This window comes from Butyricicoccus sp. OF27-2pH9A (assembly GCF_027693185.1).
GTDB classification, from domain to species: Bacteria; Bacillota; Clostridia; order Oscillospirales; family Butyricicoccaceae; genus Agathobaculum; species Agathobaculum butyriciproducens.
This window is the reverse complement of sequence record NZ_JAQEXK010000011.1, coordinates 1-106,902: the sequence shown is the minus strand read 5'-3', so window position 1 is coordinate 106,902 and position 106,902 is coordinate 1. Positions and strand designations below refer to the sequence as shown.

Here is a 106,902-nt window from a genome sequence, read left to right as displayed (position 1 = left end):
AAATTTTTTAGGTAGTCTACCTCCGCACGCAGCCGTTGAACCTCTGCCAGCAGATCTTCCGCTACCTCCTTCGGCAGCCGCTTTGGCGGACGGCCCTTACTGCTGCGGCCGCGCCGTTCAACGGCAAAGCCTTCCGGCCCTTCCCCCAGGTAGATTCGCTCCCATGATTTGATTCGATCTCTGCTGCTTACCTCAAATCTACGGCAGGTTTCGCTGTAACTCAATTTCTCTTCCTGCATGGTTTCAATCACCAGTTTTTTGAATTCCGGCGTATATCGTTTGTTTGGTACTCCTTTTGGCATAGCAAAACACCCCACTTGTTAGATAGTATATCATACTGTCTAACAAATGGGGTGCTGTTCAGACGGCTGTGCCTTTTCTTTACTCTAATCGAGTGTTACAGACAATGAAAAATGCAAAAAGAAACGTCATTCTTCATTTTCCATCCTCAATTCTCAATTCAGAATCTTTTCCATCTCCGAGATCATTTCATCAAACAGCTTTGTTGCGTCCTCGATCGGCTTCGGGCTTGCCATATCCACGCCTGCGCCGCGCAGCAGCGTGATCGGGTCGGCAGAGCAGCCGCCGGACAGGAAGCCGAGGTAATCCTTCACCGCCGGTTCACCCTCTCGCAGAATGTGGCGCGACAGTGCGATGGCAGCGGCGTAGCCGGTCGCGTACTGGTAAACATAGTAATCGTAGTAGAAGTGCGGGATGCGTGCCCATTCGAGCGAAATCTCCTCGTCTACGTTCATTTCCGGTCCGAAATACTGCTCGTTCAGCTTTTTGTACATCGCGCAGAGCGCTTCGGCGGTCGTGCCCTCGCCACGCTGGGTCATTTCGTTGGCGGCCAGCTCGAACTCAGCGAACATGGTCTGACGGTACAGCGTGCCGCGGAATTGCTCGAGGAAGTGGTTGATGAGGTACGCGCGCTCCTTTTTATCGGTCGTGACGGACAGCAGGTATTCCATCAGCAGGGCCTCGTTGCAGGTGGATGCAACCTCGGCAACAAAGATCACATAGTCCTGGTATGCGGTCGGCTGGGTCTTGTTGGACAGGTACGAGTGGATGGAGTGGCCCATCTCATGCACGAGCGTGAACACGTCGTCGAGCGTGCCCTTGAAGTTGAGCAGTACATACGGGTGCACGCGCGCGCCTGCCGAGTACGCGCCCGAGCGCTTGCCCTCGTTCTCGTACACGTCGATCCAGCCGTTGGCAAAGCCTTCGCGGAGCAGATTCAGGTAGTCCTCACCGAGCGGCGCAAGCGCCTTCAGTGCGATCTCCTTGGCCTCCTCGAACGTGAATTTCATTTCCACGCCGTCCACGACCGGCACATACAGGTCGTACATGTGCAGCTCGTCCACGCCGAGCAGCTTCTTTCTCAGCGCGACATAGCGGTACATGGGCGCAAACGAGCGGTGTACTGCATCAATCAGATTGCGGTAAATCTCGGTCGGCACCTCGTTGCCGTCGAGCGCGGCATCCAGTGTCGAGGGATATTTTCTCACGTTTGCGAAAAACAGTAGCTGCTTGAGCTGCGCGGACAGCGTTGCCGCCGAGGTGTTGCGGAACTGGCCGTACACCGAGTACAGCGAATCGAACGCGGACTTTCGCAGCACACGGTCGTAGGACTGCATCAGCGGGATGAACGTGCCGTGCGTGACGGGATGCTTATTGTCGTCCTTGTCCACTGCGTCCGGGAATTTGAGGTCAGCGTCGTTGAGCATGGAGTAAATGTCATCCGGGCTGGCGGCCATTTCGCCTGCAGCGGCGAGGATTGCCTCCTCCTTGTCGGACAGCACATGCTCTCGGCGGCGGCGAATGCGGTCGATATTCAGGCGGTACAGCTCCAGCTCGGGTACTTCAGCGTACAGACGGTTCATGTCCTCATCGCTGATGGCGAGCAGCTCAGGGGTCTCAAACGCGGCGGAAGACTGAATTTCGACCGCGAAGCGCGTCACCTGGCTGACCATCTCCTGATAGGCGGCGACGCGGGTGTCCTCATCGCTGCGGCGCTGGGCGTAGTGTACAAGCGCGTCAAATGCAAGGCTGATTTCATCATCCAGACGGAAAAAAGACAGCAGAACAGCGCCGCTTTCGGCCAGTCTGCCGCGGAATGCGGTGATGCGCGGAATGAACTCCTTGGCCTTCGCTAACGCGGCACGCCAGTCATCGTCGGTCGCAAACAGATCCTGAATCGCCCATTTGTCCTTTGCGGGCACATCTGCGCGGGCGGGAATTTTATTGTTTTCCATGGAAATACTTCCTTTCCGGTAGAGTTTTCTCCTCTTATTATGATACTCCAACCGCGGGATTCATGCAAGACCCTGTCGCAAAACTACCGTTTTGCCGACAAGAGGAACGGACCGTGGGCCGTTCCAGAGTCGTCCGAAAGTTCCTGTGCAGAAACTTTCTCCCTCTATAAGTCAAAAAAGTCAGGTACATGCCCTGACTTTTTTGAAATTTGCACAGCAAATTCTATTTCATGCGCGCTATCGCGCGAAAAGATTCGCTTGAGGATAGAAACCCTTGAATAAAAAATTATTCTTCCTCCGGCAGCGAACTGCCGTAGGTTTCGAGTGCGCGCTTGATATCATTCCATGCAAAACCGCGCCGCTGGAGTGTCGCAACGGCTTTTTCGACCTCTTTTCGATCGGAAACGTCACCGTGCAGGCGTTTTTCGAGCAGAGCCAGCATTTGCGCCTCATCCGGGGAGAAGGTCTGCATAGCCGCTTCTGCGGCGTCGCGGTCTATGCCGCGGCGGGTCAGCTCCTGTCGGATGCGTGCCGCGCCGTAGCCCTTGCGCGTGTAGCCGCGTACAACGCTTTCCGCGAAAAGCTCGTCATTGAGCATGCTGCGTTCGGTCAGCCACGCAAGCGCGTAATCGGCGGCTTCCTCATCATGACCCTTGGCAAGCAGCTTGTCGCGCAGCATTTTCGCACTCAGTGCCCGGTAAGACAGCTGTTTTGCCGCCATATCGAGGGCTGCGCGGTATTTATCCTCGCTCATTATTCTTCGTCGAGGTCGTCAAAATCGTCCGCGTCGATGGAGACTGCCTTGGAGGACGATGGACGCGGTGCCTTATCCGCAGGCTTTTCGGCCTTCTCGGTCGGCACAGCAGCGGAAGGACGTGCCGCATGGCTCTGCGCCAACTTGCTGCGCTCCTCGGCAACCTTTTCCATGATCTGCTTCTGTACGTCATCCGCGATGTCCGGATGATCCTTGAAATACTGCTTGGCAGCATCGCGGCCCTGACCCAGACGGGTATCGCCCATGGAGAACCACGCGCCGGATTTGCTGAGGATGCCGAATTCCACGCCGAGATCGACCAGCTCGCTCGTGCGGGAAATGCCTTCGCCGTACATAATATCGAACTCAGCCTGCTTGAACGGGGGAGCGACCTTGTTTTTTACAACCTTTACACGGGTGTGGCTGCCGATCAGTTCGGTGCCGTTTTTTAGATGCTCCACGCGGCGAACCTCCATGCGGACAGACGCATAGAACTTGAGCGCACGGCCGCCGGTGGTAACCTCCGGATTGCCGTAAATGACGCCGACCTTCTCACGCAGCTGGTTGATAAAGATGGCTACGCACTGGCTCTTGGCGATCGAGCCGGCCAGCTTGCGCATCGCCTGACTCATCATGCGGGCGTGCAGACCGACAAAGGAATCGCCCATTTCACCTTCGATTTCGGCGCGCGGTGTCAGCGCGGCAACCGAGTCGATAACCACGATGTCGATCGCGCCCGAGCGCACAAGCGCTTCCGCAATGTCCAGACCCTGCTCACCGGTGTCCGGCTGGGAGACCAGCAGGCTGTCAATGTCAACGCCGAGTGCCTTGGCGTAAACCGGGTCGAGCGCGTGCTCGGCATCGATAAACGCAGCCGTGCCGCCCAGCTTCTGTGCCTCTGCAACGCTGTGCAGCGCAACCGTGGTCTTACCGGAGGATTCCGGTCCGTAGATCTCAATGATTCGGCCGCGCGGCAGACCGCCGATGCCGAGTGCGAGATCCAGACCGATCGAGCCGGTCGGGATGTGTTCGATGTTCATGCCGGTGTTTTCACCCAGACGCATGACCGAGCCCTTGCCGAACTGCTTTTCGATCTGACCGAGCGCAGCGGCAAGTGCTTTCTTCTTATCAGCCGCAGGAGCGACCGGTTCCAACTGCTTTTTGGTAGCCATGATAGCATTTCCTCCTGAAAAAGTTACAAATATGCAAGCCGCAGAGCGGCGGTGTATTCGGATTCGATACACCCATTATAACAGGGTGCCGATTTGAATGCAATGATTTTATCGAAAATTTGTTCGATAAAATTTGATATAAAAAATCCTGCCTTTTCAGGCAGGATTTTCAACGGGTCTTATTTACCCTGTGCGTCGATATACGCCTTCGCATGCTGCTTAAGCTTGTCGAAGGTTTCCTCGCTCAGCACATGCTCGATGCGGCATGCATCCTCAGCGGCGGTCTCAGCGTCCACGCCGAGAGCGGTGAGGAACGCGGTGAGCACGGTGTGGCGCTCGTAAATGCTGGTGGCAATCTGCATGCCGGATTCGGTCAGTCCCAGCAGACCGTTCTGGTCGATGGAAACGTAACCGTTATCGCGCAGCAGGCCAACGGCACGGCTGATGCTCGGCTTGGAAAAGCCGGTGTAGTGCGCAACGTCGATCGAGCGCACCTGTCCATTTTTCTGCGTCAGAACCAGGATGGCTTCCAGGTAGTTTTCCGCGCTTTCCTGAATTTTCAATGCACGGACCTCCTTTTTCTAAGATACACTTTTCTGTAGGGCAGCACATGGGTTGGTCCTGCCGCGAAATTCTGTAATAGTATATCTATTTTATCATGACTTGCGTGTTTTTGCAATCTGCGTTGAACAAATTTCAAGCGGAAACAGCGGCTTGTGTTACGGCTGATCGGGCGGGAGCGGATTTTCCGGTGTATTCTGCGGCTCGTGCTGCGGTGCGGGAGCCGGCTGCTCGAACGGCTGCGGCTCGGGCATTTTGCGGTCAATGCTGCGCAGGGTGCGGTGCATGCTGAACAGCATCATAATAAATTCATAGCCGAGCCGTGCAGCAATATTTCCGACGATAAACAGCAGGATCGCCCAGAAAAAGTGGAAAAACAGCAGAATAACGCTGTAAACAGCCAGCGCAGCGACCGTCATGCAGTACAGGATTTTCAGCAGACCCTCGGTGTATGCGTGCCGGAAATTGAGAAAATCATGCAGCTTTGCTGCCGCGCCGTGGTAGTGATTCGGCTTGCGGACAAACAGCGTGTACAGCGCGATGCCGCCCGCAAGAATCAGTAAAAGTGCCAGAATCGGCAGAATCATTGAGAAAAGCGGTGTGTATGTATAGGTGTAAGCGTAATTCATGGTATGCACCTCTCCTTTGGAAATGGGTTGATACATTTTTAGTGTACCATATTCTGCGGGGTTGATAAAGAGAAAGTTGAATAATTGAGAATGGAGAATGCAGGTGAGGGGAAAATCGGTGTATTTATCAGGTAAGAATGGCGTTCTCTCAAACATCGGCAATCGTGTAATCGCAGGGACCGGTCAGTGACCGCCCGCATACCGTTAAATATTACGTTCATTTTCCATTCTCCATTCTCAATTTTTCATTTCAAACCGCCTACGACCATTGCAAATTTAATCAAAATGTTGTACTCTTGATGTACCACCGAACAGGAGAGATACCATGAAAATTTTGCACACTACACCCGCGCAGGACGGGTTTTATATGCCTGCGGAGTTTGCACCGCATGAGGGCTGCCTGATGATCTGGCCGGAACGCGCCGACAGCTGGCAGTACGGCGCCTATGCGGCCCGGAAAGCCTTTCTGCGTGTGATCGAGACGATTTCCGAAAGCGAAAGCATGACCGTGCTCTGCTCGGAAGGGCAGTATGACAACGCGCGTGCGCAGCTGCCCGACCGCGTTCGTCTGGTCGTGATGGAGACTGACGATGCGTGGGCGCGTGACGTTGGCCCGACCTTTGTTATCAACGGCAGGGGAGAGCGCCGCGGCATCGACTGGGGGTTTAACGCGTGGGGCGGCGATGTGGACGGCCTGTATCCCTCGTGGGAGAAGGACAACCGTGTGGCGCGCAAGTTCTGCGACCTGCTGAACAACGACGTATACGACAAACGCGATTTCATTTGCGAGGGTGGCTCCATCCACTCGGACGGCGAGGGCACCGCGCTCGTCACCGAAGCCTGCCTGCTGAGCGCGGGACGCAATCCCGATCTCACAAAGACTCAAATTGAGCAGGTTTTGTGCGATTATCTGGGCGTTTCCAAGGTGATCTGGCTGCCGCGCGGTATTTACAACGACGAGACCAACGAGCACGTTGACAACGTATGTGCTTTCACGGCTCCGGGCGAGGTTGTGCTCGCGTGGACGGACGACGAGACCGACCCGCAGTATGCGCTCTCCAAGGCCAGTCTGGATGCACTGGAAGCTGCGACCGATGCCAAGGGACGCAGGATCAGAGTGCACAAGTTGCCGCTGCCCAAGCCGGTGACCATCACCGCAGAGGAGTGCGACGGCCTTGACCTGTGCGACGGCGAGCCGACCCGCACCCCGGGAGAGCGTCTGGCGGCAAGCTACGTCAACTTCTACATTGCGAACGAGGCTGTTGTCATGCCCGCCTTCGGTGACCCGATGGATGAAAAGGCGCAGGCTATCCTGCAGGAGCTTTTCCCGACCCGCAAGGTAGTTGCGATTGCTGCCCGCGATATTCTGATTGGCGGCGGCAATATCCACTGCGTGACCCAGCAAATCCCGAAAGTGTAAAAATAGAGGACGAACCAAGCGGTTCGTCCTTTATTTTGCTGTTTTTACTTGAGCAGGCCGTTATCGGTGAAATAGTCGATCTTCATCGCGTGACGGACTCGATCGAGCGTGCCCTGAGCGGTCTCAGCGGCGATTTCGCTGCCCTTCTTGAGAATCTCGTAGACTTCAGGCAGGCGACCCTCCCACTGCGCACGGCGCTCACGCATGGGCGACAGCAGAGACTGCATGACGTTGTTCAGGAACTTCTTTACCTTCACATCGCCGAGTCCGCCGCGCTGGTAGTGCGCTTTCAGCTCGTCAAGGTTCTGGTAGTCCGGCAGGAATTCTGCGAAGTGCTCCGGCTGGCAGAACGCATCCAGATAGGTGAACACGGAATTGCCCTCCAGCTTGCCGGGATCCTGCACGCGGATGTGGTCCGGATCGGTGTACATGGACATGATCTTCTCACGAACGACCTCCTCCGGATCCGCAAGGTAGATGCAGTTGCCGAGCGACTTGCTCATCTTCGCCTTGCCGTCTGTGCCGGGCAAACGCATGCAGGCATTATTGGACGGAAGAACAATCTGCGGCATCGTCAGCGTTTCGCCGTAAACCGTGTTGAACTTGTGCACGATTTCACGGCACTGCTCGAGCATCGGCTCCTGGTCCTCGCCGACCGGAACAGCCGTAGCGTTGAATGCGGTGATGTCGGCTGCCTGACTGATCGGATAGCAGAAAAAACCGACCGGAATGCTGGCTTCAAAGTTGCGCATCTGAATCTCTGCCTTAACGGTAGGGTTGCGCTGTACACGGGACACCGTGACAAGATTCATGTAGTAGAACGTCAGCTCGGTCAGTTGCGGCACCATGGACTGGATGAAGATGTTCGACTTTTCCGGGTCAATGCCGACCGCAAGATAGTCCAGCGCGACCTTCATAATGTTCTGGCGCACGCGCTCCGGGTGCTCGGCGTTGTCGGTCAGCGCCTGTGCGTCCGCAATCATGATGTAAATTTCGTCATATTTTCTGGAATTCTGCAGCTTCACGCGCTCGGCCAGTGAGCCGACGTAGTGGCCGACATGCAGGTTGCCGGTCGGGCGGTCGCCCGTGAGAATGATCTGTTTCATATCGTAAACGCCCCTTAAAATTCGTTTTTCAGACAGGTTTTCCAGTTTTCGGGCAGTTCCACGTTGGAGGAAATCCACATGGCGAACATGCCGTTGAGCATCGTCCAGTAGCGCAGAAGCCGCCATCGTGTCTCATCCTGCGGAATGCCTTGCTTTTCCGCGATAGCGACAGCCACACGGCGGAAAACGGAAAACGGCGGGTAGTTGCCCTCGATCGGCTCAAGCGAGAACGTCAGCTTCTGGGATGCGTTGCGGAAATACGCGCTGAAATACGTCGGGTTGCGCATGTAAAAATCCAGATAGGCGGTGCCGAGCTGCTCCATGGTCTGCGGCAGGCTTTCGTCCAGACCGCTGAGCGTCAGCTCGAGTGTGCGCGTCAGCTCCTGCATGACGTAGGCACGGCAGGCGTCGATCAGGCGCTCCTTGCTGTCAAAGTGGCGGTAGATGGCGTTGTGACTCACGCCGCACTGCGTTGCCAGCCGCCGGAGAGAAAGATTTTCGAGGCCGTCCTGCGAGATCAGCGTGACCGCTTCCTCCAGCAGCTTGCTTTTCAGATTTCCGTGATGATACTGATCGGCCATTTTCTCACCTCGTTGTTTGTTGTAATGGGTTTATTATAGTCCTTGATGTTGTCGGTGTCAACATTAAAATGTCACAACGATAATCAATCGCATTTGCGAAAAATGCGTATAAAATGACGAATTGCACTATCAGGGTGAGAATTTATCGTTGCGGTGCAGGACAGGATGTTGATGATGTACACACTGTTTTGCGGCAAAAAAACACCGATACTCTCCGGAAAAACGGAGAATATCGGTGTTTGCAGCTGCGGTTTAGTAGATTACGACAGTCGAACCGATCGGTACGTTGTTGTAAATCCAGTTGATGTCGTTGTGCTTCATGCGTACACAGCCGTGCGAAACCGGATAGCCGCTGCTGAAGTCGTATTCGGTATCGGTGCCGGGATAGCACAGGCGGGAGTGGAACGCGTAGCCGGTGCCCGGGTAGAAGCCTACAACCGGACGAACTGTGTAAGTACCGGTGGTCCAGCCTGCCTTCAGCTTGTAGCTGACGGTGGTCACGCCGACCGGAGTCGGGGTGGAGGAAGCGCCGGTGCCGACGATAAAGCTCTTGGTCAGCTTCCAGTTGCCCTTGGAGCCGGTGAATACGTTTACATGCTGGTATGCGCGGTTGATCCAGACCAGATAATTGGTGTTGCTGGAGTAGCCCTTGGCGTTGATCCAGACCTCCTTGGTGGTCTTGGAGTAATCGTTGTTGGCCGCGTAGGACGTGGTGTAGTTGCCGCGGTAAACCGAGGATACCTGCTTGAGGATGGCGGCAGCATCGCGCTGTGCATACCACTCGGCAGAGTAATTCTCGATCGGAACGGTCTTCTGGGCGTAAACCTGCTCGGTCTCGCCGGTGGACGGGTTGTTGTAGAGCAGCTTAAAGCCAATCGCCGTGCTGGTCTTCATATTCTTGGTGAAGGTGAAAGTGCTGGTGTGGCTGGAGGTCTTGCCGTTGGTCAGCTCGAAGCTGTTGTTCGTGCAGCCCTTGATCGCGGAGCCGTCCTGATACCAGATTGCAGTACAGGTAACGCCTTCCTTTACGCCGGAGAAGCTGACCTTGGCAGTCAGCGAGCCGCCGGCCTTAACCTTATCCGGAACGGTCATCGTGATCTGAACGCCATCCAGACCGGGATCGATGTTGTCGATCGTGTGGTCGGCCTTAGCCGTTACCGTGCAGCCGACCATGCGGGTGTCTACGGTGCCGATCTTGCCGGTGCCGTCAACCGTGGTGTTCTTGCCGGCCAGAACCATCGTGCCGACCGTGCCGGACAGCGTGATGCGGTTGCCGGAGCCGCGCAGTACGGAAACGGTATCCGCGTCGCCCTTGAGCAGGATGGTGTTGTTGCTGCCGGTAATGGTGATGGCATCCGAGGTCATGCCTTCGAGCACGATCGTGCGGCCGGAAGCGGTGATCTCGATGTTGGAGACTGCGCCGCTGTAGCCAACGGAGCCGCCTTTGCCTGCGATAACGAGCGTGTTTACGGACGAAGTGTTGTCCATCTTAACATCCGCCGTGCCTGCCGGGTCAACAGCAAGCGTGGAAATGCTGGTCTGCTTGGTAGCATTCAGTACAGCGCGCTCCTCGCCCTTGAGGACGATGCGGTGCGAGCTGCTGACGGAATCGAGCGAAATCTCATTCGTGGGAGCGGCAAAGATCCAGTCGCCGTCTGCGACAGCGCCGGTCAGAGTGATGCTCGGATTGGTGAGTACGGTGCCGCCGGCCAGCTTGGTCGGTGCGCTGTCTGCGTTGGTGGCAGCGGCAATGCGCACAATCATGGTGACGAACTGTGCACGGGTCAGCTTGTTCGACGGAGACAGCTTGGTAGCAGAGGTACCGTTTACAACGCCCTTGCTGATCAGAGCGGCAGCTGCCTGCTTCTGCTCGGTGGTCATGGAGGAGGTGTCGGTGAAGCTGCTCAGCTCATCGGCAGCGGTCTCTGCGCGGTCGTATGCGAACGCACGAGCCATCAGCACGAAAGCCTCAGCACGGGTAGCTGCAGTGTCAAAGTTGCGGTTGTCGTTTGCGGTAATCAGGCCGAGGTGGATGGCCTTGCCCAGATCCGCGCTGTACCATGCGGACTGCTGGCTGGCAGCCAGACCGGATACACTGTCGGCCTGCGCTGCGCCAAGTGCGCGGTTGAGGATAACGATAGCTTCGGAACGCTTGACCGAGTTGTTCGGCATAATTTTGCCGTTGATGCCCTTCAGAAGACCCAGCTCAACACCCTTGCGCAGCGAAGCGGCAGCCCAGTGGCCGTCGATGTCCGGGAAATCCGTGGTCGCCGGATCGGAAGGTGTGGTCGGGTCAGTCGGAGTCGTGGGTTCGGTGGGAGTGGTCGGAGTCGTCGGCTCGGTGGTCGTCGGAACGGCGGTCTGCTCCAGTGCAAACGGGAGCGGATCGAGCATTAGATACTGCGGCATGTACTTGGATGCACCGGCACGCAGCGGATCGGAATCGCCGCCGATCACCAGCTTGCTGTCGGAGAAGCTGTCGTCCACCAGCATGCGGAAGGTGGTGGTGCCCCAGTGGAAGATGAGCCACTGCGCCTTGCCAGCGTCGTTCTTGCTGTCCGCAAGGTATGCCTTTACCTTGTTGTGGGCCTCGGTCAGCTTGGTCTTGCCGGAGTCGGTCAGGTCGATCTCAACGGCTTCTGCGCCGTTCTCGGTGGTTGCCTTGGCAGAGGCAAAATCTGCACGGTCAAACTGCCACTCATGGTTCAGAAAGTCGGTTACACTGCACAGACGGCGGTCGCCCAGACGAGCGGCCCAGTAAGCGGCAGTGCTGCCGGTAGCTGTTTTCGGAATGGAAACGGTGATCACATCGCCGGAAACGGCGGCAGACGCGCCGGTCAGACCCTCAAGCTGCATGCGCTGCGAGATGGTCTTCTGCGCTGCTGCCAGATCGGTCTGGAGAGCAGTGCTGTCGTACGCGCTGCCGGTGATCGGCTTGAGTGCAAACATCAGCGCGTTTGCAGCCGTGGTTGTCGCCGAATCATTTACGGCAAAAGCAGTGGTGAACAGCATCATGGCGGCCAGCAGACCGCTGAAAATGCGTTTTGTCAACTTCAAAATACTATCCCCTTTTTGACAGTTGCAGAATGCGGACATTCTGCCTTACTTTATTACCTATATTTTACGTTCCGGACCAGAGCTTGTCAAGATGAGTAAGGTTTCAGTTCCGAAACATTTCGCTGCCCGCTGGGGGCGGCGTACCCACGCCGAGAGGGCAAGAGGGTAAGCAAGCGTCCCTCGCTTCGCAAGCGGCAATCCCAATGCCGGGAGCAGCTATCCACGCTTTACAATCTGAATACAGCATGTTATACTATAAAATAAGCATAAAAACGACCCTTTTTCAAAGGAGGAAATCACTCATGCTTTGCAAAAACTGCGGCAAGGAGCTGCCAATCGCCGGCAAATTCTGCCCCTTCTGCGGCGCAGCTGTCGAGCAGACCGGTGTCAACGACGAAACCGCTGTATTTACCACCCTGCCGGATGATATGAAGGACCCTGTCGAGACCGGTCCGATTGACACCAGCGCGTTTGACGCGGCTATGCGGGATGAAAAGCAGCAGCTTCCGGTGGACGACACGGTTGCCGATCCGCTGGCAGACACCAATCCCAATATCCCGAATCCGAACATTCCCACGCAGGATACCATGCGTCCGATCGACACGCCGCCGGTCCGCCGTGCTGCGGGCATGCCCGAGCGCCGCACGACCTACTACAACGGCGAGGCTGATCCGAAGGACCGCGTTTACAAAAAGCCGTCCAAGGGAAAACGCGGCCTGATCATTGCGCTGGTGGTCATCATCGTGGCGGCTTTGATCGGCGGCGGTGTGTGGTATTTTGCAAATTCGCACAAGACCGACGAAAACCTCATCATGGCCGAAAAGTACATGGATCACGGTGACTTCGACAAGGCGCTTACGTATTACCAGAAGGCGCAGGAGGAGGCTAAGGATCCGGCTGCTCTGGATGCGACCATTCAGCTGATCAAGGACTATCAGTCCGCTGAGGATTATGTAGGAAACGGCCAGTACACCGAGGCCATTGCGGCGCTCAAGCAGCTGCAGAACCGTGTCACCGACCCGGATTCCGCGATGTACAAGGCCATCGAGGATTTGCTCGATAAGGCGCAGTCTGCTCAGTCGGACGATCAGTTCAATTCCGATCTGGACGAGGCACAGAGCTATCTGGACGATAAAAAGTACGATGCCGCCAGCGGCAAGTTGGATTCTCTGGCAAATGATGATTCGCTGACCGCTGACCAGAAAAAGCAGGTCAAGGAGCTGCAGAAGCAGCTTTCCGATGCACAGCAGCAGGAAAAGCAGCAGGAAGAGAACAGCCAGAAAAAGGCCGAGCAGCGCGATGCATTCAGCAAAAAGATGGATGAGCTGGAAAGTGACGATCTGAAAATTTCGTCGGCAGCCAACCAGGAGGATGAGCTGGCCATGACCGCAAGCTCGTTTGAGCAATGGGATAACCTGTTGGGTGAGATGTACGACTACCTTGCGACCGTGCTCAACGCCGATCAGTACGCTTCCGAGGAGGCAAGCTACAAGCAGTGGGTGCAGGAGCGGGATTCCGGTGCGGAAAATGCCGCAAAGGAGACCGAGGATGACACCGCAAAGCAGCTTGCATCCTACAGCTTTAAGCAGAGCTACACCAAAACACGCTGCTATAAGCTGCTCGATCTGATGAACTGAACACAGGAATAACGAAAAAAGGACGCATCAGGCGTCCTTTTTGTTTGCCGCAAACGAGAAACAAGGGTGCAAAAAAAGCGCCGCTTTCTTGCGAAAACGACGCTTTGCGTATCCTTGATTATAAAAAACGAATTGCTTACTCTGCGGTGTAGGGCAGAAGAGCAATGTGACGTGCACGCTTGATAGCCTCGGTCAGCTGACGCTGATGAGCAGCGCAGGTACCGGTCATGCGGCGGGGCAGGATCTTGCCGCGCTCGGACATGTACTTCTTCAGCTTGCCGGCATCTTTATAGTCAACGTGTGCAACCTTATCTACGCAGAATGCGCATACCTTGCGACGGCGACGGCCGCGCTGCGGGCGCTCTGCACGCTCCGGACGGGGAGTAAATTCCTTCTTGGTTTCTTCCATGATCACGTAACCTCCTTCAGTTTAGAATGGGACATCGCCGTCGTCATCAGCAAGCTCCTGAAAATCCGAATCTCCTGCAGGGAGATCGAAAGCCGGAGCAACCTGGGACGCGGCAGGCTCGGGCCGCATCTGCGATCCGTTGTCATAGCCGCCAAAACCGCCCTGATTGCCTGCATTGTAGGCATCGCGGGATTTCTTCGTTTCACCGAAGGAAACCTCGTCGCAATTTACTTCGATTGCAGTGCGGTTGTTGCCGTTCTGATCCTGCCAGCGGCGGGACTGGATACGGCCGACTACGATTGCCATAGAACCCTTCGTGAACCACTGTGCAACGAACTCTGCCTGACGGCCCCATGCGACACAGTCGATGAAGTCGGTCTGGCGTTCGCCGTTCTGATCCTTGCGACCACGGTCGATCGCAAGCGAGAACGAGCACACAGCCATGTTGGACTGGGTATGGCGCAATTCGGGATCGCGGGTCAAACGACCCATCAGAATCGCCTTATTGAGCATTGGTGTTCACCGCCTTAGTCGTCCAGGCAGACGATGATGGAACGCATGATGCCGTCCGTGATCTTGTAGATACGGTCCAGCTCAGCCGGGAAATCGGGCTTGGACTCAAAACGAACCAGCGTGTAAACGCCCTCCGTCTGATCCTCGATCGGGTACGCCAGACGGCGCTTGCCCCAGTCCTCGACCTCTACGTTCGTGCCGTTCGCCTCAACGAGAGACTTGAACTTGTCCACAACAGCGGTAGCCGCTGCCTCTTCCAGCTTGGGGTTAACGATGAAGATAGTCTCGTACTTGCCAGAAATCTTTGCCATATTCTTAGCACCTCCTTTTGGACTTTTGGCCCACATCCTTTGATGTGAGCAAGGATACTATATCATTATAACGGATACACGGAGAATGTCAAGAAAAATTTCAAAAAAATATTGACGAACTTTCAAAAGCATGATATACTGAAAACACTGTGAACGAGGCAAAGATTCGTCGCAGGACGCATAAGTGCTTGTGTGGCTCAGTTGGTAGAGCAGCGCATTCGTAATGCGCAGGTCGCCGGTTCGAGTCCGGCCACAAGCTCCAAAACCCTTCCGATTTTCGGAAGGGTTTTTGCTTTATCCGGATATTGGCGTCTGCTTTCTATATAATGGGATAGCGGTATGCCAAAACTTATTATTGACATATGCCAAAAACGTGATAGACTATAAGTAATGTTATTGGCATATGCCATAAATGATTCGGAGGAAATGGTTATGAAGATCGCAGTTACCTATGAAAACGGAGAGGTTTTCCAGCATTTTGGCCACACGGAGCAGTTTAAGCTGTACGAGGTATCCGGCGGTAAGCTGCTGCATGCGCAGGTGGTGGATACGAACGGCAGCGGTCACGGTGCGCTGGCCGGCCTGCTGGCACAGCTTGGTGTGGATACGCTGATCTGCGGCGGCATTGGCGGCGGCGCACAGGCAGCGCTTGCGGAGGCCAATATCCGTCTGATCGGCGGCGTGCAGGGCAATGCAGATGAGGCAGTACAGGCTTTCCTGAACGGTACGCTGGCGTTTGATCCCAATGTGCACTGCACGCACCATGATCACGGCGAAGGCCATTCCTGCGGCAGCCACGGCTGCGGCGGTCACTGTCACGAATAATTCATGTCGAGACCAAGAAAGTGCCGCAGAATCTGCGGTCTGCCGACGTTCAGCGAGTTTTCCCCGCAGGAAAGTACGACAGAGTGCGTGCAAATGACGCTGGATGAATATGAAGCCATCCGTCTGCTGGATCTGGAAAATCTGCAGCAGGAGCAGGCAGCCGCGCAGATGGGCGTGGCCCGCACAACGGTGCAGCTGATCTACAACAACGCCCGCCGCAAGCTGGCGGATTGCCTTGTAAACGGCAAACGACTGGTGATCGAGGGCGGCGATGTTGCGCTGTGCGAGCGTCATGCACAGTGTCCCGGACGCGGACATTGCTGCCGCAGCGGCTGTCCGAAACATCTCGAATAGGTGCAGAAAACGAAAAAACCGTTGCTTTTTGCAACGGTTTTTTCGTTATTCTTCGTGATCGAGTACATAGCGGTACAGCGCGTTTTTCTTTACGCCGGTTTCGGCGGAAACCGCCTTGACCGCGTCCTTCTGGGTCTGGCCCTGTTCCACGCGGCGGCGGACTGCCTTGGCGGCAGAGGCAAGACGGTCCGCCTCGTCCTGCTCGGTCTCCGGCTCGTCCGGCGCACCCTCGAGGATGAGCACGAACTCGCCGCGCGGCGCATTGGCGTCAAAGTATGCAACCGCCGCATCGAGCGTCATGCGGAGCGTCTGCTCATGCAGCTTGGTCAGCTCGCGCGAGAGCGACAGTCGGCGGTCGCCGCCGAAGGCGTCGCGCAGGTCACGCAGCGTTGCACACAGCTTGTGCGGTGCTTCGTAGAAGATCATCGTGCGTTTTTCGCCCTGCAGTGCGTCCAAATGCTCTCTGCGGGCCTTTTTGTTGACCGACAGGAAGCCTTCAAAGCACCAGCGTCCGGTCGGCAGACCGGATGCCGCCAGCGCGCAGACCGCCGCGCAGCAGCCCGGAATCGGGATAACGGGCACATCGTGCTCGGCGCACAGCGCGACCAGATCCTCACCCGGATCGGAAACCGCAGGCGTGCCCGCATCGGTTACGAGCGCACAGGTCTCACCGGCGAGCAGCTTCTCCAAAACCGCTTCACCGCGTGCGCGGCGGTTGTGTTCGTAGTACGAGATCATCGGCTTTTTGGGCAATTCGCAGGCGTTAAGCAGCTTTTGCGTCACGCGGGTATCCTCTGCCGCGATGAAATCCACTGTGCTGAGCACCTCGCGTGCCCGCGGCGATAAATCACTCAGGTTGCCGATCGGCGTTGCGACTAAGTATAATGTAGACAATTCAATCCCTCCGGAATTTCTTAAATGGAGAATAGAGAATGGATAATTGAGAATGGGAAATGAAGGTGCGGCTAAATCATCGCGCATTGCGCGTATCAGCGCAGCGCGGACGGGACTCACGCAAGGATAGCGCTAATTCTCAATTCCGTAAATACGGAAATATTCATCACTCTCAACGATCAGTGGCGGCTCAACAACAAGTCCTTCCGCGCTGCCGCCTTTTCGGCACTCGACCATGACGACGCTTGGCGCCGCCTGCACGCTCTGGTGTACGAACCGCATTCTTTTCGGCACGAGCCGCACGCGCGAGAGCGCTTCGAGCAGCACCCACAGCCGCTCCGGCCGGAATACGAACGTGGCTTTACCGCCGGTATGCAGCACGAACGAGGCCGCAACCGCCAGTTCCTCGACCGAACAGGTGGCATCCTGGCGAGCGGTGCGCTTTTCGGCGGTCGGCGCATTCGCGCCCGCGTTGCGGTCGAAATACGGCGGGTTGCAGATGACGTAATCCATACTGCCGTGCGGCAGCAGCGTACGCATCTGCCGGAGGTCGCCTTGCAGAGCGGTTACGTTTTCCAGCTCGTTTGCCGCGATGGACTGCCGGAACAGGTCGAGCGGGCCGTCCTGCAGTTCCAGTCCGGTGATCTTGAGATCCGGACGCCATACGAGCAGCGCCAGTGCGCCTGTGCCGCAGCCGAGGTCGAGCAGTTTGGCATTGCGTCTCGGCTTGGCGAACGCGCTGAGCAGCACGCTGTCCTGACCGAGCTTAAAAAAACGGTCGTCCTGTAATAATTGCAGTCCGTTAGGGAGTATTTCGGTGCTTTGCGCCATGATTTCTCTCTCCTTAATAGTCTTTCTCGACCGCCGCCTGCAATACCTGCGACGCAACCGTGCCCGCAACGGACGAACCGCCGCCGCCGTTCTCGACGAGAACGATGAAGGCATACGGCGTAGCTTCATCGCGCAGGAAGCCGGTGAACCATGCGTTCGGCGACTTATCCGCGCCGACCTCGGCGGTGCCCGACTTGGCACAGATATCCATGCCCGGGAAACGGTCCTGACCGTAGGTTTCGATGACGTTGTTGTGCATCATATCCGCGATGGTACCGGCGGTCTTTTCATCGATCAGCTGCGCCGACTTGTGCGGATAGTAAATGCCGGTCGGCAGACCGTAATCTGTGGTAGATTTTTCGATCAGACGCGGCACGGCAGCCTTGCCGCCGTTGGCGATCGCGCCCATATACTGGAGCATGTTGATCGGACACAGGGTATCCTGACCCTGACCGACACCCGACCACGCCAGCTGATTGTCATTGCCCGAGAAATCAAACTTGCCGACCGAGGACTGGATGCCGTCCACCTTGATGGACTTGGTCAGTCCTGCCGCATCCGCGTATTTCTGCATGGTTTCGCCGCCGAGTTCGACGGCCAGCTGACCGAACACACCGTTGCACGAGTTGGCGAGCGCTTCCTCGATATCCTGTTCGCCGTGAGCGTGCGGGCAGGTGACTTCCTCGCCACCGATGTTGACCGAGCCGGTGCACGTCCACTTGCGCTGGAACAGGTCGGGGATGTTCTCGATAGCGGCGTTGATGGTCACAACCTTGAAGATGGAGCCCGGAATCGAGTTTGCGGACAGCAGTCGGTTGACGTAAACGCCGTCCCATGCGGGATCATCCGCCGCAATGTCCGGCGGATTGGCCGGATCGAATGTCGGTGTGGACACCATGCACAAAATTTCACCGGTTTTATAGTTATAAACGCCAACCGTTCCGTTCATTCCGCTCAAAGCCTGATAGGCGATATTGTTCAAATAGGCATCAATCGTCAGATACAGGCTGTTGCCGGTGCCGAGCGGAGAATATACGCCGGTGAGCAGATTATAGCCGGACAGCTTATCCGCGAACGAGGTGAGCGCACCCGCACCGATGTTGCCGTTTTTGTCACCGACGGCGTGCAGTGTGGCGCGCCGGACGGCTGCATCATCGTTGTAGATGCGGTTGCCATCCTCGTCGAGTGTGGACAGCATATCGCCGTCCCGGTCGAGGATAGTGCCGCCTTTCAGCTGGCCGGAGTTGTTATAGAGATGACGGTTGTACGGGTAGGAGGCCCAGTCGCCGCCGTCCACGACAAACCGGAAGCAGAAGAACGCCAGACCCAGACCGAGCAGCGCGGCAAGGATCAGACAGAAAATACTGCGTTTTTCGATTTTCCGCATGGTTACTCCTCCCCTCTAAGCTCGCGGCGGCTGGGCAGACGAACCGCGAACGATGCATTCTGTCGGGTGTCGGTCGCCTTCAAAAAGGCGAGCATGCCCCATGCCGACAGCATGGATGAACCGCCGTTGGATACGAACGGCAGCGTAACGCCGGTGAACGGCAGAATATCGACCGCACCGAATACGTTCAGACAGGTCTGGAACACCAGCAGACTGGTGGCCGCGCATGCGGCGATGGTGTAAAAGCTGGAGCGTCCGGCGCGGCAGGCGCGGACAGCGAACACGGCCAGCGTAATGATGCACAGGATGGTCAGCACGGCGATGACGAGACCCCATTCCTCACACAGCATACCGAACACGATGTCGGTATCCGCGGCAGGAAGATTCGAGAGCCAGCCCTTGCCTGCGCCTACGCCGATCATGCCGCCGGAGGCGGCTGCGGTCAGCGTATGCGTCTGCTGGAAGCCCTTGTCGTACACGTCCTCCCAGATATGTCCCCAGGAGGCAAATCGTGCGGCAACGTGCGGCTTGATGGTCAGCATGACCATGCCGGCGCCGAAGCAGCCGGCGCACACAAGGCCGATGGTGGCAAAATCGCCCGAACGCAGGTACGCGATGACGAGGAACGTCACGAAGAACACAAGTGCGGTGCCGAAGTCGTTCTGCAGCGCGAGACAGCCGCCGCAGATGGCGGTCAGACCGATGAACATCCACAGGTTGCGCTTGTTGAACAGGCGGTCGAGCGTTGCGGCACCGGCGAAAATATAGCAGATTTTCGCAATTTCCGAGGTCTGCAGAGACAGAGGGCCGAGACGCAGCCATGCCTTCGCACCGCCCTGCGACGAGCCGATCAGCAGTGTAATGGCCAACAGTCCGACCGCCGTTGCGCTCATGAACCAGCGCACCTTCTGCGCCCGGGTCAGGTCGCGCAGGAAGAAGCCGAGCACGATAAAGATGGCAAGACCCATCAAAATCGCAATCAGCTGCTTGGGCAGCTCGTCCGGCACGGTCGAGCCGGTGACGGCGAGTGACAGCGTACATAGGAAGAACGCTATCGTCTCCATTTCAAAGCCGATGCGGCGGAACAGGCGCATAACGATGAAATACGCCCAGCAGATTACCGTAAAGACAAAAAAGGTGAGCGGAATGGTGGTGGTCGCCTTGTCGCCCTGCGCGATAATGAGCTGCAGACCGGTGAGGATCTGGAACAGCGTCAGCAGTACGAGCGAACCCCACATGCCGGCAGGCTTGCCCTCAATGCGGCGTTCGACCATCTGTGTGCGCTTCTCCTCAGCGGTAATGGGCTCCATGATAGCGGGAATACCCGCAAAGGTGACCGTGTCGCCGTCTTCGACGAGCGCATACTCGTCCACCGGCAGGTCGTTTACTTTGATGCCGCCCTTGGAACCGAGGTCGTATATCGTCCAGCTGCCGTCATCCTCGCGGATGAGCGCGGCGTGCTGACGCGATACCGACGGATATTCCAGCTGCACATCGCAGCTGGGGGCGCGTCCGATGATGTTCTCCCAGTGGGTGATGGGCAGGCGCACGCCGTTGCGCAGCACCAGATAGTCCCAGACCTCATCCGGGTGCTTGACCTTCCACAGCGAGCGGATCGCACCGACAAGGATCATCAGCGCCAGCAGCGGGAACACGAAGCGCACAACGGTCGTGTACCACGCCCCGATGAGCGGTTTTTCCGCCAGCAGAGCCGTCAGCCTGTCGAGAAGCTGCTGCAAAGCATCATTCATGTAAAGTTCCTCCTTTCGAGGGATGCTGTTGATTACTTGGATTTACCAATAATACTACCAGTATAGCCTATCTATTATAGCATAGGTTGTCAAGAAATTCGCCGTTTTTCACAAACTTTCACGAATATCTTGATTGACATTGACAGAATGTTGTCACGGTGTTACACTGAATCCATAAACTACATACGCGACAAACGAAGTTTGCAGGAAAAAGTCAAAGACTTGCCGAAGGAGCAAAACTCTCAGGCGTCCGGATTTCCGGATGAGGACTGTAAATGGATGTGGCTCTGGAGAACGTTCCTCAAGGGGACTGCCGAAGGTGCAACGCGCGCAAAGGGGTTTGCGTGCCAATCTCTCAGGCAAAAGGACAGAGATGAACCTGTTTTTATAGACGTTAGGATATAAAAATAAGTTCCGCGGAACCACAGCAAATGTTTTCTCACGGTGCAGGGTGTACCGTCTGTTTGCTGTCTTTCCGTTTCTTTGGAGCCGTAACCCGATGCTGATTGGGTTCGGCTTTTTGTTTGCCGCAAAACAAAGAAGGGGTATGTAAAATGACAATGGAAGTATTGGCAGACTGGGTAAGCAAGGTCAGCAACGTCGTATGGAACGGCCTGCTGCTGTACCTGCTGGTTGGCACCGGCATCGTGTTTACCATCCGCACGCGCTTCGTTCAGGTGCGCAAGTTCGGCGCAGGCTGGAAGCATCTGTTCGGCCATTTCTCGCTCAACGGTGAGAAGGCTGGCAAGGACGGCATGAGTCCGTTCCAGGCGCTTACCACCGCGATCGCGGCGCAGGTCGGCACCGGCAACATCGCAGGCGCGGCTACCGCACTGTATTCCGGCGGCCCGGGCGCGATTTTCTGGATGTGGCTGAGTGCATTCTTCGGCATGTCCACCATCTACGGCGAGGCGGTTCTCGCGCAGAAGTACAAGACCACGGACGACAAGGGCCACGTTACCGGCGGTCCGATCTACTACATCCGCGCACGCTTTACCGGTAAATTCGGCAAGTTCCTCGCCGGCTTTTTCTCGATTGCAATTATTTTCGCGCTGGGCTTCACCGGCAACATGGTACAGGCAAACTCGATCAGCGTAGCGTTCAACACCGCGTTCGGCGCACCGATGATCGTTGTCGGCATCATCTGCGCGATTATTGCAGCGTTTATCTTCCTTGGCGGCGTTGGCCGTATTGCGGCTGTTACCGAAAAGGTCGTTCCGATCATGGCAATGTTCTACATGCTGGGCTGTGTTGTCATTCTGTGCATCAACCACGCGGCAATCATTCCGGCGTTCAAGTCCATCTTTGTTGCAGCATTTGACCCGCAGGCTATCCTCGGCGGCGCTGCAGGCATCACGGTTCGTCAGGCAATGCGCTACGGCGTTGCACGCGGTCTGTTCTCGAACGAGGCCGGCATGGGCTCCACCCCGCACGCACACGCACTGGCTAAGGTAAAGCGTCCGCAGGATCAGGGCGAAATTGCTATCGTTTCCGTATTCATCGATACCTTTGTTGTACTGACGCTGACCGCTATGGTCATCCTGACCTCGGGTATGCTCAATCCGGGCGCACCGGACGGTCTGCAGGGCACCGAGCTGGCACAGGCAGCCTTCAAGGCTTCCCTCGGCTCGGCGGGCATGATCTTTGTTGCGATCTGCATGCTGTTCTTTGCGTTCTCTACCATCATCGGCTGGTATTTCTTCGGTGAGCAGAACGTAAAGGCAATGTTCGGCAGCAAGGCAGTCAAGGTATATGCCGCTATCGTTGTTGTCTGCATCGTGATCGGCTCCGCACTGCATGTTGATCTGGTCTGGAACCTGTCCGACCTGTTCAACGGCCTGATGGTATTCCCGAACCTGATCGCGCTGTTGGCGCTGTCCGGTCTGGTTGCCAAAGCGGCCCACGATAAGGACATTATGAAGTAAGCTGTCGCGGAACGACACGGTTTGTGCAGAAATCGGTTCCGCACTGTATCGTTTGATAGAAAATGCACCGCAGTTTTGCGGTGCATTTTTTGCAGACACCGAAAAAACACTGGTTTTCGCGTTCGCAGTACCGTATAATAGGGGAGTACCGCGGGAACATTTTCATATTCCACCCGTTCAGGATATAAGGCAACACCGCATAATTAAAGCTGCGGCGCTTTGCGGAAATTTTACGCTCTGATGTCGTTGCGGATTTTTGCAATACACAAAGTATTGCTGCAAACCCGCGCCTAATCAGAATGCGAAATTTACTCGCAAATCGCTCTTGTTCAATGATGCGGTATTGCCTAAAAAGGAGAATTTCACATGAAAAAACGTACATTTTTGCTTTTTGGCCTGTTGGCGATGCTGGTTCTGACCGCCTGCGGCGGTAAATCGGACGCGCAGACCTCGACGGATGATGCCACCGACACGAGCGATAACTCGCAGCAGACGACTGCTGAGGAGACCGCACAGCCCATCGGTCAGCACCATGCACAAATCACCATCAAGGACCACGGCACGATTGACATCGAACTGGACGGCGATGCAGCGCCTATCTCAGTTCAGAATTTTATGGACCTTGCAAACGACGGCTTTTATGACGGACTGACCTTTCACCGCATTATTACCGGCTTTATGATGCAGGGCGGCGACCCGCTGGGCAACGGCACCGGCGGCTCGGAGAACACCATCAAGGGCGAGTTTTCGGATAACGGTGTGGAGAACAAGCTGTCGCACACGCGCGGTGCGGTTTCGATGGCACGCTCAAGCAATCCGGACAGCGCATCCTCGCAGTTCTTCATCGTTCAGCAGGACAGCACCTATCTCGACGGCCAGTACGCCTGCTTCGGCTATGTGACCAAGGGCATGGATGTTGTGGATGAAATCTGCGATAATACGCCGGTCGAGGACGATAACGGCACGGTTAAGACGGAAAATCAGCCGGTTATTGAGAGCATTAAGATTATCGACTGACTGTGCAAAGCGTAAAGAGTTGAGGGTGAAGATTGGAGAGTAAGTTTCGGTTTTCCTCTTAACATAATAAAGCACCCCCTCTGTCAGACAGTATGATATACGGTCTGACAGAGGGGGTGCAGTTCAATCCCGGACTGTACACAGGATTCGGGATGTTTTTTTACTTCGCTGTTAATATTTCAGATGCCATTCCGAAGGATTTCATCTTTTCGGTAAACTGGAATTTACCGAGATAACACCACTTTTTTCAGTCGGCCAGGATTTTCTGAGAGCCGTATAGGAAATCAGGAAGTTGGCAAGCCAGCCTGCCGGCACGGCAAGCCAGACAAATGCAATACCAAAACGCGGTGCACAGATCAACGCCACGGACAAGCGAATCGCAAGGTTTACCATATTGGCAATGAGGAACGGCCGCATGATTCCGAGTCCGCGAAGAACGCCATCGGTCGCCATTTTGATGCCCATAAAGACAAAGAAGAAACCAATCCATCTCATATAATCCCCGGACACCTGATAAGCCAGGGCGGTTCCGTCTTTTCCAAGGAACAGCGAGGAAATCTGTGTGTGCAGCGTTTCAATGACAAGGAAGGCAAGAATAGCAAAACATACATCCAGCACCAATGCTGCGCGGTAGCCTTTTTTGATGCGCTGGGTTTTGTTTGCGCCAAGGTTCTGGGAAACATACGGCGAAACTGCATTGCCGATGGACACAAAAATCAGAGAAAAGACATTTTCCACCCGCATCGTCGCCGCGTATCCCGCGAGTGCCTGTGTGCCGAAGGGATTTACCACCGCCTGTACGATCATCATACCGATGGATACGGTAGACTGCTGAAGAACCGATGGAACAGCAATTTGAAGCATCGAACGCAGCTCCTGCCCGTCAAACCAGACAAAGCTGCTCTTATACCGCTGCATCCGGTAAAAGAAAATCAAAAGTGAAAATACAGCCGAAATGCCCTGTGCGATCAGCGTTGCAAGCGCCGCACCGAACACGCCAAGTCCCAGACCGGCTACCATCCAAAGATCCATCACAATATTCAGGATTGATGAAAAGATCAGCAGTCCCAGCGGAATTTTCGATTCACCGATGGACGTGAACATGGTAGAGAGAATGTTATACATGAACAAAAACGGAAAACCCACAAAATAGACCCGCAAGTACAGTACCGCCTTCTCCAGAATATCGGCAGGGGTCTGTAATCCGCTCATCATCGCATGGGAAAAGCAAAAGCCAAAGACGCCAAGGATGATACTCAGAAGTAAAAAGCTGATCAAGGAGGTAGATACAATGGTTTTCATTTTGCCATACTCTCTGGCGCCGAAATAACGGCTTACGAGCACGCCTGCACCGACACCGGCACCCAGTGCCACACAAATGAAAACATTGGTCAGGGCAGCGCAGGCGCCGACCGCTGCAAGAGCGGAAGAGCCGACAAACTGACCGACGATGATGGAGTCGGCCATATTGTATACCTGCTGAAAAAAGCTGCCGAGAATCATCGGCATGGCAAAAACCGTCAGCGCTTTCAGCGGCGCATCGGTAATCAAATACTCATCTTTTGACATGATCATTTTCCTCCACAATTTCTGGCTTTTTATTAGAAAGTACGAGCATAGCAGGAATTTCTCTAAACAAGAAAAAGCCAAATACCATTGCTGCAGCCGGTTCACAGGAACACAGAATGGATGCCTTTCCCGCCTCCATATAATCCGGTGTTGCCTTAAGGAATCCGCTTTGTCCGTTTTGATCTTGCGGATAGAACCGCCGTGTACCGGTCGGTTCGCACGGTGGTGTGCGAGGTCGGCTTTCTATGCAGGAGAGCCTCCTGCCCGATTGGCTATATCAAACCGGACAGCACGGCTGTCATCCAATCCGATAATACCTTTTCATAAAATCCAGAAAGTGAATAGCCTGCTCGGACATACGCCGTATGGACGGATACACAATGTACAGCCGGCGCAGGAACGCTGACCGTCCGAGGGGGAACAGCAGCAGTCGTCCCTGCTGTGCATCGGTCTGCACAGTTGCGCGCGACAGAATGGAAATGCCCATGCCAAGTGCGATGCAACGCTTGAGCGCTGCCGCGTCATCCATGACGGCGATGACATTCAGTTCATCAAGCGACAGACCGTGATTTTGAAGGAAATACAGTGTTTCCTGCTTGGTGCCCGAGTTGTCCTCGCGCAGCAGGAACGGTTCGCGCAGGAGCGCTGTCAGCGGGTCCGGCTGGCTTTGATAGGCACGGAAATGCGGTGTGTTCGGTGCGGCGATTACCAGCTCGTCCGAGGTGACCGGCAGAAATTCGCAGTTGGCTTCTGCGGTCTTTGTGCCGACCAGACCGATATCGCAGGAGCTGTCTGCGACCTTGTTTATCACATCCAGACTGTCCGAGCAGCTAGTGCGGAACCGGATCTCCGGGGCCTTCTCGTGGTACGCTGCCAGCAGCTCGGGCAGCAGATACAGCGACGGCACGGACGATACGCCGATATGCAGCATGGTTTCCTGCCCGTTGGACAGCTCCAGAATGGCTTTGTGCCGCAAATCGAGGATTTCTGCAGCATAATTATACAGCGTCTGGCCGGCCGGTGTCACCGAGAGCGTTTTTGTTGTGCGCTTGAGCAGCTGCGTGTGCAACTCCTTTTCCAGATTGCAGATGTGCGCGCTGACGGTCGGCTGCGACAGATACAGCTTCTGTGCAGCAAGTGAAAAACTGCGGTACTTCACGGTATAGACATAGGCTTCCAGCTGACGAATATCCATGGGCGGCATTCCTTTCGTTTTCTCCATTATAGCTGTATTTATAGATTATATCAATAGATTCAATCGGATTATCAATAGAATCGATTTCACATTGAAAATACCGCATGATATACTGAATACAGCATAAAATTCCCTCATTTCACAAAAAGGAGAAAATCATGAAACTGTTTGACAAGACATGGAAGCTGGCAGTGTCCGGTGCGGTAATCGGGCTGCTGGTCATGCTTCTGGCAATTTACGGCAACCCTGCCAACATGGCGATCTGTGTTGCCTGCTTCATCCGCGATACAGCGGGTGCGCTCAAGCTGCATACAGCGGCTCCGGTGCAGTATTTCCGCCCGGAGGTCGTCGGCTTTGTCTGCGGCTCGTTCCTGCTGGCGCTGCTGACCAAGGAGTATAAGTCCACCGCCGGTTCCTCGCCGATGGTGCGTTTTATTCTGGGCGCTGCGATGATGATCGGCGCCCTCGTGTTCCTCGGCTGTCCGCTCCGCATGGTACTTCGCATGGCCGCCGGTGACTTGAATGCGTGGGTCGCGCTTATCGGCTTTGCAGGCGGTGTGGCGACCGGCTCGTTCTTCCTCAAGAAGGGTTTCTCGCTCGGCCGTGCGTATGAGGCCAAGCCGGTTGGCGGCGCCGTTCTGCCGGTTGTGCTGGCGGCGCTGCTCGTAATCGGCGTGGCGACCGGCGCTTACGCGGTCAGCACCGAGGGCCCGGGCAGCAAGCATGCGCCGATCATTCTTTCTCTGGTCGTTGCGCTCATCATCGGTGCGCTCGCGCAGAAGAGCCGCATGTGCTTTGCGGGCAGCATCCGCGACATCATTCTGATGAAGAATTTCGACCTGATCAGCATTATCGCGGCTCTGTTTGCAGTGATGGCAGTCTACAATGCGGCAACCGGCAGCTTCCACCTCGGTTTTTCCGGTCAGCCGATCGCGCATTCCCAGCACCTGTGGAACATTCTTGGCATGTATGTTGTAGGCTTTGCGGCTGTGCTGGCTGGCGGCTGCCCGCTGCGTCAGCTCATTCTGGCAGGTCAGGGCTCGTCTGACAGCGCGGTCACCTTCCTCGGCATGCTGCTCGGCGCGGCATTTGCGCATAACTTCGGTCTGGTTGGCGCGGCTGCCAAGGCGGCAACCGAAACCGAGCCTGCAGTCGCAGGCGGTCCGGCGGCAGCCGGCAAAATCGCCGTGATCGTCTGCATTATCGTGCTGTTTGTCATTGCGGGCACCAATCTGCGCCGCAAAAAGACGGCAAAGTAAGTCGGAAAAGGAGAATGTGCAATGGCTGAATATGTTGAAGTAGATGTTCGCGGCCTGTCCTGTCCGGAGCCGGTTCTGCTGGCGATGGACGCGATGCAGGATCACCCGGGAAAACTGATTCGTGTGCTCGGTGACGAGGCGCACACCCGCAAGAATATCGAGAAAATGCTCGAGTATGAGAATAAGTCCGGTCAGACGACCGTGCGTCCGGACGGGTGCTTCGAGATCGTTTTTCAGGCGTAATGCGAGAAAAAAAGCCGTATCAGGTGTTCACCTTCCACACCACCGATGCCGCCATGGAGATGGAGTCGTTCTGCAAGCAGAACGGTATTGCCGGCCGGCTGGTGCCGGTGCCGCGCAGGCTTTCCGCCGGATGCGGCATCGCGTGGCGCATGGAAGCTGAAGTTTACGCGCAGTATCAGACGGTTATCGCGGACTGCGGGATTGAGATCGAGCAGAGCGAGGCGTTGGTGTTTTAAGTAACCATAAAGCGGCATGACTTTGATGCAAGTCATGCCGCTTTTCTGTTTATTTGTTTTCGGTTTTCACGATTTTCTTTATAAAATGACATTGAGGAAATCCTGTGCAGCCCCAGAATTTTTCGCCGATATGTGTGCCGCGTCTGGCCTCCCGCATAACAAGCGGCTTGCCGCACTTCGGACAGTATTTTCCCTCCGACGGCGCAGGCCGCTCGGCGGCAGGCTGGTCCTCCAGCTCCTCCTGCTTGAATTTTTCGATATAGGTGATTGGCATTTCAATGTGCATCAGCAGATACCGCTCACCCATCTCCTTCAAATCTTTCAAGGAAGAAGCTGATTCCTTGGACGCCTTATTCATCCGTTTTATCGTTTCAATCAACTGGTCTGCTCGAATGACCTGTTCCTTGACCTCTTTCTTCGCATATCGGTCGTTGACAACAGTTTTCGGGTTGGCAAGCACGACTAAGCCCCTAAAAAAGTCCTTAAACAAGTAATTCTTCCATGCGGCAAGGAGTTTGCCGTCATTTTCGCTCCTTCGTTCCTTGAGCACCTGCAAATGCCGCTGATTCTGCGTAATCGGCGAATAAATTCCCTCTTTATAGTACCGACCGCCGCAGCGAATTGTGCGGATAAAATCGCCCTTGCTGTTGATCTCAATATTGCCGAACAGATTTTTGCACTCCAACACAAAGTTAATCTTTGGAGTCAGTACCAGAAAGTCAATCTGTGCCGAGGCACCGGACACGCTTTCAATATACAAATCGTGCAGCACAACCATATCCATACCGCTGTTTTTCAGCTCAAACAGAATATTATCCTCACCGATAATACCGGCTTTCACCACGGCAATCTCTTTTGCGATTTTTTTCGCGTTTTCTCCGGTTGCCTTTTCCACCAGCTCCTCCAGCTGCCGCAGATACTCCTTTGCGTTGCTGGATTCTTTCGCAATCACAACCTCCGGTTTTGAAAACAGTCCCATGTTTATCCCTCGTGTTTCTCTTTTTCCTGCGATTTTCGCTTGTATAATTTTAGTATACCATATAGGAGAAACGAGGAAAAGTTCCGTCCTCAAATTTATCCACAGGTTTGTGCATATCTTCGTGGATATTTCCACAGGCACGTAGAAGCCGCAGACTTTCGTCTGCGGCTTCGTTTACGTTTACCTGGCACTGCTAATCTTCGTTGCCTTTCTCGGCACAATCTGCGCTGTGTATGTTTATGATGCAGATTGCAGCGGCAGTTACCCGTGGGTGTTATTTTCCGTCGTTTGCAATCGCGGTATCAATATTCTCCTGCAGCTGCTTCATGCTGCTTTCGTTCGTGATGCCGCCGAGTACTGGTTTACCGACGATTTTTCCGTTCCGGTCGATAACATAGGTGGTCGGGAATGCCATGGTGTTCAGTGCAAACTGACCGGCCTCGCTGCCGGATGCAAAGGTGATGTTGCGGTAGGATGCCCCCTTGGTCTGCAGAATCTGTTTTGCGGTAGCAATGGCATCCGCATTGTCATCGAGTGTTTCTGTATTGATGCCAATAACCTCGCCGCCCTGAGCCTTGACGGTCTGATTCAGCTTGTCCAGATCACCAAGTTCGGCCACGCACGGCTTGCAGCCGCTGAACCAGAAATTCACGACCGTAAACGCGTTGTTAGCGAACAAGCTGCTGTCCACGGCGTTGCCGTCCAGGTCTTTGCCCTCGAAAGCGGGGAACGTGCTGTCGTCGGATGCGGTGGTGCCTTCCTCGGGCGGAAGTTCCTGCAGCTGGTGCTCCAGCTTGCGGACCTTGGCGGCATCGTCGGTCAGTGTCTTGTAGTCCTCGGCCGAGAGCTGGTCCTTGACGTTTTTAATCGCAAGATCGAGTACATCGGCGTAGTTGGTGCTCTGGGTGCTCTGCGACAGATTGTCCTTGTCGAGCGAATTCAGAGCCGTTGTCCACAGCTCCTGATGCTGGTCGAGGATGGCGTTTTCCTCCGCTATCAGCTCGGAGACGGTTTTTGCCGGTTTGCCGCAGGCGGATGCGCCGAGCAGCAGGCTTACGGACAGGGCAAATGCAATCAGTCGATTTCGTTTCATTAGATGGTCTCTCCTTTGTTATGCGTTTGGGTTTTATCGCCCAGACCGTAGCGGTAGCAGATAGCATCGGTCGGGCAGGCTTTCATGCACATGCCGCAGCGGATGCACTCGGCATGATTGGGGTTTTTCGTGATATCCACATCCATTTTGCAGGCTTTGGCACACGCGCCGCAGGATACGCACTTATGCGTATCCACCTGCATTTGAAACAGTGAAACGCGGTTCAGCAGGGCATAAAAGGCGCCGAGCGGGCACAGCCATTTGCAGAATGGACGGTAAAACAGCACGCTGCACACGATAACGGTCAGCAGAACGGCTGCTTTCCATGTAAACAGCGCGCCGAGCGCGGAACGAATACCGGAATTGACCGCCGCCAGCGGCAGCGCGCCCTCGAGCACCCCCTGAGGACACAGGTACTTGCAGAAGAACGGATCGCCCATGCCGAGTTCGTTTGTGACAAGTGCGGGCAGCAGCACCACCATGATCAGCAGCACCGCATATTTTACATAGCGGAGCGGCTTCAGCCTTTTGGTGGACAGCTTAGGCGAGGGGATTTTGTGCAGCAGCTCCTGAAACCAACCGAATGGGCACAGAAAACCGCAGATGAACCGTCCGAGCAGGACACCGAATAAAATCAGGATTCCGGTGATATAATAGGAAAATTTAAACTTTGATGAGCCGATCACCGCTTGAAACGCGCCAATCGGACACGCGCCGGCCGCACCGGGGCAGGAATAGCAGTTGAGTCCGGGCACGCAGACGGTCTTGCCGCTTCCCTGATATAGTTTGCCCTGTACAAAATTCGGCAGGTGGATATTGGTCAGCAGGGTGGCTGCCGCCTGTATCCAACCGCGAAAACGGGCTAAAAAGGGGATTTTTTTCTTATCCAATGCCAACACACTCCATACACAGGCGGATCGCCTTTGATAATACGGTTTCGGCTTCGCCGAGGCGGATGCCCAGAAGGATCATCGCAACAGCACTCAGCAGCAGCACCAGCTGAGCGGCGGTTTTGTAACGCGGCATAGTCGTGCTCCTCTCACAGTTGTTGTAAACAGTATACAGCGGACGATATAAAATCTTTGTTAACAGGCTGGAAATGCGGAAAATTTTTTTGCGAGAGTGCCATACAGTCTGCCGATAAAGTCAATTCTTCGAGCATACAGTGTTTCGTTTCGCGCGGAAGCGCGCATAAAATAGAATTTGCGAAGCAAGTTCAAAGGCTGCTCGGAAAAATAAAGTTTTTCGACAGTCTCGTTAACACAAACTTTATCCGTATCTGCTATAATAAAGGTAACGAAACGGCAAGGAGGAAGGACCATGCGTCTTTTGGTGATAGAGGATGAGCGCGATCTGTGTGAGGACATTGCAAAAAAACTGCGTCTGTCCGGCTATGAGGCGGATATCTGCTTTGACGGAGAAGCGGCGCTGGAGCTGCTGGCGGTAGAAAAATACGATCTGGTGCTGCTCGACCTGAATCTGCCTAAGGTGGACGGTATGACGGTGCTGCGTACTCTGCGGGAGCACGATCAGGAGACCGGCGTGCTCATCCTGTCGGCACGCAGTGAAATATCCGACAAGGTTGACGGACTGGATGCCGGCGCGAACGATTATTTGTCCAAACCGTTCCATTTAGAGGAACTGGAAGCGCGTGTGCGCAGCCTGACGCGCCGCCGATTTGTGCAGCAGGACGTGTGCCTGCGGTGCGGCGGGCTGATGTTTGATACCCGCAGCCGCACGGCCACGGCAGCCAGACAGACGCTTTCGCTCACGCGCAAGGAGAGCGGCATTCTGGAATATCTGCTGCTCAACCGCGGCAGGCCCGTCAGCCAGGAGGAACTGATCGAGCATGTGTGGGACAGCAGCGTGGACAGCTTCAGCAACTCCATCCGTGTGCATATCTCCATGCTGCGGAAAAAACTGCGTGCAGCACTGGGATACGATCCGATCCGCAACAAGATCGGTCAGGGCTACGAGATAGGAGCGGGCGAATGAGCAAACGAATTTCTGTCCAGTGGCGCATTACGATATTGACCGCGCTGCTTATCGCGGCGGCGTGTGTGAGCCTGAATTTACTGCTGTTTTACTCAGGCTCGGGCAGCATGGATGCGCTGAACGGCTTTGTGGTGGAATACAAGACGGAAAACCAGCAGGAAATGACCATTCAGATACCCAAAGAGAATATGCAGGCATTTTTCAGTGACTTTTCGCAGCAGGTCAATGAAGAAAAGGTGCGTTTTGAGCGCATAGGCTGGTACATCACCGCGCTGGTGACACTGCTGAGTGCCATTATCGCGTATTTCTTCAGCGGAAAGGCTTTGAAGCCGCTGAAGGATTTTGCACAGCAGACCGAACAGATCAATGAAGAAAGCCTGACGGACACCCGTCTGCCGGAGGATACGACTGCCGAGTTCCGGCAGCTGAGCGAGTCAGTGAACGGCATGCTGGACCGGCTGGCGCAGGCGTTCGATGCACAGCGGCAGTTTACGGGCAACGCCGCCCATGAGCTGCGGACACCGCTGGCGCTGATGCAGACAAGGCTGGAGCTCTTTGCGGCGGAACATCGGCAGATGAGCGAAGAAACTGCGAATTTGCTGCATTTTCAGCAGGAGCAGGTTGAGCGCCTGAGTGCGCTTGTGCGTACCCTGCTTGAGATGAGCGACCTGCGGTCGGTGCCGCGCACCGACCGTATCGACCTTGCACCGATGGTTGAGGAGGTGTTGGTCGATTTGACACCGCTGGCACAGAAAAACGGTATTACACTGACGCAAGCAGGCGAAAACGTGCAGTTTATCGGCAGCGATGTGCTGCTGTATCGGCTGCTGTTCAATTTGACAGAGAACGCGATCAAGTACAACCGCACGGGCGGTTCGGTGGAAGTGTCTGTCGAGCGGGAAGGCGGTCAGGCGGCAATCCGCGTGCGCGATACCGGCCCGGGCATTGCCGAGGAGTACCGGGACAGCATCTTTCAGCCGTTTTTCCGCGTGGATAAGTCGCGCAGCCGCGCAATGGGCGGCGTGGGACTGGGACTGGCGCTCGTGCAGGAGATTGTCCGGCTGCATGGCGGCACAGTGCGCGTTGAACAGAGCGCAGATACGGGAACGACTATTCTGGTAACACTGCCGGTTGGAAAAGCGGCTTGACGCTCAAATTGAGGGCATATATACGCACTGCTGTTCAGCATGCTCTGCTGGCGGTACGCTGCTGCACCGTATATTTAAGATATAAAAACATCAGCTGCAGGGGAGCTGCCGGAAGGCGGCTCCCTTATTTATGCACGCTGCCTTAACAGCATACACGGTTTACACCCGCTCTGAAATCCCGTATAATTTAGACAGTATAACGGACAGGAGAGCACATTACAGTATTCGGAGGTGCGCCATGCCAAAATCGAAATGGAACCTGAACACGATCTACATATCCGAGCGACTGCAGGAGAGCCTGCGGCCAATCTCGCGCTGTGCCATGACGACCGTGGTTGCCCCCATGGGCTACGGCAAAACGACGGCGGTGGAGTGGTATCTCGCGGAACGTGCCAGAGCCGAAGCGCCGTACATTGTGCGCATCAGTGTGTACTCGGGCAATCTTGCGATTTTCTGGAAAAGTGTGCAGGATGCCTTTGCGCGTGCAGGCTTTGCCTTTCTGCGGGAGTACGACTGTCCGACCGACGGAGCCAGCGGCGGACTTCTGATCGACGATCTGTGTCATGCGCTGACCGAGCGGGAATATGAGATTGTCCGGCTGATGGCACAGCGGCTGAATAACCGTGAGATCGCGGAAAAGCTGTATCTGTCCGAGGGCAGTATCCGGCAGTATGTGAATCAAATTTACACCAAACTGCAGATAGCAGGAGAGCCGCGCGCAAAGCGCAAGCTGCTGCTCGACCTGCTTGCGGATAAAAACTAACAACTTGTGAATGGTTTTTTTGAAAGGTTCACCGTATCCTATAGGTACGGTGAACCTTTCATTTTGTGTAAGCGAGAGGAGGTACGCATTTGGACCGGAAATACATTCAGTCAGTCAAACCGCTGACCGACCACGTTCTGCAGGTCGATTTTATCTCCGGCAGCCGCCTGCTGCTGGATATGAAGCCCTATCTGGATAAATTCCGATTCCGGTCACTTTCCGACCCGCAGGTGTGGAACAGCGCGGTGACAAACGGCATTTTTGTCCGCTTCGGCGATGTGGAGATGAGCCATAACGAGCTGTTTTCCATGGCCGAGCAGGAGCACTGAAACAGAAAAGGAGGAGAATGGCATGAGTAAAAAGCAGATAATACGACGGCGAGGTTTGTGCGGACTGCTGGCGCTGGCGATGTGTATAGGGGTGATGCCCCCGACGGCCGGGGCGGCGGTGACGGCAGAAAACGACTGGGAGATCTTTGATGCCTCAGACACCTACAATCTGCCGGGCACACAGGAGCAGATTTTGCAGGAGATGATCCAGAATCCCAAATTTGCGGAGAAGTGGGCGGCTATTGCGAACGATATTCTGCCTGCACAGTTTTATGCGGATGACGATGTAGGCAGAAAATACTTTGATTACAAGGACTTTACAGCGGACAGCTACAGCGCAGACAATCTGAAATACACCGACAAGGGTCTGCGTGATGCAGTAACTAAGGCGGTTGACAATTCCGGTCTTCGGGATGGCTCCGGAGTCATCGACAAGCTGCCGGAAGGGGAATTTCCCGTATTTTATGCCTCCACTTATGAAACCCAGGGATATTCCTCTCAGTCTGGCCAGTACAACGGCTACCACGGCACCGGCTACGGCTACTATGTGCAGGCGTTCTACGACTTCGAAATTCAAGGCATTGCGGACCGGTTTGAAACGCCCTCCATCGCGGCGGACGACACAACGGCGTCGCTCGAGCAGAAGGGCTACCAGTTTAATCTGGGCGGCAGCTCGGACAGCTACAAGGTGACGGCGGAAAACCGCAACGACTTTGAAAACACGGTCGAAAAAAGCTATACCTATGAAAAGAGCACCACTACCTCGACCACGGTCTCCAATACCTATTCGCAGAACTGGACCGAGGAGACCACGGTAGGCGTTGAATTCAGCGTGCCCGTGCTGGCCGCGCTTTCGCCCACTGCCAAGGTAGAGCAGAGCTTTTCCTACTCCTACGGCATGGAAAAGACCTACGAGAGCAGCAAGGAGGAGTCCTACGCGCAGTCCATTACGGATACCATCTCCGTACCGCTGCCGGCACATACGGGCATTGACATCAATGTCGATGTGACCGACCTGCAAACGACCATCCCCTATACCGGCGCGGTGTACATCAAGTATAAGACCATGCTCCTCTCGGTTACCGGTTATCATCGAACCAAGGGGTCAATAGACAGTTGGAAGGGCCGGGAGTTCAGGCAGTATACCTTCGGCCGAGACGGCAGAAGCGCGATTGAAGATCTGGATGCGCGCATCGAAAACCGGAATGTCTCCGGCTACGACCCCGACAAGCTGGACATGAATACTCTGTATCAGGGAGCATTCAAGACGGCAGCCGATCAGCTGCGCTCCGGTCAGCCGGTCGCGCCGTACTTCGGTTTGTTCCATTACACCTCCAAGAACACCGTCATCACCCCGCAGAAGGTGTATCCGATCTATGCGCTCGATCGTCTGGTGCCTGATACCGAACAGGTCTCGCTGTACGAGCAGCAAAGCCTGCGTCTGGACAGCATTAAGGTTGAGGCGAAAAACGAACACGACGTGGACTGGTACGGCTTCAATCCCCGCCTGAGCGGCGAATGGACGGTTGTGGACGAAGGGCTGAACGACGCTTCGGAGTACGCCGAGGTCACGACAAACCGCAACGGCTACCCTGTCCTCAATGCACTCAAGCCGAATGACGGAGTACAGCTGTTCCTGCGCTATCAGCCGAAGGATACGATCGAAATAACGGATGATTTCAACAGCGAGCTGATTGAACTGACCATCCTGCCCGTTGTGCTTTCCTCGGTTACGGTAGAGGGCAGCTTTGAGCCGTTCTACTTCAACGACGGCAGCAACACCGCCGATGTTTCGAATCTGACCGTGACCGCTAAGGACGAGGACGGCAACGACTTCAACGTAACCGACAGAGTCAAGTGGTATGCAGAAGCAAACGATGACATTACGGTTGACGAAACCACGGGCAGCATTGCGTTCACCGCACCGGGAACCTATCAGATCTATGCCGTAGTGAACGGCACGGAATCCAACCGTGTACCGCTGCAGGTTCTGCCCGAGCGGCAGCTCGATACGCTGACCGTGAACGGCACGATTCCCGATCTGATCTATAACGATGATACGGCGAACACCTTTGACCTGAGCACGCTCGATGTGGAGGCCAAGGATCAGTACGGCGAGGACATGACGCTCCAAAATGACCGGTTCGAGTGGCGGCTTGCCTCGGATAAGGGCTATGCCGCAATCAGCGGCAGCACAATTACCGGCCTTGTAGTCGGCACGGATACCGTTACCCTGTATTATCCGGTCGGACAGGACGAGCAGGGCGAAACGGTCTATCGGACGGCACAGCCGCTGCCCGTACAGGTGACGGCAAAGCCGTATCTGAATGAGCTGTATTATAATGACGGCGCTCCCGCTGCAGTAGAGGGCGCAGAGTATGATCTGTCCCGCATTCCGCTGCTGGCGCGCGATCAGCACGGCAATCCCTGTGGAATTCCGTCGGACATCGAGTGGACGCTGGCAGACACCAATCAGACCAATGCCACGATTGAAAACGGAAAACTGCTCGTTGCGGTTGGCAGTGTCCCGGATGCCTCCTATGCGGATGTGATTCTGGAAGCCTCCTCTGCCTCTGCCGGCAAGACTGCAAAGAATGTCGTTGTTAAGGTCGAGCAGCAGCCGACCCTCAAGACAATCCGCGCCGACATGAAGGACGGTTTTGTCCTGCGGCTGGATGAAAATGCGGTTCTTGCAGATCAGTTTACCGCTGCCGGCTACGATCAGTATGGCAGAGAAATGACCGGCGGCAGCTTTGAATGGGTTACCTCCAAGCCGGATGTGGTTTCGCTCGAAAACGGAACGCTCAAGGCACTGAAAGAGGATTCTACCGAGATCTATGCCCGTTCCGGTGACATCGAGAGTAACCACATTACGCTGACGGTCAATGCCCCGAGACGGCTGACTGCGATCACCGCAGACGGCATTCTGTCGTCCGTTCGGAAAAACACGACGCTGGATCTGTCTGCAGCTAAGGTAACGACGCTCGATCAGTTCGGCAAGGCCTTTACTCCGGAAGAGCTGGCGGCCTATCCGGCTTCTGTACGTTGGACGATGGAAAAGAATGATACGCACGCCGTTATCAGCGGAAATACACTCAGCTTCGGTGATCAGGATGGCACGATGACCCTGATCTGTGCTGCGGTCAACGCAGACACCAATGTGATCGTGGAAAAGAAGATCATCATTCGCATCACAGACTCCACCTCCGGCGGCGGCTCGTCCGGCGGTGGCGGAGGCGGCTTCTCCGCACCTAGCTATTCGGTATCTGTAGATGATGTAAAGCACGGCACTGTCACCGTATCTCCCAAATCCGCGTCCAAGGGCGACACCGTGACCATCACGGCAGCACCCGACAAGGGCTACACTCTCGAAAGCCTGACCGTGCTGGACAAGGACGGCAAGGCGCTCGAGCTGACCGACAAGGGCAGCGGCAAGTACACCTTCGTCATGCCGGCGGGCAAGGTCACGGTGAAGGCGGTCTTTATGGACGACAACACCATGCTCAACTTCTTCACCGATGTGCACGCGGAGGATTATTACTATGACGCAGTCCTCTGGGCGGCGCAGAAGGGCATTACCGGCGGTATGAGCGACACGCTGTTCGCTCCAAACGCTGCCTGCCCCAGAGCGCAGATTGTAACCTTCCTGTGGCGCGCGGCGGGCTCGCCCGAGCCGAGTGCATTGAGCAGCTTTAACGATGTGCCTTCTGACAAGTATTACGCTAAGGCAGTCGCATGGGCAGTCGAGAATGGCATTACGGTAGGCACTACAGCTACCACGTTCAGCCCGGATGACACCTGCACCCGTGCTCACGGTGTTACCTTCCTGTATCGTGCGGCCAAGGCGACGGCTTCGGTCGGTGCATCGGCATTTACCGATGTGGCCGACAGCGCCTACTACGCCGATGCGGTCAAGTGGGCAACTGCGCAGGGTATTACCAAGGGCATTAGCAGCACGCTGTTTGGTCCGGATGAGACCTGCACCCGTGCACAGATCGTCACGTTCCTGTACAGAATGTACGGCACCAAATAAGCAAATCAACCGATGGAAAGCGGCGGCAGGGGAATACCCCTGCCGCCGTCTGTTTACCGATTTTTTGCCGCCATCTCACGCTGCGGAGCGAGCTGTATTCCCGGACAAACCGCTGCAATAAGAGCGGGAGAAACGGGGAAAATGTCATAGTTTCGGTAACTTTGCGGCAACGTGTCATAATTTCTTCTTTTTTTGTAAAACCCTGTTGACAAAACACGACAGATGCGCTATAGTGTGGATAAAAGAAGATGATGCAGTCGCTTTGACCGCATCTCAAACGATAATGGCAAACCCACCGAAAGGTGGCGACGCAAAGCTATAGGGCCTTACCCCTCATCGAGAGGGCTGGCAGCCAGTTACCGAAAGGAGATCGCCGGATATGAAGTGGCTTTTTCGTATTGCATGCGCAGTTTTTGCAGCAGCTGCCCTCTCGATGGGCATTACCGCAGCAGCAGCAAATGATGTTGTGGATATGAGTAATTCCACCCACGGTTATGTTACCGTAAACTACTCCTCGAGTGCAAGGCTCAAGGTTGGTATTCAGTACAACGACGGCAAGACCGTATTCCATGATTGCCCGAGCGGCAAGGATGCTTCCTTCTCTCTCGATAAGGGCAACGGCAAGTACACCGTAACGCTGTACCGCAACGTTTCCGGTACGTCCTATCAGCAGGTCGAGTCCAAGTCCGTGAACGTAACCGTTAAGGACAGCTACGCTCCGTATCTGGTCTCCACTTCCGAGGTTCAGTTCTCCAAGGGCGACACGGTATCCGCTAAGGCTGCTGAGCTCTGCAAGAACGCCAAGACCGACGAGGCTAAGGTTATCGCCATCTACAACTATATGGCAAGCCGTTATACTTATGATAACAAGCTGGCGAATGAGATCACCAGCGGCAAGATTACCAAGTACATCCCGGATACCGCCGCTACCCTGAAGGGCACCACCGGTATCTGCTACGATTTTTCCTCGCTGTTTGCAGCAATGTGCCGCAGCCAGGGCATCCCGTGCGCACTGACCAAGGGCTACGCCGGCTCCAGCTACCACGCTTGGAACAAGGTAAACCTGAACGGCAAGTGGTATCAGATCGACCTGACCTACGCGGTTACCCGCAGCGTGAAGAACGCAAAAACCCTGCATGACTGTGTATCTCCGCTGACCTACACCAACACCAGCGATGCGCTTGCAGTAGCTGCGGCTTAACACTTTTTCATTTTATTTTGTATGCAAATGGCCCTGATTGGATATGTTTATGCCCAATCAGCGGCGATTTCTTGCATAAAAAACGATTCCGGATTGAAACTCTTCTTCGCTTTGACAGTATTTGCTTGTTGTTCGCGGGCATTTATGGTATACTGAAGAAGAGGATCCGGAGGATTTCTGTCCTGCGCGGGCAAAGGACTGTGTATGCAGTCCGGCGTGTCTGCCGACAGAAAAGATCGTAAAATTCTGTGCATGACTTCCGTAAAGGGATACAGGTACAGACAAAGGCACAGCCGGTGAAAACCGGTGTCGCAAAGCCAGTTGGGCCTAAACGGAGTTTTTTCTCCGCATGGCAGCCGGTTGCCAAAGGTACTTTGCTACCCCCTTGCAGAGCTATGCGCGCTGTAAAGGGGGTATTTTATTTGGAGGTTGAAACTGCACTGTATTCTGAGATTATCGCAAACCCACAAACACATGATCTGTGCGGCTCGTTGAGGAGCAAGTTGTACAGACAAAGGCACCATCGGTGAAAGCCGGTCTCGCAAAGCCAAGGGCCTAAACGGAAAGTCTCTTTCCGCATGGCAGCCGGTTGCCAGAAATACATTTGCAATCCCTCTCGATCAGCATGCACGCTGACCAAGGAGGTATTCCTATGTTAAAAAAGAATATGCGTAAACGTCTGCTCGCAGGAGCACTTGCGACTATCATGGCGCTGACCATGTGCCCGACCTGGGCGCTGGCCGACGATGAAGGCATCACTACCCTTCCGGCACCGGAAGACCAGATGTCGGTTGTTGACAGTACTCCCGCAGAAGACACCATTCAAACTCCCGATGCCGAGACCCAAGGACAGCCTGAGGCTCAGGATCCTGCACAGGCACCGTCCGGCGGTACGGACATCGAGGAGACTGGCAATAATAGCAATTCCAATGAAAATGATTCTCAGAATAATGATGCAGTAAGCAATTCTCCGGCGAATACAATTAGCTTGCAGGAGATCCAAAGCGACCGCGCATGGTATCGGAAGACGGAAGCCATGTACTTCATCCTTCTGCCGAAGCGCGGTACGCCGAAGAACAACGCTGACCAGGGTCAGGAAAACTATCTGCCGAGCAGCGATGACACGGCTGCCGGTATCACGGGCAGTGACGGTGGCGTAGAGGGTCTGAGTGCGTCTACTGGTTACCGTGGTTATGTAACTGCGAAGGCTATGAGGAAACTTGCCTACCAAAACGCTATTGACGGATTTGACAACGAGAATGGCCTTAATGACACCGACTATCTGGAAGTACCGGAAAATCTCGGTTTCTTCACTGCGAAAAACTGGGTCAATGGTTCTTATACACAGCCGACCAATACCGTTGAGACTGCAAGAAATGCTCTGCTCAACACCGACGATTTTACGTTCACTCCAGATGGTGTTGAAATCGTATGGTATACCATTAAGGATCAGTATGACGGTATCCATGTTGACGGTTACCTCAGAGGTGTGCCGATTACGGTTACCTATCATACCAACTATGAAAATAATGGAATCACCGGTATGGAGGAGAATTCCAAGGTAGATAACAACGGTGTAAAGAGCGGTTACAAGTATACCGTTCGGGACATTGATTTCACTGATTTTGAACGTCCGGAAAACTACACCTTTGCTGGTTGGTATGTTGGCAGCACTAAGTACGACGTTGATTCTCAGTATCTTTTGACCGGCGACCTGCATCTGTATGCAAAGTGGGTTAAGAATGCTTACAACGTAACCTATTATGTTGATGGCGCCAAGTACGAGCAGGAGAAAACCTACAAGGTTGATTCCGTGGTAAATGTAAAGAATGACCGTCCTGAAAAGGAAGGTTATACCTTTAAGGGCTGGAAGACAAACGACGTAACCGTTAAAAACGACGGCACGTTCACCATGCCTGAGAAGGATGTCCGCTTTGACGCTGAGTTCGAGATTAACAAGTACAATGTTACTTGGAAGAACGATGACGACAGTGTTGTCGGCACGGCTGAGGTCAACTACAAGGATACGCCGAAGTCGAATCCTGAGGTCAGCAAGGCTTCCAATGAGCAGTTCGACTACGAATTTGTTGGTTGGAAGGTAGAAGGCGCTGAGGGTACTGAAGATACTGCACTGGTTGACCCGACTACTATCCCAGTGGTTAAGGATGTAACCTACATCGCTGTATTTAAGCCGATTACTCGTCAGTACACCGTGACTTGGGTAAGCGAAGGTACAAAACTTGACGATGAGAAGGTTGTCTACAACCAGACGCCGAAAAAGACCTTCACCCCTGAGAAGAAGTCTACTCCTGAGTTCGACTATGAATTCCTTGGCTGGAAGGTAAAGGACGGCAGTAACGCACTGGTTAACCCGAACACGATCGCAGTTATCGCAGACGTGACGTATGAAGCTGTATTTAAGTCGATTACCCGCCAGTACACCGTAACCTACTACGTTAACGGCGAGAAGCAGGGTGACGAGGAGACTTATAACTACGGCACTCTGGTAAAGATTCGTGGCAACGCTGTTAAGGAAGGCCATACGTTCTCTGGCTGGAAGATCGGTAGCGAAGCTGCAAAGGATTTTGAAATCAAGAGCAACGTTATCATCCAAGGCTTCTTTACACAGAATACGCAGCATTACACCATCAACAAGCACTTCTACAACGAGAAGGATGTTGAGGTTAAGGCAGAGAACGGCGAGACCAAGACCGGCAATGAGTATGCACTGGTTGCTGAGCTTTACAAGGATGATGCAGTAAACCAGACCGTTGACGGTAAGACCTACGTTTACGTTCCGGGTCTGACCAAGGTTACCGATAACCTTGAAAAGCTGACCAAGGACGTTACCATCGACCTGTACTACTACCTTGACGTCAAGGGCGGCGAGAAGCCGGACGAGACCGGCAACGGCACCCCGGACGCATGGGAGTACCGTCTTGCATTCAAGGTTGTAAACGGCGAGTGGAACAACGGCGGCAGCGCTGACATCGTTGTTTACGTTCCGTTCAAGGACTATAAAACCGGCAAAACGCTCAAATACGTTGAGGTTCCGGTCACCCGTATCCCGGCCGTTGGCGACAAGCCGAACTCCGGCTACCGTGCTGGTTCCTGGGATACGACTCCTGTCGGTAATGCAAAGGTTGAGAAGGACACCGTATTCACCTACACCTACGCAAGAAGATCTTCTTCCGGCGGCGGTGGCGGCGGCAGCCACAAGCCCACCGTTACCATTCCGGATGATGTACCGACCGGCCTGAACGGCGATGACCACTATGCTTACATCGTAGGCTATCCGGACAGCACCGTTCGTCCGCAGAACGGCATTACCCGTGCTGAGGTAGCAACCATCTTCTTCCGTCTGCTGACCGACGAGACCCGCAATGCAAACTCTACGAAGACCAACAGCTACTCCGATGTAGCAGCCGGCGCATGGTACAACCACGCGGTTTCTACGCTGAGCGCTATGGGTATCGTAAAGGGCGACAGCCAGGGCAAGTTCAATCCGAATGCGCCGATCACCCGTGCGGAGTTCGCTGCGATCGCAGCTCGTTTTGACGACAAGGCCAACACGACCGCTGTTGACTTCAGCGACATTGCATCCCACTGGGCAAAGGACGAAATCAGCGCCGCTGCCAACAACGGCTGGATCAACGGTTATACCGACGGCACCTTCCGTCCGAATAACAAGATCACCCGTGCCGAGGCGATGACGCTCGTAAACCGCGTCCTCAAGCGCCTTCCGGAGACTGCAGAGGACCTGCACAACGACATGATCAAGTGGAGCGACAACTCCGATACTTCCGCATGGTATTACCTGGCCGTACAGGAGGCTACGAACAGCCACTATTACGACATCAAGGGAAACAAGCACGAGAAGTGGAGCAAGCTGCGCGAAACTCGTGACTGGACCGAACTGGAAAAGTAAATACTTTCCTGTAAGGGCGAACGAATCCCCCGGCCATTGGTCGGGGGATTTTATTGCTCTGATAGTTTTTTCTAAAGGAAACAAATTTCGGCAAATTTTTCTTGTTAAAATTATAACATATTGTCCTGGTGGTTTTTATATCATAGGTTCATAATAGAGATTGCCGAAAGGGAAAAGAGGAATTAAAAAAGTAGGCTTTTCGGTGATTTTCGTGCGAAAGCCATGCTTTCGCAGCCGGTATAGAGGAGGAGATAATATGATCAGCTTTATCGTATGCTTATTATTATTGATCACCGGCTATCTTACTTATGGTAAAATTGTAGACAAAACCTTTGGTCCGGATGACCGGGAAACGCCGGCAGTTCGCATTAACGATGGCGTTGACTACGTTGTCATGCCGCAGTGGAAGCTGTTTCTGGTACAGCTGCTGAACATCGCCGGCCTTGGCCCGATCTTCGGCGCACTGCAGGGCGCTCTATGGGGCCCGGTCGTATTCCTGTGGATCACATTCGGCACCATTTTTGCCGGCGGCGTACACGATTACTTCTCCGGCATGATCAGTGAGCGAAATGACGGCGCGTCCATCGCAGAGGTTACCGGCAAGTACCTCGGTCACACCATGCAGAATATCATGCGTGTGTTCTCGGTCGTACTGCTGATCATGGTCGGTACGGTATTTGCAGTCGGTCCGGCCGGTCTGATCGTTACGCTGTGCAAGAACAACGGTGTGTCCGGTGTGCTTTCGACCACGCTGTTCTGGCTGATCCTCATCCTGGTTTACTACTTTATTGCAACCTTTATTTCGATCGATAAGATCATCGGTAAGGTATACCCGCTGTTCGGCATGTGCCTGATCATCATGGCGGTCGGTGTTATCATCGGTATCTTCACCAACCCGAATTACACCATTCCGGAGATTTGGTCTCACCTGTACAATATGCACCCGTCCGGTACGCCGGTATGGAGCTTCATGTTCATCACGGTTGCATGCGGTGCAATTTCCGGTTTCCATTCCACGCAGTCGCCGCTGATGGCGCGCTGCATGAAGAACGAGAAGCAGGGTCACTTCGTATTCTACGGTGCAATGGTAGCCGAAGGCATTATCGCACTGATCTGGGCGGCAGCCGGCTGTGCTCTGTATGAGGTCACCGGCGGTCTCAACACCGGTCTGGCGGAAGCGCTGGCAGGCGGTCAGTCCGCAGCGATCTATGATGTATGCTCCAAGACTATGGGCGGCGTTGGTATTGCTCTGGCCATGATCGGCGTTGTTATCTGCCCGATCACTTCCGGTGATACCGCATTCCGTTCCGCTCGTCTGACACTGTCCGACTGGTTCCACATGGATCAGAGTTCGTATGCAAACCGCCTGAAGCTGTGCATCCCGGTACTCGGTATCGGCGCTATCCTCGGCATCGGCAATGCAACCGGTCTGATTGACTACACGGTTATCTGGCGTTACTTCAGCTGGACCAACCAGACGCTCGCTATGATCGTTCTGTGGGCAGCAGCTATGTACCTGTTTACCGAAAAGAAGAACTTCTGGATTGCAGCTGTTCCGGCTACGTTCATGAGTGCGGTTTCCTGCACCTATTTCATCCTTGCACCGGAGTGCCTCGGCAGCCTGCTGAACAGCAAGACAGCGGACGGCACGGTAATTTACAATACCGCAGTGGCGTACCCGATCGGTATTGTATTCGCGGCACTGCTGCTCGCACTGTTCATACGTGCGACCAAGAAGCGCGGCGCAAAGAAATCTGCTTGAATATAATAGCATTGCTGCAGCCGGCCGTTCCTTTGTGCGGTCGGCTGCGGCCATCCATAACGATAATTGCGGGGTGACGGAAAGTGTTGAAACCTTATCCGCTCAGCGCGGGACGTATTGATGACGCGTCGCTTGCCGAGGATAAAAAAACCTGTCGGAAAATCGGTCCGTGCGGCATCGGCAGGCATGCCCTTTATTTGAACAGCTTTTTTATTGACCGGCGGTATTATGTTCCGTTTTCCGTGGTAACGCGTGTGTACAAGCGCGTTGCGATGAGCAAGGGCGGCTTTTCCGGCAAGGGCATTTTCGCCACGCTGTCCTATCTGGTCGTGGAGTTCGACGGCGGACAGAAGGTGTGCAATTTCAAGTATGAGCAGCAGGTCGATGATTTCCTGAGCGTTATCCGAGCCGAGTACCCGTCTATTCCGTGTGTCAGCGCGGCGGCCGAGCAGCGCATTGCCGAGGAGAAGGCCCGTCGGGAGGAAGAAGAGCGCAATCGTCCGCCGATGAGCGCACAGGCGGCGAAAACCGTGCAGGCACTCGATAACGCAATCGACTATCTGGAGCGCCGTCCTGAGCTGACCGAACGACTGAGCGCAGCCGCAAAACGCTGCCGGAACTTCCAGTGTACGAACGGCAGCTACCGCTGGGCCGCTATGGCGATTACACTGCTTGGATTTGCGGCGCTGGCTTACGGTATCGTTTCCTTCGTGCGTCACGGCTCGTTTTCGATTTATTTTACGCTGTTCGGCCTTGCCGCGATATTCACGTTTGCAGGCTTCAGCGTCCTGCCGACAGCACGCAACAACCGTACCTCCATCATGCAGAATGATGCACAGGCACAGGAGAAAATGCAGGCTTACCTTGCGGACTATCTGAATTTCCCGCTGCCGGCCCGCTATGCACATCCGGTTGTGCTGCGCCGCATGCAGCGTGCCGTCATGGATGGCCGCGCAGTGACCGCTGCGCAGGCGCTCGACGTTGTGAAGGCTGACCTGAAGGCGCTGAATGCGGATGTCACCGTCTCGCAGGAGGAATACGATGAGGTTGTCGCCATCAAGCCCATGTTCCTCAATGCGGAGTATCAGTGATAATCAAATGATACAAAAATCCCTCCCGGTTTATGATCGGGAGGGATTTTTTTGGCTTATATGACGTACATATCCGGTCTGCGGAGCGACAGATAATCCGGATTCCTGCGGATTTTTTGCACCTCCTGCAGATTGATATCGCAGAGGAGCAGATGCTCAGTGTCGTTTGCTTTGACAAGCACCTTGCTGCTCGGATGAATGACGTGCGATTCGCCGGCAAACTGCATTTCGCCTTCTGTGCCGACACGGTTGCACATGGCGGTCGAAGCAGATGACAATGCCGACGTTGCCGAACGGCGTGCGGAACACCTTGAAGCCATCGTTGGACGGCGTATAGTAATCCTGCTCGTAGAAGTTGATATTTTGTGCGATGTGTACCATTTTTGCAACATCCTGCACGGTTCCGCCCGGCATTACCCATAGAGATGCGTCATTATATTATTTCATTTGGCAAATGAAAAGCGAAAAGGACATTCCCGAGGGGTGGGAATGTCCTGCGAAAAAGAGTATTGATATGATCTGATTTATGGCAATGCCGCTGCTTTAATTGTGCGGTGTTGCCTTAAGAGCACAGTCCGCATTTCGCACATGCAGACGGTGTGGCAGCGCAGCCGCCGAGGGCAGTCTCGCGCAGCTCGATGGGGATGCGGCGGCCGACCGCGTACATGGTATCGAGCATTTCATCGAACGGGATAAACTGGTGAATGCCCGCGAGCGAGAGCTCAGCGGCAACGAGCGCGTTGGCTACGCCTGCCGCGTTGCGGTTCTGGCACGGATACTCGACCAGACCGCCGACCGGATCGCAGACCAGACCGAGCATGTTCATCAGCACGGTGGAGGCCGCGTCAAGGCACTGCTCAGGCTTGCCGCCCATGAGCTCGACAGCTGCGCTGGCCGCCATTGCGGAAGCGATGCCGACCTCAGCCTGACAGCCGCCGACCGCGCCTGCAACGGTTGCGTTGCGCATGGCAAGGTAGCCGATCGCACCGGCGTTGAACAGGGCGTCAATCAGCCGTTCGTCCGAGATGTTGTAGCAGTCCTGCAAGGCAAACAGCATGCCCGGCAGAACACCGGCGCTGCCTGCGGTCGGAGCGGCAACGATAAGGCCCATAGAAGCATTTACCTCAAGCACTGCCATCGCGTACTGCGCTGCTTTGTGCAGCACATCCCCGCAGATGGAGCGGCCTTTGGCCGCGTGCTGCGCCAGCTTTTTTGCCTCGCCGCCAATCAGGCCGCCCATGGACTTGACCGGCGTTTTGAGCGGTGTCAGCGCGGATGAGCGCATGATTTCGAGTGCTCTCTTCATACGGTGCGTGACCTCATCACGCGTGGTTTCGCCCAGCTGGCACTCGCGGCGGCGCATGATCTCGGAGATGGGGAGCTGCTGCTGCGTGCAGAGTGCAAGCAGTTCGGATGCGTTTTTGAAATCCATAATCTGCTCTCCTCCTTACGGTTCGATGATCATGACGTCGTGGACGTTGGGATTGTTTTTGAGCGGTTCCTCAATGCCCTCGGGGAAATGACCGTCCGATTCGACGATCGTGTAAGCGGTGTTGCCCTTGGACTCGCGGAACAGGCGCATGAACGCAATGTTTACACCCTTGTCGCTGAGCACCTTGGTGATGTGCGCCACAACGCCCGGCTTGTCCTGCTGAACGACGATGACCGTGCTGTATTCACCGGTAAAGTCAACCTCGACGCCGTTAATGCGCGCGATGCGGCACTTGCCGCCGCCGAGCGACTCGCCGCGGATGGTCATTACCTGACCGACGGCGTTCTCCATGCGGATGTCCACGGTGTTCGGATGGACATCGGTCTCGGTCTCACACGGCGTGAATGAGTAGGACAGACCGCGCTCGGTCGCAATCGAAAACGAATTGCGGATGCGGGTGTCATCGGTTGAAAAGCCCATGATGCCGCCGAGCAGCGCACGGTCAGTGCCGTGGCCGTGATAGGTCTTAGAGAATGAGCCGTACAGCGTGAAATCCACCTTTTTAAGCGGCGGCGCGATCATCTTGTGCGCCAGATACGCGATAACGGCTGCGCCGGCGGTATGGGAGCTGGAGGGACCGATCATATTCGGTCCCAGCACATCAAAAACACTGATAAAGGACATAGGGGATTCTCCTTACTGAGCGGAGGATTTGCAGATAAACTTGCGGTAGATGGTCTCCACGATCACGCCGATCGCGTTGTCGCCGGAGACGTTGCAGGCGGTGCCGAACGAGTCCTGCGTGATGTACAGCGCAACCATAATAGCGCAAATCGGGCCGCTCGGGTCACCGGCCTCGGTGCCGAAGATCATGTACAGGAAGGGCAGGGCGGTCATAATGGAGCCGCCCGGAGCACCGGGAGATGCTACCATGGCAATGCCGAGCGTCATGATGAACGGGATAACGGTGCCGATGGAGATGGGCAGCTGGTTCATCAGGCAGACTGCGGTAGCGCAGGCGGTAATGGTGATCATCGAGCCTGCCATGTGGATGTTCGCGCACAGCGGAACCGTAAAGTTGCGGATTTCCGAGGAAACGCCGTCTGCCTCAGCGCACTGCAGGTTGACCGGAATGGTAGCCGCAGAGGACTGGGTGCCCAGTGCGGTTGCGTAGCCCGGAATCTGGTTGCGGATGAGCGTGAACGGGTTCTTGTGGCTGACCAGACCTGCAATTACGAACTGGATGCAGATGCAGATCAGGTGCATGATGATAACAACGATGAATACCTTCCACAGAATACCGAGGATAGCAAAGGTCTTGCCGGACTTGGTCATATCGGTGAACGTGCCGCAGATGTAAAGCGGCAGCAGCGGAATGATGACCTTGTGCAGTACGCAGTCAATGATGCCGGAGAAGTCGGAAACGCCGTTGTACAGCGTGTCACCGATGGTCTTGCCGCGCAGGCTGGACATGCACAGACCGAGCACAAACGCCGTAACAACAGCGGACAGCGTGTTCATCAGCGCCGGGATTTCCAGGCTGAAGTACGGCTCCAGCGAGTTGCCTGCGGTTGCGGCGATCTTGTCGAGCGCATCTGCACTCATGAAGTGCGGGAACAGGGTGTCGGCTACAAAGAACGAAGCCGAGCCTGCGATCAGGGTCGAGCAGTAGGCGATGGCAACCGTGATGAGCAGCAGCTTGCCCGCGCCGCTCTTGAGGTTAGCAATGCCCATGGTAACATACGCGAGGATCATCAGCGGGATGATAAACGACAGGAACTGGCTGAAGAACGACGAGAGCGTTACCACAAAGCGGCAGAAGCCTTCCGGCAGGAACTGGCCGAACAGGATGCCGACAATAATGGCGATGATGAGCTTGGGCAGTAATCCGAGTTTGAATTTTTTCTTTTCTTCCATTTCTTTTTCCTCCTTTTTGGCGGGCAGCACCAAACAATTTGAACTGCGGCACTTTGCGGAAAGCGCACTTGTTCGGTTATGCGGTGTCACCCTTTGCGGCGCAGACCGTTTGTTTGCCCCTCTGTGGTCTGCTGCCGTGGAAGTCTGCCGAGATTTTTGCCTCCGGACACAAAAAGAACCGCCTATTTTAGGCGAAATGCAGTAAAATAGGACGCGGTTTTTGTGTAAAAAGGATAAATAAAAAATCTGTGGTAAACCTCCAATTTCTTTCTTGACCTCTTTGCAGATTTAGTATATTCTGTTTAATGGGTTAAGTCAAATTCATATATTTTATCATTTCGATTCAAAATATTGATAATATAGGGGAGAGAGGGAAATCCATGGAGCTTCGGCAGCTTGCAACCTTTATTCGGGTAGCACAGTTTAAGAGTTTTTCACGCGCAGCAGAGAGCCTCGGCTACTCACAGTCGGCGGTAACGGTGCAGATACGCCAGCTGGAGGAGGAACTGGACACACGTCTGTTCGACCGCATGGGAAAGCGTATCGCGCTGACCGACACAGGCGAGCGTTTTCTCAGCCACGCGTGCGATGTGATGAATCAGGTCAATCAGGCGCGTATGTCAGTCACATCCACGGCAGAGCTGCGCGGTTCGCTGCATATCGGCACGATTGAGTCGCTTGCATGTCTCAAGCTGCCGACGGTGCTGCATCTGTACCGTAAATTCAACCCGAAAGTGTCTATCCGTATCACGGTCGGTGAGCCGGAAGAATTGATTGAGCATATGGAACGCGGCGAGCTGGACATGATCTATGTGCTTGATGAGCCACTGTACAGCAACAACTGGAACAAGCTGATGGAGCAGCGCGAGGAAATCGTATTTGTGGCGTCTGCATCGCTGCGCGAGAAGCTGGGCGGAAAAGAGCTGACGATTGAGGAACTGCTTACGCAGCCGTTTTTCCTCACCGAGCAGGATAACTACCGCCGTGTACTCAACCGCCGTCTTGCCGCACGGCGGACCATTCTTACACCGTCGCTCGAGTGCGGCGATACCTCGCTGCTCATTCGCATGCTTGAGATTGACCGCGGTGTATCCTTTCTGCCGTGGTACGCGGTCGAGAACAGCGTAAAAGAGGGAAGGCTGATCCGTTTATCGGTCGAGGACTGCTATATTTCGCTCTACCGCCAGATTTTCAGCCACAAGGAGAAATGGCGCACACGCGAAATGGATGAATTTGTCCGCGTGGCCAAGCTGGCGGACGAGGAAGAATAGGAGCATATAACAACATCCCACTTGTTGAAGCACAGCAAGTGGGATGTTTTTTATTCCATGACCGCCTGCACTACCCAGCGGGTTGCGTGCCCGTTGCCGGTGCAGGTGGAAAGCGTGAGGATATGGTCGTTTACGGTCGGTGCTGCGCCGGTGCGGATCACCGACAGGGAAATGCCTTCGTCAATGAAGGTTTTTTTGATCGTTTCGTCGGAAAACGCACTGTAATACGCGGTTCCGTCAAGCGCTGCCTCATAGGCCGCGTAGATGCTGTACGCATGGGTTCCGCTTGCATTGGTCACATATATCTGCGGATGTGCCTGCAGGAAATCCTGCTTTTTGTAGTGCTTCAGCGCGGCAAACATCGAGCCGTTGTTCATCCGGTGACCGTACACGATGGTGTTAAAGCCGCTGAAATCGGCAGAGCAGCGGCAGTCCATGAAAATCGCGCCGACTGCGCTGCTGTTTTGGTTCCAGGTGTGTGTCAGATAATAGTCGTTGTCCGTGCCCTGCACCAGCGGATAGGAAATCTCGGTGCCCGGAATGGCAATCCAGCCGATGACATCACTGTTGACCTGCTGCAGAGCAGGCAGATCCATCTGCTCCAGCGCCTGTGCATACGGGTCGGCAGACGGAACGGGTTCGGTCTGCGTTTCCTGCTGCGGCTGTTCGGTCGGCTGCTGAACGGTTTCCGTCTCCGTCACTTCGGGTATCGCGGCAATCTCGGAAGCCTCGGCGTAGGCTTCATCGCCTGCACGGTAGCTCGTCATTTGGCGCACCAGCATGAATGCGCTGACGGCAAACACCGCTGTCAGAAAAAACAGTATCACAGTCCGTATTTGGGACTTCATACGCTCACCTCGTTTTTTGCATATTATTATAGTATATCTGATTTAAGTTGTAAAATTAGATATATTTTCCCGTTTGACAGAAAAAATTATATCTGTCAGATGCGCTGATACTGGATATTTCGTGCAGATTTTGATTGTTTTCACATGACTGACCGTGCTTTTCATCACATTGCACAATCGCGTATCAATAATTTCTACGTTTTGTCGATATAGTATGGAAGGCTTTCTGCCAAAATATATCCTTTTTTTATACCCTCTGTATGGTAAGCTATACCATACAGAGAAAACACCTCGTCTGTCGCGGATACGGACCACCGGCGAGGAGGATATATTTCCTGATTTCATGATAAAGGACTGAGTAGTATGAGCAAAAAGTTGACAAGGCTGCTGTCCATCCTGCTGTCGCTTAATCTGACGTTCGGCACGGGTACTTTTGCAGCATTTGCGGCTGAAGCGGAAGACGGCAGCACCGACACCGGTTACTCCGAGAGCGGCGATCCTGCAGCATCCGCTCCGGAAGCAGAGGATAGCGATACAGAAAGCACACCGGATACGAGCAGCCCCGCTCCGACAGAGAGCACCGGCGAGAATGCCGAGCCGTCTGTGCCGAGCGAGCCGTCTGCACCGGGCGAGTCTGCATCGCCGAGTACATCTGAAGCACCGGCCGAGGCGGCACCGTCCGCACCGGCGGAGAAAGCGCCTGCGGCTGAGGTTCCGGCAGAGGAGAAGCCTGCTGAAGAAAAATCTGCCGAGCAGGCATCGGTTGCGGCATATGCAGTCACCGCGTTTACGCAGGACAGCATCCGGTATGATGTTTCCTCGGGCGATGCCGTTGTTACCGGATGCGCAGACAGCGTGACCAAGCTGGTTATTCCGGAAACCGTAACCTATGACGATAAGGAATACAAGGTTGTCGGCATTCAGGAGCATGCGTTTGACTGGGTAAATCACCGCAGTCTCGCACTGGAAACCGTTGATCTGGGCGGTCTGTCGCTGGAAATCGGCGAGTATGCCTTCCGCGGTCAGAAGTCGCTGACGACTGTTGACGGCATGGATAATATTACCGCAATCGGCAACTATATGTTCACGGCATGCTCGGCGCTGACTTCGGTCGCTGATCTGTCCAAGGTTACTTCTGTCGGTATTCAGGCATTTATGAACTGTTCTTCGCTGACTACGCTGGAAGGCCTGAATTTCTCCGCACTGACGAGCATTAGACAGGACGCCTTCAATAATATGGAGTCCTTCTCGCTGGAGCTGGGTGAGCATACCTTTGATGCGCTCGAGTCTTTGGGTATCCGCGCGTTCGCGAATATGACCGGTATCACCGGCACGGTCGTTCTGCCGGAAGGCATTACCGAAATTCCGGAAAACGCATTTTCGAGCACCGGAATTACCGGCGTTGACTGGTCTCATATCACGGTCATCGGCACGGGTGCGTTCAGAAAGTGTGCAGGTCTGACCGAGCTGCACTTGTCGGATTCTGTTACGTCGATTGGCGAAAGCGCATTCAGCGGCAGCGGTCTGACCGGAGAATTACAGCTGCCGAATTCGATTACTTCGATTGGAAGTAATGCGTTTGAGAATGTCAAGATTGAGGGCGATTTGGTTCTGCCGAATGCGCTGACTTTTCTGGGTACCTCTGCATTTCGCGGCACTGCCATCAGCAGTGTTACGTTCCCGGGTGCGCTGAAAAATATTGGCAGCTACGCATTTTACAGATGCTCGCATCTTTCCGGCACGCTGATCATCCCTGAAGGGGTTGTTTCCATCGGTAAGGCAGCCTTCACGCAAACCGGTATCGAAAAGCTGGAGCTTGCCGACAGCGTACAGACCATCTCGGCCGGTGCATTCAGCACCTGCGCCAAGCTGACTTCCGTGCAGATTGGCGAACAGGGCAAGGGCAAAAGCCAGATGCAGACCATCGGCAGTAAGGCATTTAACAAAGATACCAATATCACCTACTTCTATATTGAAGCATGCTCGGCGGATGTTGCGATTGACTCGAATCCGCTGACGATTCCTGCCGGTGTTGCTGTAAAGTTTGCGGTCACTGTCGATGGCGAAAACATCCGCGAAGGCGAAGAAAGCACGCTGCAGCAGGCCGTTGACGCAGCGGCAGAGGGAAACACCACCATTACCGCAAACAAGAGCTTCATTGTAGACGGCACGGTTACGATTCCGTCCGGCAAGACCATCACGCTGACCGATGCAGGCAAGGGCCTTTCGGTTGTGTTCAAGAACGGCTTCGCCGGTCCGGCTTTCCGCGTGGAGCAAGGCGCGGCGCTGATTCTGGACGGCAGCTTCAATTTCTCCTGCTTCCGCATCGCTAACGGCTCGTTTGCTGAGGTAAACGGTGCAATGACGCTGAACGGCGGCACGATCACCCGCATGAGCCTGAGCGGCTCGAACATGGGTGCGATTACGGTGGACGGCGGCTCCTTCACCATGGGGAACGGCGAACTCAGCAGCATTTCCGCTTCGTCGTCCGCAAACTGCGGCGCGGTTTATGTGAAGAACGGCGGTACATTTGCCATGAACGGCGGCAAAATCACCGGATGTATGTTCAAGAACCAGTATTCCGGCGCGGTTGCCCTCGCAGGCGGCAACATGACGATGACCGAGGGCACGATTTCGGGCAATACCGCATCGGAGTATAACGCGGCAGGCGGCGTACTCGTAAACGGCACTTCGTCTCTTGCCATGAGCGGCGGCACGATTGCCGACAACACGGCAAAGCGCGGCGGCGGTGTATGCGTGCGTGAGAACGGCACGTTCACCATGTCCGGCGGTACGATTTCCGGCAACAGCACGGCAGTCGATTCCGATACAATTCAGCAGCCGAATGCAGGCGGCGGCGGTGTCTTCGTAGAGGACAACGCATCGTTTGAAATGACAAACGGCACGATTACCGGCAATAAGACCAACGGCATGGGCGGCGGTGTTGCAACGGCTGTTCTGAGCAAGGATGACACGGTTGGCGGCGGTCGATTCCACATGACCGGCGGCACGATTTCGGACAATACGGCATCCTGCGGCGGCGGTGTATACAGCTGGTCCGGCAGAGACCGCGTTGTACTCGAAGGCGGCAATATTGTAAACAATACAGCGTATCGACAGGGCGGCGGCGTTTACGTCAGCCATGCACCGTGGTCGATCACGATTAAGAATGCGCTTATCACCGCAAACAAGGCAGCCATTCAGGGCGGCGGCATTTGGTCCTGCCCGGTGGGCACGGTAAGCCTTGGCACGGATGCAGCTGTATTTGGCAACACGGCAGGCAAATCTGCTGATGATGCGGCATTCCTGCTTAAGTGGGACAAGACGTATTCCACCAGCTTCAGCGGCAGGATGTACGGCGGCGGACTGGTAACCTGGTACCGCGATACCTCAATCGCCGCGGGTGATCCAAACTACGGCGCTTTCGGAGGCGACCGCTACGATGCAGCGAATCCGGGTGCTCCGGTTGAACCGGCTTCCGGTGCGATCAAGGGCTACGGTCTCAAGGCTGTTGTTTCCGCAAAGAGCAAGGCACTGGCTGAAACCGCACCGCTCAAGATTATGGGCAATACCGCAGAACGCGGCGGCGGTGTCGGCACAAACGGCGAAGTGATCATTCCGGGTGAGGACACCTTGGAAAATCCGGTTTCCCTCACCGTACACAAGGTTTGGAGCGGCGCAAGCGCGTATCCGACCGCTGTTACCGTAAACCTTATCCGCATTGCGAAGGACGGCACGCGAACCGCGATTGGTACGGTGCTTCTGAGCGAAAGATCCACCGACAAGGACGGCAAAACCTGGTCGTACACCTTTGCAAATCTGGACGGCGCTTACACCTATACCGTCGAAGAGGAGGCCGTTGACGGCTTTAATACCTCGATTTCCGGCAGCATGGCAGATGGCTTTACCATCACCAACAGCAAGAGATCCGGCGGTGGCGGTGGCGGCGGCGGTCACCACAAGCCGGACCCGAAACCGACTCCCGATCCCGATCCGAAGCCTCCGGTTGACATTCCGGATCAGCCTACACCGCTTGATCCGCTGAAGCCGACGGAGAACATCCCGGACGGCAAGGTTCCGACGACCAAGCCGGAAACACAGACCAAGACGCCGGATAAAACGAAGACAGTGAACATTCCCGACAGCAAGACTCCGACGTCCAGCGTTCCGAAAACCGGCGATATCGGCGGTCTGTGGGCGGCTCTGTGCGGTCTGTCCGCAATGGGACTGGCGTACTTCGGTATCCGCAGAAAGCACGATTAAAAGCAAAAACAGATAGCAAACACCCTCTATATCATTCGATATAGAGGGTGTTTTTTCACTCAAACAATATGCAAAAGCTGAATCAGCAGAATCCATGCCAGACCGTAATATGTTACAACGGCAACCAGATCGTTGATCGTCGTAATCAACGGACCGGACGCAACCGCCGGGTCTACCTTGATTTTATGGAACAGGATCGGCACGAGCGTACCGACCAGACTGGAAATCACGATCGCTACAAGCAGTGATATGCCGACGCAGCCGGAGATCAGGAACGCATGTCCAACGGCATAACCCTTGAACAGCGCTATGTATGCACCGAGAAAGACAAGTGCCATAATGCCGAGCAGCGCGTCGTTGCAGGTGCCGACCTTCATTTCCTTGAAGGTGAGGTGCAGCTTGTCCTTAGCACTCAGTTTTTCATCCATCAGCACACGAATCGTAACCGCCAGCGACTGCGTACCGACGTTGCCGGCCATATCGAGAATCAGCGACTGGAAGCAGATAACGACCGGCAGCACGGCTACAACGCCTTCAAATGCACCGACAACGGTCGAAACGCCCATGCCGAGGAACAGCAGGATGATCAGCCACGGCAGGCGCTTTTTCATGCTTTCCCTGGTGGTTTCGTTGAGATCCTCCTCGGCGGACAGACCGGCGAGCTTTGCATAGTCCTCGCCGAGCTCGTCATCCACGGCCTCGACAACGTCCTGTGCGGTGATGATACCGATGATCTTTCTATCCTTATTCAGCACCGGCAGGGAGTCTTCGGCATAATCTTTGATCTTCTCGATGCTCTCTGAGATTTTCTCGTGGTCGAGCAGATACGGATACGCGTAGCTGATGATGGAATCCAGCGGAACATTCTCTCGGGCAACGATAAGATCCTTCAGATCGATTGCACCGCAGAAGCGGTTTTTATCATCGACCACATAAATCGTTCCGATGTTGTCATTTTCACCGGCCTGCTTTACCAGCTCGTGCATGGCCTGCCGAATAGTCAGGTTCTGCTTGATGCAGATGTAGTTGGTCGTGATCAGGCTGCCGACTTCGCTGTCGTCATAGGAATTGATAAGCAGGATGGCTGACTTGGTTTCGTCATCGATCATCGGGCGCAGCTTTACTTTTACGCTTTCGTCGATGTTCTCCCACAGATCGACCGCGTCGTCCGCGTCCATTTCGTTCAGAATTTCGGCCAGCTTATCAATGCCGATTTCATCAATGTATTCTGCCGGATCATCCAGATAGGAGATGATCTCCGCCAGCCATTCCGCATCAAGTGCGCTGTACAGCAGATTGCGTTCCGCGCGGTTTAGGAATTGCAGACTTTGTGCGATATCGTTGTCGTGATAATCCTGCAGCTGTTCCCGCATCTCATTGATCGAAGGGGAGGTGCGGATGATCTCAACGATTTTTTCGGCAAAAGATGTTTTTTTCCATGTTGCTTTTTTCATAATCAGCCTCCTTCTGTGCCCGGAAAAGGGCACAAAAAATCCACCGTAACAGATACAGTGACACAAACATCAGTTGTGGACTTGTTCATCACGATGGAGCAAGGCTCAGCGCTTATTTCAAAAGAGGATGCTTACGGACACTCGAAACAGCAGTATAGTCTGTATCCATCGTCATATGTACATTTCGTCTGTCACAACTGTCCATAGGGCTTGCCTCCTTTTTATTTTTTCGCAATGATTATAGCACTTTTTGTGTGGAATATGCAAGGCATTTTTCGCAGTTTTAACAATATGGATGAAATTTGAGGATAGTATCGCGCACGGGGAGACAAAAGGCTGACGATACAGGAATGGGATTGTCTTGGTGTACGAATGATTTTGGAAGATTACCCAAACCGATCTCACTGAAACGCTTCGGTGGGTAGAGCAGACGCCTTGCCGTCGAGTGCCGGCTCACTGAGCAGGATACCAACGATGTCATCTCGGATACGGCGATAGCCTTTGTCCGGATGCTGCATAGGTAGCTGTTCCACCTTCTCTGCAATCTGCAGGTTCTCCTTGTCACGTCTGCTGTACTTGCCAGACGCTCCTTTCTTTCTATTTCCTTCAATTTTTTGCAGGTAGTTTTCCATTTCTGCCATGCTCGCGGAACGAGAGTGGTACGGTATAAGCCCCCTGGGAAACTGCAGACTGCGTATTTCTGCGCGGAATAACAAAGCAAACGAGACTGGCGAAAAGCAATCCCGTGTCGATTAACGGCAGGGTTTTCGTATATTAAGGTGGCATATTGAAAGCCGGTGTGATATAGTTAGGATGAACTAACTGACGATTGACACTGGAATCCCGCAAAAGCAAAGAGATGAAGAAATTATGCAAAGCAAACAGCAAAAGCAAATTAAGGAGTTTCTGGTACAGACCTTCGGCGGGAGCAGGGGCGGCTTGCTGTTTTCACGGCAGGAAAAAACGTTGGATATGTTAATCAAAATCGCAGCAAGCAGGTCCAAAAGCCAGATGAAAGCACTGGTGCAGACCATTCTGCCGCGCATTGCGCTGTACAAGGTGCTGCAGGCAGAGCTGCCTGCAGAGGAAACCTTTGCGCATATGCGGACGTACATGATGGACTGGGTGGCGGCAGAAAAGCACGCTTTCACGGCGAAAATGGAGCTTGTGCCGGGATTTTATCGGATTTACAGCTATTGTTTTCTCAAAGTCATGCGCACCTCCGACTTGTGGGAGAGTACACAGGAACACGACAAAACGCACTTTTCCGCGTCGATTACCAAGTGTCTCTGGCACACGGCGTGCCAGGAAAACGGCTGTCCGGAGCTGTGTCCGCTGTTTTGCGACGTGGATGACGTGACCTACGGCGGACTGCGCAAGCTCGGCTTTTCGCGCACAAAAACGCTGGGCTGCGGCGGTGACTGCTGCGATTTTCGGTTTTTCAAAAGGTAGGCGAGCAGACGGAGAAGCGGACTTCGGCAGGATTTTCGGTGCAGCGGCGGAATCCGTACGGTCAGCTCCATCGCATACGCAATGCGGTTGCAGATGGTTTGGGGTTGGATTCCTCTTCCGTACCTTGCTATTTCCCCGGTTAAATGATACAATCAAACCACAAGGTTTCATTCCATCAAACGGATTCCGAAGGGAAGCCATCCCTTACCACATAAAGGAGCATCAGTGCATGAACCCAGTTTTTGTTATCGGGCATCGCAATCCGGATACGGATTCCATTTGCTCTGCAATCTGCTATGCGCACCTCAAGCGCAGACTGACCGGCGGAGAATACATAGCCTGCCGCGCGGGTCACGTCAATGCGGAGACCAAATTTGTGCTCGAACGCTTCGGCGTGGAGCCGCCGCGCTACATTAAGTCGTTTGAGCCGCGCCTGAGCGATGTGCAGTACCGCGAGGTGCCGGGCATCAGCGAGGAGCTGTCGCTGCACCGTGCGTGGGATTACATGAACGAAAATGATATTCAGACGCTGGCCGTTGTTGATGAGGATCGCCGCCTGAAGGGTCTGCTGACGCTGGGCGATATCGCGCGCTTCTACATCGAGGATCAGGACGCCAATGCGCTGGCGGAGGCCAAGACCAGCTATCGGAATCTGGTCGATGTGCTGGACGGCACGCTCGAGGTTGGCGACATTGACCAGCGGTTTGAGCAGGGCAGCGTGGTCGTTGCGGCGGCTAATCCGGACGTACTCGAGGACTACATCGGCAAAAACGATATGGTTATTCTCGGCAACCGTTACGAAAGCCAGCTGTGCGCCATTGAGATGAGCGCCGGCTGCATAGTCATCGGCCTCGGCTCCAAGGTTTCGCGCACCATCCGAAAGCTGGCCTCGGAGAACGGCGTTTCCATCATCGCCACCCCGTATGATACCTACACCTGTGTCAAGGTTATCGGTCAGGCGGTTCCGGTGCGGCATGTGATGCGGAAAAAGGGTCTTATCACCTTCGAGCCGGAGGAAACGGTTGAGGATGTAAAGCGCACGGTTTCCAAAAAGCGTATCCGCTATTACCCGCTGATGGATGAACAGGGACGATACGTCGGTATGTTCTCACAGCGCAACCTGCTGGATCTGGAGCGTCCGTCGGTCATTCTGGTCGATCACAACGAGCGCGATCAGGCCGCCGAAGGCATTCGTTCGACCAATATTGTTGAGATCATCGACCACCACCGCATTGACTCGGTGGAGACCAGCGGACCGATCTACTTCCGCAATCAGCCGCTCGGCTGCACCGCGACCATCATCACGCAGATGTACCATGAGCACAACGTGGAGATCGAGCCGAAAATCGCGGGTCTGCTGTGCTCGGCAATCCTGTCGGACACGCTGATGTTCCGCTCGCCGACGTGTACGCCGCTTGACCGCATGGCTGCAGAAGAGCTGGCGAAAATCGTCGGTCTGGACATCAAGCAGTATGCAACAGAAATGTTCCGTTCCAGCTCGCGTCTGCTTGATCGCTCGATGGATGAGCTGTTCCACATGGATTTCAAGTATTTCCAGGCGCAGAATCAGAAGATTGCGATTTCGCAGGTGACGAGTGTCAGTGAGAACGAGCTGTCCGGCATCCGTGATAAAATGCTCGAGTACATGGAAAGCTGCCTGGCATCGAGCGGTCTGTCCATGCTGTTCGCTATGCTGACCAACATTATCGAGGAAAAGACAGAGCTGCTCTACGTCGGCAAGGGCGCGCAGCAGCTGGTTCGTGCGGCCTTCAAGACCGACTGCGGCGAGCATTCGGTCGTCCTGCCCGGCGTCGTCAGCCGCAAGAAGCAGATGGTAGCGCCGCTTGTCGGAGCCATGGAGCACGATGAGGAAATAGAGTAAGATTTGCAGAGTAAAAGCGGAAGAAACCTTGGTTTCTTCCACTTTTTGTATTTAATTCAGCTTTTTCAGCTGCTCAGAGATGGTTCGTTTCATCGTCTCGGCATCAAGCGGCTTAGACAGATGCGCGTTCATGCCTGCGGCGAGACACTTCTCGCGGTCCTCCTTGAAGACGTTGGCTGTCATGGCGATAATCGGAATGGCTTTCGCGTCCGACCGGTCGAGTGCCCGGATAGCTTTTGCAGCCTCCAGACCGTCCATCTCGGGCATCATCACGTCCATGAGAATGGCATCAAAGCTGCCCGGCTCGGAATCCCGGAAGGCTGCAAGCGCCTGCCTGCCGTTCTGCACCGGCACGGTCTGCACACCGCTGTCGTGCAGCAGGAAGATTGCAATCTCCATATTGAGCTCATTATCCTCGGCAACGAGCAGCCGCGCGCCGGAAATATCTGACGGTGTCTGCGGCGAAGCTGCTGCTGCGGTCGCGTCACGATCGAGTTCAAAAGGCAGTACGACGGTAAACCGGCTGCCTTCACCGAGTTTGCTTTCCACCGAAATGGTGCCGCCCATTTGCTCGATGAGCTGATGCACGATAGACATGCCGAGCCCGGTACCCATATAGCTTGAGCGGGGGGACTCGTCCGCCTGCTCAAACGGATTGAACAGATGGTTTTTGATGAAATCCTCGGACATGCCCAGACCGGTGTCCTCGATGATGAATTGACAGGTGATCTTCGCATCCGTCCGTTCGAGCATGTGCATCTGCATATGGATGGAACCGCCGGGCTTGTTGTATTTCACGCAGTTGGTGAACAGATTCATCAGGATTTTTTTCAGATGCAGCGCACTGCTGCGGACGTAAATACCGGAAAAATCGTCATGCTCACCGGTGACGGTAAGACCGGCGGCTTCCGCCTGAAACAGCACCGAATTGGTAATGCTGCCGCAGACTTCATCCAGATTCATGGATTCGCTCCGCAGAACGACGGTGCCGTTTTCCAGCTGAGCCATATCCAGAACATCGTTCACCAGAGACAGAAGCAGCTGAGAGGACAGCTCGATTTTATGCAGACAATCGCGTATGCGCGCGTGGTCGTCCTTATTTTTGCGAATGATAGTCAGCATGCCGATGATGCCGTTGATAGGTGTGCGGATATCGTGCGACATGTTGTTCAGGAACGTTGTTTTGGCGGCGTTGGCAGCCTTGGCCTGCGTGAGCGCCTCCTGCAGCTCTGTCTGGCTCTGCTGCAGCTTGAGGTTCAGCTCCTGCGCCTGTTTGGCGGACTGCCGGGCCTTGCGGAACAGACCGAACAGCAGCAGAGAGAGCAGGATGAACACAGCAGAGGCAGTGGTCAGATTGTCCTTGACAAAGTCCGCAGCGGTGACCTTTTCGGGCGCACTGTCGTACATGGCAAGTGCACCGGTCAGCAGGGAAGAAGGCATGGTTTTGAGCGTTTTGTTCAGGATGGACAGCAAAGCCGTATCGCCCTGCCGTACGGCGAACGAGGTCTTGCTCGGCTGTGTGAGGAACACACGGTACAGCGTTTTGTCCTTCATATAGCGCGGCAGCTGACCGGCACGCATTACATAGCAGTCCGCACGGCCGGTACGCATGGCTTTGATCGCGTCATTCGCTGAAGGGTATTCGAGGATCGTCCACTTGGGATAATTATAGGAAAGGTACTGCTTGAGCGAAAAATCGTTCTTGGGGATGGCAGCGGTGTTTGGCTCAAGCTCATTAAAATAGTTCTTCGTGGTAAGCGCCGCCTGACTGAAACTCAAGACGGTGTTCGACAGTGCAAGACCGTTCTCTTCGGCGGCACGCGGGTTCTGGCTGGTGTGGAAAATCAGGTCGATCTCACCGTTCTGCAGTGCCTGCAGCTGCTCAAGCTGCGTGTCAAAGCCGTGCAGGTCGAAATGCAAGGCGTTATCCCCCAGACAATTCGTCGCATATACGACATAATCCGTGAGAATACCGGTAACATCACCGGTTTGGATATCAAAGGTGCTGATGCCGGTGTCATGATTCAGAAAACCGATGCGGATGGTGCCATGCTGCCGGAGCCAGTCCTGCTCCTCAGTCGAGAGGAGTTCGACCGACTGGGCAGACAGATAGCGCTGATACAGATCATCCTGATAGAACGGCTTGTCGTGTGCAATACGGCGCATGGCATTATCGAGCGCTTCCTTGAGGTCGGGACGGCTTTTGCTGATCACGAAGTAAACATCCGAGCTGCCGAACGAGGTGATCGCGGACAGGCCGTATTTCTGCCACTGGGGACTCTCGACCGAGATAAAACCGTCGATTTCGCGGCGGGCGATCTTGGCGGCTGCGTCCTCGTCGCTGGTGATGGTCACATGCTCGGTGTGCAGACCGTGGCGCGTCTCCCATTCGCAGAACTGCGTGGTCGCGATACTTTCGGACAGCATGCCGATGCGCTTGCCGTTCAGGGTGGTCAAATCGGATACGGAAATGTTGGCAGCGGCGAGATTTGCATACAGGTAATATTTTTCCTCGCCCATCGGCAGATCGGAAAACAGCATGGTCTGGGCACGGCCCTCAGCGTAGGATACGCCGGCCATCAGGTCGATTTCGCCCTTTTGCAGCATGTTCAGTGAATCCGGCCAGTTTGCTTCGATGTAATCATAGGTCCAGCCGGTATATGTGGCGACGGACTGCTGGTATTCGTAGCCATAGCCGCTGCGTTCGCCGTTTTCGCAGGTGATGTTGTAGGCGGAATCCGGATACCATGCAACTCGCACGACAGAGGAATCCTGCACAGCGGCGGCTGTGCCCTGCAGCAGCGGCATAAGCAGGCAGAGGCACAGCAGCAGACAGCCGTACCGTTTCAGTCTGGTTGTAATTCTGTTCATATGCCCCTCCGTAAGCCGGAATGCGTCCGGCTTTTCTCTGTAAAAGGAAAAAGATGCACTGCTGCATCGGTAATGCATCTGTGCATCTCAAACGAGGCAGCTGGCTGCCATTTTACAGGCCCTGTGAAGTCGGTTTCGCAGTCATTGCGAAAGCGGCTTCTTAGCTTTGCGCCGCAGGCTTTCGCCTGGTTTGCTGAATATTTATTCGGTTATTATATTCTATTATAGGTGAAGAACGACAGGGTTGCAAGAGAAAGACGCAAAATCGACCGCGATTTCAATAGAATGCGGTATTAAAAATTGTTTGATTGATATACAGAACGGAGGGAACCAAATCGCACGGCATCTCGTCTAATCAAGTAACAAGAGAAAATACAGCGGCCGTGCGCCGTACCGCTCAAGAAACGAGGTGTCTGTTATGAAAAAACGATTGTTCCCCCTGTTCCTTGCACTTTTGCTGCTGCTTTCCGCCTGCGGAGCAAGCGTCGGCAATTCGGCATCGGCGGCAGCCGGTGGCAGCGGCAGTATGCCGGGTGACACGAACGGCTGGACCGAGGAAGCGTCGGCAGATACCGCTGAGAGCGGTGCGGACTTTTCTGCGGTGAGAAAGAATGCCAAGCTGATTTTGAACGCTAATCTGACGCTCGAAACGCAGGATTTCGACAAAGCCTCTGCAGATATTGAGAAAATGGCAGCGGATGCAGGCGGCTATCTTGAATCGAGCAGTCTTTCCGGCGATGCGGGCAGCCGACATGCAAGCTATGTCCTGCGCATTCCGCAGGAGAAGTTTGAGGCGTTTTACGAGCAGCTCGGCAGCAGCGTGCATGTGGTGTACAGCTCGCGTTCGAGCGAGGACGTGACCGAGCAGTATACCGATATCGAAACCCGTCTGGCAACGCTGACCACCAAGCACGAGCGGCTGCTGGCGCTGCTCGATCAGGCGGATAAGATGGAGGATATTATCTCTCTCGAGAACGCGCTGGCCGACTGCGAATACGAGATCGACTCGCTGACCGGCTCTAAGCGCCATTACGATGATCTGGTCGGATTTTCGACCTTCTATGTGGATCTGAAAGAGGTTCAGACGCTGACCGCAACGCCAGAAGGCAGCGGATTCGGCGCACAGCTCGCGCAGGCGGCTAAGACCGGAACACGCGGTCTGGTTGACGCGGTTCGCGCGCTCATTGTCGGTGCGGTGATGTTCTGGCCGGTGCTCCTGCTGGCTGCTGCCGGAGGCGGCGCTGTTGCGGTCCTGCGCCGTCGGCGCAGGAAGGCGCGCGAAGCCGAGCAGACGGAGATTCCGACAAAAAAAGATGATCGGTAATACAGGTGCAAAAGGAGCGCAGATGTTTGCAATCTGCGCTCCTTTTGTCGATACTTGTCGATTTACTGCGGCTATGATATACTGATAGTGCTACTGCCCCCCATAAAGGTAGAGAAAGGGGGTGTGCGTTGTGCATATTTTCTTATCTTTTTTACTTTCTGTTGAGGCAAGTGTAGTTGCTTACTATATTTGCAAATGGCTGGACGGAAAGCGGTAACTGGCAGTGAGCCTCAGGTTTAAGCCGCCTGCTCTAATGGAATAGAAAAGCCTCGGTGCTGCAACACCGAGGCTTTTCGTGCGCGTTGCGCACATTCTTATCTTTTACTTATTGATATTATACCGCATATCAACAGCTAATGCAAGTAGATCCGACTGCGCCGGAAGATATTCCTCTGCCCAAGTGAGGAAATATGCACAATATCATAGGCGCTTATTTGGATAGTTTTTATACTATGGTTAAATACATTTGGCTCATTCCTCCAAAGTGTGATATGATTAAATCATTCAGGAGAGAAAGAGAAACGGAGAGAAAACCATGAAACGATGGAAAGGGGCGGCATTGCTGCTGCTCTGCACAGTTGTGATGCTGCGGCTGCTGCAGGGATTGGCACAGCCGGAAAAAGAGAATGCCCATGTGCCGGTGCTCGGTATTGTCACCACGGCGGCAGAGGATGACCGGCGCGAAGCGCAGTCCGAAGCGCTTGTACATGCGGCGGAGGAACATGGCTTCAAAGTGCTGGAAATGCCGGTCGAGCGCACGCAGGAGGCGCAGATTGAAGCCGTGCGTGCGCTGATCGTGTATCAGGTGGACGCAATCGCATTTACGCCGCTGGTGGAAAGCGGCTGGGACAACGTGCTGCGCGAAGCAAAATCCGCCTCCGTGCCGCTGCTGTCGATAGACCGCGCGATACGCGGCGTGGATGATGTGCCGCTGCAGCATATTGGATTTGATTATGCGTCGCTCGCCGAGCAGGCGGCGGATGCGCTTCTGCAGCAGCGCATGCCGCGGGACGGTGTACTGGAGCTTTACGGCACGGTAAATGCTTCGGACGCAAGAGAGATTGCACGCGGCTGCCGCGCGTCTCTGGAGGAACACGGGTTGACCGTAACCTACAGCCTGTGCGGCGACGGCATGCGCTCGCGCGGCTGCGAAATACTGGAGGAGATGGAGGATCATCTGGACGAAATCGGCTATATTTTCGCCCAGAATGACGCGATGGCGCTCGGTGCGGTGGATTATCTGCACAGCCACGGCCGTAAACCGGGCAAGGATGTGCTGATTTGTGCGTTTGGCGGCGGTGCAGAGCTGCGCGCGCTGCAGAAAAAGGGGGAGGTTGCCGTAATCGGCGGACTGGATGATACGCAGCTGGCTGAACTGACCGCAGACGCAGCCCAGCAGATTGCGAAGGCACCGTGGAAACCCTATATCGCTCTGGCGGACACCGCCGTGCTGACGGAGGAGGGAACAGCCGATGCGTAAATCCCATCACAGCCTGCACGGCTTGCTGCGGCGGTCGCTGCTGCACAGTGTGGTCTGCATGATTTTACCGGTGTGCGTGCTGGCCGGTCTGCTGGTTGTGCTGACACAGCGCTATGGCGCGGATATTGCATTGACGACCCGTGCCTCCGAGGTCCGCACTGTGCTGGTGCAGGACCTGCCGGATGAGGTGTGGAACGTGGTTTCTGGCCGTATTTCCTTCGAGGATGGACGGCAGCGGATGCTGATCGACAGCGCTCTGTGGGAACTGAACGATATGCTGGACAGTGCCGGAGAGGACGAGGCACAGTACCTCAACGCGGCGCTGCGCGCCATCCGCACGATCGACAGCTACGTTGATCAGCTGGAAACGCAGATGGACGCCGGTGCCGCAGTCAGCCGCAACGAATCGCTGTACCGCGAGATTCACAGCGTCGGCCATCTGGCGGGCAGCATGCTTGACCGCTATATCGAGAATGAGATCGCCCGCATGGGCCGTTTCAACGCCCGCATTCAGCACGGACTGGGTGCGGCAGCGCTTGCACTCATTGTGCTGGTCGGCGTGATGGTCTGGCTGACTATTCGGGCATCCGACAATCTGGAAGGTGCGATCGGCGCGTCGTTGCGGCAGCTGGAGCAGTTTGCCAACCGCATTGCCGCCGGTGAGCTGACCGAGCGCGTCCCGCCGACCGAGATCGACGAGCTGCATCTGCTGACACGCGATCTCAATACAATGGCGGAGCAGCTAGGGGCGCTCATTCATGAGCGGGTCGAGCAGGAAAAGACCGTTAAAAAAGCTGAACTGCGGGCGCTGCAGGCGCAGATTACGCCGCATTTCATGTACAATACGCTGGAAACCATCGTCTGGCTGGCCGAAGAGGGCCGCAACAGCGAGGTTGTCGAGATGACGATGGCGTTCACCGGCTTTCTGCGCATCTCGCTCAGCCGCGGCGCGGATTACATCACGGTCGAGCGCGAGGAACAGCACGTTGCAAACTATCTGCAGATTCAGTCGGTGCGGTACGGCAGCATCATGCGGTATACGATTGATATTGATCCCGCGCTGCATGAGCGGTATATGCTGAAAATCGTGCTGCAGCCGCTGGTTGAAAACGCGATTTATCACGGCATTAAGCGCAGGCGCGGCAGAGGACAGATCACCGTGACCGGCCGCAGGCAGGCAGGAGGCATGTACTTCGCCGTGGAGGACAACGGCATGGGCATGACACCGGAGCGTCTTGCCGAGGTACGGACCTCGCTGCAGAATGGCGCACCGCTTGACCCGGACGGCAAGGGCGGCTACGGTCTGCGCAATGTAGAACAGCGCCTGCGGCTGTATTACGGCTGCGGACTGACGATTGAGAGTGAATACCGGCACGGCACACGCATCAGCTTCACCGTACCGGACGAACAGGAGGGGAAAACGCTATGATGCGTGTATTCATTGCGGATGATGAGGAGATCATCCGGGACGGCATCCGCAACTGCATTGAAAAGGAGCAGGGACGCTTTCTATTTGCAGGTGAGGCGCCGGACGGCGAAATGGCACTGCCTATGCTGATGGAAATGAAGCCGGATGTGCTCATTACGGACATCCGCATGCCGTTTATGGATGGTCTGGAGCTGGCAAAGGTTGTACGGCGCACCATGCCATGGCTGCGTATTGTGTTCCTCAGCGGACACGATGAATTTGAGTATGCACAGAAGGCGGTTTCGCTGCACGCGGATGCGTATCTGCTCAAGCCGGTCAGCTCGGCGCAGCTGCTCGAAACGCTTGGACAGGTTGCCGAGCAGATTGAGCAGGAGCAGCAGCAGCTTCGCTCGGAAGGTGCAAACAGCCGCAGCGAACACGAGGAGGACGTGCTGCGTGAGCATTTTCTCAACGACCTGCTCTCGGGCAGCGTGCCGACTGCGGAGGCGGCTGTACAGGGAGAACGCTGGGGGCTGCTGCTGACAGCGAAGCAGTATCTTGTGTGCATCGTGCGCCTGCCGGAAAATGCCGTGCAGGAGCAGGTGCGCGCGCTGACCGAGCGTTTGTGCGGCGAGGAAAGCGAGGTCTGCGCCTTTTTCCGCGGCAGCCGCCGGCTGGTGCTCCTGCTGCGCGGAGAGACCGAGGAAGCTGTGCGCGAAACCGCCTACGAGTTCTGTCAGAACCTGCGGCACGAGCTTTGTCAGGTGCTGGGCTGGAACGCGCTGTGCGCGATCGGTGCACCAGTCTCCCGTGTCAGCGCCTTGCCGGAAAGCTATTGCACAGCGAAGGATACGCTGCTGCAGGCCTCCGCGTGTGCGGACAACGGCGTATTCGGCAGCACGGACTTTGCCGGTGTGCAGCACGAGTTCGATTTCTCGGCAGGCGGCTCACTGGCGGACAAGCTGCGGCATGCCGCTCCCGAGGACGTGCCGCGTATTGTCGAGGGTTATTTCGGCGACTCTGCGGCACAGGACATGCAGAGCGTGCTGTACAGGTATTATCTGCTGATGAACCTGCTCGTCACAGCCTCTCAGCTGGCTGATGAGGTGCAGGCAGGCAGCATTCCGCCTCCGGAGGATCCGCAGGCGGTGTTCAGTCAGGCGGCGACGCTCGAGGGCACAAAGGCCTGTGCCGCCGAGGTGCTCGGCCGCATGACTCGTCTGTGTTATCGCCATCAGAATGTGCGATACAGCGCGGAAATCAGCCGTGCAAAGGAGTTTATCCGCGAAAACTATGCGGACAGCGGTATTTCACTGCACATGGTGGCGGCAGAGGTCGGCTTTAGTCCGAACCATTTTTCCACCGTGTTTTCGCAGGAGACCGGTCAGACCTTTGTCGAATATCTGACCGCTGTCCGCATCGAGGCGGCAAAGCATCTGCTGACCGAGGGCAACAGCCGTATGAGCGATATTGCGTTCGACGTCGGTTATCAGGATTCGCACTATTTCAGCTATCTGTTCAAAAAGCACGTCGGCGTTTCGCCGCGCGAGTACCGCAGCCGGTCGGAAGAGAGATGAGGCAATACCGCACAATTAAAGCTGCGGCGCTTTGCGGAAATTTTGCGCCCTGACTTTGTTGTGATTTTGCGGTAATACATCAAGTATTACCGCAAAACCACGCCTCGTCAGTCCGTAAAATTTACTCGCAAATCGCTCTTGCTTAATTATGCGGTACTGCCTAAAATAATATCGTAAGAAATTCACCATTCGGGAACGGCCTTCTTGTATGGTGAAATATTATCGGATAATGGACGGTAGAGCGAAGCTGCTTAAACTGTTATAGTATAGGGGCAGAGAAAAACTGCTCCGCCTTTTGTATCGAGGTGGAAGCTATGAAAAAAATATGTTTTCTTCCTGTTGTTCTGCTGCTGACCGGACTGCTCTGCGGCTGTACGGGTCAGCAGCAGAACGATCCCTCACCGCAGGAGCACGATCATGCGATGGAGGAGGAGACAGAAACACCGAAATATGACCATCTTACCGTTTACAGTCCGCTGCCGGAGTCGGAAACGCTGCTGTACTGCAGTGCCTTCCGCAAGGATACCGGCATCACCGTGGACTGTATTCATCTTCCTGCCGGAGAAATGACCGTGCGGCTCGAGCAGGAGCGGGACAACCCGCAGGCTTCTGTGCTGCTGGGCGGCTCGGCGGATAACTATATTCAGCTGCGAGAGGCCGGTCTGCTGGAGGCGTATCAAAGTCCCGAGCTGACCGATGTGCCCGAAGCCTATCAGGATGAGCAGGGCGTGTGGAATCCGATCTACATCGGTACGCTGTGCTTCGCCTGCAACACCGACTGGTTTGCACGGACGGGAACGCCGATGCCGACCTGCTGGGACGATCTGCTGTCGCCTGCACTGGCAGGGCAGATTGTGATGGCAACTCCGAAAAGCTCGGGTACCTCGTATACCACGCTGGCAACGCTTGTGCAGATGCGCGGCGAGGACAAGGCATGGGAGTATCTTCAAAAATTAGACCAAAACGTCGGTTTGTACACCCGTTCGGGTGTGGAGCCGGCAGAGCGGGTAAAAAACGGCGAATACGCCGTCGGTATCGTGTTCTCGCATGACGCCTTCCGCGCGGCGCTGGATGGCTATACCATTGCGGTGCGCAGTCCGGCAGACGGCACCGGCTATGAGATCGGCGCGTGTGCGCTTGTGCGTGGTGCACCGGAGCAGGAGCGCGAAAACGCCCGTATCTTTATCGACTGGCTGACCTCTTCCCGCGGAGAGGAATGCTACATCGAAGCGAAAAGCTGCCGTCTTCCGGCAAACAGCACCGCCCGCGCAGCGGACGGACTGCCGCCGCTGGACGAGGTCAAGCTCATCACCTACGATTTGGAGTGGGCAGGCGAGAACCGAACGCGGCTGATTTCGTACTTCGACACGCATATTTACAGCGCGCGAACCTTAAGGCAACACCGCACAATTAAAGCGGCGGTGCTTTGCGGAAATTTTGTGTCCTGACTTTGTTGCAGTTTCACGGTAATACATCAAGTATTACCGCAAAACTGTGCCTCGTCAGTACGCAAAATTTACTCGCAAATCACTCTTGTTCAATTATGCGGTATTGCCTTAACTTAAAAGGTTTAACATAGACGCGGCGGTATGGCAGCAGCCGTACCGTGAAGAGAAAGGAGAAAAGAAAATGGCTAAAAAATCTTCGCGTATGCGGCGGCTGCTCAGCGGTGTGCTGTCGGCCGTGATGCTGGCAACACTGGTGCCGAGCACTGCTTTCGCAATCGGTAGGACGGATACCGGCTCCTTCCTGACGGGTCCGTACCTGATGACCCCGAAAACAAACGGCATGGTTGTCGTTTGGGAACTGGATAAACCGATGAAGTCCACCATTACCTACGGTACGAGCGATGCGGACAAGAAAACGCTCGAGGTTCCGGTAGAGGAGGGCGAAAAGTTTAAGGGTGAGAGCATGCACATGTATCGTGCCCGCCTGACCGATCTGACTCCGGGTACGACCTATACCTACAAGGTTGAGACCGAGGACGGACAGACTATGGATGGTCACTTCCGCACGCTGCCCGAAAATTCGAATGAGATCCGCTTTGTGGTTGTCAGCGACAGCCATCGCTTTGAAACGGCAACTAAGGTTTCCGACGTGATCGCACAGTTTGATCCGGACTTTATCCTGCATACCGGCGATATGGTAGAGGGCACCGGCTCTCAGAAGGATCAGTTCCCGTACTGGTTCCAGAATGTCGGCTCGTTCCTGCACAATGTGCCGGTTATCTACAACAGCGGCAACCACGATTACGGTGCCTACTTTGATGAGTATGTCACCAAGGTGCAGAAGGAGCAGTATAAGTCCAACAAGACCGGACGCAACGTAGCGTTTGACTGCGGTCCGGTGCATTTCGATATGCTGGACAGCAACCCGTGGTCCCTGTTCGAGCTGAACTCCACCGCAGGCGGCGGCGAGGCGGATGCGGAAACCAAGGCCGTTGTAAACGAGTCGCTCGACTGGCTCAAGGCCGATCTTGCAACCGACGATGCCAAGAAGGCTGACTTCCGCGTTGTTACCATGCACCATCCGTTCGAGGATGACCTGACCCGCAAGTACGTTCCTTCCATCGTGGAGAACGGCAACGTAAATATCATGTTCAGCGGCCATACCCATCTGTATTCCCGCTATGCTTCTGCTGATCCGAAGCGCGGCGCGGATACCCTGTATGTAACCCAGGGCGATGCCCGCATCGGCGACGGCAAGATCGACACCGGCAAGCCGGATCAGCGCTTGGATGCCAACTATCCCAACCTGCTTGCAACCGGCAAGGGCGATATGCTCGAAGTAACCGTCAAGGACGGTCTGCTGACCTATAAGAATCTGGGCCTGAGCAGCGACGGCGAGAAGATATTTGAGACGGTTACGCTGTCCAAGGACGGCGCCAAGCTGGCGTACAGCGATATTTCCATCACCCCGGACACCGTTCAGTCCAACGGCACTGTCACGGTATCTGCAAAGGTGACCAATGTCGGCAAGGGTCTGGCGACCGCTTCCATGTGTGTCAAGGACAACGGCACCGACCGCTGGCTGTATGAGTTCGGCAAGAGCGGCAAGGAGCGCGTTGTCGGTCTGAATCCCGGCGAGTCCGCAACGCTGAGCGCACCGCTGACGCTTTCTGCACTCGGCACGCATACCCTCAAGCTGGACAGCTACACCAAGACTGTCAATGTTACCTTCCGCAAGGCAACCTACACCTACAGCAACCTGCGCCTGCAGCTCGGCGGCGGCACGGTAAGCGAGCCGACCAGCGATGTCATCTACACCAAGGCGGATGTGCAGAACATCGGCAATGAGGACGGCACCGCAGAGGCAGTGCTGTACATCAACGGCGCAGCCGTTACCTCGCAGAAGACTGCGCTCAAGGCAGGCGAGACCCGCACGGTTGAGTTTGCCTACAAGGCACCGGCAGGCGGCAGCTATGCCGTCAAGGTCGGCAACTCGGCAGAGAAGACCGTTGCCGTGCTCGGCTCCATGCAGGGCACCCCGATCGTAAAGGATAAGTCCGGCAAGGGCAACGACGGCATCATCCGCGGCAATCCGACGCTCGTTAAGTACAACGGCGGCTGGGGTCTGTCCCTGGACGGCGTGGATGATTATGTGGAAATTCCGGATAACAAGAACTATGTGGTAGACAACGGCGTTACCGGCATGGTTTGGGCAAACATCGATCGTCTGGCAACGGGCGATGAGTGGGACCACAACCCGCTGCTGATGAAGGGCGCTTCCATCAGCTACGGCACCAACTACCTGTTCCGCATGGCAGTCCGCAAGACCGGCATGGTTACCTATGGCATTGGCTTCAACAACGATAACGGCGAGTACTTCTGGAACGACGACGAGAATATGGGCGGCGGCGTTACCCTCGGCAAGTGGGTACAGTACACCGGCGGCTTTGACCGTGCAACCGGCGGCGACAGCTACGAGGATACCAAGGCAAGCGGCCACATCGATGCACCGGATTTTGATTCTGAGATCCGCAACTGGGAAGGCAAGTCCATGTACTCCGGCTTTGCATTCCACCGTCATCTGCTGACAGACCGCGGCCGCGGCAAGACGCACACCATGCTGACAGGTGACATCGGTCAGCTCCGCTTCTATACCACCAAGCTGACCGCAGAGGAGAACAAGCAGATTTACGCAAATCCGACTGCAAAGGGTCCGGAAAGCGACAAGCTGGTCGTATGGCTGGATTACGCACCGGAGAATATCGTCACCAAGGGCACGCACACCACTGAGTGGCGCGCAATGACCGGCAGTGCAGCACAGTTTACCTATAACGCAGAGATCACCGGCGCGGCTTCTGCAACCGCAACCGTTGAGACCTCGGACGACGGCAAGACCGTAAAGGCTTCCCAGTCCGCAGAGCTGAAGAACGGCAAGAACACGGTTGATATTTCCGCACTGGGCAGTGCAAAGTATGTTCGCGTTACTACCGTACTGAACTCTTCTGTTGCAGAGAAGTCCACCGATATTCCGGTTATCAACTCGTATTCCATCAAGGCTGGCAATGCCAATACTTGGGCAACGCTGGCAGACTGGAACGAGGGCACCTTCACCGATGCAGTAGGCTACGAATCCGATGATGTATTCAACGATTACTCTGTGGATTACGACGACTACGGCACCGTGGGCAAGAATGTTAAGGTCGTTGAGGGTACGGTAAGCACCTTTACCGACATCGCGGGCCACTGGGCAAAGGATGCCATCGAATATGTGACCGATAAGGCGCTGTTCAACGGCACGACCGCAACCACCTTCTCCCCGAACGAGGGCATGACCCGCGGCATGTTTGTCACCGTACTTGGCCGTATGGCAGGCGCAGATATCTCCGCGTACAACACCCAGAGCCAGTTTGCCGACGTAGACAGCAAAATGTACTACAACGCATACGTCAACTGGGCAGCAGCCAATAAGATCGTTTCCGGCGTGGACGCTTCGCATTTCAATCCGAATGCGCTCATCACCCGTGAGCAGGCTGCGGTTATCATGGACAATTACCTGACCGCCACCGGCACCAAGGTAGAGGAAACCGGCAGTGCAGCTGCATTTGCCGACAGCGCAAGCATCCGCGCTTATGCGAAGGACGCTGTAACCAGAATGCAGAAGGCTGGTCTGCTGAGCGGCAAATCGGGCAACCGTTTTGACCCGCAGGGGACGGCCACCCGTGCACAGGTAGCTGTTATCATGCAGAAGCTGTGTGAAAAGACCGGTAAATAAGCCGATAAAATGAGAAAGGGTCTCCCGCCATTTGGCGGGAGACCCTTTGCGTTCAGAACAGGAAAAGTCAGGAGAGGTTATTGAACAGCACCCCATTTGTTAGACAGTGTGATATACTATCTAACAGATGGGGTGATTTTAATGCCAAAAGGAGTACCGAACAAACGATACACACCAGAATTCAAGAAACTGGTGGTCGAAACGATGCTCGAGGTACAGCTATCGCCGTATCACAGCGGAAGCCAAATCTGAAATGGGTAACGGATGTGACGGAGTTCAGCCTGTTCGGGGAAAAGCAGTATTTGTCGCCCATTCTTGACTTGCACAGCAGTGATTTGGTCAGTTATACGATTTCGGATCGACCTGTGTTAAGCATGGCGACAACGATGTTGGACAAGGCATTTGCAAAAATTCCGGACAACACAAATCTAATCCTGCACTCGGATCAGGGTTGGCAGTACCAGCACAAGCAATACCAATGGATGCTTCGTGAAAAAGGGTATCCGTTAAAGCATGAGCCGGAAGGGCAACTGTTTAGACAACGCTGTGATTGAGAATTTTTTCGGGCTGCTCAAGAGCAAACTGCTGTATCTGCAAAAATTTCAGTCCATGGAGCACTTCAAGCAGGAACTCATTGACTATCCGAACTACTACAACAACCGCAGAATCAAGGCAAAATCGAAGGGCTTGCTGCCTGCGGTTCACAGCCAACAAGCCCTTTCGGCAGCTTGAACAATTTTTACTTCAAAAGATTGTCTAACTTTTTGGGGCACTTCATCTGCATTGCCGTTCCTTTTGCACGCAGAACAGAATTTACAGAGAGAATGTGCTCTTGTGATTCCTTACAAAAACGAAAGGGATTATTTGTTGAAATAACAGATTGACGCTTATACGGACTGTTGCTATTTTGAGTATAGCTTTTGTTTCAATAGTTTCAAATATATGGAAGGGGTCATTCCATGATCTATACGGTAACACTCAACCCCGCATTGGATAAAACGGTAGAAATTCCGAGTATTGCGCTTGACACGGTCAACCGCATCACGGAAATGCGCACGGATCCCGGCGGCAAGGGCATTAACGTGAGCAAAGTGATTGCCAAGCTGGGCGGCGAGAGCCGCGCCGTCGGCATTCTGGGCGGTGAGAGCGGCAGAGCGCTTGAAAAGCTGCTCGAAAACGAGAATTTCACCACGCAGTTCCGGTTCGTTGAGGGGCAGACCCGCACGAATATCAAAATCATCGACCGGATCGGCCACACGAATACCGACATCAACGAGCCGGGTCTGACCGTCACGAATGCAGATTTAGATGCGCTGCTGAACGACCTTCTGGCTGAGGTGCATGCAGGCGACATTGTGGTGCTGGCGGGCAGCTTGCCGAAGGGCGCACCGCAGGATACCTACCGCGTGTGGACGAGCGCATGCAAAAACGCAGGTGCGCGGGTGTTCCTCGATGCGGACGGCGCTTTACTGGCGGAAGGCTTAAAGGCCGCGCCGTACCTCATCAAGCCGAATGATGATGAGCTGTCGCGTCTGGCGGGCAAAAAACTGGAAACTATCGAAGAGTTGACCGCAGAGGGTCGCAAGCTGCTGGAGAGCGGCATCGAACGGGTGGTTATCTCGCTGGGCGGACACGGCGCGCTGTATCTGCGCCGAGGCAGCACGATCTATGCCGAGGGACTGAACGTGCCGGTCGGCAGTACGGTCGGTGCGGGTGACAGCGTGGTGGCCGCGCTGGCGTATGCCGAGTCGCAGGATATGAGCGAGGAGGACGCTGTCCGTCTCTCGACTGCGACCGGAGCCGCGAATGTCATGTGCAGCGGCACACAGGCCGCCGAGCGCTCGGTTATCGAGGAGCTGCTTCCGAAAGTACGTTTTTCCAAGCTGTAATTGTTGAAATCTATTGCCTAAGTGATGAAGGAAAGTTATTATTATGAAAGCAAGGGCTGTACGTCTGCATGCTGCGAATAATCTGCGTCTGGATACCTTTGAGCTGCCGGAAATCCGTGACGACGAAATCCTGGTCAAGGTCGTATCCGACAGCATCTGCATGTCCACCTACAAGTGCGCGATCCTTGGTACCGAGCACAAGCGCGTGCATCCCGATGTTGCCGAGCATCCGGCCATCATGGGGCACGAGTTCGCGGGCGATATCGTCAAGGTTGGCGCGAAGCATCAGGATAAATTCAAGCCGGGCATGAAGTTCACGCTGCAGCCCGCGCTTACTACGAGGTGTCTCTTGCGGAGACGATGAGTTGCTCGGTCGGTGCGTTTAACGCCGCTTATCACACCAAGATAGGTGTTTATCACCGCGAAATGGGTATTAAAAAGGGCGGCAAGCTGGTCGTCATGGCAGGCGCCGGTCCGATGGGCCTGAGTGCGCTGACGTATGCGCTGCACCGTGATGTCTGTCCGTCCATGGACGTTGTGACCGATGTGAACGAGGACCGTCTGGCACGCGCCGAGGCGCTGTTCCCGCCTGCCGAGGTTAAGGAGAAGGACGGCATCGACCTGCACTTTGTCAACACCGGCAAGATGGAAAATTCGGCGGCAGAGCTGCGCGAAATGACCGGCGGCACCGGCTTCGATGATGTATTCTGCTATGCGCCGGTTACGGCCGTGGCAGAGCTGTGCAGCGCCGTGCTCGGCCGCGACTACGCTCAATCTGCCAAAGATTCCGGGCGGCAAAAAAAGGTGCTGTAACAGTGAGAAAACCCTGTCTGTTGTTGGAACAGATAGGGTTTCTTTGGGGGTTAAAGTCAGATATTCGGCTCATACGCCGATACGGCGGCAGTATCTGTATATTGCCCCTCGCAAAGCTAAATAGTACTTTATCACTATTAAGTCTTGCTCTGCGGTGTTTTCTTTTGCCGAGAAAGCGGTTGAGAATCTCTTTCCGCTCAGCGCTTCACTCTTCTTCCGAATCGGTGCCGATATCCAGAACCTTCTGCGTTTCGCTCTCGCTGAGTTCGGTAACGCCCTTCAGCTTGCGGCGGATAGCGCGCGTGCGCGTACCGACCAGCTTATCCAGCTCGCGGCTCGCCTGATCGAGTCGGTTCTGCGTCTGCGTCAGGCAGGCTTCAAACTTGTCAAACTCGGTCTTGACCGCCCCCAGAACGCTCCAGACCTCACCCGAGCGCTTCTGAATCGCAATCGTGCGGAACGACATCTGCAGGCTGTTCAGCAGCGCCGCCATCGTGCTCGGACCGGCCAGATTGACATGATAGTCGCGCTGCAGAATCTCCACCATGCCGCGGCTGACAGCTTCGGCATACAGTCCCTCGAAGGGCAGGAACATGATGCCGAACTCGGTCGTATGCGGCGGTGCAAGATACTTGTCGTGAATGTCCTTCGCCTCGGATTTCAGAGTGGCGATCAGCTGCTTGACGCATGCGTCAATCTGCTCGCGCGAGCCTTCCTCGTACGCATCACGGAGCGCCCCGTAGGTGTCTCCCGGGAACTTGGAGTCGATCGGCAGCCAGACAAAGCTGCCGTCCTCAACGGGCAGCTTGACCGCATACTCGACCACATTGCGGCTGTTCGGCACGGTCGCCACGTTGGTTTCGTACTGCTCGGGCGCGAGAATGTCCTCGAGGATCGCGCCCAGCTGAATCTCGCCCACAATGCCGCGGGTCTTGACATTGGTGAGCACCTTCTTCAAATCACCGACACCCTGTGCCAGCGTCTGCATCTCACCGAGGCCCTTGTAAACCTGCTCCAAACGCTCGTTGACCAGCTTGAATGACTCATTCATGCGCTCAGACAGCGTTTTCTGCAGCTTTTCATCTACAATTTGACGCATATCGTCCAGCTTTTTGTTGTTGTCCTCCTGCATGGCACGCAGGTTTTTATCCACTGTAACGCGGATGTTCTCCAAATCCTGCTTGGTCTCACCCGTGAAGGTGTGCAGATTTTTATCTACCGTTTCGCGGATAGTTTCCAAATCCTGTTTGGTTTCGCCGGTGAACGTGTGCAGATTCTTGTCCATCGTGCTGCGGATGGTTTCCAGATTCTGTTTTGTCTCACCCGTGAAGGTGTGCAGGTTTTTGTCCACGGTTTCGCGGATATTGGTCAGATTCTGCGTTGTTTCCGCCGTAAAGCCCTGCAGACGCGTCTCAAACCGACCGAGCTGATCGGTCAGACCGCTCATTTTGTCGCCAAGGCTCTTATCCATCGCGGAAAGCTGATTGCTCTGTGCTTCCCGGCCTTCGCGCAGGTTTTGTGTCACGAGCGTGCCGAGCGCAGTAATGGATGCGGTTGGGTCAATCTGCTGCGGAAGCTCCGGCTTTTCCGGCTTGCGGGTCAGCAGAACGATGACCAGTCCCAGTAGGATTACCACCAGAACCAGGGTTATAATGGGTATGTATTGCATAATTTCTCCTTTTACAGCACTTTCAGTTCTTTTGCGATGCGCTGCATCTCCTGATCGGTCTCCGCAATAACATCCGCACACTTCTTCAAATCATCGGATACATGCTCCGGAATCTCCACATCGGATTTATAGCGCAGCTGGTGCTCCAAGCTGGCCCAGAAATCCATCGCCATCGTGCGAATCTGCAGCTCTATGCGTACCGGCTGTGTGCGTTCCGCGAGGAAAATCGGCACCTCGAGGATCAGATGCAGGCTGCGGTAGCCGTTCGGCTTGGGATTGGCAATGTAGTCCTTCTTCTCGATCAGCGTCAAGTCATCCTGCCGCATGAGCATGTCCGCTACTGTGTAAATATCCTCGATAAACGGACAGATCACGCGGATACCGCCAATATCGTTCAGATTGTCTATCATGGACTGCAGCGTGATCGGGAATCCGCGCCGCTTGAGCTTGCTGATAATGCTGCGCGGGCTTTTGATGCGGCTTTTGATCGAATCAATCGGGCTTGGCTTGCCCGAAATACGCGACTCATCGCTTAGAATATCCAGCTTGGTCTTGATCTCACGGATGCCGGATTCGTACAGCAGCATCATCTGCTGCATCTGCATCGCGGATTCGATCAGCAGTTCCTCGTCGTGCTGCGACAGCCGATCAATCGCAAAAAAGTCAGCCAGTTCCATAGTCTTTACCCTCCTTGCGTTTCTCTTTCCTGCTATCATTATACCACATTCGACAATCGGGTACAATGTGCACCGGACTTCCCTTTTGCGGGTTAACCGAGCGTTCGCGCGGCCTGTGTCCGCTGTGCGGCAAATTTTCGGCGGCGCGTATATTTTCCGCAGCAGCCGACCATACTGTCAGCAACGGAGGTAAAGGGACATGAAGCAATATCAATCCAAACACACCGCGGTGCTCTCTACCCGCGGATTCTACACCATTCTTTCGCTGTGTGCGCTCATCATCGCCGCATCCGCATGGGTGATCTGGGGCAATGCACATCGGCAGAACGCGATCGAGACGGACACCGGCATGCCTATCATCGCACCGGCCGACTCGACCGCCGAAGCACCGACCGAACCGGCTACTGTTCCGCAGCAGGAGCAGGAACCCGAGCCGGTGATCGAGGAACAGCCGGTCGCGGCGGCAGAGCCGGAACCGGCGGTGACGGTCAGCGCCCCTGTGTATGTGCGGCCGGTGTCCGGAGCCGTGCTGACGCCGTTTTCGGGTGACACGCTGCTGTTTCAGCCGACTATGGGCGACTGGCGTGTTCATGCCGGCACGGACTTCTCTGCCGAAGCCGGCGAAACCGTGCTCGCACTGACCGACGGCACTGTGCAGCAGATTGCCGAGGATGGCCTGTACGGCACCTGCGTGACGCTGACGCATACTAACGGTCTGACCTCATCGTACTGCGGCATGGACGATGTACGCGTGCAGGAAGGACAGGTTGTCTCCGCCGGTGAGGCGCTCGGCGTGTGCGCGGACAGCATCCCCGCAGAATCCGCACTCGGCACCCATGTGCATGTGCAGGTGACGCAGAATGACGCGCCGATTGATGTACTCACGCTGCTCGATGAGGATGAGCCGGAGTAAATCGACACAGACTGCGCGTCCTCTGCTCTGAAATCCTGCTGCCATCGCATGCGCCATCGGAGTATGCAGACCGTGAAACCCTCTGGAACGCGGTGGAGAAAGCCGAATGCGAAAAGAAAGCGCAGCTTGCGTACAGCTTTGACATTGCCTTGCAGAACGAGTTTTCCGTGCAGGAGAACATCGCTCTGGCAAGGCAATTTTTGTTGGAGAACTTTGTGAGCCGGGGTATGGTAGTGGACTTTGCCGTTCATTCTCTCGACAAGGAGGAGGTCGGCATTTCCAATCCGCACTTTCATGTCATGTGTCCCATTCGCCCTTTGGACGAACACGGCAGATAGGGCAACGAGCAGCGGCAAGGACAAGTGGATTCTGGATGAGGATGCTGCCCCGATTGTCAAGCGCGTCTTTGACCTTTGCATTGACGGCAAAGGCCCGGAGCAGATTTCGCGGATTCTTGAAAGGGACCATGTGGAAATCCCCACACTGGCAGAACCCATGATTGCAGAATCTATCCTTGGACGCAAAAAAACGGCGTGACCTTAACGGTCACACCGTTCTCTGCCATAACCGCAGGACTTATAGTTCCTTACGACGGTTAAGCCTTACTCTGCAGTGTTTTTATGCTTTTCAGCCGAGCTTCGGGAACAAGTCCTGCTCGATAACAGCGTCGAGCGTCATGCCTGCATAGGCAATCTGCGCCAGACCGTCGATGAAGCGGGAGACTGCCGCAATCAGCACGGAAATGTTATCCGCCACAAACGGAATGATTTTCTCGAGTTCGAGAGAGCCGTCCACCAGTGTGTTGTGCTTGAGGTAAATCTGACCGGCCTCCTCAAAGAAGCCGAACGAGCCGAGCGCACAGAAGTTGTTGCAGTAATCGCACGCATGACGAAGCTGCACCTTGTTGTTTTCCGGGGCACCCTGAAACAGCGTAACGAAGAACTGCAGCAGACCCATGTCCTCTGCGGGCAGCTGCATCGGGATGAAGCAGGCTTCAATCACAACGTCCTTGGCAACCTTGCCCTGACGCATTGCCTCGCAGCGCAGAATGGTCGGTGCGCCGTCCTTCTGCATGATTTCCGCACGGAAGCCGTTCTGGTTGAGAACATCGTTCATGCAGCCTAAAATCTGATTTTGCTGTTCGATTTTCATTCTTTTTTCCTTTCTTCCATTCACGCAGAATGTAGGGCGGGCTGAGGTCAGCCCGCCCTACAATAAACGTAAAATATTACTTTACGCCGATATCGGTGCGATAATGCGCCTTATCGAAGTGAATCTTCTTGACATCGGCATACGCCTTGAGGATCGCTTCGTCGAGCGTGGGGGCAACTGCCGTTACGCCGAGCACGCGGCCGCCGCTCGTGACCAGCTTGCCATCCTTGACAGCGGTGCCTGCGTGGAATACGAACGAATCCGTCACATCGTCCAGACCGGTGATCTCCTTGCCCTTTTCGTAGGACTTCGGGTAGCCGCCGGACGCCATGCAGACACAGCAGGCGGCGTTATCCGCCCACTTGATGTCAATGTCCTCGAGCTTTTCGTCGATAACGGCATTGAAGATGTCGAACAGGTCGGTGTCCAGTCGGGACAGGACAGCCTGCGTCTCCGGGTCGCCGAAGCGGGCGTTGTACTCGATAACGCGCGGGCCCTTCGGGGTCAGCATCAGGCCGAAATACAGCACGCCCTTGAACAGACGGCCTTCCTTCTCCATGGCCGCGACGGTCGGCTTGAAGATGGTCTCCATGCACTCGGCGGCAATGTCGTCGGTATAGAAGCGGGACGGCGAGAATGCGCCCATACCGCCGGTGTTCGGGCCTTCGTCATGGTCGTAGGCACGCTTGTGATCCTGTGCGGACGGCATGGTCTTGAGGTGCTTGCCGTCTACGAAGGCGAGCACGGAAACCTCCGGACCGGTCAGAAACTCCTCGATAACGACACGCGCACCGGCACCGCCGAATGCGCCGCCGTCGATCGCGTCCTTGACTGCCTCGATGGCTTCTTCCTCGGTCATAGCAACGGTAACGCCCTTGCCGAGTGCAAGACCGTCCGCCTTGACAACAATCGGCGCACCGTTCTTCTTGATGTACTCGATCGCGTCTGCGGAGTTCTCAAAAACAGCGTAGCCCGCGGTCGGGATGTTGTATTTCTGCATTAAATCCTTCGCAAAGGACTTGCTGCCCTCGATGATGGCAGCGTTCTTGCGCGGACCGAAGGCACGGATGCCTTCGGCCTCGAGTGCGTCTACCATGCCGAGTGCAAGCGGGTCGTCCGGTGCTACCATAACGAGGTCCGGCTTGTGCTCCTTGGCGAAAGCAACCATGCCGTCAATGTCGGTTGCCTTGATGGCAACACACTCTGCCTCAGCGGCAATGCCGCCGTTGCCCGGCGCACACCAGATGTGGTCAACCTTGGGGCTCTTCTTCAATGTATGGACGATGGCGTGCTCACGGCCGCCGCCGCCGATAACCAAAACTCTCATTTATTGTTCCTCCGTTTGTAGGTATATGCGCTGTGCGCGGAACATTTCTACAATAAGTGCAACATAGCCGATGGAGATGAGGCTGTTCGCCAGCGTCCACACGGTGTTAAACAGATAGTCGTTCAGCCAGCCGGGTGCGCTCACGAGCACGAGGATGCAGCCCGCGCTCCAGACCACCAGCAAAACCCATTCGGGCAGCGTGCTGTGCTCGATCTTGTGCATCTGGTCTTTGACACCCATCAGCAGCATGCAGCCGGTGAGCAGCAACGGCACGAGCGCCGCATACTGCAGCACAATCCGCAGCAGACAGGGCGGGATGACTGCCGGACCGAGGATGAGCTTGAACGCCATCGTCACGTCCGCGGCAATGCTCGCGCGCATATACCAGCGGGACGCATTCTGCACGGACAGCGCACCGGCAGACACCAGCGCGAACGCCAGTATCTGCAGTGCCCAGTTGTGCTGCGCGGCCAGACTGAGCAGCAGTCCGCCGGATACGGCTAAGTAGGCATAATAGCCTTTCAGCAGTTTCATTAGTGATGGAACAGACGCATGCCGGTGAACGCCATCGTGATGCCGTACTTGTTCGCGGTCTCGATTACGTTGTCGTCACGGATGGAGCCGCCCGGCTGTACAATGTACTCCACGCCGGACTTGCGTGCGCGCTCTACATTGTCGCCGAACGGGAAGAATGCGTCCGAACCAACGGTTACGCCGGTGTTCTTTGCAATCCACGCCTTCTTTTCCTCAGCGGTGAGCACTTCCGGCTTTACCTTGAAGGTCTTCTGCCATACGCCTTCAGCCAGTACGTCCTCGTACTCGTCCGAGGTGTAAACGTCGATCGCGTTGTCGCGATCCGGGCGGCGGATGCCGTCAACAAACTGCAGACCGAGAACCTTCGGATGCTGACGAACGAACCAGTTGTCGGCCTTGTTGCCCGCGAGGCGCGTGCAGTGGATGCGGCTCTGCTGACCTGCGCCGACACCGATGGTCATGCCGTCCTTGACGTAGCAGACCGAGTTGGACTGGGTGTACTTCAGGGTGATGAGTGCAAGGATCATGTCGTGCTTTGCGCTCTCCGGCAGATTCTTGTTCTCGGTAACGATGTTGGTGAGCAGGCTCTCGTTGATCTCGTAGTTGTTGTAACCCTGCTCGAAGCGGATGCCGAAAATGTCGCGCTGCTCGATCGGCTTCGGCTCATAGTTTGGGTCGATCTTGACAACGTTGTAGCCGCCCTTGCGCTTGGTCTTGAGGATCTCGAGCGCCTCAGCGGTGAAGTCCGGCGCGATGATGCCGTCGGAAACCTCGTGTGCGAGGTAGGAAGCGGTGTCTGCGTCGCAGGTGTCGGACAGAGCCGCCCAGTCGCCGTAGGAGCACAGACGGTCCGCGCCGCGTGCACGGATGTACGCACATGCGATGGGAGACAGCTCCTTGTCGGTGTCAACAAAGTACATCTGCTTCTCAATATCGGTCAGCGGCTTGCCAAGAGCGGCACCGGCCGGAGAAACGTGCTTGAAGGACGCAGCTGCGGGCAGGCCGGTCGCCTTTTTCAGCGCACGGACGAGCTGCCACGAGTTGAATGCGTCACAGAAGTTGATATAACCCGGCTTGCCGTTGAGTACCTCGATCGGAAGCTCGCCCTCGGTCATAAAAATGCGGGCCGGCTTCTGGTTGGGGTTGCAGCCGTACTTTAAGGCTAATTCTTTCATAAATAGTCCTTTCTGCTCATCAGGTCGCAGTTATTCTGCGTTCTTGTTGCGGATTTCCTGCTCAACTTCGCCGGTCTCGAGATCGACGTAGCGCACGAACAGCGAAACCTTGTTCTGCTCGTTCAGGCTGTTCCAGAGCAGGTTGGTGAACTCGTGGATGGGCAGCTCGATGCGGATGCACTTCGGCTCGCCGCGGAACGGCGGCAGCGGATCGCCGTCGCACTGATAGGTATGGATGAAGTGGCCCAGACCGGCAACCGGCTTATCGTACTCATAGAAGAAACGCTTGTTGGCGGTGCGGTCCGAGGTGAAGTTCTTGAGGATGGACAGGCTGTAGGAGCCGTCCGGGTTGACAACGCCCGAAATGCGGGAGGTGTAGTTGGGGGCGTCCGGCTCAAACTGGCGGGTGCGGAGCGCCTCAAAGTAGCTCTTGCCCTGCTTGAGATAGTCCACGATGGTATCAGTCTGGTCGCCGTTGGTAACGACCAGGGTGCCGTTGTACAGGCGCACCGGATGATAGATGATCAGCGAGGGATCGACCATCTTGGACGGGTCAAATGCCTCCGTGCGGATACCGTCCTCGGTTTCGGTGAACACGCGGTTGCGGCTGTTCTCCGAGCGGCCCATGATGAAGTAGGCGATAACATTCTTTTTATTATCCGGGGTGCGGCCGAGAATGATGCCGCGGCCGGGATATGCGTTGCTCATCAGCTCCTGGCTGATGTCAAAAACATTCTTGCTCATAATGCTGTCACTCCTGTTCAGTTTTTATGGACGATAGCGCCGTCCACGCGCAGTCTGCCTGCGCAGAAGTCGGATACTGCCTGCGGCAGAAGAATCCACTCCGCGTTCTGCATGACGCGTTTCTGCAAGGTCTCCGGCGTGTCGCTATCTTCCACTTCAACGGCCTTCTGCGCGATGATTGCGCCGCCGTCTACCACTTCGGATACAAAATGCACGGTCGCACCGGTAACCTTTACCCCTTTTGCCAGCGCGGCTTCATGCACGCGCAGACCGTAGAAGCCCTCTCCGCAGAAGGAGGGGATGAGCGAGGGATGTACGTTGATAATGCGGTTTTCGAAATGGCGGCAGAAGCTGTCCGGCAGGACGGTCATGAAGCCTGCGAGCACGATCAGACCGATGTCTGCGTTCTCCAGCAGAGCGGTAAGCGCCTTGCCGTACTCTTCCGCGTCGGAAAAGTCCCTGCGGCGCAGCACCTCGGAGGGAATAGCCGCTTTTGCGGCACGCTCGAGTGCATACGCCTTCGGGTTGGACGAAACCACGAGCGAAATCTGTCCGTTTTCGATCTTGCCCGCCTGCTGTGCGTCAATGAGCGCCTGCAGGTTCGTGCCGCCGCCCGAAACCAAAACTGCAATTTTTGTCATTTATTTTTCTCCAAAAAACAAATGAAATGGAGAATTGCGGATTCGTGCAGAGCGCGATTATTCAACACATCGCTTTGCACTGAACCACGCAGCGCGGACGAAACCCGCGCAAGGATAGCGCCAATTCTCAATTCTCCATTTTCAATTTACTTAAACGAGTTCTACGCCCTTTTCGGCGCCGTTTACGCACTCGCCGATAACATAAGCCTGCTCGCCTGCAGCGGAAATTGCTGCAACCGCGCGGGAAGCGTCCTCAGCGGCAACGGCCAGAACCAGACCGGCGCCCATGTTGAAGGTGTTGTACATGTCGCGCTCCGGAATCTTGCCGGTCTTTGCGATCAGGTCGAATACCGGCGGAACCGGCATAGCAGCCTTCTCGATCTTGGCAACGATGCCTGCCGGCAGCATGCGCGGTACATTCTCATAGAAGCCGCCGCCGGTGATGTGGCTGATGCCCTTAACCTCAACCTTGCCCATCAGGGACTGGATCGCCTTAACGTAGATCTTGGTCGGGGTCAGCAGCTCTTCACCGAGGGTCTTGCCGAACTCGTCGATGTAGCGGCGAACCGACTTCTCGTTGATGCCGAGTGTCTTGCGAACCAGAGAATAGCCGTTGGAGTGTACGCCGGAGGACGCTACACCGATCAGCGCGTCGCCGGCCTTGATGCCGGTGCCGTCGATCATCTTTTCCTTATCGACCATGCCGACAGAGAAGCCGGCCATATCGTACTCGTTTTCCGGATAGAAGCCCGGCATTTCAGCGGTTTCGCCGCCGATCAGTGCGCAGCCTGCCTGACGGCAGCCCTCTGCGATACCGGAAACCATCTGTGCGATCTTCTCCGGGTGGTTCTTGCCGACTGCAACATAGTCGAGGAAGAACAGCGGCTGTGCACCGCAGCAGGCGATATCGTTTACGCACATGGCAACGCAGTCGATGCCAACGGTGTCATGCTTGTCCATCAGGAACGCCAGCTTGAGCTTGGTGCCGACGCCATCCGTACCGGAAACGAGGATCGGATCCTTCATGCCATTGAACTCCGGACGGAACAGGCCGCCAAAGCCGCCGAGCGTACCCATAACGCCCTTGGTAAAGGTGCTTTCTACCATCGGCTTCATCAGCTTGACCGCTTCATAGCCTGCGGTAACGTCAACGCCGGCAGCCTTGTAGCTTTCAGAACGGCTTACACTCATGTTTTACATCTCACTTTCATTTATCGTATGAACGGGAAAAATGGAAAATTGAGAATTGAAAATGGAAAATTGCGGATTCGCGCAATGCGCGATTATTTTATGCGGCGCGGTGCGCCGTACCGCAATTCTCCATTCTCCATTTTCCATTCTCAATTCAAAAGTTAGTCTTTGTTAGCGGGGAGCGGAATCTCGATCTCGAACATGTTCTTATCCACCTGCTCGGGTACCGGAATCGGGTACTCTCCGGAGAAGCATGCATCGCAGAAGCCCAGCTTGCAGCCGATTGCGATCTTGCGGCAGGCCTCGAGCGACAGGAAACCGAGCGAATCCACGCCGATGATCTCGCGCATTTCCTCAACCGTGCGGTTGTGGGCGAGAAGCTGGTTGCGCTCCGGAATATCCGTGCCGAAGAAGCAGGGATGACGGAACGGTGGCGCCGAAATTCTCATGTGAACCTCAGCCGCGCCTGCATCGCGCAGCAGCTTTACCAGACGGCCGCAGGTCGTACCGCGGACGATGGAGTCATCGACCATGATCACGCGCTTGCCCTCAATGGCGGTGCGCAGGGCATTCAGCTTGAGACGCACCGAGCGCTCGCGCTTGTCCTGACCCGGCTGGATAAAGGTGCGGGCGATATAGCGGTTCTTGATGAGACCCACGCCGTACGGAATGCCGGAGAACTTTGCGTAGCCGATCGCTGCCGGAATACCGGAATCCGGTACGCCGATAACCACGTCAGCGCCGACCGGATGCTCGATGGACAGATACTTGCCGGCCTCCTGACGGGCCAGCTCAACCGATGCACCGTCGATGATGGAGTCCGGACGGGCAAAGTAAATGTACTCGAATACGCACGCGGAGGACTTGCACTCGATGCCGCAGTGCATGGAGCGCAGCTCACCGTTTTCGACAACGCAGACTTCACCGGGTTCTACATCGCGGATGAACTTTGCGCCGAGCGCGTCCAGAGCGCAGGTCTCGGAAGCGAAAATGTAGCAGTCGTTGTCCAGCAGGCCGATACACAGCGGACGGAAGCCGTGCGGGTCGCGTGCCGCGATCAGCTTGCGCGGAGACATAACGACCAGAGAGTAGGCACCCTCAATGCGGTGCATGGTGTTCATAACGGCTTCTTCGATAGAGCCGCACTTGAGGCGTTCCTTAACAATGGTGTATACCAGAACCTCGGTGTCGTTCGAGGAGCGGAAAATGCCGCCGTCCAGCTCGATCTCGCGGCGCAGCTCGCCTGCGTTTACGAGGTTGCCGTTGTGTGCAACCGCGAGATTGCCCTTTACATGGGTGATGGAGATCGGCTGCGCGTTCTCGCGGCGGGTATCGCCGGTGGTGGAGTAGCGCACATGACCGATGGCCATCGAGCCGGGCATGTTGTCCAGGATGTCCTGATTGAACACGGCGCTGACCAGACCGGTGTCCTTATGGCAGTGGATCACGCCGTTTTTGTTTACGGCGATACCGGCAGCCTCCTGACCGCGGTGCTGGAGAGCAAACAGTGCGGTATACGCGTCGTGCGCGGCGGAAATCTCCTTGCCTTCCGGCGCTGCGATACCGAATACACCGCACTCCTCATGCACCTTGTCAAACGGAGTGCTGCTTTTTCTTAAAATACGATATTTCATTCTTCAGCCTTTTCTTGTCCGAATCTTGCCTTGCGGATGGGCTTACTTGCCCATAACGCGCTTCATGATCTCCTGATATGCCTCCTCGACACCGCCCATGTCACGACGGAAGCGGTCCTTATCCAGCTTCTCCTTGGTGGTCTTGTCCCACAGGCGGCAGGTATCCGGAGAGATTTCGTCTGCGAGAACGATCTTGCCGTCCGCAGTCTTGCCGAACTCGAGCTTAAAATCAACGAGGATGACGTTCAGGGTATCGAAGTACTGCTTCATAACCTCGTTTACCTTGAAGGCCATTGCCTTGATGGTCTCGATCTCCTCACGGGTAGCAGCCTTCAGTGCGATCGCGTGGTAAGCGTTCATGAGCGGGTCGCCAAGCTCATCGTTTTTGTAGGAGAACTCGATGGTCGGCTCGTCGAATACGATGCCCTCTTCCACGCCGAAACGCTTCGCAAAGGAACCGGCGGAAATGTTGCGGATGATGACCTCCAGCGGTACAATGGAGACCTTCTTTACCAGGGTCTCACGCTCGGAGAGCTGCTCAACAAAGTGGGTCGGCACGCCCTGCTGCTCGAGCAGCTGGAACATGTGATTGCTCATTACGTTGTTGATAACGCCCTTGCCGGTGATGGTGCCCTTCTTCTCACCGTTGAATGCGGTTGCATCGTCCTTGTAGTCAACGATTACGAGATTTGCATCGTCGGTAGCGAATACCTTCTTAGCCTTGCCTTCGTACAACTGTTCTTTCTTTTCCATGTCCAATTCCTCCATTTGTATAAGTAGTGTTAATTTGAAACAATGTTGTTTGCAGGTTGTACATCGAAGCTGCCAATGGGAGCGGCCCCAATGCCTTTACCTTGCGGGGATGCGGTATTGCTCTATATAGATTACGCGAACTGAGCGCGAACCTTTTCGTCCTTTGCGGTAACTTCCGCTGCCATATCGGCCTTGAACTGTGCAAGTTTTGCTGCCAGCGCGTCATCCGACAGGGCGATCATCTGTGCTGCGAGGATAGCGGCGTTGTCTGCGCCGTCGATCGCAACGGTTGCCACCGGAATACCCTTGGGCATCTGCACGATGGAGAGCAGGCTGTCCATGCCGCCCATCACGCTGGTGGCCATCGGCACGCCGATTACCGGAAGCGTGGTGTAAGCCGCCAGTACACCGCCGAGATGTGCGGCCTTGCCTGCTGCCGCGATGATAACGCCGAAACCTTCGGCTACCGCGTTCTTCGCCAGCTGCTCGGCAGCGGCCGGGGTGCGGTGCGCGGAGCAGATGCGGACCTCAGTCGGAATATCGAACGATTTCAGACGGTCAACACACTTTTCCATTACCTTGAGATCACTGTCGGATCCCATGACAACGAGAACTTTTTTCATTTGTTATTCCTCCTACAAAAACAAATGAGGGCACGGGTATACCCGTGCCCTATAATCGCTCATTTATGTGCACCGATGCCCGAGAGAATGCACGAATGCCCGAGAACGAAAAACTGTTCAGCTGCAGTCTGGTTCAAAAATACGCTGCCGGTCATGTGTACACCTCTTTCTTAAAACCAACGGTGACGATACATATTTATTTTAGCTAATTTAACTTGTTAATGCAAGTATTTTACCCGCTTTTTTCGGGATTCGTGTAAATGCCCAAAGATAAATTTTACTCCTCTGCACTTTCGTGCAGAACGCCCTTTTTATAAAGCACCTCTTCCATCTGGTGCACGCGCTCGGTCCACGAGCACTGCGCGCCGTAGGCAAGGCGTTTTTCCGTCCATGCCGGACGTTTTTCCTTGGCAGCGGCATCGCACAGCGGCAGGAACATCTCGGGATTGCGGGCAATGTAGACCACATCCTTGAAATCCTCGACCTGCAGCGGCTCGCGCGTGGAAACGATCGGCTTGCCGGTTGCCAGATATTCGTAGAACTTGAGCGGCGAAACGTCCTTGGAGAGCGCACCGGCACGGAATACGTTCAGGCAGACGTCCATCTGCGCCAGATATGCGGGCAGCTCGGGCTGCGGCACCAGACCGTGGAATACAATGTTCGGGTACTGCTTGAGGTTGGTCAGGTCAACACCCGGCAGCGTGCGTCCGATAAGGAAAATCGTCGCGTTCGGACGGCTCTTCGCCAGCTTTTCGATCAGTGCATAGTCGATGCACTCCTGCAGCATGCCGACAAAGCCGTAGATCGGATGCGGCAGATCCTTCATGTCCTCCGGGCAGGGAAGGGTGTCCTTCTCGGTCTGTACGCGCGAGAAAATCTCGTAAGCCGCGCCGTTCGGGATCATCTGGGTGGTCGGGTTGACCTTTTCCAGTGTCTCTGCCAGACCGACCGCAGTTGCGAATACCTGATCGGCAGGTTTGGCCAGATCGCATTCCATCTTGTCCACAACCTTGGGATTGATGTGGCCCTTGTATGCGGAATGACGGTCTACACAGTCGTATACCAGCTTGGCGTGCGGCAGGTGCTCCACAATGTCGCACGAGGACGGCGAGTAGCACCACAGCACGGTCTCGTCGCCGAAGCCGTGCTCGCGCATCTTTTCGCGGATGAACGCCGCCTGCCGTTTCTGGTTGATTTTGTTGATCCAGCGGAACTTGTTGAAAAACGGCAGTACCGGCGGCAGTGCGTAAACGGTGATGTTTTCATGTCCCTCGACCTTTTCGCCGGGCTGCTTGTACTTTTCGATATATGCGGAGGCTTTTTTGTCCTTGAGCGGTGCGATCATGGACACCGGAGGATCAAAATACAGGATTTCGCTGTTGCGCAGACGGCTCATCACGTTCTGCTTGCGCGTCGGCAGAGGATGGTAGTTCGTTGTCGAAAGACAGACGATGTGGTTCTTCATATCTATATAACCCCTTTAGTGGATTGTTTTATCATATATCGTAGGGCGGGCTGACCTCAGCCCGCTGTGGTTAGCGGTATGCAGATGGTAAAGACGGCGGGGTGAGGGCACCCCGCCCTACGGTTTAGTTTTCGGAAATGTTCAGCAGCTTTGCTGCACCCTTCACATTCTCGGACTCTCTTTCTCTCAGCATTTCCGCTGTGCGGTGCACCTCGTTATCGAGCGCACCGGAGACGCACTCGTCGATGAGGCGGCACAGCGGCTCCGCCTTGACGGACGAAAGCTGCAGGCAGGTGCGGCTGCCGATATATTTCAGGAAGCCGTCCACCTTGATGTCGTAGCTCATGCCGACGACCGGAACGCCCTGACCGGCGGAGAACATCAGCGAATGCAGTCGGATGCCGACCACGGTTTTCATGCGGGAGAGGATGCCGATGGTGACTTCGATGGGCTGTCGGGTACGCACGGCGTGCCACGGGCAGTGCAGCAGCGCGCCGACGCGTTCTGCGGGCATGAGGTCGCTCGGGAACTCGATGGGTACGAAAACAGGCGTCAGGCCGTGCTTTTCGTAGGCATAGTTGGCTGCAGCTGCGATTTCGGGCAGAGCCGTGTCCAGACCCTTCCAGTTGCGCAGACCGAAGCCGATATACTTTCCGTTCGGGTCAATGCCGCTCTGCTCGAGGGCGATATTGACGATTTCACGCGGCGCCGGCGTCAGAATGATGGTCGGGTCGGCGGAAACACGGATATCCGGCCGGGTAACGCCCATTTCGGCAAGCAGTGCGCGGGAATTGTCGTCGCGCAGCGTGATGCGGTCAACCGATGCGTCAATGGTCCTGGCGGCCATCCGGCGGTTGCCCGGACGGTTGATCGGACCGATGCCGCAGCCGTACATCATTACCTTGCAGCCGCGCTTTTTGGCGGCGTACAGCGTGTAGCAGTAGTACCAGATCGAGCGGGTGGACGTAACATCCTGCATGAGTGAGCCGCCGCCGTTGATATACAGCGCGGCATGACGGAACTTGCGCAGGACGGAGAACACATTAAAGGTATAGATGGCGTTCGTGCGGTAGATCAGGCGCGTTTCCTTCGGTCTGCGCGACATAACGCAGATGGTGCGTTCGGGATCGAGCTGGCGCATCTCCTGCACAATGGCCTCGAGGATGGCATCGTCACCGGCGTTGCCGCGTCCGTACGCGCCGCAGATGACAATGCTCTCACGCTCGTTTTTCGGACGATGGAACCGTGCCAGCAGGTGACGGTAGTTTTCCATCTGACGTTCGCACATTTTGTCGCGCGAGAAATCGCGGGAGGCTTTTTCGTACAGCGCATCCGCGAATTTCTGCCGCAGTTCGGCATCGTTGCCCAGACGGACCAGATATTCCGCCAGCCGCTTATCGTCCCCGACCGGGAAGATATAGCCGTTTTCGCCGGTGTCGATGAGCTCGGGCATGCCGCCGACATCCGAGCAGATGGTCGCGCAGCCGGCGCAAACGCCCTCGAGAATGGAGTACGGGAAGGTTTCGGACACCGAGGACAGCAGGTTGATGTCCATCGCACGGAAGAACGGCATGACCGGCGATACCCAGCCGCAGAATGTTACGCGCTCGCGCACGCCGAGCTGGTCGCACAGCTTTTTGAGCATATCCTCGTCCTCGCCGTCACCGGCGATGAACAGGCGCAGCTGCGGCGCAGATTTCAGCGCCTCGGCAAAGCCGCGGATGGTGGTTGCAATATCCTTGACGGCAGTCAGACGCGCGGCAATGCCGCACAGCACGTCGCCGTCCTCGATCTCGGCTCCGTAGGTGTCCCGCAGATAGGCAACACGGTCAAATTCGCCCTTCGGACGGTCAAAATCCATGCCGTTGTAGATTTTTACAATGCGCTCCGGGTCAAAACCGCGCTCGATGAGTGTGCGTGCCATACGGTCCGCGACCGGCTGATAGAAGTCGAGAAAGCGCAGGGCAATGGCATTCGCCGTGCCGAGTGTGTACTGCTTGAGCGGACTGCCGAGGTAGTCCAGCCGATAATCCGAGTGCACGGTCGTGACGATCGGCACCTGACGGCTGCGGCGCACCATGGCTCCCATCAGGTTGGCACGGCCGCCGTGGCAGTGAATAATGTCGGGCTTGAACGCATCTACCAGGTCGCGCATGGTTCGTGCCGCACGGAACGGATTGTGTCGCTCGATCACGCGCACATCAATGCCGCGTTCGCGCGCTTCATCCGCAAACGGACCTGCGCGGAACGAGATGAGCATCACATCGTTATTGCGGCTCAGTCCGGTCACGGTATTCATAATCTGGGTCTTGGCGCCGCCTACATCGCCGCCGCCCATTACATGCATGATTCGCAAAGTCAAATACCTCCACTTGACAAGTATAATCAGTATACCATGAAAACAGGGGGATTGCAAAACTCGGACGCGGTAAATGTCGTCTTTTTCGGCAGTATTTTGGCAAACGAAGTTTGTTTTTTTGCTCAGAACATGGTATACTGATTTTATCTGACGGAAAGTGAGGGTTTTTCTTTTGTCCTCTAAAAATACCATGACGCGCGATGCCATGCTGTTCCTGCCGGCCAAGGTGGTCGAGGGACTGCTCGTCATCGGGTGCTCCTCGCTGTATTCTCACATCTTTGTGGAGGGTGCGGTCAGCGCGTTCAACCTGACCAACACTACGATACAGCTGCTCTACCTCATCCTCGCGGGCTGGATGGCGAACTCCGCCACCCGTTATGTAGGTGAGGAGTACCGCGCCGATGAAGGACGCGGCCTGTTCTCCACGGTTTCTACCATCTATGTGGGATTGTGCGTGCTTGTTGCCATCGGCTGCTGCATTACGGCGGCTGTGACGCAAAGTCCGGTTTATCTGGGCGGCGCGCTGATGTTCTGCACCTACACGGCGTTTCAGGTGCTCAATGCGGCGCTGATTCAGCTCGGCCGCGTCAAAGCGTCCATCCTGTGGTCGCTGACCTCGGCGGTGCTCAAACTCGCGGTTGCATTCGCGCTTGTCGGCGGCAAGTCGAATTATCCGTCGCCGTTTCCGGCTATCTTTGCCAACACTATTGCGGATGGCGTTGCGACCATCGGTGCGGTGTTTGCGCTCAGCCTGCCGGTTGTTGTGCGGCTGAAGTATTTCTCCAAGCCGCTGCTAAACAGGTTCCTCAAATACGGCGTACCGCTGATGGGCGTTTCCATCTCGGTGGCGCTGCTCAACCAGATCGACAAATACCTCGTTGTCGGCTTTTACGGCAACATTCTGTACGCATACTACTCGAATAACAACTCGATCGCGAGTGGTCTGTTCACGATGATCTCGGTCGGTATTATGCGCGGCGTGTATCCTGCCGTGCTGCGCGGCTGGCGTGAGGGCGGCAAAGCCGCAGCAAAGCCGCTGCTCGATCAGGGCGTGCGGCTGTATCTGCTGATCGCCGTGCCTGCGGTTGCAGGTCTGACGGCGGTCGCGCTGCCGCTCAGCCGGTTCCTGTTCCCCGCGAAGTACGCCGCCGGTGCGCCGGTCATCGCGTATACCGCGCTTGCCATGCTGTTCATGGGCCTGACCGAGTACGCCAACAAGGCGTATGAGCTGGAGCAGTCCACCGTACACGTTCTGCAGAACAGTGCGATTGCAGCGGTTATCAAGGTGGTTTCGAGTATCATTCTGCTTAAAACCCTCGGATTTACGGGCGGTGCGCTCGGTTCGGTGGTCGCATTTGCGTCCTATTTTATCATTACCTGCGTGCGCGTGCGCAGCCGGTTTCTGTTCCGCGTGGCACCGGTCAGTCTGGTGCGCATCATCGTTTCGGCGCTGCTGTGCGGTGCGGCGGCCTTTGCATGCACGCTGCTGCCGGTCGGCAATCTCATTCGCCTTGGCGCGGCTGCCGTGGTCGGTGCGGGCGTTTATGCCGTGTGCATTATCGTCAGCGGTGAGGGCCGCGAGGAAGTACAGGCGGTGCTCCGCCGGCTGAAACGATAAGAAAAATTGTCGAAACAGCGTGGATTTCACTGGTAAAACCTTGTCACGGCATTAAATCCATGCTACAATAACTCTATCTGAAAATTGTAAACAGAGAGGCGTAATATTATGGAAATGATTCATGAAGCGGGTCAGTACGTTGACACCGTAAAGCGCGTCTGCGAAGCAGTCGGCAGCGAGGTCACGTTCCGCGGCACGGTTCACCGTGTACGCGATATGTCTGACTTTTCTTTTGTTGTAATGCGCGTTGAGCGCGGTCTGATCCAGTGCACCTTCCAGGGTGACGAGATCGGCGGCATCAAGCGTTCGGACATCAAGGATGCAATGGTACTTGAGGTTACCGGTACCGTTCGTGAGGAGCCGCGTGCAGAGCATGGCGTTGAGGTCGTTCTGAGCGCACTGTCCATCCTCGGCAAGCCGTACGACCAGCTGCCGGTACCGCTCGGCAAGAAGTATATGGGCCTGTCCCTCGATGTTGATCTGCCGCTGCGTCCGATCACGCTGCGTCATCCGCGCAAGCAGGCGATCTTCCGCGTACAGGGCGCGATCGCTGACGGCTTTGCACAGTACATGCAGTCGCAGGGCTTTACCCACATCCACACCCCGAAGATCGTAGTTGCAGGCGCTGAGGGCGGCGCAAACCTGTTCAAGCTGGATTACTTCGGCACCCCGGCTTATCTGGCACAGTCCCCGCAGTTCCACAAGCAGTACCTCGCCGGTGCATTCGGCCGTGTATACGAGATCGGCTCGGTTTACCGTGCAGAGCGTCACAACACCTCTCGTCACCTGAACGAGTACATGGGTCTGGACTTCGAGATGGCCTACATTGATTCCATGTACGATGTAATGGCAATGGAGACCGGCATGCTGAAGTCCGTTATGGCTTACGTTAAGGAGCACTGCGCCGAGGAACTCGCCATGCTGAACGCCGAGGTTCCGGAGATCAAGGAAATCCCGACCATCCGCTTCCACGAGGCGAAGCAGATCATGGAGGAGAAGTACGGCCACAAGTCCAAGAACCGTTACGACCTCAACCCGGACGAAGAAGTGCTGCTGTGCCAGTGGGCAAAGGAGGAGCACGACTCTGATTTCGTATTCGTAACCCACTTCCCGTCCGCAAAGCGTCCGTTCTACGCGAAGGATGATCCGGAGGACCCGAAGCTGGCGCTGTCGTTCGACCTGCTGTTCCGCGGTCTGGAGATCACCACCGGCGGTCAGCGTATCCACGATTATCAGGAGCAGATGGACAAGCTGGAGGCCCGCAAGATGAACGCCGAGCTGTTTGAGTCCTTCACCATGCTGCACAAGTACGGTATGCCGCCGCACGGCGGTCTGGGCATTGGTCTGGAGCGCCTGACCATGCAGTTGCTGGGGCTGAATAACATCCGCGAGGCTTCTATGTTCCCGCGTGATATGAACCGCCTCGAGCCGTAAGGCTCTCGGCTTCGTTCCAAAGGGCTGTGCTCTTTGGAACGAGGGACGGTGTCGCCGTGCGTGCCCGCTTTGCGGGCAGGGCGGGAACACCTATTGCACGAAAATACCCCGAAAACTTTCCGGTTTTCGGGGTGTTTTCGTGTTTGTTAAAAATGACCCGGCGGAGTCGGGCCATTTTTGTCGCGCCGGAGACACTCCATTCCACGCGCTGTGCGGTCTGATGGTGAAACGGGTGCTGAAATCTCGCGCGGCGGGACACGGCGGCAGAGCCGCCTGTGTCCTTTGGTATGCGCCCGGAGAAGAAAATCTTCACTCTCCACTCCTCGCTCTCCGCTCTCTTTTCAGCTCTTTACGAGGATTTAACATTTTTTCCTCGGTTGGCTCTTGACGTTGGCTGAAATTTTACGCATAATAAGAATGGACAAAAGATTTCCGGCTATGCTGTTTCAGCATGGGTCGCCTACCGAAAGGAGATCAGCATAATGAACGAAGAATTAGAGCTGCTTCGAGAGAAGAAAGGCTTCATCTGCGATATGGACGGTGTTATCTATCACGGCAACCGTCTGCTGCCCGGTGTAACCGAATTTGTGGACTGGTTACAGCGCGAGAACAAGAGCTTCCTCTTTCTGACCAACTCCTCCGAGCGTTCGCCGCTCGAGCTGCAGCAGAAGCTGGCCCGCATGGGTCTGGAGATCGGTGAGGAGCATTTCTACACCTCTGCTCTGGCTACGGCAAAGTTCATCGCCAGCCAGAAGCCGCACGCATCTGCGTATGTGATCGGCGCGCCCGGTCTGGTCGGTGCGCTGTACGAGGCGGGCATCGTGATGAACGACGTGGACCCGGATTACGTTATCGCGGGCGAGACCAACACCTACAACTATCAGACCATTCTCAAGGCCGTTGATCTTATCAATAAGGGCGCGCGCCTGATTGCCACCAACTCCGACCTGACCGGCCCGTCCGAGCAGGGCATTATTCCGGCATGCCGCGCACTGGTTTCTCCGATTGAGCTGGCCACCGGCAAGACCGCGTACTATGTTGGCAAGCCGAACCCGCTAATGATGCGTACTGGTCTGCGCCTGCTTGGTGTGCACTCGCACGAGGCGGCTATGATCGGCGACCGTATGGATACCGACATTGTTGCCGGTATTGAAACCGGTCTGGACACCGTTCTGGTGCTCTCCGGCTGCACTACCCGTCAGGATGTGGAAAATTACGCGTACCGTCCGCACTTTATTCTGGATGGTGTCGGCTGTATCCCGCCGCAGGCGTAAAGAAACCGTCTAAATCGAACTACACAAAAGCCTTTCCGAAAAAATTTCGGAAAGGCTTTTTCATTGGATAAAGAATGGACAATTCTATGCTATACTAAATACAGGAAAAGGATAGACCGATGACAGATAGAGAGGGGGCATTCCCATGGCAGGACACATTCTTTTGGCAGAGGACGACAAGGCGTTATCCGCACTGATGCAGGATTTCTTTCGGGCGGCGGGCGTGGCGGTGACACCGGCGTATGACGGCGAACAGGCGCTCGTGCTGGCACAGGCGCAGCCGTTCGACCTGCTGGTGCTGGATGTGATGATGCCGCACTTAAACGGTCTCGAGGTCTGCGAAGCGGTGCGGCAGGAGAGCGACGTTCCGGTCATTTTCGTCACGGCACTTGGGCAGGAGGGTGACACGCTGGCAGGATTCCGCGCGGGCGCGGACGATTATATCACCAAGCCGTTTTCGTTTCCGGTGCTGGTGGCAAAGGCGCAGGCGCTCATGCGGCGGGCCCGCGGGCTGCGGCTGGGCGCGAGCGAGCTCGGCTACGCGAATATCCTGATGGATACGGCCTCGGGCACGGTAACGGTGGACGGAAACCCAATAAATCTGCGACCCAAGGAGGCGAAGATACTCGAGCTGCTGCTGCGCGAACAGGGACGCACGGTGTCGCGCGACCTGCTCATCGAACGGGTATGGGGCACGGATTTCGACGGGGACGAGCGCATGATCGACCGGCACATTGCCAGTCTGCGTAAAGCGCTTGGAACAGCCTCGCAGCATATCCGTGCGGTGTACGGCAAGGGCTACCGATTGGGGGGATCGACATGACAAAGCGGATTCGTAAAATCGGCATCGCGGCAAGGCTGACCGCGGTTGTGGCAGTGATTCTGGCGGTGTTTGTGGTGCCGTGGGTGTGGCGAGTGGCAGAGCTTGCACAGGATGAAGCCAAAGATTTAGCTTGGGCCAGAATGCAGGCGAGTACGGAATTGCTAATGCGTGACTTTGAAATCCTGAAAGGTGATGCAGCGCACTACCCGGCAGAAGGCACAGCGGAATACGATCTGCTGCGCGCCAATCTGTGGAGAGATGGTATAGATACGCCCTATTATAATGTAGATACGCCCTATATCATACAGTATTATGATGAAAATCATAAGCGGGTTCTGATTAGATCGCCGCTGATGCTGTACTATTATGCGTCTTCGGCAATGTACTATGGTATTGATTTGAGCGGTTTCTCCGAGCAATCGCTGCGTGAAATGAACGAGGCATTCAATCACGATCACGACCTTGAGCCTATAATTACAGTCTATGGCCGACAAGTCAAGACAGATACACAATTTGTCTTTTTCCCGAATCGAATTCAGATTGCTTATGAGGAATGGACGGCGCAGATGCCGGTTGAGGAAACCAATCAGTTCTGCTCCTACGAAGACGATTACATACGGGGAAAATGGATATTTCGCACGGACGAAGTAATGGAAGGCTACTTTGATGCACTGCGCTATCTGGATACCGAACTGCGGGCGATAGACGGCGAAAACATACCGGACGAGGAGTGGGCGGAGGTACGGGCATCGCAACGATATGTCGGCACGTTTCAGGGGATGCCGTATGATGACGAGGTGCTTCTTGCTACGGCGGCGCTGGTCAATCGAGAAAACGCATACGGTACTTGTTTTCACCTTATGCTGCCTATCACGATTGCGCTGTACTTGATTTTCCTGTTCCTCTTTTATAAAATTGTGCGTCGAATGGTGTCCGACCCACTGGTTGATACGGCAAGAGAAGCCAATCGGGTATCCATTCTCGCATTCGACGAATTCAAACCTGACCTGAACCGCGGAGACGAAATCGGTGAACTCAACCGTGCGCTGAGCGAAATGGCGGCGACTCTGCACGCCCGCTGGGACAGCGAACGCGACCTCGAGGACAAACGCCAGCAGTTTGTCTCGGCGGCAAGCCACGACCTGAAAACGCCGCTTGCGCTCATCGGCGGGTACGCCGAGGCCATCGCGCAGGACATTTCGCCCGAGGAAAACGCGCGGTATCTCGCCGCTATCGAGCAGGAAACCGACCGTATGAACGGTCTGGTGCGCGAAATGCTGGATTACACCCGCCTGGATCGCACGGACGAGCTGAAAAACCGCAAAACGCTCAATCTGACCGCACTTGTGCGTGATATGCTGACCGAATACGCGCCATTGTTTGAGAAACGCCGCCTGACCGCCGATATTGCGGACGGCGTGCGTATCCGCGGCGATGAAACGCTGCTGCGGCGTGCCGTCGGCTGTCTGCTCGAGAATGCCGCCAAGTATTCGCCGGAAAACGGGCGCGTGTCCGTTCGGCTGACGAACAGCCGCAATCATCTGCTGACCGTCGAAAACGACTGCGAACCCATTCCGGAGACCGAGCTGCCGCGCCTGTTCGAGATGTTCTATCGCGGCGATAAGGCGCGCGACCGCGCAGGCGGACACGGACTGGGACTGGCCATTCTGCAGAAAATCCTTGCGCTGCACGGCCTGACCTGCAAAGCGGAAAATGTGAAGAACGGTGTGCGGTTCATCGTCTGCAATAAAGATTAAAAGCGGAAAAAGGGCGAAAAAATCCCCTGCAAGAGCGATACTTGCAGGGGATGCTTTTTACTTTGCGTAATCGATCGCACGCGTTTCGCGCACCATGTTGACCTTGATCTGACCGGGATAATCCAGCTCGTTCTCGATCTTCTTGGCGATTTCGCGGGCAAGAAGCACCATCTTGTCGTCCGAAACCTTCTCCGGGTTGACAATGATGCGGATCTCGCGGCCTGCCTGAATGGCAAACGAACCGGAAACGCCGGGCGTCTCATTGGCGATGCTCTCGAGCTTCTCCAGACGCTTGATATAGTTTTCCAGGTTCTCGCGGCGAGCGCCCGGACGTGCAGCGGAGATGGCATCGGCTGCCTGAACCAGACATGCAACGATGGTCTTAGCCTCCACATCGCCGTGGTGTGCCTCGATGGCGTGGATGATCGGCTGGGATTCCTTGTACTTCTTGGCAAGATCTACGCCGATCTGAACGTGGCTGCCCTCAACCTCGTGGTCGATGGCCTTGCCGATATCATGCAGCAGGCCTGCGCGGCGTGCCGGAACCGGATCGAGACCCAGTTCGCTGGCCATCATGCCGGCAATGTGAGCCACCTCGATGGAGTGCTGCAGGACGTTCTGACCGTAGCTGGTGCGGTAGCGCAGGCGGCCGAGGATCTTGACCAGCTCCGGATGAATGCCGTGGATGCCGGTCTCGAAGGTAGCACGCTCGCCTTCGCTCTTGATGATCTGCTCCACCTCGCGGCGAGCCTTGTCAACCATTTCTTCAATGCGGGCCGGATGGATACGACCGTCAACGATCAGCTTTTCGAGTGCCAGACGTGCGATTTCACGGCGAACCGGATCGAACGAGGACAGGGTGATCGCCTCGGGCGTATCGTCAATGATGAGGTCTACGCCGGTAAGGGTTTCCAGCGTACGGATGTTGCGGCCCTCTCGGCCGATAATGCGGCCCTTCATCTCGTCGTTCGGCAGCGGAACGACCGAAACGGTCGCCTCGGATACCTGATCGGCGGCACAGCGCTGAATTGCGGTCGAGATAATCTCGCGGGCGGTCTGCTCGCTCTCGTCCTTCAGGCGCTGATTGATCTCACGCAGCTTGACGGCTGCATCGTGGGTTGCTTCGTTTTCAATGGACTGGACGAGCATATCGCGTGCTTCGTCACGGGTCATGCTGGCAATCTGCTCCAGCTTTTCTACCTGCTCGAGCTTGATGCGCTCGAGTTCTTCCTTTTCCTTCTGGCTTGCGTCCAGCTGGCGGCTAAGGTCATCATTCTTGCGGTCGAGCATGTCGCTCTTCTTGTCCAGTGCTTCCTCGCGCTGAATCAGGCGGCGCTCAAGCTGCTGGGTCTCATTGCGGCGTTCCTTCAGCTCGCGGTCGGCTTCGACACGCTGCTTGTGGATTTCGTCCTTTGCCTCGAGTATGGATTCGCGTTTTTTGGTCTCGCCGGCCTTGATCGCTTCGTTGATGATGCGGGTGGCCTCGGTCTCGGCAGAGCCGATCTCTTTTTCCGCAACGCTCTTGCGATACAGGAATCCGATGATTACGCCTACTGCGAGACACACGATACCGGTGATGATCGGTATGATGATGTTGCTCATGTCTGTTGGTGTGTCCTCCTATTTACGAATTTTGGGAGACGGCACAAAACCAAGACAATACCGCAGATCTGCGGTGCTGTTTCTCAACAGAGCGACGGTTCGGCAGAAAACAGGCTGATTCCGCGGTGAAACACGCGCAGCACGCATGAGCACTGCACGAAGAATAAAGACGGAATACGCCGAAAAAGCGAAGCTTCGCTCGAAAAAATCAGAGTTTTGCGCTGTCAAAAGAAAAATGCGGTTCCGATAGAAATAAAGCTATCGGTTCAATCAGATAATGCCTTTGAAAAAAGCCGTGCTCACCATTGGCACCGGCTCTGTTACAGCAGGTATTATACTATGTTTAATTGTAAAGCCTATTCGTCAAACTGTCAAGAAAAAGACAAGCTGACATACGCGGTTTTTGGTGTTTTTTGAAAACGGCCGGTGTGCGCTCTTGTGAACGGCAGGGCGATTTGTTATAATAATTCTGTATTCCCTCATGGAAGAGACGAGGAGGAACGACTATGAACGAGTCTATGTGCCGCGTACAGCGCGGTTCTTTCGTATATTATACCTGCCGACGGATTCCGGTGCGGCATGCCTTCACCACCAAATTCGGCGGTGTGAGCACAGGCGCGTGCGAAAGCCTGAATTTAGGCTTCAACCGCGGCGACGAGTTGGAGAGTGTGCGCGAAAACTATCGCCTGCTGGGCGAGGCGCTCGGCGTGGATGAGACGCGCATGACGCTCACCAAGCAGATCCACGACACGCAGGTGTCGGTCGTGACCGAGGACAAGGTCGGCATGGGACTGCACCGCCCGATGGAGTGGCAGTCGGACGCGATCGTGACCGCGCTGCCGGATACGCCCATTATCGGATTTTACGCGGACTGTGTTGTCACCCTATTATATGATCCTGCGACGCACACCGCAGGCGTGTGTCATTCCGGCTGGCGCGGCATGGCGGCGGGCATTCTGCCGAAAACCGTTGATGTGATGGCGGAGCAGCTCGGCACAAAACGTGAAAGCCTGATCGCCGTGCTCGGTCCGTCCATCCGGCAGGAGTGCTTCGAGACTGATGCGGATGTGCCGGAAGCGATGGAAGAGCTGCTCGGTGCACAGGTGCATCCGTTCATCATGGAGAAAGGTCCGAAATTCCATGTGGACCTGCAGGGCATTGGCGTAAAGCTGCTGCAGGATGCCGGACTTTTGGCGGAAAACGTGATCGACAGCGGCATCTGCACCATGTGTCATTCGGATGAATTCTGGTCGCACCGCGTAACGCACGGCGTGCGCGGCGTGCAGGGCGGCATGATCTGTCTGTAAGCGAAAGGATCAAATGCAATGAAAAGTTGGAAAAAACGTGCGCTGGCGCTGACAATGGCAGCTTTGGTCGTGCTCAGCGGCTGCACGTTCCCGTTTGGAAAGGGAAACGACGGCGACGGCGCACCGGTAGACAACGTGGATGTGTCGGACGCGTATTTCGGTCTGGCGTGGTATCGCTCGGGCACAACGCTCAATCCGGTCATGGACGGCACCGAGGTCAACAGCATGCTGCGTGAGGCGCTTTACGAGGGACTTTTTGAGATAAAAAGCGATTTTACACTCGAAAACGAGCTGTGCGAGGACTATACGAGCGACGGAACCACGTTCAGCTTTACGATAAAAAAAGGCATCAAGTTCTGGTCGGGTGCGGAGCTGACGGCAAGTGATGTTGCCGAAAGTCTCAAGACTGTGCTGGAAAACGAAAGTTCGCCGTATCACAACCGACTGACCGAGGTTTCCTCGATCGAAGCGGTGACAAAGCGCATGGTTCGTATTACGCTTGCGTCGCCGAATGTCAACTTCCCGAAACTGCTGGATATTCCGATCTATCGGGCGGGTACGACTGACGAAGGAGAGTTCGCAGAGGGCACCGGACCGTACAAGCCGGTTCAGAACGGCGCCGCATGGACGCTGGAGGCCAACGAGAATTGGCACGGCGGCTTTCTCGGCACCATTCGGCACATTACGCTGGTCAAAATGACGCGCGCGGATGCAGCGGACACCAGCTTCCGCACCGGCGATGTATCCATCATGCGCAGCGCCCGTATTGCGCCGGACGACCAGAATATTGCGTTCACCGGCGAGGTCGATACCGTTCCGGTGAGCAGTGCTATGCTGCATTATATCGGTTTGAATTACAATAACAGCCAGTTCGCAAATGCAAAAGTGCGGCAGGCGCTTTCCATGGCGATCAGCCGTCAGGGATTGTGCGCAACCCAGCTGCAGGATTATGCCGATCCGGCGGTGCTGCCGATCAATCCGCAGCCGGCGGACACCGGCGTGTCGTACAGCCTGTCGGCGGATTTGATGACTGCGGCACAGCTGCTGCGCGAGGCGGCACAGGAGGGTGCGGCTTCGGCAGGCGGCAGCGACGGCAATACCGATTCTTCGGACGGAGATTCGGATTCTACGGACAATTCCGATGATGATTCGGACACTTCTTCGGACTCTTCCGAGGAGGACGGCTACTACGACGAGGACGGCGACTTTATCTATTATACGAGCGGCCGGGCAGGCGATACCGATTACAAGGTGGATTTTCTGACCGTGCGCACGTCGAAAAACCGAACTGATTCGACGGTTTCGGACGGGGAAGTTGTGCTTTTGGACAATGGGAATACGGATTCCGGCGATTCGACCAATTCTGCGGACAATTCCGGTTCGACCGATACTGCAGTAACCGATACGATAGTGACAGACGCGGCGACCGTGCAGCTTTCGTTCCGCCTGCTCGTCAACTCGGACAACGCGTTTAAGGTAGCGGCGGCAAAACAGGTCGCGGCATCGTGGAATTCGCTGAACGGCGTCAATGTCACGGTGGATGAGGAGCCGTATGATACCTATGTTTCCATGCTGCAGAGCGGCTCGTTCGACGCGTACTACGGCGAAACCCAGCTGACGCCGGACTTCGATCTGCGTCCGCTACTGTCTCCGCAGGGCGGACTGAACTATGGATCGTACTCGAGTGAGGACATGAGCAATGCCATCACGGCGTACCTCAGCGGCGAGAATACGGAGGGTCTGTACACGACATTTCTGAACGAAATGCCGCTCATTCCGCTGGCATTTGAGCGGCAGCAGGTTGTGCTCAGAAGCGGTCTGATCAATCATTTCAATCCGGCACCGTATAACGCATTCGCAGGACAGGAGAACTGGGTCAAGCCGTAACCGCCCGTTTTCACTGAAAAGGAGAATACCATGCAGGAAAATCACAGAATACAGGGGCATTTGTTCGGCGCGTTCAGCGTGCTTGTCTGGGGTACGACGTTTGTCTCAACGAAAGTACTGCTGCGCGCCTTCACGCCGCTGGAGATTATGGTGGCGCGGTTCACGCTCGGCTTTCTGGCACTGCTCATCGTGGGCAAGGGCCTCATGCGCCCGCAGAAACGGTGGCATGAGGGATTGTTTGCGCTGGCCGGTCTTTCGGGCGTTACGCTTTATTTTTTGATGGAAAATATCGCGCTGACGTACATCTCTGCGTCGCTGGTCGGCGTTATCGTAGCGGCAGCGCCGCTGTTTACCGCACTGATCGCAGCGGCCGTGCTGCACGAAAAACTCAGCAAATGGTTCTTTTTCGGCTTTGTTTGTGCGATGGCGGGTGTCGCGCTCGTGTCGCTCGCGGGCGTCAGTGAGCTGCATTTCAGCCCGATTGGCGCACTGCTCGGCGTAGGCGCGGCTCTGGTCTGGGGTGTGTACTCGGTGCTCGTGCGCCAGCTTGGTCACATGGGCTACCGTACCATTCCACTTACCTGCCGCATTTTTGGATACGGTTTGCTGTTTTTACTCGTTCCTGCGGTGATTGAAGGGTTTCCGTCCGGTTTGAGCGTGTGGACGCAGCCGGTTCATCTGGCAAATCTGCTATTTCTGGGCCTTTGTGCGTCTGCAACGTGCTTTGTGACGTGGAATCGCGCGGTTTTCCTGCTTGGTCCGGTGAAAACCAGCGTGTACATTTATGCAACGCCGGTTATTACAATAGTAAGCTCAGCGTTGATTCTGCACGAAACCATGACGCCGGTCATGTGGCTGGGCACGGTTTTGGCGCTCGGCGGTCTGATTTTGTCCGAACATCGGGAGAAAGAGAAAACGACGGCGTGAGCCGTCGTTTTTCGTTTGCAGCAAATTTTTTTGCAAAAAACGAAAAAAGTATTTGACAAATGCTCTGGGATTTGGTATTCTATTAAAGCTGTCTCTCAGAGA

At 55.4% G+C, this 106,902-nt stretch carries 86 protein-coding genes, 1 tRNA gene, 3 pseudogenes and 4 riboswitches; of the genes and pseudogenes, 44 read left to right on the top strand and 46 right to left on the bottom strand.

Translation table 11 applies throughout. The features are described 5' to 3' along the window. From PG722_RS09620 to PG722_RS09595, 6 genes are all read right to left on the bottom strand, one after another. A partial coding sequence (locus tag PG722_RS09620) for a helix-turn-helix domain-containing protein (RefSeq protein ID WP_270580400.1) occupies positions 1 to 302 on the bottom strand: 302 nt, incomplete at its 3' end. 153 nt (positions 303 to 455) lie between these two features. After that, complete coding sequence (gene pepF / locus PG722_RS09615; protein WP_270580399.1) at positions 456 to 2,255, bottom strand: oligoendopeptidase F; 1,800 nt, start codon at positions 2,253 to 2,255, stop codon at positions 456 to 458. A gap of 286 nt (positions 2,256 to 2,541) precedes the next feature. Next, complete coding sequence (locus PG722_RS09610; RefSeq protein WP_270580398.1) at positions 2,542 to 3,009, bottom strand: regulatory protein RecX; 468 nt, start codon at positions 3,007 to 3,009, stop codon at positions 2,542 to 2,544. Next, entirely contained in the window at positions 3,009 to 4,181 is a 1,173-nt protein-coding gene (recA, locus tag PG722_RS09605; RefSeq protein WP_118479827.1) for a recombinase RecA, read from the bottom strand. The genes PG722_RS09610 and recA overlap by 1 nt, the downstream gene beginning before the upstream one ends. Before the next feature lie 179 nt (positions 4,182 to 4,360). Further along, positions 4,361 to 4,744, bottom strand: a complete 384-nt coding sequence (locus tag PG722_RS09600; RefSeq protein WP_110435666.1) for a metal-dependent transcriptional regulator — start codon at positions 4,742 to 4,744, stop codon at positions 4,361 to 4,363. Positions 4,745 to 4,900: 156 nt separating this feature from the next. Beyond that, the gene (locus PG722_RS09595) at positions 4,901 to 5,371 is read right to left on the bottom strand and encodes a hypothetical protein (RefSeq protein WP_270580397.1); all 471 of its coding nucleotides are present in this window, start codon (positions 5,369 to 5,371) and stop codon (positions 4,901 to 4,903) included. A 325-nt stretch (positions 5,372 to 5,696) separates the two neighbouring features. On the opposite strand from PG722_RS09595, the gene aguA reads away from it, so the two are divergent. Further along, the gene (gene aguA / locus PG722_RS09590) at positions 5,697 to 6,791 is read left to right on the top strand and encodes an agmatine deiminase (RefSeq protein ID WP_270580396.1); all 1,095 of its coding nucleotides are present in this window, start codon (positions 5,697 to 5,699) and stop codon (positions 6,789 to 6,791) included. A 44-nt stretch (positions 6,792 to 6,835) separates the two neighbouring features. Here the strand turns inward: aguA and trpS are convergent, their stop codons facing one another. The 3 genes from trpS to PG722_RS09575 all read right to left on the bottom strand — a co-directional run bounded on the left by trpS (position 6,836) and on the right by PG722_RS09575 (position 11,535). Continuing rightward, complete coding sequence (gene trpS, locus PG722_RS09585) at positions 6,836 to 7,897, bottom strand: tryptophan--tRNA ligase (RefSeq protein WP_270580395.1); 1,062 nt, start codon at positions 7,895 to 7,897, stop codon at positions 6,836 to 6,838. Between the two features lie 14 nt (positions 7,898 to 7,911). Then, on the bottom strand, positions 7,912 to 8,478 hold the full coding sequence (locus PG722_RS09580) for a TetR/AcrR family transcriptional regulator (protein WP_110435644.1): 567 nt from the start codon (positions 8,476 to 8,478) through the stop codon (positions 7,912 to 7,914). Between the two features lie 252 nt (positions 8,479 to 8,730). Then, positions 8,731 to 11,535, bottom strand: coding sequence for a L,D-transpeptidase family protein (locus PG722_RS09575; protein WP_270580394.1), 2,805 nt, complete (start codon positions 11,533 to 11,535; stop codon positions 8,731 to 8,733). A gap of 302 nt (positions 11,536 to 11,837) precedes the next feature. Here PG722_RS09575 and PG722_RS09570 point away from each other — a divergent pair, with 302 nt between their 5' ends. Further along, entirely contained in the window at positions 11,838 to 13,172 is a 1,335-nt protein-coding gene (locus PG722_RS09570) for a lysozyme inhibitor LprI family protein (RefSeq protein ID WP_270580393.1), read from the top strand. A gap of 136 nt (positions 13,173 to 13,308) precedes the next feature. Here the strand turns inward: PG722_RS09570 and rpsR are convergent, their stop codons facing one another. Genes rpsR through rpsF form a run of 3 tightly spaced genes read right to left on the bottom strand, consistent with a single transcriptional unit; the run spans position 13,309 to position 14,405 of the window. Beyond that, complete coding sequence (gene rpsR / locus PG722_RS09565) at positions 13,309 to 13,581, bottom strand: 30S ribosomal protein S18 (protein WP_110435641.1); 273 nt, start codon at positions 13,579 to 13,581, stop codon at positions 13,309 to 13,311. 21 nt (positions 13,582 to 13,602) lie between these two features. Then, positions 13,603 to 14,094 (bottom strand): single-stranded DNA-binding protein, encoded by a 492-nt coding sequence (locus tag PG722_RS09560; RefSeq protein WP_110435640.1) that lies wholly within the window; start codon positions 14,092 to 14,094, stop codon positions 13,603 to 13,605. A gap of 14 nt (positions 14,095 to 14,108) precedes the next feature. Next, entirely contained in the window at positions 14,109 to 14,405 is a 297-nt protein-coding gene (rpsF, locus tag PG722_RS09555) for a 30S ribosomal protein S6 (protein WP_110435639.1), read from the bottom strand. A 186-nt stretch (positions 14,406 to 14,591) separates the two neighbouring features. Between rpsF and PG722_RS09550 the strand changes: the two genes are divergently transcribed. The 3 genes from PG722_RS09550 (at position 14,592) to PG722_RS09540 (ending at position 15,584) form a co-directional block, all read left to right on the top strand. Continuing rightward, positions 14,592 to 14,667: transfer RNA gene (locus tag PG722_RS09550), tRNA-Thr, on the top strand. Between the two features lie 170 nt (positions 14,668 to 14,837). Then, positions 14,838 to 15,230, top strand: a complete 393-nt coding sequence (locus tag PG722_RS09545; protein WP_118360585.1) for a NifB/NifX family molybdenum-iron cluster-binding protein — start codon at positions 14,838 to 14,840, stop codon at positions 15,228 to 15,230. Positions 15,231 to 15,233: 3 nt separating this feature from the next. Then, the gene (locus tag PG722_RS09540) at positions 15,234 to 15,584 is read left to right on the top strand and encodes a DUF134 domain-containing protein (RefSeq protein WP_270580392.1); all 351 of its coding nucleotides are present in this window, start codon (positions 15,234 to 15,236) and stop codon (positions 15,582 to 15,584) included. Positions 15,585 to 15,629: 45 nt separating this feature from the next. Here the strand turns inward: PG722_RS09540 and rsmI are convergent, their stop codons facing one another. From rsmI to PG722_RS09520, 4 genes are all read right to left on the bottom strand, one after another. Next, positions 15,630 to 16,478, bottom strand: a complete 849-nt coding sequence (gene rsmI / locus PG722_RS09535) for a 16S rRNA (cytidine(1402)-2'-O)-methyltransferase (protein ID WP_270580391.1) — start codon at positions 16,476 to 16,478, stop codon at positions 15,630 to 15,632. Positions 16,479 to 16,610: 132 nt separating this feature from the next. Beyond that, positions 16,611 to 17,309 carry a tRNA1(Val) (adenine(37)-N6)-methyltransferase gene (locus PG722_RS09530; RefSeq protein ID WP_270580390.1) on the bottom strand — a complete coding sequence of 233 codons (699 nt, stop codon included), beginning with the start codon at positions 17,307 to 17,309 and terminating at the stop codon, positions 16,611 to 16,613. A 13-nt stretch (positions 17,310 to 17,322) separates the two neighbouring features. Next, complete coding sequence (locus tag PG722_RS09525; protein WP_270580389.1) at positions 17,323 to 18,696, bottom strand: penicillin-binding transpeptidase domain-containing protein; 1,374 nt, start codon at positions 18,694 to 18,696, stop codon at positions 17,323 to 17,325. Between the two features lie 2 nt (positions 18,697 to 18,698). Beyond that, entirely contained in the window at positions 18,699 to 20,447 is a 1,749-nt protein-coding gene (locus PG722_RS09520; RefSeq protein WP_270580388.1) for an FtsW/RodA/SpoVE family cell cycle protein, read from the bottom strand. A 277-nt stretch (positions 20,448 to 20,724) separates the two neighbouring features. Next, a riboswitch (glycine riboswitch) is annotated at positions 20,725 to 20,828 on the top strand. Between the two features lie 179 nt (positions 20,829 to 21,007). On the opposite strand from PG722_RS09520, the gene PG722_RS09515 reads away from it, so the two are divergent. Together PG722_RS09515 and PG722_RS09510 are read left to right on the top strand one after the other, a co-directional pair. After that, a complete protein-coding gene (locus PG722_RS09515) occupies positions 21,008 to 22,372 on the top strand; it encodes an alanine/glycine:cation symporter family protein (protein WP_118761508.1) in 1,365 nt (454 codons plus the stop codon). A 366-nt stretch (positions 22,373 to 22,738) separates the two neighbouring features. Beyond that, a complete protein-coding gene (locus PG722_RS09510) occupies positions 22,739 to 23,389 on the top strand; it encodes a peptidylprolyl isomerase (protein WP_442867842.1) in 651 nt (216 codons plus the stop codon). A 201-nt stretch (positions 23,390 to 23,590) separates the two neighbouring features. Here PG722_RS09510 and PG722_RS09505 read toward each other — a convergent pair whose 3' ends face one another. Then, on the bottom strand, positions 23,591 to 24,964 hold the full coding sequence (locus PG722_RS09505) for an MATE family efflux transporter (RefSeq protein WP_442867843.1): 1,374 nt from the start codon (positions 24,962 to 24,964) through the stop codon (positions 23,591 to 23,593). Positions 24,965 to 25,256: 292 nt separating this feature from the next. Then, positions 25,257 to 26,180 (bottom strand): selenium metabolism-associated LysR family transcriptional regulator, encoded by a 924-nt coding sequence (locus PG722_RS09500; protein ID WP_270580387.1) that lies wholly within the window; start codon positions 26,178 to 26,180, stop codon positions 25,257 to 25,259. A gap of 131 nt (positions 26,181 to 26,311) precedes the next feature. On the opposite strand from PG722_RS09500, the gene yedE reads away from it, so the two are divergent. The 3 genes from yedE to PG722_RS09485 are packed head-to-tail and all read left to right on the top strand — an operon-like array spanning position 26,312 to position 27,891. Next, entirely contained in the window at positions 26,312 to 27,412 is a 1,101-nt protein-coding gene (gene yedE / locus PG722_RS09495; RefSeq protein WP_270580386.1) for a YedE family putative selenium transporter, read from the top strand. 21 nt (positions 27,413 to 27,433) lie between these two features. Further along, the gene (locus tag PG722_RS09490) at positions 27,434 to 27,655 is read left to right on the top strand and encodes a sulfurtransferase TusA family protein (protein WP_118284744.1); all 222 of its coding nucleotides are present in this window, start codon (positions 27,434 to 27,436) and stop codon (positions 27,653 to 27,655) included. Continuing rightward, positions 27,655 to 27,891 carry a DUF3343 domain-containing protein gene (locus PG722_RS09485; protein WP_270576414.1) on the top strand — a complete coding sequence of 79 codons (237 nt, stop codon included), beginning with the start codon at positions 27,655 to 27,657 and terminating at the stop codon, positions 27,889 to 27,891. Before PG722_RS09490 ends, PG722_RS09485 begins: the two co-directional genes overlap by 1 nt. Before the next feature lie 49 nt (positions 27,892 to 27,940). Here the strand turns inward: PG722_RS09485 and PG722_RS09480 are convergent, their stop codons facing one another. From PG722_RS09480 to PG722_RS09465, 4 genes are all read right to left on the bottom strand, one after another. Then, positions 27,941 to 28,870 carry a nuclease-related domain-containing protein gene (locus PG722_RS09480; RefSeq protein ID WP_270580385.1) on the bottom strand — a complete coding sequence of 310 codons (930 nt, stop codon included), beginning with the start codon at positions 28,868 to 28,870 and terminating at the stop codon, positions 27,941 to 27,943. A 274-nt stretch (positions 28,871 to 29,144) separates the two neighbouring features. Then, a complete protein-coding gene (locus PG722_RS09475) occupies positions 29,145 to 29,963 on the bottom strand; it encodes a TlpA disulfide reductase family protein (RefSeq protein WP_270580384.1) in 819 nt (272 codons plus the stop codon). Next, positions 29,963 to 30,853, bottom strand: coding sequence for a 4Fe-4S binding protein (locus PG722_RS09470; RefSeq protein WP_270580383.1), 891 nt, complete (start codon positions 30,851 to 30,853; stop codon positions 29,963 to 29,965). The genes PG722_RS09475 and PG722_RS09470 overlap by 1 nt, the downstream gene beginning before the upstream one ends. Continuing rightward, a complete protein-coding gene (locus PG722_RS09465) occupies positions 30,846 to 30,989 on the bottom strand; it encodes a CD1871A family CXXC motif-containing protein (protein ID WP_118360599.1) in 144 nt (47 codons plus the stop codon). Before PG722_RS09465 ends, PG722_RS09470 begins: the two co-directional genes overlap by 8 nt. A gap of 294 nt (positions 30,990 to 31,283) precedes the next feature. Here PG722_RS09465 and PG722_RS09460 point away from each other — a divergent pair, with 294 nt between their 5' ends. From PG722_RS09460 to PG722_RS09420, 9 genes are all read left to right on the top strand, one after another. Next, positions 31,284 to 31,958, top strand: a complete 675-nt coding sequence (locus PG722_RS09460) for a response regulator transcription factor (protein ID WP_117490150.1) — start codon at positions 31,284 to 31,286, stop codon at positions 31,956 to 31,958. Continuing rightward, positions 31,955 to 33,106 carry a sensor histidine kinase gene (locus PG722_RS09455; RefSeq protein WP_270580382.1) on the top strand — a complete coding sequence of 384 codons (1,152 nt, stop codon included), beginning with the start codon at positions 31,955 to 31,957 and terminating at the stop codon, positions 33,104 to 33,106. Before PG722_RS09460 ends, PG722_RS09455 begins: the two co-directional genes overlap by 4 nt. A gap of 238 nt (positions 33,107 to 33,344) precedes the next feature. Beyond that, positions 33,345 to 33,869 carry a response regulator transcription factor gene (locus tag PG722_RS09450; protein WP_158575130.1) on the top strand — a complete coding sequence of 175 codons (525 nt, stop codon included), beginning with the start codon at positions 33,345 to 33,347 and terminating at the stop codon, positions 33,867 to 33,869. An 89-nt stretch (positions 33,870 to 33,958) separates the two neighbouring features. After that, positions 33,959 to 34,198, top strand: a complete 240-nt coding sequence (locus PG722_RS09445) for a DUF2442 domain-containing protein (RefSeq protein WP_110435615.1) — start codon at positions 33,959 to 33,961, stop codon at positions 34,196 to 34,198. Between the two features lie 22 nt (positions 34,199 to 34,220). Then, complete coding sequence (locus PG722_RS09440; RefSeq protein WP_270580381.1) at positions 34,221 to 38,231, top strand: S-layer homology domain-containing protein; 4,011 nt, start codon at positions 34,221 to 34,223, stop codon at positions 38,229 to 38,231. 275 nt (positions 38,232 to 38,506) lie between these two features. Further along, positions 38,507 to 38,595, top strand: a riboswitch (cyclic di-GMP riboswitch). 15 nt (positions 38,596 to 38,610) lie between these two features. Further along, positions 38,611 to 39,432, top strand: a complete 822-nt coding sequence (locus tag PG722_RS09435) for a transglutaminase-like domain-containing protein (protein ID WP_270580380.1) — start codon at positions 38,611 to 38,613, stop codon at positions 39,430 to 39,432. A 276-nt stretch (positions 39,433 to 39,708) separates the two neighbouring features. Beyond that, positions 39,709 to 39,800: riboswitch (cyclic di-GMP riboswitch) on the top strand. Positions 39,801 to 39,938: 138 nt separating this feature from the next. Next, a riboswitch (cyclic di-GMP riboswitch) is annotated at positions 39,939 to 40,029 on the top strand. Between the two features lie 55 nt (positions 40,030 to 40,084). Continuing rightward, positions 40,085 to 43,360: an S-layer homology domain-containing protein gene (locus tag PG722_RS09430; RefSeq protein ID WP_270580379.1), complete on the top strand. Its 3,276-nt coding sequence runs from the start codon at positions 40,085 to 40,087 to the stop codon at positions 43,358 to 43,360. Between the two features lie 256 nt (positions 43,361 to 43,616). Next, entirely contained in the window at positions 43,617 to 45,122 is a 1,506-nt protein-coding gene (locus PG722_RS09425; RefSeq protein ID WP_270580378.1) for a carbon starvation CstA family protein, read from the top strand. 83 nt (positions 45,123 to 45,205) lie between these two features. Beyond that, the gene (locus tag PG722_RS09420) at positions 45,206 to 46,213 is read left to right on the top strand and encodes an ATPase P (RefSeq protein ID WP_270580377.1); all 1,008 of its coding nucleotides are present in this window, start codon (positions 45,206 to 45,208) and stop codon (positions 46,211 to 46,213) included. A gap of 56 nt (positions 46,214 to 46,269) precedes the next feature. Here PG722_RS09420 and PG722_RS09415 read toward each other — a convergent pair whose 3' ends face one another. From PG722_RS09415 to PG722_RS09395, 5 genes and pseudogenes are all read right to left on the bottom strand, one after another. Beyond that, positions 46,270 to 46,470, bottom strand: coding sequence for a hypothetical protein (locus PG722_RS09415; RefSeq protein ID WP_270580376.1), 201 nt, complete (start codon positions 46,468 to 46,470; stop codon positions 46,270 to 46,272). Between the two features lie 55 nt (positions 46,471 to 46,525). Beyond that, positions 46,526 to 46,594 (bottom strand): annotated as a pseudogene (locus PG722_RS14210) (hypothetical protein); the annotation flags it as partial. A gap of 181 nt (positions 46,595 to 46,775) precedes the next feature. Next, a complete protein-coding gene (gene sdaAA / locus PG722_RS09405; protein ID WP_215705365.1) occupies positions 46,776 to 47,645 on the bottom strand; it encodes an L-serine ammonia-lyase, iron-sulfur-dependent, subunit alpha in 870 nt (289 codons plus the stop codon). A gap of 15 nt (positions 47,646 to 47,660) precedes the next feature. Beyond that, positions 47,661 to 48,329: an L-serine ammonia-lyase, iron-sulfur-dependent subunit beta gene (sdaAB, locus tag PG722_RS09400; RefSeq protein ID WP_270580374.1), complete on the bottom strand. Its 669-nt coding sequence runs from the start codon at positions 48,327 to 48,329 to the stop codon at positions 47,661 to 47,663. A gap of 12 nt (positions 48,330 to 48,341) precedes the next feature. Then, positions 48,342 to 49,562 (bottom strand): dicarboxylate/amino acid:cation symporter, encoded by a 1,221-nt coding sequence (locus tag PG722_RS09395; protein WP_119191385.1) that lies wholly within the window; start codon positions 49,560 to 49,562, stop codon positions 48,342 to 48,344. A 380-nt stretch (positions 49,563 to 49,942) separates the two neighbouring features. Here PG722_RS09395 and PG722_RS09390 point away from each other — a divergent pair, with 380 nt between their 5' ends. Further along, on the top strand, positions 49,943 to 50,833 hold the full coding sequence (locus tag PG722_RS09390) for a LysR family transcriptional regulator (protein ID WP_118729185.1): 891 nt from the start codon (positions 49,943 to 49,945) through the stop codon (positions 50,831 to 50,833). 50 nt (positions 50,834 to 50,883) lie between these two features. Here PG722_RS09390 and srtB read toward each other — a convergent pair whose 3' ends face one another. Further along, positions 50,884 to 51,660, bottom strand: coding sequence for a class B sortase (gene srtB / locus PG722_RS09385; RefSeq protein ID WP_270580372.1), 777 nt, complete (start codon positions 51,658 to 51,660; stop codon positions 50,884 to 50,886). Between the two features lie 384 nt (positions 51,661 to 52,044). Here srtB and PG722_RS09380 point away from each other — a divergent pair, with 384 nt between their 5' ends. Continuing rightward, positions 52,045 to 55,944 carry a leucine-rich repeat protein gene (locus tag PG722_RS09380; protein WP_270580371.1) on the top strand — a complete coding sequence of 1,300 codons (3,900 nt, stop codon included), beginning with the start codon at positions 52,045 to 52,047 and terminating at the stop codon, positions 55,942 to 55,944. Between the two features lie 59 nt (positions 55,945 to 56,003). On the opposite strand, the gene mgtE is transcribed toward PG722_RS09380, so the two are convergent. Further along, positions 56,004 to 57,398: a magnesium transporter gene (mgtE, locus tag PG722_RS09375; protein ID WP_270580370.1), complete on the bottom strand. Its 1,395-nt coding sequence runs from the start codon at positions 57,396 to 57,398 to the stop codon at positions 56,004 to 56,006. A 401-nt stretch (positions 57,399 to 57,799) separates the two neighbouring features. Beyond that, the gene (locus PG722_RS09370; RefSeq protein ID WP_118729181.1) at positions 57,800 to 58,039 is read right to left on the bottom strand and encodes a hypothetical protein; all 240 of its coding nucleotides are present in this window, start codon (positions 58,037 to 58,039) and stop codon (positions 57,800 to 57,802) included. 331 nt (positions 58,040 to 58,370) lie between these two features. Here PG722_RS09370 and PG722_RS09365 point away from each other — a divergent pair, with 331 nt between their 5' ends. Together PG722_RS09365 and PG722_RS09360 are read left to right on the top strand one after the other, a co-directional pair. Then, positions 58,371 to 58,850 carry an L-2-amino-thiazoline-4-carboxylic acid hydrolase gene (locus PG722_RS09365; protein WP_158578283.1) on the top strand — a complete coding sequence of 160 codons (480 nt, stop codon included), beginning with the start codon at positions 58,371 to 58,373 and terminating at the stop codon, positions 58,848 to 58,850. A 229-nt stretch (positions 58,851 to 59,079) separates the two neighbouring features. Next, positions 59,080 to 60,732 (top strand): putative manganese-dependent inorganic diphosphatase, encoded by a 1,653-nt coding sequence (locus tag PG722_RS09360; protein WP_270580369.1) that lies wholly within the window; start codon positions 59,080 to 59,082, stop codon positions 60,730 to 60,732. 51 nt (positions 60,733 to 60,783) lie between these two features. Here PG722_RS09360 and PG722_RS09355 read toward each other — a convergent pair whose 3' ends face one another. Then, on the bottom strand, positions 60,784 to 63,603 hold the full coding sequence (locus PG722_RS09355; protein WP_270580368.1) for an ATP-binding protein: 2,820 nt from the start codon (positions 63,601 to 63,603) through the stop codon (positions 60,784 to 60,786). Between the two features lie 418 nt (positions 63,604 to 64,021). Between PG722_RS09355 and PG722_RS09350 the strand changes: the two genes are divergently transcribed. The 10 genes and pseudogenes from PG722_RS09350 (at position 64,022) to PG722_RS09305 (ending at position 77,314) form a co-directional block, all read left to right on the top strand. Beyond that, complete coding sequence (locus PG722_RS09350) at positions 64,022 to 64,927, top strand: DUF4349 domain-containing protein (protein WP_270580367.1); 906 nt, start codon at positions 64,022 to 64,024, stop codon at positions 64,925 to 64,927. Positions 64,928 to 65,462: 535 nt separating this feature from the next. Then, positions 65,463 to 66,407, top strand: a complete 945-nt coding sequence (locus PG722_RS09345) for a substrate-binding domain-containing protein (protein ID WP_270580366.1) — start codon at positions 65,463 to 65,465, stop codon at positions 66,405 to 66,407. Further along, complete coding sequence (locus tag PG722_RS09340; RefSeq protein WP_118761482.1) at positions 66,400 to 67,836, top strand: sensor histidine kinase; 1,437 nt, start codon at positions 66,400 to 66,402, stop codon at positions 67,834 to 67,836. Before PG722_RS09345 ends, PG722_RS09340 begins: the two co-directional genes overlap by 8 nt. Beyond that, complete coding sequence (locus tag PG722_RS09335; protein ID WP_270580365.1) at positions 67,833 to 69,392, top strand: response regulator; 1,560 nt, start codon at positions 67,833 to 67,835, stop codon at positions 69,390 to 69,392. Before PG722_RS09340 ends, PG722_RS09335 begins: the two co-directional genes overlap by 4 nt. 314 nt (positions 69,393 to 69,706) lie before the next feature. Then, complete coding sequence (locus tag PG722_RS09330; protein ID WP_270580364.1) at positions 69,707 to 70,840, top strand: ABC transporter substrate-binding protein; 1,134 nt, start codon at positions 69,707 to 69,709, stop codon at positions 70,838 to 70,840. A gap of 181 nt (positions 70,841 to 71,021) precedes the next feature. Continuing rightward, positions 71,022 to 74,612: an S-layer homology domain-containing protein gene (locus tag PG722_RS09325; protein WP_270580363.1), complete on the top strand. Its 3,591-nt coding sequence runs from the start codon at positions 71,022 to 71,024 to the stop codon at positions 74,610 to 74,612. Between the two features lie 239 nt (positions 74,613 to 74,851). Beyond that, positions 74,852 to 75,344 (top strand): annotated as a pseudogene (locus PG722_RS09320) (IS3 family transposase); the annotation flags it as partial. A 227-nt stretch (positions 75,345 to 75,571) separates the two neighbouring features. Then, entirely contained in the window at positions 75,572 to 76,501 is a 930-nt protein-coding gene (gene pfkB, locus PG722_RS09315) for a 1-phosphofructokinase (protein WP_270580362.1), read from the top strand. Positions 76,502 to 76,544: 43 nt separating this feature from the next. Further along, positions 76,545 to 76,865 (top strand): alcohol dehydrogenase catalytic domain-containing protein, encoded by a 321-nt coding sequence (locus PG722_RS09310; protein WP_270580361.1) that lies wholly within the window; start codon positions 76,545 to 76,547, stop codon positions 76,863 to 76,865. Next, the gene (locus PG722_RS09305) at positions 76,862 to 77,314 is read left to right on the top strand and encodes a hypothetical protein (protein WP_270580360.1); all 453 of its coding nucleotides are present in this window, start codon (positions 76,862 to 76,864) and stop codon (positions 77,312 to 77,314) included. Before PG722_RS09310 ends, PG722_RS09305 begins: the two co-directional genes overlap by 4 nt. A gap of 205 nt (positions 77,315 to 77,519) precedes the next feature. On the opposite strand, the gene rmuC is transcribed toward PG722_RS09305, so the two are convergent. Both rmuC and PG722_RS09295 read right to left on the bottom strand, forming a co-directional pair. Further along, the gene (gene rmuC, locus PG722_RS09300; RefSeq protein ID WP_242994927.1) at positions 77,520 to 78,983 is read right to left on the bottom strand and encodes a DNA recombination protein RmuC; all 1,464 of its coding nucleotides are present in this window, start codon (positions 78,981 to 78,983) and stop codon (positions 77,520 to 77,522) included. Between the two features lie 11 nt (positions 78,984 to 78,994). Further along, positions 78,995 to 79,660 carry a GTP pyrophosphokinase gene (locus PG722_RS09295; RefSeq protein ID WP_118286174.1) on the bottom strand — a complete coding sequence of 222 codons (666 nt, stop codon included), beginning with the start codon at positions 79,658 to 79,660 and terminating at the stop codon, positions 78,995 to 78,997. A 199-nt stretch (positions 79,661 to 79,859) separates the two neighbouring features. On the opposite strand from PG722_RS09295, the gene PG722_RS09290 reads away from it, so the two are divergent. The 3 genes and pseudogenes from PG722_RS09290 to PG722_RS09280 all read left to right on the top strand — a co-directional run bounded on the left by PG722_RS09290 (position 79,860) and on the right by PG722_RS09280 (position 81,110). Beyond that, positions 79,860 to 80,573, top strand: a complete 714-nt coding sequence (locus PG722_RS09290) for a M23 family metallopeptidase (protein ID WP_270580359.1) — start codon at positions 79,860 to 79,862, stop codon at positions 80,571 to 80,573. A 17-nt stretch (positions 80,574 to 80,590) separates the two neighbouring features. Beyond that, positions 80,591 to 80,908: pseudogene (locus PG722_RS09285) on the top strand (MobA/MobL family protein); the annotation flags it as partial. Next, positions 80,868 to 81,110, top strand: coding sequence for a hypothetical protein (locus PG722_RS09280; RefSeq protein ID WP_270580403.1), 243 nt, complete (start codon positions 80,868 to 80,870; stop codon positions 81,108 to 81,110). The pseudogene PG722_RS09285 and the gene PG722_RS09280, both read left to right, overlap by 41 nt. 90 nt (positions 81,111 to 81,200) lie before the next feature. Here the strand turns inward: PG722_RS09280 and PG722_RS09275 are convergent, their stop codons facing one another. The 12 genes from PG722_RS09275 to csaB form a co-directional block, all read right to left on the bottom strand. Next, positions 81,201 to 81,725, bottom strand: coding sequence for a hypothetical protein (locus PG722_RS09275; RefSeq protein ID WP_110435875.1), 525 nt, complete (start codon positions 81,723 to 81,725; stop codon positions 81,201 to 81,203). Positions 81,726 to 81,801: 76 nt separating this feature from the next. After that, entirely contained in the window at positions 81,802 to 83,052 is a 1,251-nt protein-coding gene (gene purD, locus PG722_RS09270) for a phosphoribosylamine--glycine ligase (protein WP_270580358.1), read from the bottom strand. Next, positions 83,053 to 83,586: a hypothetical protein gene (locus PG722_RS09265; protein ID WP_227600738.1), complete on the bottom strand. Its 534-nt coding sequence runs from the start codon at positions 83,584 to 83,586 to the stop codon at positions 83,053 to 83,055. Next, the gene (locus PG722_RS09260; RefSeq protein WP_110435878.1) at positions 83,586 to 84,761 is read right to left on the bottom strand and encodes a phosphoribosylaminoimidazolecarboxamide formyltransferase; all 1,176 of its coding nucleotides are present in this window, start codon (positions 84,759 to 84,761) and stop codon (positions 83,586 to 83,588) included. Before PG722_RS09260 ends, PG722_RS09265 begins: the two co-directional genes overlap by 1 nt. 30 nt (positions 84,762 to 84,791) lie before the next feature. Continuing rightward, positions 84,792 to 85,505 carry an IMP cyclohydrolase gene (locus PG722_RS09255; protein WP_117492078.1) on the bottom strand — a complete coding sequence of 238 codons (714 nt, stop codon included), beginning with the start codon at positions 85,503 to 85,505 and terminating at the stop codon, positions 84,792 to 84,794. Between the two features lie 17 nt (positions 85,506 to 85,522). Then, positions 85,523 to 86,146 carry a phosphoribosylglycinamide formyltransferase gene (gene purN, locus PG722_RS09250; protein WP_270580357.1) on the bottom strand — a complete coding sequence of 208 codons (624 nt, stop codon included), beginning with the start codon at positions 86,144 to 86,146 and terminating at the stop codon, positions 85,523 to 85,525. A 150-nt stretch (positions 86,147 to 86,296) separates the two neighbouring features. Continuing rightward, positions 86,297 to 87,337 (bottom strand): phosphoribosylformylglycinamidine cyclo-ligase, encoded by a 1,041-nt coding sequence (purM, locus tag PG722_RS09245; protein ID WP_117752103.1) that lies wholly within the window; start codon positions 87,335 to 87,337, stop codon positions 86,297 to 86,299. Between the two features lie 161 nt (positions 87,338 to 87,498). Then, complete coding sequence (gene purF / locus PG722_RS09240) at positions 87,499 to 88,971, bottom strand: amidophosphoribosyltransferase (RefSeq protein ID WP_270580356.1); 1,473 nt, start codon at positions 88,969 to 88,971, stop codon at positions 87,499 to 87,501. A 42-nt stretch (positions 88,972 to 89,013) separates the two neighbouring features. Continuing rightward, positions 89,014 to 89,724 (bottom strand): phosphoribosylaminoimidazolesuccinocarboxamide synthase, encoded by a 711-nt coding sequence (gene purC / locus PG722_RS09235; RefSeq protein WP_110435883.1) that lies wholly within the window; start codon positions 89,722 to 89,724, stop codon positions 89,014 to 89,016. 131 nt (positions 89,725 to 89,855) lie between these two features. After that, positions 89,856 to 90,347, bottom strand: a complete 492-nt coding sequence (gene purE, locus PG722_RS09230) for a 5-(carboxyamino)imidazole ribonucleotide mutase (protein WP_270580355.1) — start codon at positions 90,345 to 90,347, stop codon at positions 89,856 to 89,858. A gap of 277 nt (positions 90,348 to 90,624) precedes the next feature. After that, positions 90,625 to 91,812, bottom strand: coding sequence for a glycosyltransferase (locus tag PG722_RS09225; RefSeq protein WP_270418126.1), 1,188 nt, complete (start codon positions 91,810 to 91,812; stop codon positions 90,625 to 90,627). A 124-nt stretch (positions 91,813 to 91,936) separates the two neighbouring features. Then, entirely contained in the window at positions 91,937 to 94,159 is a 2,223-nt protein-coding gene (gene csaB, locus PG722_RS09220) for a polysaccharide pyruvyl transferase CsaB (RefSeq protein ID WP_243022914.1), read from the bottom strand. A gap of 184 nt (positions 94,160 to 94,343) precedes the next feature. Between csaB and PG722_RS09215 the strand changes: the two genes are divergently transcribed. The 5 genes from PG722_RS09215 to PG722_RS09195 all read left to right on the top strand — a co-directional run bounded on the left by PG722_RS09215 (position 94,344) and on the right by PG722_RS09195 (position 101,077). After that, a complete protein-coding gene (locus PG722_RS09215) occupies positions 94,344 to 95,789 on the top strand; it encodes a lipopolysaccharide biosynthesis protein (protein WP_270580353.1) in 1,446 nt (481 codons plus the stop codon). A 108-nt stretch (positions 95,790 to 95,897) separates the two neighbouring features. After that, on the top strand, positions 95,898 to 97,223 hold the full coding sequence (gene aspS, locus PG722_RS09210; RefSeq protein ID WP_118761497.1) for an aspartate--tRNA(Asn) ligase: 1,326 nt from the start codon (positions 95,898 to 95,900) through the stop codon (positions 97,221 to 97,223). 482 nt (positions 97,224 to 97,705) lie between these two features. Further along, the gene (locus PG722_RS09205) at positions 97,706 to 98,497 is read left to right on the top strand and encodes an HAD-IIA family hydrolase (RefSeq protein ID WP_270580351.1); all 792 of its coding nucleotides are present in this window, start codon (positions 97,706 to 97,708) and stop codon (positions 98,495 to 98,497) included. Between the two features lie 145 nt (positions 98,498 to 98,642). Then, positions 98,643 to 99,320 carry a response regulator transcription factor gene (locus tag PG722_RS09200; protein ID WP_270580350.1) on the top strand — a complete coding sequence of 226 codons (678 nt, stop codon included), beginning with the start codon at positions 98,643 to 98,645 and terminating at the stop codon, positions 99,318 to 99,320. After that, entirely contained in the window at positions 99,317 to 101,077 is a 1,761-nt protein-coding gene (locus tag PG722_RS09195) for a sensor histidine kinase (RefSeq protein ID WP_270580349.1), read from the top strand. Before PG722_RS09200 ends, PG722_RS09195 begins: the two co-directional genes overlap by 4 nt. A gap of 57 nt (positions 101,078 to 101,134) precedes the next feature. Here the strand turns inward: PG722_RS09195 and rny are convergent, their stop codons facing one another. Continuing rightward, complete coding sequence (rny, locus tag PG722_RS09190) at positions 101,135 to 102,679, bottom strand: ribonuclease Y (protein WP_117752096.1); 1,545 nt, start codon at positions 102,677 to 102,679, stop codon at positions 101,135 to 101,137. 506 nt (positions 102,680 to 103,185) lie between these two features. Between rny and pgeF the strand changes: the two genes are divergently transcribed. From pgeF to PG722_RS09175, 3 genes are read left to right on the top strand one after another with little or no spacing between them, the layout of a single operon-like run. Then, on the top strand, positions 103,186 to 103,986 hold the full coding sequence (pgeF, locus tag PG722_RS09185) for a peptidoglycan editing factor PgeF (RefSeq protein WP_270580348.1): 801 nt from the start codon (positions 103,186 to 103,188) through the stop codon (positions 103,984 to 103,986). An 18-nt stretch (positions 103,987 to 104,004) separates the two neighbouring features. Then, a complete protein-coding gene (locus PG722_RS09180; protein ID WP_270580347.1) occupies positions 104,005 to 105,873 on the top strand; it encodes an ABC transporter substrate-binding protein in 1,869 nt (622 codons plus the stop codon). Positions 105,874 to 105,903: 30 nt separating this feature from the next. Further along, positions 105,904 to 106,800 (top strand): DMT family transporter, encoded by an 897-nt coding sequence (locus PG722_RS09175; protein ID WP_270580346.1) that lies wholly within the window; start codon positions 105,904 to 105,906, stop codon positions 106,798 to 106,800. The last annotated feature ends 102 nt before the right edge of the window (positions 106,801 to 106,902 follow it).

Bases quoted from the DNA above. Each gene is read 5' to 3' on its own strand.
- pepF (WP_270580399.1), bottom strand. From the start codon at position 2,255: ATGGAAAACAATAAAATTCCCGCCCGCGCAGATGTGCCCGCAAAGGAC.
- PG722_RS09610 (WP_270580398.1), bottom strand. From the start codon at position 3,009: ATGAGCGAGGATAAATACCGCGCAGCCCTCGATATGGCGGCAAAACAG.
- recA (WP_118479827.1), bottom strand. From the start codon at position 4,181: ATGGCTACCAAAAAGCAGTTGGAACCGGTCGCTCCTGCGGCTGATAAG.
- PG722_RS09595 (WP_270580397.1), bottom strand. From the start codon at position 5,371: ATGAATTACGCTTACACCTATACATACACACCGCTTTTCTCAATGATT.
- aguA (WP_270580396.1), top strand. From the start codon at position 5,697: ATGAAAATTTTGCACACTACACCCGCGCAGGACGGGTTTTATATGCCT.
- trpS (WP_270580395.1), bottom strand. From the start codon at position 7,897: ATGAAACAGATCATTCTCACGGGCGACCGCCCGACCGGCAACCTGCAT.
- PG722_RS09580 (WP_110435644.1), bottom strand. From the start codon at position 8,478: ATGGCCGATCAGTATCATCACGGAAATCTGAAAAGCAAGCTGCTGGAG.
- PG722_RS09570 (WP_270580393.1), top strand. From the start codon at position 11,838: ATGCTTTGCAAAAACTGCGGCAAGGAGCTGCCAATCGCCGGCAAATTC.
- rpsR (WP_110435641.1), bottom strand. From the start codon at position 13,581: ATGGAAGAAACCAAGAAGGAATTTACTCCCCGTCCGGAGCGTGCAGAG.
- PG722_RS09560 (WP_110435640.1), bottom strand. From the start codon at position 14,094: ATGCTCAATAAGGCGATTCTGATGGGTCGTTTGACCCGCGATCCCGAA.
- rpsF (WP_110435639.1), bottom strand. From the start codon at position 14,405: ATGGCAAAGATTTCTGGCAAGTACGAGACTATCTTCATCGTTAACCCC.
- PG722_RS09545 (WP_118360585.1), top strand. From the start codon at position 14,838: ATGAAGATCGCAGTTACCTATGAAAACGGAGAGGTTTTCCAGCATTTT.
- PG722_RS09540 (WP_270580392.1), top strand. From the start codon at position 15,234: ATGTCGAGACCAAGAAAGTGCCGCAGAATCTGCGGTCTGCCGACGTTC.
- PG722_RS09530 (WP_270580390.1), bottom strand. From the start codon at position 17,309: ATGGCGCAAAGCACCGAAATACTCCCTAACGGACTGCAATTATTACAG.
- PG722_RS09525 (WP_270580389.1), bottom strand. From the start codon at position 18,696: ATGCGGAAAATCGAAAAACGCAGTATTTTCTGTCTGATCCTTGCCGCG.
- PG722_RS09520 (WP_270580388.1), bottom strand. From the start codon at position 20,447: ATGAATGATGCTTTGCAGCAGCTTCTCGACAGGCTGACGGCTCTGCTG.
- PG722_RS09515 (WP_118761508.1), top strand. From the start codon at position 21,008: ATGGAAGTATTGGCAGACTGGGTAAGCAAGGTCAGCAACGTCGTATGG.
- PG722_RS09510 (WP_442867842.1), top strand. From the start codon at position 22,739: ATGAAAAAACGTACATTTTTGCTTTTTGGCCTGTTGGCGATGCTGGTT.
- PG722_RS09505 (WP_442867843.1), bottom strand. From the start codon at position 24,964: ATGATCATGTCAAAAGATGAGTATTTGATTACCGATGCGCCGCTGAAA.
- PG722_RS09500 (WP_270580387.1), bottom strand. From the start codon at position 26,180: ATGGAGAAAACGAAAGGAATGCCGCCCATGGATATTCGTCAGCTGGAA.
- yedE (WP_270580386.1), top strand. From the start codon at position 26,312: ATGAAACTGTTTGACAAGACATGGAAGCTGGCAGTGTCCGGTGCGGTA.
- PG722_RS09490 (WP_118284744.1), top strand. From the start codon at position 27,434: ATGGCTGAATATGTTGAAGTAGATGTTCGCGGCCTGTCCTGTCCGGAG.
- PG722_RS09485 (WP_270576414.1), top strand. From the start codon at position 27,655: ATGCGAGAAAAAAAGCCGTATCAGGTGTTCACCTTCCACACCACCGAT.
- PG722_RS09480 (WP_270580385.1), bottom strand. From the start codon at position 28,870: ATGGGACTGTTTTCAAAACCGGAGGTTGTGATTGCGAAAGAATCCAGC.
- PG722_RS09475 (WP_270580384.1), bottom strand. From the start codon at position 29,963: ATGAAACGAAATCGACTGATTGCATTTGCCCTGTCCGTAAGCCTGCTG.
- PG722_RS09465 (WP_118360599.1), bottom strand. From the start codon at position 30,989: ATGCCGCGTTACAAAACCGCCGCTCAGCTGGTGCTGCTGCTGAGTGCT.
- PG722_RS09460 (WP_117490150.1), top strand. From the start codon at position 31,284: ATGCGTCTTTTGGTGATAGAGGATGAGCGCGATCTGTGTGAGGACATT.
- PG722_RS09455 (WP_270580382.1), top strand. From the start codon at position 31,955: ATGAGCAAACGAATTTCTGTCCAGTGGCGCATTACGATATTGACCGCG.
- PG722_RS09450 (WP_158575130.1), top strand. From the start codon at position 33,345: ATGCCAAAATCGAAATGGAACCTGAACACGATCTACATATCCGAGCGA.
- PG722_RS09440 (WP_270580381.1), top strand. From the start codon at position 34,221: ATGAGTAAAAAGCAGATAATACGACGGCGAGGTTTGTGCGGACTGCTG.
- PG722_RS09435 (WP_270580380.1), top strand. From the start codon at position 38,611: ATGAAGTGGCTTTTTCGTATTGCATGCGCAGTTTTTGCAGCAGCTGCC.
- PG722_RS09430 (WP_270580379.1), top strand. From the start codon at position 40,085: ATGTTAAAAAAGAATATGCGTAAACGTCTGCTCGCAGGAGCACTTGCG.
- PG722_RS09425 (WP_270580378.1), top strand. From the start codon at position 43,617: ATGATCAGCTTTATCGTATGCTTATTATTATTGATCACCGGCTATCTT.
- PG722_RS09415 (WP_270580376.1), bottom strand. From the start codon at position 46,470: ATGTGCAACCGTGTCGGCACAGAAGGCGAAATGCAGTTTGCCGGCGAA.
- sdaAA (WP_215705365.1), bottom strand. From the start codon at position 47,645: ATGGATTTCAAAAACGCATCCGAACTGCTTGCACTCTGCACGCAGCAG.
- sdaAB (WP_270580374.1), bottom strand. From the start codon at position 48,329: ATGTCCTTTATCAGTGTTTTTGATGTGCTGGGACCGAATATGATCGGT.
- PG722_RS09395 (WP_119191385.1), bottom strand. From the start codon at position 49,562: ATGGAAGAAAAGAAAAAATTCAAACTCGGATTACTGCCCAAGCTCATC.
- PG722_RS09390 (WP_118729185.1), top strand. From the start codon at position 49,943: ATGGAGCTTCGGCAGCTTGCAACCTTTATTCGGGTAGCACAGTTTAAG.
- PG722_RS09380 (WP_270580371.1), top strand. From the start codon at position 52,045: ATGAGCAAAAAGTTGACAAGGCTGCTGTCCATCCTGCTGTCGCTTAAT.
- mgtE (WP_270580370.1), bottom strand. From the start codon at position 57,398: ATGAAAAAAGCAACATGGAAAAAAACATCTTTTGCCGAAAAAATCGTT.
- PG722_RS09370 (WP_118729181.1), bottom strand. From the start codon at position 58,039: ATGGCAGAAATGGAAAACTACCTGCAAAAAATTGAAGGAAATAGAAAG.
- PG722_RS09365 (WP_158578283.1), top strand. From the start codon at position 58,371: ATGTTAATCAAAATCGCAGCAAGCAGGTCCAAAAGCCAGATGAAAGCA.
- PG722_RS09360 (WP_270580369.1), top strand. From the start codon at position 59,080: ATGAACCCAGTTTTTGTTATCGGGCATCGCAATCCGGATACGGATTCC.
- PG722_RS09355 (WP_270580368.1), bottom strand. From the start codon at position 63,603: ATGAACAGAATTACAACCAGACTGAAACGGTACGGCTGTCTGCTGCTG.
- PG722_RS09350 (WP_270580367.1), top strand. From the start codon at position 64,022: ATGAAAAAACGATTGTTCCCCCTGTTCCTTGCACTTTTGCTGCTGCTT.
- PG722_RS09345 (WP_270580366.1), top strand. From the start codon at position 65,463: ATGAAACGATGGAAAGGGGCGGCATTGCTGCTGCTCTGCACAGTTGTG.
- PG722_RS09340 (WP_118761482.1), top strand. From the start codon at position 66,400: ATGCGTAAATCCCATCACAGCCTGCACGGCTTGCTGCGGCGGTCGCTG.
- PG722_RS09335 (WP_270580365.1), top strand. From the start codon at position 67,833: ATGATGCGTGTATTCATTGCGGATGATGAGGAGATCATCCGGGACGGC.
- PG722_RS09330 (WP_270580364.1), top strand. From the start codon at position 69,707: ATGAAAAAAATATGTTTTCTTCCTGTTGTTCTGCTGCTGACCGGACTG.
- PG722_RS09325 (WP_270580363.1), top strand. From the start codon at position 71,022: ATGGCTAAAAAATCTTCGCGTATGCGGCGGCTGCTCAGCGGTGTGCTG.
- pfkB (WP_270580362.1), top strand. From the start codon at position 75,572: ATGATCTATACGGTAACACTCAACCCCGCATTGGATAAAACGGTAGAA.
- PG722_RS09310 (WP_270580361.1), top strand. From the start codon at position 76,545: ATGAAAGCAAGGGCTGTACGTCTGCATGCTGCGAATAATCTGCGTCTG.
- PG722_RS09305 (WP_270580360.1), top strand. From the start codon at position 76,862: ATGAGTTGCTCGGTCGGTGCGTTTAACGCCGCTTATCACACCAAGATA.
- rmuC (WP_242994927.1), bottom strand. From the start codon at position 78,983: ATGCAATACATACCCATTATAACCCTGGTTCTGGTGGTAATCCTACTG.
- PG722_RS09295 (WP_118286174.1), bottom strand. From the start codon at position 79,660: ATGGAACTGGCTGACTTTTTTGCGATTGATCGGCTGTCGCAGCACGAC.
- PG722_RS09290 (WP_270580359.1), top strand. From the start codon at position 79,860: ATGAAGCAATATCAATCCAAACACACCGCGGTGCTCTCTACCCGCGGA.
- PG722_RS09280 (WP_270580403.1), top strand. From the start codon at position 80,868: ATGTCATGTGTCCCATTCGCCCTTTGGACGAACACGGCAGATAGGGCA.
- PG722_RS09275 (WP_110435875.1), bottom strand. From the start codon at position 81,725: ATGAAAATCGAACAGCAAAATCAGATTTTAGGCTGCATGAACGATGTT.
- purD (WP_270580358.1), bottom strand. From the start codon at position 83,052: ATGAGAGTTTTGGTTATCGGCGGCGGCGGCCGTGAGCACGCCATCGTC.
- PG722_RS09265 (WP_227600738.1), bottom strand. From the start codon at position 83,586: ATGAAACTGCTGAAAGGCTATTATGCCTACTTAGCCGTATCCGGCGGA.
- PG722_RS09260 (WP_110435878.1), bottom strand. From the start codon at position 84,761: ATGAAAGAATTAGCCTTAAAGTACGGCTGCAACCCCAACCAGAAGCCG.
- PG722_RS09255 (WP_117492078.1), bottom strand. From the start codon at position 85,505: ATGAGCAAGAATGTTTTTGACATCAGCCAGGAGCTGATGAGCAACGCA.
- purN (WP_270580357.1), bottom strand. From the start codon at position 86,146: ATGACAAAAATTGCAGTTTTGGTTTCGGGCGGCGGCACGAACCTGCAG.
- purM (WP_117752103.1), bottom strand. From the start codon at position 87,337: ATGAGTGTAAGCCGTTCTGAAAGCTACAAGGCTGCCGGCGTTGACGTT.
- purF (WP_270580356.1), bottom strand. From the start codon at position 88,971: ATGAAATATCGTATTTTAAGAAAAAGCAGCACTCCGTTTGACAAGGTG.
- purC (WP_110435883.1), bottom strand. From the start codon at position 89,724: ATGGAAAAGAAAGAACAGTTGTACGAAGGCAAGGCTAAGAAGGTATTC.
- purE (WP_270580355.1), bottom strand. From the start codon at position 90,347: ATGAAAAAAGTTCTCGTTGTCATGGGATCCGACAGTGATCTCAAGGTA.
- PG722_RS09225 (WP_270418126.1), bottom strand. From the start codon at position 91,812: ATGAAGAACCACATCGTCTGTCTTTCGACAACGAACTACCATCCTCTG.
- csaB (WP_243022914.1), bottom strand. From the start codon at position 94,159: ATGCATGTAATGGGCGGCGGCGATGTAGGCGGCGCCAAGACCCAGATT.
- aspS (WP_118761497.1), top strand. From the start codon at position 95,898: ATGGAAATGATTCATGAAGCGGGTCAGTACGTTGACACCGTAAAGCGC.
- PG722_RS09205 (WP_270580351.1), top strand. From the start codon at position 97,706: ATGAACGAAGAATTAGAGCTGCTTCGAGAGAAGAAAGGCTTCATCTGC.
- PG722_RS09200 (WP_270580350.1), top strand. From the start codon at position 98,643: ATGGCAGGACACATTCTTTTGGCAGAGGACGACAAGGCGTTATCCGCA.
- PG722_RS09195 (WP_270580349.1), top strand. From the start codon at position 99,317: ATGACAAAGCGGATTCGTAAAATCGGCATCGCGGCAAGGCTGACCGCG.
- rny (WP_117752096.1), bottom strand. From the start codon at position 102,679: ATGAGCAACATCATCATACCGATCATCACCGGTATCGTGTGTCTCGCA.
- pgeF (WP_270580348.1), top strand. From the start codon at position 103,186: ATGAACGAGTCTATGTGCCGCGTACAGCGCGGTTCTTTCGTATATTAT.
- PG722_RS09180 (WP_270580347.1), top strand. From the start codon at position 104,005: ATGAAAAGTTGGAAAAAACGTGCGCTGGCGCTGACAATGGCAGCTTTG.
- PG722_RS09175 (WP_270580346.1), top strand. From the start codon at position 105,904: ATGCAGGAAAATCACAGAATACAGGGGCATTTGTTCGGCGCGTTCAGC.